General features: G+C 59.4%; 89 protein-coding genes, 1 rRNA gene, 1 other RNA gene and 1 pseudogene (1 of these 92 running past the window's edge). 51 read left to right on the forward strand and 41 right to left on the reverse strand.

Features of this window, described 5'->3' with window-relative positions; genetic code table 11:
* Positions 1 to 67 precede the first annotated feature (67 nt).
* The 7 genes from rrf (at position 68) to DTP52_RS10980 (ending at position 12,058) form a co-directional block, all read left to right on the forward strand.
* Positions 68 to 183 (forward strand): 5S ribosomal RNA (gene rrf, locus DTP52_RS10950).
* A 156-nt stretch (positions 184 to 339) separates the two neighbouring features.
* Positions 340 to 3,792 (forward strand): exodeoxyribonuclease V subunit gamma, encoded by a 3,453-nt coding sequence (gene recC, locus DTP52_RS10955; protein WP_109753397.1) that lies wholly within the window; start codon positions 340 to 342, stop codon positions 3,790 to 3,792.
* The gene (gene recB, locus DTP52_RS10960; RefSeq protein WP_109753398.1) at positions 3,789 to 7,478 is read left to right on the forward strand and encodes an exodeoxyribonuclease V subunit beta; all 3,690 of its coding nucleotides are present in this window, start codon (positions 3,789 to 3,791) and stop codon (positions 7,476 to 7,478) included. Before recC ends, recB begins: the two co-directional genes overlap by 4 nt.
* Entirely contained in the window at positions 7,475 to 9,571 is a 2,097-nt protein-coding gene (gene recD, locus DTP52_RS10965; protein WP_109753399.1) for an exodeoxyribonuclease V subunit alpha, read from the forward strand. The genes recB and recD overlap by 4 nt, the downstream gene beginning before the upstream one ends.
* A gap of 139 nt (positions 9,572 to 9,710) precedes the next feature.
* Positions 9,711 to 10,286, forward strand: coding sequence for a YfiR family protein (locus DTP52_RS10970; RefSeq protein ID WP_109753400.1), 576 nt, complete (start codon positions 9,711 to 9,713; stop codon positions 10,284 to 10,286).
* Positions 10,283 to 11,551 (forward strand): diguanylate cyclase domain-containing protein, encoded by a 1,269-nt coding sequence (locus DTP52_RS10975; RefSeq protein WP_109753401.1) that lies wholly within the window; start codon positions 10,283 to 10,285, stop codon positions 11,549 to 11,551. Before DTP52_RS10970 ends, DTP52_RS10975 begins: the two co-directional genes overlap by 4 nt.
* Before the next feature lie 3 nt (positions 11,552 to 11,554).
* Entirely contained in the window at positions 11,555 to 12,058 is a 504-nt protein-coding gene (locus DTP52_RS10980; protein ID WP_109753402.1) for an OmpA family protein, read from the forward strand.
* Here the strand turns inward: DTP52_RS10980 and DTP52_RS10985 are convergent.
* On the reverse strand, positions 12,055 to 13,002 hold the full coding sequence (locus DTP52_RS10985) for a LysR family transcriptional regulator (protein WP_109753403.1): 948 nt from the start codon (positions 13,000 to 13,002) through the stop codon (positions 12,055 to 12,057). The genes DTP52_RS10980 and DTP52_RS10985 overlap by 4 nt on opposite strands.
* A gap of 138 nt (positions 13,003 to 13,140) precedes the next feature.
* Here DTP52_RS10985 and DTP52_RS10990 point away from each other — a divergent pair, with 138 nt between their 5' ends.
* Entirely contained in the window at positions 13,141 to 14,667 is a 1,527-nt protein-coding gene (locus tag DTP52_RS10990; protein WP_109753404.1) for a CoA-acylating methylmalonate-semialdehyde dehydrogenase, read from the forward strand.
* Positions 14,668 to 14,677: 10 nt separating this feature from the next.
* A complete protein-coding gene (mmsB, locus tag DTP52_RS10995; protein WP_109753405.1) occupies positions 14,678 to 15,565 on the forward strand; it encodes a 3-hydroxyisobutyrate dehydrogenase in 888 nt (295 codons plus the stop codon).
* A 207-nt stretch (positions 15,566 to 15,772) separates the two neighbouring features.
* Here the strand turns inward: mmsB and DTP52_RS11000 are convergent, their stop codons facing one another.
* Positions 15,773 to 16,117 (reverse strand): cupin domain-containing protein, encoded by a 345-nt coding sequence (locus tag DTP52_RS11000; protein WP_024781087.1) that lies wholly within the window; start codon positions 16,115 to 16,117, stop codon positions 15,773 to 15,775.
* Between the two features lie 97 nt (positions 16,118 to 16,214).
* Positions 16,215 to 17,096, reverse strand: a complete 882-nt coding sequence (locus DTP52_RS11005; protein WP_109753406.1) for a LysR substrate-binding domain-containing protein — start codon at positions 17,094 to 17,096, stop codon at positions 16,215 to 16,217.
* Between the two features lie 229 nt (positions 17,097 to 17,325).
* Here DTP52_RS11005 and DTP52_RS11010 point away from each other — a divergent pair, with 229 nt between their 5' ends.
* On the forward strand, positions 17,326 to 18,090 hold the full coding sequence (locus DTP52_RS11010) for a sulfite exporter TauE/SafE family protein (RefSeq protein ID WP_109753407.1): 765 nt from the start codon (positions 17,326 to 17,328) through the stop codon (positions 18,088 to 18,090).
* Here DTP52_RS11010 and DTP52_RS11015 read toward each other — a convergent pair.
* Positions 18,080 to 18,394, reverse strand: a complete 315-nt coding sequence (locus DTP52_RS11015; RefSeq protein ID WP_109753408.1) for a putative quinol monooxygenase — start codon at positions 18,392 to 18,394, stop codon at positions 18,080 to 18,082. The two genes, DTP52_RS11010 and DTP52_RS11015, sit on opposite strands and share 11 nt — an antisense overlap.
* Before the next feature lie 201 nt (positions 18,395 to 18,595).
* Here DTP52_RS11015 and DTP52_RS11020 point away from each other — a divergent pair, with 201 nt between their 5' ends.
* From DTP52_RS11020 to DTP52_RS11030, 3 genes are all read left to right on the forward strand, one after another.
* Positions 18,596 to 19,186 carry an NAD(P)H-dependent oxidoreductase gene (locus DTP52_RS11020; RefSeq protein ID WP_109753409.1) on the forward strand — a complete coding sequence of 197 codons (591 nt, stop codon included), beginning with the start codon at positions 18,596 to 18,598 and terminating at the stop codon, positions 19,184 to 19,186.
* A 111-nt stretch (positions 19,187 to 19,297) separates the two neighbouring features.
* Positions 19,298 to 20,209, forward strand: coding sequence for a LysR family transcriptional regulator (locus DTP52_RS11025; RefSeq protein ID WP_109753410.1), 912 nt, complete (start codon positions 19,298 to 19,300; stop codon positions 20,207 to 20,209).
* A gap of 103 nt (positions 20,210 to 20,312) precedes the next feature.
* Entirely contained in the window at positions 20,313 to 21,206 is an 894-nt protein-coding gene (locus DTP52_RS11030; RefSeq protein WP_109753411.1) for an NAD-dependent epimerase/dehydratase family protein, read from the forward strand.
* 193 nt (positions 21,207 to 21,399) lie between these two features.
* Here the strand turns inward: DTP52_RS11030 and DTP52_RS11035 are convergent, their stop codons facing one another.
* Positions 21,400 to 22,845 (reverse strand): SulP family inorganic anion transporter, encoded by a 1,446-nt coding sequence (locus tag DTP52_RS11035; protein WP_109753412.1) that lies wholly within the window; start codon positions 22,843 to 22,845, stop codon positions 21,400 to 21,402.
* Between the two features lie 313 nt (positions 22,846 to 23,158).
* On the opposite strand from DTP52_RS11035, the gene DTP52_RS11040 reads away from it, so the two are divergent.
* The 6 genes from DTP52_RS11040 (at position 23,159) to DTP52_RS11065 (ending at position 28,107) form a co-directional block, all read left to right on the forward strand.
* Positions 23,159 to 24,508: a gluconate:H+ symporter gene (locus DTP52_RS11040; protein WP_109753413.1), complete on the forward strand. Its 1,350-nt coding sequence runs from the start codon at positions 23,159 to 23,161 to the stop codon at positions 24,506 to 24,508.
* A gap of 27 nt (positions 24,509 to 24,535) precedes the next feature.
* The gene (locus DTP52_RS11045; protein ID WP_109753414.1) at positions 24,536 to 25,396 is read left to right on the forward strand and encodes a MurR/RpiR family transcriptional regulator; all 861 of its coding nucleotides are present in this window, start codon (positions 24,536 to 24,538) and stop codon (positions 25,394 to 25,396) included.
* A gap of 1 nt (position 25,397) precedes the next feature.
* Positions 25,398 to 26,870, forward strand: coding sequence for an amidohydrolase family protein (locus DTP52_RS11050; RefSeq protein WP_109753415.1), 1,473 nt, complete (start codon positions 25,398 to 25,400; stop codon positions 26,868 to 26,870).
* Between the two features lie 124 nt (positions 26,871 to 26,994).
* Positions 26,995 to 27,363, forward strand: a complete 369-nt coding sequence (locus DTP52_RS11055; protein WP_109753416.1) for a glyoxalase superfamily protein — start codon at positions 26,995 to 26,997, stop codon at positions 27,361 to 27,363.
* Positions 27,364 to 27,442: 79 nt separating this feature from the next.
* A complete protein-coding gene (locus DTP52_RS11060) occupies positions 27,443 to 27,688 on the forward strand; it encodes a plasmid stabilization protein (RefSeq protein WP_109753715.1) in 246 nt (81 codons plus the stop codon).
* Positions 27,685 to 28,107, forward strand: a complete 423-nt coding sequence (locus DTP52_RS11065; protein WP_109753417.1) for a type II toxin-antitoxin system VapC family toxin — start codon at positions 27,685 to 27,687, stop codon at positions 28,105 to 28,107. Before DTP52_RS11060 ends, DTP52_RS11065 begins: the two co-directional genes overlap by 4 nt.
* Positions 28,108 to 28,226: 119 nt before the next feature.
* Here the strand turns inward: DTP52_RS11065 and DTP52_RS11070 are convergent, their stop codons facing one another.
* From DTP52_RS11070 to DTP52_RS11095, 5 genes are all read right to left on the reverse strand, one after another.
* Positions 28,227 to 31,040: an RHS repeat-associated core domain-containing protein gene (locus DTP52_RS11070; protein ID WP_109753418.1), complete on the reverse strand. Its 2,814-nt coding sequence runs from the start codon at positions 31,038 to 31,040 to the stop codon at positions 28,227 to 28,229.
* On the reverse strand, positions 31,037 to 35,521 hold the full coding sequence (locus DTP52_RS11075) for a SpvB/TcaC N-terminal domain-containing protein (protein WP_109753419.1): 4,485 nt from the start codon (positions 35,519 to 35,521) through the stop codon (positions 31,037 to 31,039). The genes DTP52_RS11070 and DTP52_RS11075 overlap by 4 nt, the downstream gene beginning before the upstream one ends.
* Positions 35,518 to 40,056, reverse strand: coding sequence for a neuraminidase-like domain-containing protein (locus DTP52_RS11080; RefSeq protein ID WP_109753420.1), 4,539 nt, complete (start codon positions 40,054 to 40,056; stop codon positions 35,518 to 35,520). The genes DTP52_RS11075 and DTP52_RS11080 overlap by 4 nt, the downstream gene beginning before the upstream one ends.
* Before the next feature lie 33 nt (positions 40,057 to 40,089).
* Complete coding sequence (locus tag DTP52_RS11085; protein ID WP_109753421.1) at positions 40,090 to 42,630, reverse strand: Tc toxin subunit A; 2,541 nt, start codon at positions 42,628 to 42,630, stop codon at positions 40,090 to 40,092.
* A gap of 254 nt (positions 42,631 to 42,884) precedes the next feature.
* Complete coding sequence (locus DTP52_RS11095; RefSeq protein ID WP_109753423.1) at positions 42,885 to 44,804, reverse strand: methyl-accepting chemotaxis protein; 1,920 nt, start codon at positions 44,802 to 44,804, stop codon at positions 42,885 to 42,887.
* A 307-nt stretch (positions 44,805 to 45,111) separates the two neighbouring features.
* Between DTP52_RS11095 and DTP52_RS11100 the strand changes: the two genes are divergently transcribed.
* Both DTP52_RS11100 and DTP52_RS11105 read left to right on the forward strand, forming a co-directional pair.
* Positions 45,112 to 45,783, forward strand: coding sequence for a histidine phosphatase family protein (locus tag DTP52_RS11100; RefSeq protein WP_371925587.1), 672 nt, complete (start codon positions 45,112 to 45,114; stop codon positions 45,781 to 45,783).
* A 24-nt stretch (positions 45,784 to 45,807) separates the two neighbouring features.
* Complete coding sequence (locus DTP52_RS11105; protein ID WP_109753425.1) at positions 45,808 to 46,656, forward strand: phosphatase PAP2 family protein; 849 nt, start codon at positions 45,808 to 45,810, stop codon at positions 46,654 to 46,656.
* A gap of 150 nt (positions 46,657 to 46,806) precedes the next feature.
* On the opposite strand, the gene katG is transcribed toward DTP52_RS11105, so the two are convergent.
* Entirely contained in the window at positions 46,807 to 49,071 is a 2,265-nt protein-coding gene (katG, locus tag DTP52_RS11110) for a catalase/peroxidase HPI (protein ID WP_109753426.1), read from the reverse strand.
* A 370-nt stretch (positions 49,072 to 49,441) separates the two neighbouring features.
* Here katG and DTP52_RS11115 point away from each other — a divergent pair, with 370 nt between their 5' ends.
* The gene (locus DTP52_RS11115; RefSeq protein ID WP_109753427.1) at positions 49,442 to 50,032 is read left to right on the forward strand and encodes a hypothetical protein; all 591 of its coding nucleotides are present in this window, start codon (positions 49,442 to 49,444) and stop codon (positions 50,030 to 50,032) included.
* A 50-nt stretch (positions 50,033 to 50,082) separates the two neighbouring features.
* Here DTP52_RS11115 and DTP52_RS11120 read toward each other — a convergent pair whose 3' ends face one another.
* The 6 genes from DTP52_RS11120 to DTP52_RS11145 are packed head-to-tail and all read right to left on the reverse strand — an operon-like array spanning position 50,083 to position 56,269.
* Positions 50,083 to 51,597, reverse strand: a complete 1,515-nt coding sequence (locus DTP52_RS11120; protein ID WP_109753428.1) for an ABC transporter substrate-binding protein — start codon at positions 51,595 to 51,597, stop codon at positions 50,083 to 50,085.
* 28 nt (positions 51,598 to 51,625) lie between these two features.
* Positions 51,626 to 52,597, reverse strand: coding sequence for an ABC transporter ATP-binding protein (locus DTP52_RS11125; RefSeq protein ID WP_109753429.1), 972 nt, complete (start codon positions 52,595 to 52,597; stop codon positions 51,626 to 51,628).
* Complete coding sequence (locus DTP52_RS11130; protein ID WP_109753430.1) at positions 52,594 to 53,580, reverse strand: ABC transporter ATP-binding protein; 987 nt, start codon at positions 53,578 to 53,580, stop codon at positions 52,594 to 52,596. The genes DTP52_RS11125 and DTP52_RS11130 overlap by 4 nt, the downstream gene beginning before the upstream one ends.
* A complete protein-coding gene (locus DTP52_RS11135) occupies positions 53,577 to 54,434 on the reverse strand; it encodes an ABC transporter permease (RefSeq protein ID WP_109753431.1) in 858 nt (285 codons plus the stop codon). The genes DTP52_RS11130 and DTP52_RS11135 overlap by 4 nt, the downstream gene beginning before the upstream one ends.
* Complete coding sequence (locus DTP52_RS11140) at positions 54,431 to 55,378, reverse strand: ABC transporter permease (protein ID WP_109753432.1); 948 nt, start codon at positions 55,376 to 55,378, stop codon at positions 54,431 to 54,433. The genes DTP52_RS11135 and DTP52_RS11140 overlap by 4 nt, the downstream gene beginning before the upstream one ends.
* Positions 55,379 to 55,381: 3 nt before the next feature.
* A complete protein-coding gene (locus tag DTP52_RS11145) occupies positions 55,382 to 56,269 on the reverse strand; it encodes a proline iminopeptidase-family hydrolase (RefSeq protein WP_109753433.1) in 888 nt (295 codons plus the stop codon).
* 164 nt (positions 56,270 to 56,433) lie between these two features.
* Here DTP52_RS11145 and DTP52_RS11150 point away from each other — a divergent pair, with 164 nt between their 5' ends.
* The 3 genes from DTP52_RS11150 (at position 56,434) to DTP52_RS11165 (ending at position 60,164) form a co-directional block, all read left to right on the forward strand.
* Positions 56,434 to 57,195: a LuxR family transcriptional regulator gene (locus DTP52_RS11150; protein WP_109753434.1), complete on the forward strand. Its 762-nt coding sequence runs from the start codon at positions 56,434 to 56,436 to the stop codon at positions 57,193 to 57,195.
* Between the two features lie 90 nt (positions 57,196 to 57,285).
* On the forward strand, positions 57,286 to 58,185 hold the full coding sequence (locus tag DTP52_RS11155; protein ID WP_109753435.1) for a proline iminopeptidase-family hydrolase: 900 nt from the start codon (positions 57,286 to 57,288) through the stop codon (positions 58,183 to 58,185).
* 497 nt (positions 58,186 to 58,682) lie between these two features.
* Positions 58,683 to 60,164, forward strand: a complete 1,482-nt coding sequence (locus tag DTP52_RS11165; RefSeq protein ID WP_109753437.1) for a hypothetical protein — start codon at positions 58,683 to 58,685, stop codon at positions 60,162 to 60,164.
* Positions 60,165 to 60,246: 82 nt separating this feature from the next.
* Here DTP52_RS11165 and DTP52_RS11170 read toward each other — a convergent pair whose 3' ends face one another.
* Positions 60,247 to 60,552 carry a HigA family addiction module antitoxin gene (locus DTP52_RS11170; protein WP_109753438.1) on the reverse strand — a complete coding sequence of 102 codons (306 nt, stop codon included), beginning with the start codon at positions 60,550 to 60,552 and terminating at the stop codon, positions 60,247 to 60,249.
* 120 nt (positions 60,553 to 60,672) lie between these two features.
* The gene (locus tag DTP52_RS11175) at positions 60,673 to 61,761 is read right to left on the reverse strand and encodes a GlxA family transcriptional regulator (RefSeq protein ID WP_109753439.1); all 1,089 of its coding nucleotides are present in this window, start codon (positions 61,759 to 61,761) and stop codon (positions 60,673 to 60,675) included.
* 98 nt (positions 61,762 to 61,859) lie between these two features.
* Between DTP52_RS11175 and DTP52_RS11180 the strand changes: the two genes are divergently transcribed.
* The 6 genes from DTP52_RS11180 to DTP52_RS11205 all read left to right on the forward strand — a co-directional run bounded on the left by DTP52_RS11180 (position 61,860) and on the right by DTP52_RS11205 (position 66,788).
* Entirely contained in the window at positions 61,860 to 62,729 is an 870-nt protein-coding gene (locus DTP52_RS11180) for an ABC transporter substrate-binding protein (protein WP_109753440.1), read from the forward strand.
* A gap of 78 nt (positions 62,730 to 62,807) precedes the next feature.
* Positions 62,808 to 63,596, forward strand: a complete 789-nt coding sequence (locus tag DTP52_RS11185; RefSeq protein ID WP_109753441.1) for an amino acid ABC transporter ATP-binding protein — start codon at positions 62,808 to 62,810, stop codon at positions 63,594 to 63,596.
* Positions 63,596 to 64,252: an amino acid ABC transporter permease gene (locus tag DTP52_RS11190; RefSeq protein ID WP_109753442.1), complete on the forward strand. Its 657-nt coding sequence runs from the start codon at positions 63,596 to 63,598 to the stop codon at positions 64,250 to 64,252. The genes DTP52_RS11185 and DTP52_RS11190 overlap by 1 nt, the downstream gene beginning before the upstream one ends.
* Positions 64,249 to 64,932 (forward strand): amino acid ABC transporter permease, encoded by a 684-nt coding sequence (locus DTP52_RS11195; protein WP_109753443.1) that lies wholly within the window; start codon positions 64,249 to 64,251, stop codon positions 64,930 to 64,932. The genes DTP52_RS11190 and DTP52_RS11195 overlap by 4 nt, the downstream gene beginning before the upstream one ends.
* Before the next feature lie 4 nt (positions 64,933 to 64,936).
* A complete protein-coding gene (locus DTP52_RS11200; RefSeq protein WP_109753444.1) occupies positions 64,937 to 66,364 on the forward strand; it encodes an amidase in 1,428 nt (475 codons plus the stop codon).
* A gap of 55 nt (positions 66,365 to 66,419) precedes the next feature.
* A complete protein-coding gene (locus tag DTP52_RS11205; RefSeq protein ID WP_109753445.1) occupies positions 66,420 to 66,788 on the forward strand; it encodes a RidA family protein in 369 nt (122 codons plus the stop codon).
* A 30-nt stretch (positions 66,789 to 66,818) separates the two neighbouring features.
* Here DTP52_RS11205 and DTP52_RS11210 read toward each other — a convergent pair whose 3' ends face one another.
* Complete coding sequence (locus DTP52_RS11210; protein WP_109753446.1) at positions 66,819 to 67,328, reverse strand: Lrp/AsnC family transcriptional regulator; 510 nt, start codon at positions 67,326 to 67,328, stop codon at positions 66,819 to 66,821.
* A gap of 200 nt (positions 67,329 to 67,528) precedes the next feature.
* Here DTP52_RS11210 and DTP52_RS11215 point away from each other — a divergent pair, with 200 nt between their 5' ends.
* From DTP52_RS11215 to mdeB, 4 genes are all read left to right on the forward strand, one after another.
* On the forward strand, positions 67,529 to 68,545 hold the full coding sequence (locus DTP52_RS11215; protein ID WP_109753447.1) for a 1-aminocyclopropane-1-carboxylate deaminase: 1,017 nt from the start codon (positions 67,529 to 67,531) through the stop codon (positions 68,543 to 68,545).
* 129 nt (positions 68,546 to 68,674) lie between these two features.
* Positions 68,675 to 69,139, forward strand: coding sequence for a transketolase (locus DTP52_RS11220; protein WP_109753448.1), 465 nt, complete (start codon positions 68,675 to 68,677; stop codon positions 69,137 to 69,139).
* 60 nt (positions 69,140 to 69,199) lie between these two features.
* On the forward strand, positions 69,200 to 69,622 hold the full coding sequence (locus DTP52_RS11225; RefSeq protein WP_109753449.1) for a hypothetical protein: 423 nt from the start codon (positions 69,200 to 69,202) through the stop codon (positions 69,620 to 69,622).
* Positions 69,619 to 72,318, forward strand: coding sequence for an alpha-ketoglutarate dehydrogenase (gene mdeB, locus DTP52_RS11230; protein WP_109753450.1), 2,700 nt, complete (start codon positions 69,619 to 69,621; stop codon positions 72,316 to 72,318). Before DTP52_RS11225 ends, mdeB begins: the two co-directional genes overlap by 4 nt.
* A gap of 15 nt (positions 72,319 to 72,333) precedes the next feature.
* Here mdeB and DTP52_RS11235 read toward each other — a convergent pair whose 3' ends face one another.
* The 7 genes from DTP52_RS11235 to DTP52_RS11265 form a co-directional block, all read right to left on the reverse strand.
* A complete protein-coding gene (locus DTP52_RS11235) occupies positions 72,334 to 73,488 on the reverse strand; it encodes a M20 family metallopeptidase (protein ID WP_109753451.1) in 1,155 nt (384 codons plus the stop codon).
* Positions 73,485 to 74,909, reverse strand: a complete 1,425-nt coding sequence (locus DTP52_RS11240) for a M20 family metallopeptidase (protein WP_109753452.1) — start codon at positions 74,907 to 74,909, stop codon at positions 73,485 to 73,487. The genes DTP52_RS11235 and DTP52_RS11240 overlap by 4 nt, the downstream gene beginning before the upstream one ends.
* The gene (locus DTP52_RS11245) at positions 74,906 to 75,895 is read right to left on the reverse strand and encodes an ABC transporter ATP-binding protein (RefSeq protein WP_109753716.1); all 990 of its coding nucleotides are present in this window, start codon (positions 75,893 to 75,895) and stop codon (positions 74,906 to 74,908) included. Before DTP52_RS11245 ends, DTP52_RS11240 begins: the two co-directional genes overlap by 4 nt.
* The gene (locus tag DTP52_RS11250; protein WP_109753453.1) at positions 75,892 to 76,908 is read right to left on the reverse strand and encodes an ABC transporter ATP-binding protein; all 1,017 of its coding nucleotides are present in this window, start codon (positions 76,906 to 76,908) and stop codon (positions 75,892 to 75,894) included. Before DTP52_RS11250 ends, DTP52_RS11245 begins: the two co-directional genes overlap by 4 nt.
* A 15-nt stretch (positions 76,909 to 76,923) precedes the next feature.
* Positions 76,924 to 77,826: an ABC transporter permease gene (locus tag DTP52_RS11255; protein WP_109753454.1), complete on the reverse strand. Its 903-nt coding sequence runs from the start codon at positions 77,824 to 77,826 to the stop codon at positions 76,924 to 76,926.
* Positions 77,827 to 77,835: 9 nt separating this feature from the next.
* A complete protein-coding gene (locus DTP52_RS11260; protein WP_109753455.1) occupies positions 77,836 to 78,753 on the reverse strand; it encodes an ABC transporter permease in 918 nt (305 codons plus the stop codon).
* 103 nt (positions 78,754 to 78,856) lie between these two features.
* Positions 78,857 to 80,377, reverse strand: coding sequence for an ABC transporter substrate-binding protein (locus DTP52_RS11265; protein ID WP_109753456.1), 1,521 nt, complete (start codon positions 80,375 to 80,377; stop codon positions 78,857 to 78,859).
* 183 nt (positions 80,378 to 80,560) lie between these two features.
* Between DTP52_RS11265 and DTP52_RS11270 the strand changes: the two genes are divergently transcribed.
* From DTP52_RS11270 to DTP52_RS11310, 9 genes are all read left to right on the forward strand, one after another.
* Positions 80,561 to 81,478 (forward strand): LysR substrate-binding domain-containing protein, encoded by a 918-nt coding sequence (locus DTP52_RS11270; RefSeq protein ID WP_025569579.1) that lies wholly within the window; start codon positions 80,561 to 80,563, stop codon positions 81,476 to 81,478.
* Positions 81,479 to 81,801: 323 nt separating this feature from the next.
* Positions 81,802 to 82,689 (forward strand): hypothetical protein, encoded by an 888-nt coding sequence (locus DTP52_RS11275; protein WP_109753457.1) that lies wholly within the window; start codon positions 81,802 to 81,804, stop codon positions 82,687 to 82,689.
* A gap of 1 nt (position 82,690) precedes the next feature.
* The gene (locus DTP52_RS11280; RefSeq protein WP_109753458.1) at positions 82,691 to 84,106 is read left to right on the forward strand and encodes a saccharopine dehydrogenase C-terminal domain-containing protein; all 1,416 of its coding nucleotides are present in this window, start codon (positions 82,691 to 82,693) and stop codon (positions 84,104 to 84,106) included.
* Between the two features lie 16 nt (positions 84,107 to 84,122).
* Entirely contained in the window at positions 84,123 to 85,292 is a 1,170-nt protein-coding gene (locus DTP52_RS11285; RefSeq protein ID WP_109753459.1) for an MFS transporter, read from the forward strand.
* A gap of 723 nt (positions 85,293 to 86,015) precedes the next feature.
* Complete coding sequence (locus DTP52_RS11290) at positions 86,016 to 86,225, forward strand: hypothetical protein (RefSeq protein ID WP_146206849.1); 210 nt, start codon at positions 86,016 to 86,018, stop codon at positions 86,223 to 86,225.
* A 116-nt stretch (positions 86,226 to 86,341) separates the two neighbouring features.
* Positions 86,342 to 86,854 carry a Fic family protein gene (locus DTP52_RS31595; protein ID WP_223538903.1) on the forward strand — a complete coding sequence of 171 codons (513 nt, stop codon included), beginning with the start codon at positions 86,342 to 86,344 and terminating at the stop codon, positions 86,852 to 86,854.
* Positions 86,855 to 88,107: 1,253 nt separating this feature from the next.
* Positions 88,108 to 89,211, forward strand: coding sequence for a hypothetical protein (locus tag DTP52_RS11300; protein WP_095667584.1), 1,104 nt, complete (start codon positions 88,108 to 88,110; stop codon positions 89,209 to 89,211).
* A gap of 2 nt (positions 89,212 to 89,213) precedes the next feature.
* Positions 89,214 to 91,445 carry a Mov34/MPN/PAD-1 family protein gene (locus DTP52_RS11305; RefSeq protein ID WP_109753461.1) on the forward strand — a complete coding sequence of 744 codons (2,232 nt, stop codon included), beginning with the start codon at positions 89,214 to 89,216 and terminating at the stop codon, positions 91,443 to 91,445.
* A complete protein-coding gene (locus DTP52_RS11310) occupies positions 91,432 to 92,646 on the forward strand; it encodes a patatin-like phospholipase family protein (RefSeq protein ID WP_095667582.1) in 1,215 nt (404 codons plus the stop codon). The genes DTP52_RS11305 and DTP52_RS11310 overlap by 14 nt, the downstream gene beginning before the upstream one ends.
* A gap of 1,869 nt (positions 92,647 to 94,515) precedes the next feature.
* Here DTP52_RS11310 and DTP52_RS11315 read toward each other — a convergent pair.
* Together DTP52_RS11315 and DTP52_RS11325 are read right to left on the reverse strand one after the other, a co-directional pair.
* Positions 94,516 to 95,535 carry a hypothetical protein gene (locus tag DTP52_RS11315; RefSeq protein WP_095667581.1) on the reverse strand — a complete coding sequence of 340 codons (1,020 nt, stop codon included), beginning with the start codon at positions 95,533 to 95,535 and terminating at the stop codon, positions 94,516 to 94,518.
* Between the two features lie 554 nt (positions 95,536 to 96,089).
* Positions 96,090 to 97,121 carry an alcohol dehydrogenase catalytic domain-containing protein gene (locus tag DTP52_RS11325; RefSeq protein ID WP_218278353.1) on the reverse strand — a complete coding sequence of 344 codons (1,032 nt, stop codon included), beginning with the start codon at positions 97,119 to 97,121 and terminating at the stop codon, positions 96,090 to 96,092.
* Positions 97,122 to 97,278: 157 nt separating this feature from the next.
* Between DTP52_RS11325 and DTP52_RS11330 the strand changes: the two genes are divergently transcribed.
* Positions 97,279 to 98,196 carry a LysR family transcriptional regulator gene (locus DTP52_RS11330; RefSeq protein ID WP_218278354.1) on the forward strand — a complete coding sequence of 306 codons (918 nt, stop codon included), beginning with the start codon at positions 97,279 to 97,281 and terminating at the stop codon, positions 98,194 to 98,196.
* Between the two features lie 302 nt (positions 98,197 to 98,498).
* On the opposite strand, the gene DTP52_RS11335 is transcribed toward DTP52_RS11330, so the two are convergent.
* A complete protein-coding gene (locus DTP52_RS11335) occupies positions 98,499 to 99,857 on the reverse strand; it encodes a DUF4041 domain-containing protein (RefSeq protein WP_109753464.1) in 1,359 nt (452 codons plus the stop codon).
* A 403-nt stretch (positions 99,858 to 100,260) separates the two neighbouring features.
* Between DTP52_RS11335 and DTP52_RS31335 the strand changes: the two genes are divergently transcribed.
* Positions 100,261 to 100,626, forward strand: a complete 366-nt coding sequence (locus DTP52_RS31335; protein WP_109753465.1) for a hypothetical protein — start codon at positions 100,261 to 100,263, stop codon at positions 100,624 to 100,626.
* 59 nt (positions 100,627 to 100,685) lie between these two features.
* Here the strand turns inward: DTP52_RS31335 and DTP52_RS11345 are convergent.
* From DTP52_RS11345 to DTP52_RS11380, 8 genes and pseudogenes are all read right to left on the reverse strand, one after another.
* Positions 100,686 to 101,536 (reverse strand): annotated as a pseudogene (locus DTP52_RS11345) (integrase arm-type DNA-binding domain-containing protein); the annotation flags it as partial.
* Between the two features lie 183 nt (positions 101,537 to 101,719).
* Positions 101,720 to 102,117, reverse strand: a transfer-messenger RNA (tmRNA) gene (gene ssrA, locus DTP52_RS11350).
* A gap of 94 nt (positions 102,118 to 102,211) precedes the next feature.
* Positions 102,212 to 102,502, reverse strand: coding sequence for a hypothetical protein (locus DTP52_RS11355; RefSeq protein WP_109753466.1), 291 nt, complete (start codon positions 102,500 to 102,502; stop codon positions 102,212 to 102,214).
* Positions 102,503 to 102,629: 127 nt separating this feature from the next.
* Positions 102,630 to 105,440 carry an FAD-binding and (Fe-S)-binding domain-containing protein gene (locus DTP52_RS11360; protein ID WP_109753467.1) on the reverse strand — a complete coding sequence of 937 codons (2,811 nt, stop codon included), beginning with the start codon at positions 105,438 to 105,440 and terminating at the stop codon, positions 102,630 to 102,632.
* On the reverse strand, positions 105,437 to 106,108 hold the full coding sequence (locus DTP52_RS11365; RefSeq protein ID WP_109753468.1) for a lactate utilization protein: 672 nt from the start codon (positions 106,106 to 106,108) through the stop codon (positions 105,437 to 105,439). The genes DTP52_RS11360 and DTP52_RS11365 overlap by 4 nt, the downstream gene beginning before the upstream one ends.
* Positions 106,108 to 107,562: a LutB/LldF family L-lactate oxidation iron-sulfur protein gene (locus DTP52_RS11370; RefSeq protein ID WP_109753469.1), complete on the reverse strand. Its 1,455-nt coding sequence runs from the start codon at positions 107,560 to 107,562 to the stop codon at positions 106,108 to 106,110. Before DTP52_RS11370 ends, DTP52_RS11365 begins: the two co-directional genes overlap by 1 nt.
* Positions 107,559 to 108,383 (reverse strand): (Fe-S)-binding protein, encoded by an 825-nt coding sequence (locus DTP52_RS11375; protein WP_109753470.1) that lies wholly within the window; start codon positions 108,381 to 108,383, stop codon positions 107,559 to 107,561. The genes DTP52_RS11370 and DTP52_RS11375 overlap by 4 nt, the downstream gene beginning before the upstream one ends.
* Before the next feature lie 150 nt (positions 108,384 to 108,533).
* A complete protein-coding gene (locus DTP52_RS11380; protein WP_109753471.1) occupies positions 108,534 to 110,228 on the reverse strand; it encodes a lactate permease LctP family transporter in 1,695 nt (564 codons plus the stop codon).
* Between the two features lie 262 nt (positions 110,229 to 110,490).
* Here DTP52_RS11380 and DTP52_RS11385 point away from each other — a divergent pair, with 262 nt between their 5' ends.
* Positions 110,491 to 111,258, forward strand: coding sequence for a GntR family transcriptional regulator (locus DTP52_RS11385; protein ID WP_109753472.1), 768 nt, complete (start codon positions 110,491 to 110,493; stop codon positions 111,256 to 111,258).
* 146 nt (positions 111,259 to 111,404) lie between these two features.
* Here the strand turns inward: DTP52_RS11385 and smpB are convergent, their stop codons facing one another.
* Positions 111,405 to 111,887: an SsrA-binding protein SmpB gene (gene smpB, locus DTP52_RS11390; protein WP_030139770.1), complete on the reverse strand. Its 483-nt coding sequence runs from the start codon at positions 111,885 to 111,887 to the stop codon at positions 111,405 to 111,407.
* Between the two features lie 118 nt (positions 111,888 to 112,005).
* Here smpB and DTP52_RS11395 point away from each other — a divergent pair, with 118 nt between their 5' ends.
* From DTP52_RS11395 to DTP52_RS11405, 3 genes are read left to right on the forward strand one after another with little or no spacing between them, the layout of a single operon-like run.
* Complete coding sequence (locus DTP52_RS11395) at positions 112,006 to 113,409, forward strand: sodium-dependent transporter (protein ID WP_109753718.1); 1,404 nt, start codon at positions 112,006 to 112,008, stop codon at positions 113,407 to 113,409.
* Positions 113,410 to 113,416: 7 nt separating this feature from the next.
* Positions 113,417 to 113,860: a type II toxin-antitoxin system RatA family toxin gene (locus tag DTP52_RS11400; protein ID WP_109753473.1), complete on the forward strand. Its 444-nt coding sequence runs from the start codon at positions 113,417 to 113,419 to the stop codon at positions 113,858 to 113,860.
* Entirely contained in the window at positions 113,857 to 114,159 is a 303-nt protein-coding gene (locus DTP52_RS11405; RefSeq protein WP_109753474.1) for an RnfH family protein, read from the forward strand. Before DTP52_RS11400 ends, DTP52_RS11405 begins: the two co-directional genes overlap by 4 nt.
* Before the next feature lie 58 nt (positions 114,160 to 114,217).
* Here DTP52_RS11405 and DTP52_RS11410 read toward each other — a convergent pair whose 3' ends face one another.
* Complete coding sequence (locus DTP52_RS11410) at positions 114,218 to 114,745, reverse strand: outer membrane protein assembly factor BamE (RefSeq protein WP_109753475.1); 528 nt, start codon at positions 114,743 to 114,745, stop codon at positions 114,218 to 114,220.
* Positions 114,746 to 114,842: 97 nt separating this feature from the next.
* Here DTP52_RS11410 and fur point away from each other — a divergent pair, with 97 nt between their 5' ends.
* Entirely contained in the window at positions 114,843 to 115,247 is a 405-nt protein-coding gene (gene fur / locus DTP52_RS11415; RefSeq protein WP_003197684.1) for a ferric iron uptake transcriptional regulator, read from the forward strand.
* Between the two features lie 75 nt (positions 115,248 to 115,322).
* On the opposite strand, the gene recN is transcribed toward fur, so the two are convergent.
* Positions 115,323 to 115,343 carry the 3' portion of a DNA repair protein RecN gene (gene recN, locus DTP52_RS11420; RefSeq protein WP_109753476.1) on the reverse strand. 1,653 nt of this gene lie beyond the right edge of the window, so only the last 21 of its 1,674 coding nucleotides appear in the window; the start codon falls outside the window, past its right edge — the gene reads right to left on this strand; the stop codon is at positions 115,323 to 115,325.

The raw sequence follows: 115,343 nt of genomic DNA on the forward strand, positions 1-115,343 counted from the left end.
CACACAAATCTATCGCATACCCATTCGCTGGCACGTGACCGCAAGGCACGCACCGGCTACCGAATTTCTTGACGACCATAGAGCATTGGAACCACCTGATCCCATCCCGAACTCAGAAGTGAAACGATGCATCGCCGATGGTAGTGTGGGGTTTCCCCATGTGAGAGTAGGTCATCGTCAAGATTAAATTCCGAAACCCCTATCTGCTGACGCAGGTAGGGGTTTTGTTTTGCCCGCAGGAAAGTTCGTACGAGCATCGCGGACAGTTCCCGGCTGTCACAGCCCACCGACAGTGCTAAGGTTCTGCCCTAGCTTTTTGCATTTTCAAGGATGCCTTTCATGCCGGACGCAACATCCCTTAGCCCAGCTTTCATGGTGGTTCACGGGAATCGCCTTGATGAATTGCGCAGCCTGGTGATCAGCTTGATGCGGCGCTATCCGCTGGCCCCCCTTGAAAATGAAATCGCACTGGTACAGAGCAACGGCATTGCTCAATGGCTCAAGCTCGCGCTGGCTGAAGACCCGGAAGACGACGATTCAGGCGGCTGCGGTATTGCGGCTGCCATTGATGTGCAACTGCCGGGCAGTTTCATGTGGCAGCTTTATCGAACAGTCCTGGGACGTGATGAAATTCCGGCCAAGTCCCTGCTGGATAAGGCCCCGCTAACCTGGCGCCTGATGCGGCTGCTGCCGCAGTTGATCGAGCAGCCTCATTTCGAACCTCTGCGACGATTCCTCACCCACGACACTGACTTGCGCAAGCGTTATCAACTGTCCGAGCGTCTTGCCGATCTGTTTGACCAATACCAGGTGTACCGGGCCGACTGGCTTGAGGATTGGGCTGAGGGGCGACACCAGACAAGAAATGTCCGAGGCGAAATCAAACCGCTCGCGCCGGCAAATTGCTGGCAAGCGGAACTGTGGCGAGCCTTGTTGCTTGATGTGGGAGAGCAGGGCATGGCGCAAAGTCGTGCCGGTGTTCATCAGCGCTACATCGAACGTATCAACAGCCTGGAAGTCGCTCCAAAAGGCCTCCCCGCGCGGGTCATCGTGTTTGGTATTTCTTCATTGCCTGCCCAAGTCCTCGAGGCGCTCGCTGGTCTTTCCCGGTTCAGCCAGGTTCTGCTATGTGTGCATAACCCATGTCGTCATCATTGGGCGGACATTGTCGCCGACAAGGACTTGCTGCGTCATCAATACAAGCGCCAGGCACGCAAGGCTGGCATGCCCGTCGTCCTCGATCCGCAAACCCTGCATCAACATGCCCATCCGTTACTGGCTGCCTGGGGCAAACAGGGACGCGACTATATCAACCTGCTCGACAGCTACGATGATCCCAACAGTTATCGCTCTGTATTTCGCGATGGGCGAATCGACCTGTTCACTGATGGGACCCCCACGACCCTTCTCAGCCAGTTGCAGGATGACATCCTGGAGCTACGCCCCCTGAACGAAACCCGGGAACACTGGCCTGTCGTCGATACGGAGCGGGACGGCTCGATCCGTTTTCATGTGGCTCACGGTGCCCAGCGTGAAGTTGAAATTCTCCACGACCAATTGCTGGCCCACTTCAGCGCGGATCCGACCCTGCGCCCACGGGACATCATCGTCATGGTCCCGGACATCGACAGTTATGCGCCGCACATTCGCGCGGTGTTCGGCCAGCTCGACAGGAACGACCCTCGTTTCATTCCATTCACGCTGACCGACCAGGGCCAACGTGGACGTGATCCGCTGTTGATCGCCGTCGAGCATTTGCTCAAGCTGCCGGACAGTCGTTTCCCGGTCAGCGAAATCCTTGATCTGCTGGATGTCCCCGCGTTGCGCGAACGGTTTGGCATTGATGAGGCCGACCTGCCGACTCTGCATCGTTGGATCGAAGGGGCAGGCATTCGCTGGGGGATGAGCGCCGAACACCGTGCCGGGTTGGGCCTGCCCGCAGAACTTGAGCAGAACAGCTGGCATTTCGGCCTGCGTCGTATGTTGCTGGGGTATGCCGTCGGCAGTTCAAACGCTTATGAAGGCATTGAGCCCTATGACGAGATCGGAGGCCTGGATGCGGCGTTGATCGGTCCCCTGGTAGCTTTGCTGGATGCCCTGGAAGTCGCCCATCAGGAACTCACCCGGCCGGCTTCACCGCAGCAATGGGGGGCACGCCTGCAAGACCTGATGCAGTTGTTTTTCCAGGCGAGCAACGAGCATGACGACTATCTGCTGGCCCAACTTGAAGACTTGCGTGAAACCTGGCTGGAAACCTGTGAGTCGGTGGGGCTGCACGATGAATTGCCGCTGACGGTGGTGCGTGAGGCATGGTTGGCCGGGCTGGATCAGGGGCGACTGTCCCAACGTTTCCTGGCCGGGGCAGTCAACTTCTGTACCTTGATGCCGATGCGCGCGATCCCCTTCAAACTGGTGTGCTTGCTGGGGATGAATGATGGGGATTACCCACGCGCCCAGCCACCCCTGGATTTCGATCTGATGGGCGGCGATTATCGCCCGGGCGATCGTTCCCGGCGCGAAGATGATCGTTATCTGTTGCTGGAGGCCCTGCTTTCGGCCCGGGAAAAACTGTATATCAGTTGGGTTGGGCGCAGCATTCGCGACAACAGTGAGCGACCGGCATCGGTGTTGATTGGCCAACTTCGGGACCATCTCGCCAGTGGTTGGCGGCTGGCAGATGACAGTAAGAGTCTTCTCGATGCCCTGACCCAGCAGCACCCGCTGCAACCGTTCAGTGCGCGTTATTTCCATCAAGGCGATGAGCTGTTCAGTTACGCCAGCGAATGGCGGATGCTCCATGACGCTTGCGATCACACCGACAAGAACCAGGTGCTGGAACCCTACGTTCAGGAAGAACCTTTGGGCCTCGGACAGTTGCAGGATTTCCTGCGCAATCCAGTCCGCCATTTCTTCAGTCAGCGACTGAAGGTGTTCTTCGAGGCCATCGAAGCGCCTCTGGCCGATGACGAACCTTTTGTGCTCGATGCGCTGCAACGCTACAGCCTGAGTGACAGCTTGCTTGAAGCGGCCCTGGTACGCCTGGACCAGCCGGATCTTGCCCTCACCGCCCACGCCCAAAGGCTGCAGAACAGTGGCTTGTTGCCTATGGCCGGTTTTGGTGAGTGCCTGCAACGCGAGTTGATCGAGCCCTTGCCGGATCTGCTCCAACGTTACCAGCAGCTTTTGGCGTTATGGCCGACACCCTCGGCCAGCGCTGTGCCAGTCAGCCTGCAATTGCAGGGCGTGAATGTCGAAGGTTGGCTCAGCGGCTTGCACCAACGCTCCGACGGTGCGGTCCTCGCCATCACCGCCATACCCAACAGCATCGGTTCTACCAAGACCCGTAAATGGCATCGCCTGATACGACCCTGGGTCAATCATCTCGTGGCCTGCGCTAACGGCTTGTCGTTGACGACGGCGCTGGTGGCCAGTGATGACAGCTTGCTGCTGGCACCTTTTGAAGAGCCTGTCGCACAAAAGTTGTTGGGCGACATGCTGCAGGCCTGGCAGGCCGGTATGCGCCAGCCGCTACCGATCGCAGTGAAGACGGCTTTCGCCTGGCTCGGCCAGAGTGATCCGGTCAAGGCCGGAGCGGCGGCTCGCAAAGCCTATGAAGGCGATGGCCAGACGTTTGAAGGCGAGCGGCGGGAAAGTCCGGCCCTGGCTCGACAGTTTCCTGATTTCGATGCCTTGATGGCTGACGAAACATTCCCCGATTGGTGCGATGCGCTTTACCGACCCTTGCTCGAAGCTCCATGGCGTTCTTTGGTCGGCGAGGAGGCCCGTTCATGAGCCGGCAGACACCATTGGCACTGGCGTTCCCGCTACGAGGCAGCCAACTGATCGAGGCCAGCGCCGGGACCGGCAAGACCTTTACCATCTCGGCGCTGTACTTGCGACTGGTACTGGGGCATGGCGGTTCGGCGGCCGGTTTTGGCCGCGAGCTGCTTCCACCGCAAATCCTGGTCGTGACCTTTACGGACGCCGCCACCAAAGAGCTGCGTGAACGAATTCGCACCCGTCTGGCCGAAGCTGCACGTTACTTTCGTGAAGAAATTCCAGCCCCGGATTCGCTGATCGCCGAGCTGCGTGACGAATTCGATGCAGGGCAATGGCCCGGTTGTGCGAATCGGTTGGATATCGCCGCGCAATGGATGGACGAGGCCGCTGTCTCGACCATCCACAGTTGGTGCCAGCGCATGTTGCGTGAGCATGCCTTCGACAGCGGTAGCCTGTTCACCCAGACCTTGGAAACCGATCACAGCGAGTTACTGGGCGAGGTGTTGCGCGATTATTGGCGGCTGTTCTGCTATTCGATGCAAGGCGAGGCGCTGAACTGGGTGCGTACCCATTGGGGCGGGCCGGCGGCGCTGTTGCCACGGGTGAGGGGGTTGTTTTCCAGCGAGCGTGGCGACGCTGACGAGCTTGAGCCTGCCGAACTCATCGCTGCCTCCCTGCAGGAACGTAGTGCCGCCTTGCTTGATCTCAAGGCGCCGTGGCGGCAATGGGCGGTGGAACTGCTGGAGATCTGCCAGCAAGGCGTCGCCAGCAAGTCTGTCGATGGGCGCAAGATGCAGGCGCGTTACTTCGAACCGTGGTTTCAGAAGATCACTGCCTGGGTGGATGACGAAAGCCTTGAACTGCTGGATATCGGCACCGGGTTCACACGGCTGACCCCCGAGGGCATGGCCGAAGCCTGGAAAGGTGAAGTGCCCAATCATCCCGGGCTGGACGCCATGGCCGGTCTCAAGGCCAGCCTGGAGGCGTTGCCCACGCCGGATGCCGCGGTGTTGCAGCATGCCGCGCAATGGGTCGGGGCGCGCTTCGAGGCCGAGAAACGGCGCCGCGCCGAGATGGGCTTCGATGACATGCTCCTGCGCCTCGACACGGCTCTGCAGGCCGACGGTGGCGAGCGTCTGGCGAGCCTGATCCGCGAGCAGTTTCCGGTGGCGCTGATCGATGAGTTCCAGGACACCGACCCGGTTCAGTACCGGATCTTCGAAAGCATCTACCGCATCGAAGACAATGACCCGGAGACCGGGCTGTTCCTGATCGGCGATCCGAAGCAGGCGATCTACGCTTTTCGCGGTGCCGACATCTACACCTACCTGCGCGCTCGCGAAGCCACTGCTGGCAGGCTGCATACGCTGGGCAGGAATTTCCGTTCCAGCCACGCCATGGTGGGTGCGGTAAACCATATTTTCCAGAATGCCGAGTCCCGTCCAAAGGGGCGCGGGGCCTTCCTGTTCCGTGAACCTTCGGGCGAGAACCCGGTGCCGTTCCTGTCCGTTGAATCCCAGGGGCGCAAGGAGACCTTGCAGATTGCGGGACAGGCGGTGGCGGCACTGAACATCTGGCACCTGTCGTCGGACCAGCCGCTTTCCGGTGCGGTGTATCGACAGTCGATGGCGGCCGCCTGCGCCAGTGAGATCACGACGTTGCTCAACGGCGGCCAGTCGGGACGCGACGGCTTTACGGTCGATGGAGAAACGCTGCGAGGTTTGCGCCCGGCGGATATCGCCATCCTGGTGCGCGATGGGAAAGAAGCGCAGGCCGTGCGAGACGAGTTGTCCGCGCGGGGCGTACGCAGTGTCTATCTGTCCGACAAGGATTCGGTCTTTGCCTCGCAGGAAGCGCGGGATCTGCTGATCTGGCTCAGGGCCTGCGCTGAACCGGATGCCGAACGACCGCTCCGGGCAGCCCTGGCCAGCATCACGTTGAACCTCTCGCTGACGGAACTGGAGCGTCTCAATCAGGATGAGCTGGCCTGGGAAGCCCGGGTCATGCAGTTCCGCGGTTATCGTACGGTCTGGCGCAGCCAGGGCGTGCTGCCCATGTTGCGGCGCCTGTTGCATGACTTTGAGCTGCCCCAGGCCCTGATGGCGCGCAGTGATGGCGAGCGGGTGCTGACCAACTTGCTGCACCTTTGCGAACTGTTGCAGCAGGCCGCCGGTGAATTGGATGGCGAGCAAGCCTTGATCCGGCATTTGTCCGAGCACCTGGCCTTGTCCGGACAGGCGGGAGAAGAGCAGATCCTGCGCCTGGAAAGCGATGAGCAACTGGTCAAGGTGGTCACGATCCACAAGTCCAAGGGGCTTGAGTATCCGTTGGTCTTTTTGCCTTTCATCTGTTCGACGAAACCGGTGGACGGCAGCCGATTGCCGTTGCATTACCACGATGAGACCGGCAAGGCGCAGATCAGTCTCAAGCCCACCGCCGAATTGATCGCCAAGGCCGATGACGAGCGTCTGGCCGAGGATCTGCGGCTTCTCTATGTGGCCCTGACTCGCGCACAGCATGCCTGCTGGCTAGGTGTCGCGGATCTCAAGCGGGGCAGCAACAACCGCTCGATCCTGCATGTGTCCGCGCTGGGTTATCTGTTGGGAGGTGGTGCGCCGTTGGCCGAGTCGATGGAACTGGGGCGTTGGTTGGCCGACCTGCAACAAGGTTGCGTCGCGGTAAGTTGCCAGCCAATGCCCGCAGCCACCGACGAGCACTATCGGCCGCCGCGCAACGAAGCAGTGTTGCGCGAGCCCTTGGTGCCCTTGCGAAAAGCCAGCGAAAACTGGTGGATCGCCTCCTACAGTGCCTTGCGCATCGGCGAAAGCCTGAGCGAAGGCAGCGATACCGCGCCAGAGAGTCCGCAGGCCCAGAAGCTGTTCGACGATGAACGACTGGACCCGGACGCGCCCAGGGAAGCCCTCGCCGTGGGGGGCGACATCCATCGCTTTCCCCGTGGTCCTAACCCCGGCACTTTCCTGCATGGCTTGCTGGAGTGGGCCGCTGGGGAGGGTTTTGCATCTGAGCCAGCGGATATCGAGGATGCCATCGCCCGACGCTGTAATCGCCGAGGCTGGAAAGGCTGGATCCCGACGTTGAGTGACTGGCTGCAGCACTTGATCAAAATGCCCATGCACGTCGGCAATGACCAGGCGCCAGTGGTGCTCGAACAGCTGACCCGGTTCCAGGTCGAGATGGAGTTCTGGTTCGCCAGCCACAAGGTCGATGTGCAAAAGCTTGATCAGTTGGTTTGCCGGTTCACCCATGGCGGTGTGGCTCGCGTCGCTGCGGAACCGGTGTTGCTCAATGGCATGTTCAAGGGCTTCATCGATTTGACGTTCGAGCACGACGGTCGGTATTACGTGGCCGATTACAAATCCAACTGGCTGGGTGTCGATGACATGGCCTACACCGTACAGGCTATGGAACAGTCGATCCTGGACCATCGCTACGACCTGCAATACGTGCTGTACCTGTTGGCCCTGCATCGCCAGCTCAAGGCCCGGCTTCCCGATTACGACTACGACCGGCATGTCGGCGGCGCGTTGTACCTGTTCCTTCGCGGTACCCGCTCATCCAGCCAGGGTGTGTATTTCACCAAGCCGCCACGGGCATTGATCGAACAACTGGATCGCCTGTTCCAGGGCGCGCCCGAACCCAAGGCCGAGCCGGCGTGGGTACAGGGGGAATTGCTATGAGTCGTTCTTTTGCCGACTTGCTCCCCAAGTCGTCCGACGACGAGAGCCTGGTGGCGCTGGCGCCCTTGAGCCGTGCAGACGACCTGCTGTTGTTACTGACGCGCTGGGTCGAGCGCGGCTGGTTGCGTGCCCTGGACAAGGCGTTCGTGGCGTTCCTCCATGAGCTGGCGCCTGACGATGATCCATTGGTCCTGCTCGCCGCTGCGCTGACCAGTCATCAACTGGGCCACGGGCATGTTTGCCTGGACGTGTTCGAAACCCTCAAGGAGCCGGACTTCGCCCTGTCGCTGCCCCCCGAGGGTGACCTGCAGACTGGCGTGATGCTGTTGCCATCGCAAATATTGCAGACCCTGGACGGCGCCCATTGGTGCAAGGCCTTGGCCTCCAGCCGGCTGGTGGCCCTGGCTGCGGATGGGAGCGAAGAGGCGCAGCAGCGGCCATTGGTGCTGTCCGGAAAACGTCTTTATCTACGTCGTTACTGGGGTTATGAGCGGCGGATCGATGAGGCGTTGCGCCAGCGGCTTAGCGAAAATGAAGCGGCGCCCGGTGACCTGCGCGAGCGTTTGGACGGGCTGTTCGGAGCGGCCAATGCCAATGGTCCGATCGATTGGCAGAAACTGGCCTGCGCGCTGGCAACCCGTGGGGCCTTCAGCATCGTGACTGGTGGCCCGGGCACCGGCAAGACCACTACCGTGGTGCGTCTGCTGGCGCTGCTGCAGGCACCGGCCGTCGAGGCCGGGAAGCCGCTGCGGATTCGCCTGGCCGCGCCGACTGGCAAGGCGGCGGCACGCCTGACCGAGTCCATCAGCCAGCAGGTCCGGACCCTGGATGTGGACGACGTTGTGCGCGAACGGATTCCTTGTGATGTGACGACGGTCCATCGTTTGTTGGGCAGTCGGCCTGGTACCCGACATTTTCGCCACCATGCGGGCAATCGGTTGCCATTGGATGTGCTGGTGGTCGATGAGGCGTCGATGATCGACCTGGAGATGATGGCCAATCTGCTGGATGCATTGCCGGCCCACGCACGGTTGGTGTTGCTGGGGGACAAGGACCAGTTGGCCTCTGTGGAGGCCGGTGCGGTGCTGGGGGATTTGTGTCGAGACGCCGAGGACGGCTGGTACAGCCTCCAGACCCGAGCCTGGCTTGAGTCGGTCAGTGGTGAAAACCTGGCGACCAGTGACCTGCAGCAGGATCTTGATGGCACTCATCCCCTGGCACAGCAAGTGGTCATGCTCAGGCATTCCCGGCGCTTCGGCGAAGGCAGCGGGATCGGCCAACTGGCTCGCTGGGTCAATCAGCAGCAGCCTGAAAAGGCCCGTCAGTTGCTCAAGCAGGGGCAGCATGCCGATCTGTTTTCCCTGGCGTTAACGGGCGAACACGACGCGAAGCTGGAAAATCTGTTGCTCGGAGGCCGGCCAGAAGGGCCGCAAGGCTATCGGCATTACCTGAGCCTGCTACGGCAGCGACGCCCGGCGAATTCTCGCCCGCTGGAAGACAGTTGCTGGGCCGATTGGGCCCGGGAAGTCCTGGCGGCTTTCGACGAATTCCAATTGCTCTGCGCGGTGCGTAAAGGCCCGTGGGGCGTCGAAGGACTGAACCAGCGCATTACCGCCGCATTGCTCAAGGCCCGTCTTATCGATAGCGATCACCAGTGGTACGAAGGACGCCCGGTGCTGATGACCCGTAACGACTATGGGCTGGGATTGATGAACGGCGATATCGGTATTGCCCTCAAGTTGCCCGAGCGTGACGGCCCCGATGCCGGCAAACAGGTCTTGCGGGTCGCGTTCCCGCGCAACGACGGCCAGGGCGGTGTGCGTTTCGTCCTGCCCAGCCGCCTGAATGATGTGGAAACCGTGTATGCCATGACGGTGCACAAATCCCAGGGCTCGGAATTCACCCATACTGCGCTGATTCTCCCGGACGCGCTGAACCCGGTATTGACCAAGGAACTGGTGTACACCGCCATTACTCGGGGCAAGCAATGGTTCAGTCTGATAGAGCCGCGAGCGGGTGTATTCGAGGAGGCGGTCCGGCGCAAGGTCAAGCGTTTGAGCGGGTTGATGCTGGAGCTGGAGCAGGCTGACTGAACCATCAGCTTTTATTGATTCATGCCCCCGTCGCAATTTCGCCTGTACCGTTCCGAAGTCTACGTAACACGCTGTCTCGCTGGCTTTTTGGCACTGTGCTATCGTTCCGGCACTTATCGCTTGGATCAAGAGACTTTCCATGAAGGTGCCTGTACGGGAGGCAGTGCGCAGCAAGGGCTGGGGGCATTTTCTGCTTGCCGGCCTTTTGTGTCTGCTGTCGCCTGTCGCACTTACCCAGGAACAGGCAACCACGACCCAGGCCGAGCAGCGGGCCGAAGCGGTGACCCAGGTTGTGTTGGGAATCCTCAGCTACGCCCGTTGGCCTGTGGAGCCAACCCAGCTGCAACTGTGCATTGTCGGACCCACCCAATACACCGACGATCTGGTCAAGGGCACTACCCAGGCCACGGGGCGGCCGGTGACTGTGCAGCGGCTGCTGGCCGATCATCCCGATATCGCCACTGAGTGCAACGCGGTCTACATCGGCCGGCTGACCAACGATGAACACACCCGTCTGTTTGCGTCCTTGATCGGCAAGCCGGTGCTGAGCATCAGCGAAGGCGGCGACCAGTGCACAGTGGGGAGCCTGTTCTGTCTACGGGTCGGCGATGAACAAGTGTCTTTCGAGGTCAACCTCGACTCGGTGGCACGCAGTGGCGTGCGCATCCATCCGAGTGTGCTGCAGCTTTCCCGCCGCAGGCCCGCAGCGCCATGAAACAGCGCAAACCAAAGGTCCGTCCCACCCTGGGTTCGGTCATCGGTCGCGGTCATCTGATCGTCGCCTTGGTGGCCATTACCATGGCCAGTGTTTCCCTGACTTTGCTCGGCCTGCTGGCGTTGCGGGTCTATGCCGATCACAACCTGCACCTGATCGCCCGTTCGATCAACTACACCGTGGAAGCCGCCGTGGTCTTCGATGACCCGGCCGCGGCCACCGAAGCTCTGGCCTTGATCGCTACCACCGAAGAAGTCGCCGATGCCCAGGTGTTCAATGAACATGGCCGTCTGTTGGCGCGCTGGCAACGACCGGAAACCGGCTTGTTGTCGGAACTGGAAGTGCACATTGCCAAGGCATTCCTGGAAAAGCCCATCAGCCTGCCGATCGTCCACCAAGGGCAGAGCATAGGTCGCATCGTGTTGGCCGGCCATGGCGGCAGCCTGTTGCGTTTTTTGCTCAGTGGCCTGGCGGGGATCATCCTGTGCACGGCGGTGAGTGCCTGGGTGGCGCTTTATCTGGCGCGGCGCCAGTTGCGTGCGATCACCGGGCCGCTGCGCAGCCTGGCCGAGGTGGCCCACGCGGCACGCAGCGAGCGAGCCCTGGAACGGCGCGTGCCGCCGGCCGCGATCGCCGAACTGGATAACCTGGCCAATGACTTCAACGCCCTGCTCGATGAACTGGAGTCCTGGCAGACCCACCTGCAAAGTGAAAATGAAAGCCTGGCCCACCAGGCCAGTCACGACAGCTTGACCGGCTTGCCGAACCGGGCGTTTTTCGAGGGCCGGCTGATTCGCGCCTTGCGCAATGCCAGCAAGCTCAACGAGCAAGTGGCCGTGCTTTACCTGGACAGCGACCGGTTCAAGGGGATCAATGACAACTTCGGTCACGCCGCCGGTGACGCGGTGTTGACGGCCGTGGCGACCCGAGTCCGGGCACAGTTGCGTGAAGACGACTTGGTCGCGCGCCTGGGGGGCGACGAATTCGCCGTGTTGCTGGCGCCCTTGCACAAGGCCGAGGACGCCGAGCTGATCGCTGAAAAGATCATCGCCAGCATGGAAATGCCGATTCAATTGCCCGGTAATGCTTCAGTGCTGACCTCCCTCAGTATCGGCATTGCCGTTTATCCCGATCATGGTGCCACCCCGGGTACCTTGCTCCACGCCGCCGATGCGGCGATGTACCAAGCCAAACGCCTCGCCCGAGGCGGACAACATACGGCGGGCTCGGATCATCCCGTCGCTGATCTTCACACCAGGAGCTGACTCGTGCGTTCATACCCTCAATTTTTCCTGCGCTGGTTCGCGGCGCTTTTCTTGCTCGCCCTCCTGGCACTGGGCGGTTGCCAGACGGCACCGCAGAAAGGCCTGACGCCGGCGCAGATTACTGTGCTCAAACAGCAAGGCTTCGAATTGACTGACGATGGCTGGGCCTTTGGTCTGTCGGGCAAGGTGTTGTTTGGCAGCGATGTGGAAAATCTCAACCCGGCCAGCACCGAAATCGTCGAGCGCATTGGCAAGGCGCTGCTGGGTGCGGGAATCCAACGGGTACGCGTCGATGGCCATACCGATGCGTCGGGCTCCCAGGCCTACAACGAACAACTGTCGATGCGCCGGGCCGCCAGCGTCGGCAAGGTGCTGACCGGCGTTGGCATGCGCGAAGAAAACGTCCAACTGCGCGGCCTGGGCAGCAGCAAACCCGTCGCCTCCAACGACACTGCCAGCGGCCGCACCGAAAACCGCCGCGTCGCCATCGTGGTCATCGCCGATTAATCGGCGAACACCATCTCCCGGCTTTCGCCCATCAGCAGTGGCTGATTCTGTTCAGTCACCTCGCGAATGTAATCCCACAACAACGTAATCCGCTTGAGCTTCCTCAAGTCCTCCCGGCAATACATCCAGAACTGCCGGGTGACGGTGATTTCCTCCGGCAACACTGGCAGCAGCCGTGGATCCTGGGCGGCGAGGAAGCACGGCAGGATCGCCAGCGAGCGGCCTTGCTGGGCTGCGACGAATTGCGCGATCACGCTGGTGCTGCGCAGGTGGGCGTGGGCGCCGGGCAGGACGTTGGCCAGGTAGAGCAGCTCGGAACTGAACGCCAGGTCGTCTACGTAGCTGATGAATGAGTGCTGGCCCAGGTCGGCCGGGCGCTGGATGGGCGGGTGGTTGTCCAGGTATGGCTGGGTGGCATAGAGCTGCAGCCGGTAGTCACATAGTTTGCAGCACACGTATGGGCCATGTTCGGGGCGTTCGAGGGCGATGACGATGTCGGCCTCGCGCTTGGACAGGCTGATGAAGTGCGGCAGCGGCAGGATGTCTACTGAAATGGCCGGGTAGGCGTCGACGAAGTGGCTCAGTTGCGGGGTGATGAAGAAGCTGCCGAAGCCTTCGGTGCAACCCATGCGCACGTGGCCGGACAGCGCGACCCCCGATCCTGAAACCTGTTCGCAGGCCATGTGCAGGGTGCTCTCGATCGATTCGGCGTAACCCAGCAGGCGCTGGCCTTCGGCGGTCAGGACAAAGCCGTTGGTCCGGGACTTTTCGAACAGCAACGTGCCCAACGAAGCCTCCAGCGAACTGATGCGGCGCGACACCGTGGTGTAGTCGACGGCCAGGCGCTTGGCCGCCGTGCTGGCCTTGCGGGTGCGGGCCACTTCGAGGAAGAACTTGAGGTCGTCCCAATTCAGCGACCCCAGGGAGGTGATGTTTTTTTGCATGATGGACCGGCTTTTATGTGCATTCTTATTAGAAGTTTGCACATCTATACTCCAAAAACCGTCTCATCACCAACGTGCTCCTGCATCTTGGTCTTTGCTGAACCAGCGCTCTCTATAAGAACAATCCCGGAGGCCAGCATGAACATTTCCCTTACGCCCAGCGACACCACCCTGCAAACCGTCAGACTGCTGATCGATGGCGAGTGGGTCGAGTCCCAATCCAGCGAATGGCACGACATCGTCAACCCGGCTACCCAGCAAGTGCTGGCAAAGGTTCCGTTCGCCACAGCCTCGGAAGTCGATGCCGCCATTGCCGCTGCCCAGCGTGCTTTCCAGACCTGGAAACTGACCCCCATCGGCGCGCGGATGCGCATCATGCTCAAGCTCCAGGCGTTGATCCGCGAGCATTCCAAGCGCATCGCCGCCGTACTGAGCGCCGAGCAGGGCAAGACCATCGCGGACGCGGAGGGTGATATTTTCCGTGGCCTGGAAGTGGTCGAGCACGCCTGCTCCATCGGCACCCTGCAGATGGGTGAGTTCGCCGAGAACGTTGCCGGTGGCGTCGACACCTACACGCTGCGCCAGCCGATCGGTGTGTGTGCGGGCATTACCCCGTTCAATTTCCCGGCGATGATTCCGCTGTGGATGTTCCCGATGGCCATCGCCTGCGGCAACACCTTCGTGCTCAAGCCCTCGGAACAGGACCCATTGTCGACCATTCTGCTGGTGGAACTGGCCATCGAGGCCGGCGTACCAGCCGGTGTGCTCAACGTGGTGCACGGTGGCAAGGACGTGGTGGATGCGCTTTGCACCCACAAGGACATCAAGGCGGTTTCCTTCGTCGGCTCGACGGCGGTCGGCACCCACGTGTATGACCTGGCGGGTCGCCATGGCAAGCGCGTGCAATCGATGATGGGCGCCAAGAACCACGCGGTGGTGCTGCCCGACGCCAATCGTGAACAGACCCTCAACGCTCTGGTCGGGGCCGGTTTCGGCGCGGCGGGCCAGCGTTGCATGGCCACTTCCGTGGTGGTGATGGTGGGCGCGGCCAGGCAGTGGCTGCCGGAGCTCAAGGCCCTGGCACAGAAGCTCGAGGTCAATGCCGGCAGCGAGCCGGGCACGGACGTCGGCCCGGTGATTTCCAAGCGGGCCAAGGCGCGGATTCTCGAGTTGATCGAGAGTGGCGTGCAGCAAGGTGCGAAGCTGGAGCTCGATGGCCGTGGCGTCAGCGTGCCGGGCTTCGAGCAAGGCAACTTCGTCGGCCCGACCCTGTTTTCCGGCGTGACTACCGACATGCGCATCTACACCGAAGAAATCTTCGGCCCGGTGCTGGTGGTGCTGGAAGTCGACACCCTGGACCAGGCGATTGCCCTGGTCAATGCCAACCCGTTTGGCAACGGCACTGGCCTGTTCACCCAGAGTGGCGCGGCGGCGCGCAAGTTCCAGAGCGAAATCGACGTCGGCCAGGTGGGCATCAACATCCCGATCCCGGTACCCGTGCCGTTTTTCAGCTTCACCGGTTCCCGCGGTTCGAAACTCGGCGACCTCGGTCCGTACGGCAAACAGGTGGTGCAGTTCTACACTCAAACCAAGACCGTGACCGCGCGCTGGTTCGATGATGACAGCGTCAATGACGGTGTGAACACCACCATCAACCTGCGTTAAGGAGCCGGACATGAAGATCGCATTTATCGGCCTGGGCAACATGGGCGCGCCCATGGCGCGCAACCTGCTCAAGGCTGGCCATTCGTTGAATCTGTTCGACCTGAACCAGACGGTATTGGCCGAGCTGGCGGCGCTGGGCGGCACGATCAGCGCATCGCCGCGGGATGCGGCCCAGGGCGCCGGGTTGGTGATCACCATGTTGCCGGCCGCTGCCCATGTGCGCAGTGTCTGGCTGGGTGAGGACGGCGTGCTGGCCGGCATTGCCGCCGGTACGCCGGCTGTGGATTGCAGCACCATCGATCCGCAAACCGCCCGCGACGTGGCGGCTGCCGCTGCGAAGCAAGGGGTGGCGATGGCCGATGCGCCAGTCTCCGGCGGCACCGGCGGTGCGGCGGCGGGCACGTTGACGTTCATGGTTGGCGCCACGGCTGAGCTGTTCGCCACCTTGCAACCGGTGCTGGCGCAAATGGGCCGTAACATCGTGCACTGCGGTGAAGTGGGCACCGGGCAGATCGCCAAGATCTGCAACAACCTGCTGCTGGGGATTTCCATGGTCGGCGTCAGCGAAGCCATGGCCCTGGGCGATGCCTTGGGGATCGACACCCAGGTGCTGGCCGGCATCATCAACAGTTCAACGGGCCGTTGCTGGAGTTCGGACACCTACAACCCATGGCCCGGCGTAATCGAAACAGCACCGGCGTCCCGTGGCTACACGGGTGGCTTTGGCGCCGACCTGATGCTCAAGGACCTGGGCCTGGCGACCGAAGCCGCGCGGCAGGCCCATCAGCCGGTGGTGCTGGGGGCGGTGGCGCAGCAGTTGTATCAGGCGATGAGCCAGCGGGGCGAGGGCGGCAAGGACTTTTCGGCGATTGTTAACAGCTATCGCAAGCCGCAATAAGCGCGACGATATCGACGAGCTTTTATGGCGAGGGGAATTGTGGGAGCAAGGCTTGCCCGCGATTACAGGCGATGCTGTCTCTGAGGTAACGAGGTGCCTGCATCGCGGGCAAGCCTTGCTCCCACAGATGACTTCCTCGCTACAGAGGTTGTGCAATCTAGGTTGTTTTCCGAGAGACCATGTCGGGTGGTCTCTCGGTTTTTTGCTTCAGGCAAACACGAAATATTTGCGCACGGTCTCGACCACTTCCCACGTGCCTTTCATGCCTGGCTCGATGACGAAGATATCACCGGCCCGCAGATGGATCGGCTCCATGCCTTCCGGGGTGATGATGCAGTAGCCTTCCTGGAAATGGCAGTACTCCCATTTCACATACTCCACATACCATTTGCCGGGTGTGCAGATCCAGGTGCCCATGATCTTGCTGCCGTCTTCGCTGGTGTAGGCGTTGAGGTTGACGGTATGCGGGTCGCCTTCGAGTTTTTCCCATTTGCAGGCATCGAGGACGGGCAGTGGATGGGTGTCGCGCAGGACGGTGATGGGTGCGGTCATGTGAGCTCCGAAAGGGGGCAGAAGAGAACAGCACCCTACCGCGCGACATGAGCGAGGAGATGCCTGTGGTCGACACCGGCCTATCCAGAAGCGCGCATCAGTCGGCAAGATGCCGGGCCAGGGCCCTGGCGTAGGCCGGCAAACCTTCGAAGTTGCGGGCGCATAACAGCAACGCCCGATGGGTCCAGGACTCTTGCAGCGACACACATTGATACGAAGGTTCGGGCGGGCGCCGTTCGACGGCCGCCTTCGGCACGATGGCTACGCCTGCACCATGGGCCACCATGCGAATCATCCCGTCGAAACCATCGGCGCGAATACGGATTTGCATGCGCGAGCCGATGTGCAGCGCCTGCTCTTCCAGGTAAATCGCCAAGGCACTGGATGCGTTCAGGCCGACATAGTCGTGGCTGAGGGTCTCGCTGAACCGTACGGCTCGCCCGTCAGCCAGCGGGTGCCCGGTCGGTAGGATCAATACCAGCGGATCGTCGCGAAACGGCCAGGCCTGAAGGCCATCGGTGTCCACGGCGTCGGAAACGATGCCCAGGTCCGCCGCGCCCTGGCGCAGGGCATGAGTGATTCGTGAGCTGGGCAGTTCCTGCAGGTCGATGTCGAGGTTGGGATGGGTGCAGAGGAAACCGGCCAGCAGTTCGGGCAGGTACTCGGTCATGGCGCTGGTGTTGCACAGCAGCCGCACCCGGCCTTTGACGCCCTTGGCATATTCGGCCATGTCCTGTTGCAGGCGTTCGGCCTGTTGCAGCAGGACCCGGGCGTGCTCGGCCAGGGCCTTGCCGGCCGGAGTGGGGGTTACACCTCGCCGTCCGCGTTCAAGCAGGTCGATGCCCACGGAGGCTTCCATGGCACGGACTCGCGCACTGGCCGCGGCCAGGGACAAATGGCTGCGGACCGCACCGGCGGTGATGTTGCCGGTGTCGAGGATGTTCAGGTAGAGGCGCAGATCGGTGAGGTCGAAGTGCATGGGCGATGTGATCCTGTCCGGGTCTGGGGTGGCTGGTGCATTGCTATCGCGAGCAGGCTCGCTCCCACAGTGGGCCGAGTTTCTCCAGAAAGAGTGCACCCTCCTGTGGGAGCGAGCCTGCTCGCGATAGGGCCAGAAGCATCGACGCATTCCTGCCTCTTGCCAGGCAATAGGCATCCTCAGTATATGGCAGATTTTCAAGTCAGGTCCCGGGGCGCACGATACCCCTATGGACACACTCAGCGCTTTCTATCAAAACCTCGGCCTGGCCCTTTCCCTGCTGGTTATCGGCACCTTTCTGCTGGCCGGCACCATCAAGGGCGTGATCGGCCTCGGCCTGCCGACCATTTCCATGGGCTTGCTCGGGCTGGCTATGGCTCCGGCGCAGGCTGCGGCGTTGCTCATCGTTCCGGCAACCTTGACCAATCTCTGGCAATTGGCTTTTGGCGGCCATCTGCAAGCCCTGATCCGGCGCCTGTGGCCGTTGCTGCTGGCGATATTCCTCGGCACCGGTCTCGGTACGTTGTGGATCGGCATGACGGGAGGCGCTTGGGTGGTACGAGCCTTGGGCGGGGCGCTGCTGCTGTATGCGTTGAGCGGGCTGTTGCTGCCGACGCTGCGGGTCGGCGCCGACGTCGAGTCATGGGGTGCTCCGCTCTGCGGGTTGCTGACCGGGCTCATCACGTCTGCCACCGGAGTGTTCGTCATTCCGGCGGTGCCCTATCTGCAAGCACTGGGCTTGAGCAAGGATGAACTGGTGCAGGCCCTGGGCCTGTCATTCACCGTTTCGACCCTGGCCCTGGCCGCCGGCCTGTTGTGGCGCGGCGAGCTGGGCGGGGGCGAATTGAGCGCTTCGTTGCTGGCGCTGGCACCGGCGCTGCTGGGCATGTGGCTGGGACAATGGCTGCGGCAGCGGATCAGCGCCGTGCTGTTCAAGCGGGTGTTTTTCATTGGCCTCGGCGTGCTCGGCGGCCATTTGCTGATCAGCGGCTAGCCGAGGACGGGCTGAGCATGTCGACGCGGCGGATCTCGAAGTCGCGCTCCAGGTAATCCATGCGTCGCTCGAAGAACTGCTTCATGTGCGGCAGGTTCGAATGCACATCCAAGTGCGCCTGGGAGGCCCAAATCTCGTAAAAGATAAACAGTGTCGGATCTTGCTGGTCCCGCAGCATGTGGTACTCGATGCAGCCGGGCTCGGAGCGGCTCGGTTCGACGTAGGCGCGAAACAGCGCTTCGAAGGCTTCGGCTTTTTCCGGACGGGTCTTGGCGTGCAGGATGAAACCGTGCAATTCACTCATGGGCTGGCTCCTGAAATAAAAAGTGCCTAAGAGCCTACGGCAATAATCGGTCGATCATTCGTGCGTATAGGTCAAATGAGTTTTGCCGCTGCGGTGCTTATTCCGCGCGACGCTCATCGTTACGCTGCCGCCATCGTTTTCAACCTTTCCATTCGGCCGCCATTCAAATGGCCCGCGCCGTGGAACCCGATGAGGCTCCCCATGAAAAAAGTCCTGTTGCTCAATGGCGGCAAACAATTCGCCCACTCCGACGGTCGCTACAACGCCACCCTCCACGACACGGCGGCCAGCGTGCTGGACCGTGGCGGTTTCGATGTCAAAACCACCTTCATCGACGGCGGCTACGACATCAAGGAGGAGGTCGCCAAGTTCCTCTGGGCCGATGTGGTCATTTACCAGATGCCAGGTTGGTGGATGGGCGCGCCCTGGACCGTGAAGAAATACATCGACGAAGTCTTCACCGAAGGCCACGGCAGCCTCTATGCCAGCGACGGTCGGACCCGTTCCGATGCATCGCAGAAATACGGCAGCGGCGGCCTGATTCACGGCAAGCAGTACATGTTGTCGCTGACCTGGAACGCCCCACAGCAAGCCTTCGACGACCCGACTGACTTCTTCGAAGCCAAGGGCGTGGATGCGGTGTATTTCCCGTTCCACAAGGCCAATCAGTTCCTGGGCATGACCGGCCTGCCGACCTTCCTGTGCGTGGACGTGATGAAGCGCCCGAACATCGAAGCCGATGTGGCGCGCTATGAGCAGCATTTGATTGAGGTGTTCGGCCTGAAGGCGTGACCTGTCTTTTGCTACGTATCCCGATACTATCCTGTGGCGAGTGGGGAAACCTGCTTCCACACAGCGGGGATAAATCCCCTCGCCACAAAAGCTCAGTCGACAGGGGGATGCGTGAAAGCCAGATCCGACGAATTGCAGATTTTCGTCTGCGTGATCGAATGCGGATCAATCTCCGCTGCCGCCGAGCAGGTCGGGCAGACACCGTCGGCCGTCAGCCGCACGTTGTCGCGGCTGGAGGCCAAGCTCGAGACCACGCTGATCAACCGCACCACGCGGCGCATGGACCTGACCGAAGAGGGCAAGTATTTCTTCGAGCAGGCCAAGGGTATCCTCGATCAGATGGACGAGCTGGAAGAGCGCCTGTCGTCCCGCCAGAAGAACCCCGCAGGACGGTTGCGGATCAACGCGGCCTCGCCGTTCATGCTGCACGCCATCGTCCCGCACATCGAAGAGTTTCGTAAGCTCTACCCGGACATCCAGCTCGAACTCAACAGCAACGACCTGATCATCGACCTGCTGGAGCAAAGCACCGACATCGCCATTCGCATCGGCACCCTCACCGACTCGACCCTCCATGCCCGCGCCCTGGGCTGCAGTCCGTTGCACATCCTCGCCAGTCCGGCCTATTTGAAGCAGCACGGCACACCCACAAGCGTCGCCGAACTGGCGGACCATGCGTTGCTGGGCTTTGCTCAGAACGAAGGGCTCAACCAGTGGCCGCTGCGTCATGTGCACGGCGATCGCTGGGCGATCCAGCCAGCCATCAGCGCTTCCAGCGGCGAAACCGTGCGCCACTTGGCGCTGCAAGGGCAGGGCATTGCCTGCCTGTCGGATTTCATGACTCGCGAAGACATCCAGGCCGGTCGGCTGAAGGTGCTGCTGGCCGACGCCAACAGCGGATATCGCCAACCGATCAATGCGGTGTACTACCGCAATTCCCAACTGGCCCTGCGGATCCAGTGCTTCCTGGACTTCATCCAGGGCAAGCTCGCTGAATACGCCTCACGGGAATTCAAAAGCTGATTCGTGACTTCAAGGCAAGAGTGATTTGGGCAATGTGGGCTGTTTCGTCAAGGAGCGGTCCTCGATACTCGGTTCAATCACTGATGCAGCCAAGAGGTTTTCCATGAACGTATTCGTCACCGGCGCTGCCGGTTTTATCGGCGGATCCATCGCCACCGGCCTGGTACGCGCCGGGCATCACGTCACCGGTCTGGTGCGCAACCCCGAACAGGCGAGCGAACTGACCGCGCTGGGTATCCAGCCGGTCATCGGCACCCTGGAAGACAGCGCGCTGCTCACCGCCCAGGCGCGTGCCGCCGACGCCGTGATCAATGCCGCCAGCAGCGACCATCGCGGTGCGGTCGAAGCCTTGATCGAAGGGCTCAAAGGCTCGAACAAAGTGTTGTTGCACACCAGCGGTTCGAGCATCGTCGGCGACGCTTCGGGCGGTCGTTCCAGCGATGACATCTACTACGAAAACAAGCTGCCGCAACCGACCGCCGACAAGGCTGCCCGCGTCGCGATCGACAACCTGGTCCTGGCGGCGGCGAAGCAAGGCGTGAACTCGGCGGTGATCTGCAACACTCTGATCTACGGCCACAGCCTGGGCGTCAAGCGTGACAGTGTGCAGTTGCCGCGGCTGCTGAAGCAGGCGCGTAAAAGTGGGGTGGTGCGGCATGTGGGGGCGGGGCAGAACATCTGGTCCAACGTGCACATCGAAGACGTGGTCGAGCTGTACAAATTGGCCCTGACCCGCAACGTACCCGGCACGTTCTATTTCGTTGAAAGCGGCGAGGCTTCGTTCATCGACATGACCACGGCCATGGCCCGCGCCTTGAAGCTTGGCGAACCGCAGGATTGGCCGTTGGCCGATGCCGAAGCCGAGTGGGGCTATGAAATGGCCAACTATGGCCTGGGCTCCAACAGCCGGGTACGAGGCAAGAATGCCCGTGAGTTGCTCGGTTGGGCGCCCAAGCGCACTTCGGTGGTGGAGTGGATTCTGAATGAGATGGTGTGAGTTGCATCAGGACTGATGAGAGCGGTCAGTAAAACATAGGACCTGTGGGAGCGGGCTTGCTCGCGAATGCGGTGTGTCAGGCAACATATTCGTCGTCTGACGCACCGCATTCGCGAGCAAGCCCGCTCCCACATGATCCCCAGCGGCCACAGCATCTTATTCACCACATGCCTCTTGTGGCGATCATGAAACTTCAGTCGTGCTGCACGCCCGCCCGCTTGAGCATTTGTTTGCAACGCTCGGACAGGTGAAACACCCGCAGGTGTTTGCCCGCTTTGCCGTAGCGTTCGCGCAGAGTCTTGAGCGCGGCAATGGCCGAGTAGTCGACGAAGCGCAAGTGACGGCAATCGAGGGTCACCAGGGCCGGGTCGTTGGCTGGGTCGAACAGGTTGAGGAACGGCGTCGTCGAGGCGAAGAACAGCGTGCCGTGCAAGCGATAGAGTTTGCTGCCATCGGCTTCCAGGTGCATGTCGGCGTACAGCTCCCGTGCCTGTTGCCAGGCGAAGTTGAGCGCCGCGATCACGATGCCGCAGAGCACGGCCACGGCCAGGTCGGTGAATACCGTGATGACAGTCACCGCGATGATGACTAGCACGTCGTTCGCCGGCACTTTGTTGAGCACCCGCAACGAAGCCCAGGCAAAGGTCTGCTGTGACACCACGAACATCACACCCACCAGCGCCGCCAGCGGGATACGCTCGATCAGCGGCGACAGGAACAACACGAACAGCAACACCATCACCCCGGCCACCACACCCGACAGCCGCCCGCGCCCGCCCGAACTGAGGTTGATCATCGTCTGGCCGATCATGGCGCAACCGCCCATGCCACCGAACAGGCCAGAGGCGATGTTGGCCGCGCCCAACGCCACGCATTCACGGTCCGGGTAACCACGGCTTTCGGTGATTTCATCGGTCAGGTTCAGGGTCAGCAGGGTTTCCAGCAAACCGACCATCGCCATGATCACCGCGTAGGGCGCGACGATCTGCAAAGTCTGAAGGTTCCAGGGAATGTCCGGCAGGGCAAAGGCTGGCAAGCCGCCGGCGATGTGGGCCATGTCGCCCAGCGTCCGGGTCGGCAGGCCGAGCAGGTCGACCGCCAGGCCAACACCGAGGATGGCCACCAGGGCTGGTGGCACGCTGCGGGTCAGGCGTGGCAGCAGGTAGACGATGGCCATGGTCAGCGCCACCAGGCCGGCCATCACGTACAGCGGCGGGCCGCTCAGCCAGGCCTCGCCATTCTTGAAGTGTTCCAACTGGGCCAGGGCAATGACGATCGCCAGGCCGTTGACGAAGCCGAGCATCACCGGGTGCGGCACCATGCGCACCAGCTTGCCCAGTCGCAACAGCCCGAACGCCATCATGATCAGCCCACCCAGCAACACGGTCGCCAACAGGTACTGCACGCCGTGCTGCACCACCAGCGCGACGATCACCACGGCCATCGACCCCGCCGCGCCCGACACCATCCCGGGCCGACCGCCAAACAATGCGGTCAGCGTGCAGAGGATGAACGCGCCGTACAGCCCCATCAATGGGTTGAGATGGGCCACCAGGGCGAAGGCGATGCACTCGGGGAGCAAGGCGAAAGAAGTGGTGAGGCCGGCGAGGGCGTCGGCGCGAAGGCGTGCTGGTTTCATGGTTTTCCTGACTGGGCGCCGGTGGAGCGTCGGCTGCCGGGGAGTGGTGCAAAAAAAACAGGGGGCGATGGTACGGAATTGAGTGCGGAGCGGCCAGCGGTCTGTGGCGAGGGGATAAATCCCCTCGCCACAGGAGGTCAATTGCGGGATGAAAGTCCGGGGGTGAATTTTCATAGCCGCTGCTTCGCGATGTCCGTCAGCGACAAATTTTATCTGTGCGCGAAAATTACTTTCAGTGAGTTTGAAGATTCGTCGTCGAAATGATTTATGAGTTTCACAACACATCGACGTGACCCCATTCGAGGAGTAACGCATGGCACCTGCTTTCGGTTACTGGCTACTGGTCTACGCGGCCATCGCCATCATTGCGCTGATCGTGCTGATCGCCCGTTATCGGCTCAATCCGTTCATCGTGATTACCCTGGTCTCCATTGGCCTGGCGCTGTTGGCCGGGATGCCGCCGTCGGGTGTGGTAGGGGCCTACGAGGCGGGTGTCGGCAAGACCCTGGGGCACATCGCGCTGGTGGTGGCCTTGGGCACGATGCTCGGCAAGATGATGGCCGAGTCCGGCGGGGCGGAGCGAATGGCGCAGACGCTGATCGAGCGTTTTGGCGAGCGCAACGCCCATTGGGCAATGGTGTGCATCGCGTTCCTGGTCGGGCTGCCGTTGTTCTTCGAAGTCGGTTTTGTGCTGCTGGTGCCCATCGCGTTCACCATCGCCCGGCGTGTGGGCGTGTCGATCCTGATGGTGGGGCTGCCGATGGTCGCCGGGCTTTCGGTGGTCCATGCGCTGGTACCGCCGCATCCGGCTGCGATGCTGGCGGTGCAGGCGTTCCAGGCCTCGGTGGGGCAGACCTTGCTGTACGCGATCCTGATTGGCATTCCCACCGCGATCATCGCCGGGCCCCTGTACGCCAAATTCATCGTGCCGCGCATCCAGTTACCGGCCGACAATCCGCTGGAACGACAATTTCTCGAGCGCGAGCCGCGTGCCGACTTGCCAGGTTTCGGCGTGACCCTGGGGACGATCCTGCTGCCGGTGATCCTGATGCTGATCGGTGGCTGGGCCAACCTGATCTCCACGCCGGGCAGCGGTTTCAACCAGTTCCTGTTGTTCATCGGCAACTCGGTGATCGCCTTGCTGCTGGCGACCATCCTGAGCTTCTGGACCCTCGGCCTGGCCCAAGGCTTCAGCCGTGAATCGATCCTCAAGTTCACCAACGAATGCCTGGCCCCGACCGCCAGCATCACTTTGCTGGTGGGCGCCGGTGGCGGTTTGAATCGGATCCTGGTGGACGCCGGTGTCACGCAACAGATCGTCGGCCTGGCCCAGGAATTCCAGCTGTCGCCACTGGTCATGGGCTGGCTGTTCGCCGCCCTGATGCGCGTCGCCACAGGCTCGGCCACGGTGGCGATGACCACGGCCTCGGGCATCGTCGCGCCGGTGGCGATCGGCCTGGGTTATCCCCATCCCGAACTGCTGGTACTGGCCACCGGGGCCGGCTCGGTGATCTTTTCCCACGTCAACGACGGCGGCTTCTGGCTGATCAAGGAATACTTCAATATGACCGTTGCCCAAACCTTCAAGACCTGGACGGTATTGGAAACGCTGATCTCCGTGGTCGCGTTCGCCTTGACCCTCGGGCTTTCGCGCTTGCTCTGAGCGCACCGTAACGCCACAGGAGCCGCCATGGACATCCTCTACCAGATCCGCTCCCGCCAGGATTCTTTCAGCGCTGGCGAAGGAAGAATCGCCCGGCTGATGCTCGACGACGTAGGCTTTGCCGCCTCCGCCAGCCTCGATGAACTGGCCCAACGGGCCGAAGTCAGCAGTGCCACGCTGTCGCGTTTTGCCCGCACCGTCGGTTGCCGCGACCTTCGCGACTTGCGCCTGCAACTGGCCCAGGCCAGTGGCGTCGGCAGTCGTTTTCTCGACCCGGCCGGGGCGCCAGAACAGTCGGCGTTCTATGGGCAGATCGTCGGCGATATCGAGTCGACCTTGCGCCAGCATCTGTCGGGGTTCGTAGAGTCACGGTTTGGCGATGCCGTACGGATGATCGGCAAGGCACGGATGGTTCATGCATTCGGCCTCGGTGGTTGGTCGGCCTTGTGCAGTGAGGAGTTGCAGGTGCGGCTGGTGCGTTTCGGCTACCCGATCTCCGCGTGCCGCGACCCGGTGATGATGCGCATCACGGCCACATCCCTGAGTGAACATCACCTGGTCATTGCCTGCTCGCTCACCGGCATCACTCCGGAATTGCTCGGCGCGGTGGAATTGGCTCGCAGCTACGGCGCGGCGATCCTGGCCATCACCCGTGCCGACTCGCCGCTGGCCCGGCTGGCGGATGTGGTGTTGCCCCTGCAAGGCGCTGAAACCTCGTTCATCTATAAACCTACAGCGGCGCGCTACGGCATGCTGCTGGCCATCGATGTGCTCGCCACCGAACTGGCATTGACTCACCCTGAAGACAATCAAGAGCGCCTGCGGCGGGTCAAGCTCGCCCTGGACGATTACCGCGGCGGCGACGATGACTTGCCGCTGGGAGACTGACATGCCCTACGACACCCTTATCCGCAACGCATTGGTCATCGATGGCAGCGACCGCCCCGGCTACAACGCCGACGTGGCGATTCGCGCCGGGCGCATCGAGCGCATTGGTGACCTGGGCGATGCCCCGGCGCTTGAAGAAGTCGACGCCGCTGGCCGCGTACTGGCGCCAGGTTTTATCGATGTGCACACCCACGACGACACGGTGGTCATTCGCCAGCCGCAAATGCTGCCCAAGCTCAGCCAGGGCGTGACCACGGTCATCGTCGGCAACTGCGGCATCAGTGCCGCGCCGGTCAGCTTGCGGGGCGACCCGCCGGACCCGATGAACCTGCTCGGCACGGCCCAGGCGTTCGCCTACCCGCGCTTCGCGGATTATCGCGGGGCGGTGGAAGCGGCCATGCCGGCGATCAACGTAGCGGCGCTGGTGGGCCACACGGCGTTGCGCAGTAACCACATGGACGATTTGTTGCGCACTGCCAGCGTCGGAGAAATCGCCGCCATGCGCCAGCAACTGCGCGAAAGCCTGGAAGCCGGCGCACTTGGCCTGTCCACCGGCCTGGCCTATGCCAACGCGTTTTCGGCATCCACCGACGAAGTCATGCAACTGAGCGAAGAGTTGAAGGCCTTCGGTGCGATCTACACCACCCACCTGCGCAGCGAATTCGAGCCGGTGCTCGAAGCCATGGACGAGGCGTTCCGCATTGGCCGTCACGCCCAAAGCCCAGTGATCATTTCCCACCTCAAGTGCGCGGGTGCCGGTAACTGGGGGCGTAGTCCACAGGTGTTGGCAGCGCTGGAAAACGCTGCAAAAAACCATCCGGTCGGTTGCGACTGTTATCCCTACGCGGCCAGCTCCTCGACCCTGGATCTCAAGCAGGTGACCGACGCCCATCGCATCACCATCACCTGGTCGAGCCCGCATCCGCACGTGGGTGGTCGCGATCTCGCCGACATCGCCAGCGATTGGGGCGTGTCGTTGCTGGACGCAGCGCGTCGTTTGCAACCGGCCGGCGCGGTGTACTACGGCATGGACGAAGGCGACGTACGACGCATCCTTGCCCACCCGCTGTCCATGGTCGGCTCCGACGGCTTGCCCGAGGACCCGTTTCCCCATCCGCGCTTGTGGGGCGCATTTCCACGGGTGCTGGGACATTTCAGTCGCGACATCGGGCTCTTTCCTTTGCACACCGCTGTGCACAAAATGACCGGCCTTTCAGCGGCGCGCTTCGGCCTGAGGGATCGTGGCGAAATTCGTGAAGGGCATTGGGCGGACCTGGTGTTGTTCAATCCACACACCGTTCGCGACGTGGCCGATTTCAACGAACCTCAACGGGCTGCCGAAGGGATTGATGGCGTGTGGGTCAATGGTGTCTTGAGCTATCGCGAAGGGCAGGCAAACGGGCGTCGGGAAGGGCGGTTCCTGGCGCGCGAGGGCGATCTGCGCCAGGGGTTCAGGCCATCCCATGGCATGTAAGCGGCTGAAAATGTGTAAATTGACGTCACAATAATGGCACTGCGACACTAAAGAAGCCGGGTTTAAAGCCGAAGCATTGGAGTCAACCCATCTACACTGGGTCTTTTCAGCCAGGGAGCAACCCATGAGCTTCGGTAAAACCACTCCGATCCTGCGGATCTTCGATGAAGCCAAGGCGTTGGCGTTCTACGTCGACTTCCTGGGCTTTACCGTCGACTGGCAACACCGCTTCGGTAACGACTTCCCGCTGTACCTGCAAGTCTCCCGCGGCGACTGCGTGCTGCACCTGTCCGAGCACCATGGCGATTGCACACCGGGCTCGGCGTTGCGGATCGAGACCGATGAGCTGGAAGCTTTCCAGCAGCAATTGCAGGCCAAGCAATACCGCTATGCCCACCCACAGATCCAGGCCATGCCCTGGGGTAGCCAGGACATGGCGATCAGTGATCCGTTCGGGAATCGGTTGGTGTTTACCAATGCGATTAATGTCTGAACCGTTTGGCACCCCGTCCTCCTGATAACGCAGGATGTGTTAGCCTCAATCAATGATTTCATTGATTGCAGGAGGCATCGTGGCCAGCATCACCATTCGAAACCTTGACGACCAGATCAAAGAACAACTGCGAATAGCCGCTGCCCATAATGGGCATTCGATGGAAGAAGAGGCTCGGTTGATCTTGGGAAAGGCATTGGCCTCTGTTAATCAAGCAGGAGGTCTTGGCAGCCGGATCCGCAACAGGTTCAGCGCAAGCGGCGGGGTTGAGCTCGATTTGCCTTCGCGGCAGGAGAAGGCGAAGGCGGCGGATCTTTCCGAATGATCGTGCTTGATACCAATGTCCTGTCAGAGTTCATGCGGTTTGAGCCCGATCCTAGAGTGTTGGCTTGGGTCGACGAGCTGCCGGCGATGGATCTTGCGATCACTGCGGTGACCGTGGCGGAAATTCTCCATGGCATTGCCCGACTCCCATCCGGTAAGCGTAAACAGAAATTTGAAGCCCATGCGATGGCGATGTTCGAAGAGGACTTTGTCGGGCGAATATTTCCGTTTGACGCCCATGCCGCCGTTGAGTACGCGACGCTGGTGGAGAACTGCGAAGCAAGGGGGCGGGCGATGTCGATGGCCGACGCGCAGATTGCTGCTATTTGCCGAGCCCACGGCACTTCGATTGCGACTCGAAATGTTCGGAATTTTGAGTTTTCCGGGGTCGAGATGATTAATCCTTGGCAGTCCGAGTAGCGAGTTTTATCTGATCATTCACGCGTTTCAGGTCATACCCTGAAATCCAGGGGATGATCGTCAATGCTCGGTTCATATACCTGATATGAACCGATCAAGTTCTGCATCAAGACTCCCACTCAAGACGCACTGCCAGAACGCCGGGGTCGATTTATTTCCGATACGTGAAAGTTGTACAACCCATAGTTTCTAGGGTTGCGACCAGTCGGGATGTTGACCTCTTCGGGGATAATGCCGCTGCAGTTGAAGCAGGCGATGAAAGGCTCCGGTTGCGTCACGCTGGTCAACTTTTCGGTGAACAGATGCGTATCCGAAAGTACCCTTTCAACTTGACCCGGGTAGAGCGCAACGACTGAGTTGAGCGCACGCACTTCTCCATGAGCCCCAGGCCCTCCGGTGCGCACCGGAATGATCCCGTTGGATTTCTCGATGTGCGTTGCAATGAGTTTCTGGGTGGGTTGCTGGAGTTCGTGGAGGGTCTCGAGCGTCCTGCTCAGCGTCGGTTCGAGTTTCAGCACCTCAGGATCTACCTCAAATTGGTGGACCGGATCGTTTTTCGTCGCGCTGTACCGTTCGGCCAGGTCCGTCAGGTATTCATCGGTATTGCCGATCTTGTAGCTTCCGAAATCCAGGTAGAACCTGTCGCTTTTGGCGGTACCGTCATAATCCTTGTCCACGCCGCGGTATCCCGCCGGGCCGGATTTGGGCCCGGTAAGGTTGTAGTACTCGTTGAGACCCACATCGTTGTTGCCCTTGCGATCCAGGACGACGCCGTAGGAGTGAACGACCAGGTCCTTGCGTTTCGTTTTGCTGAAGCTTGGGCTGGGGGCGGGTCCGGAACTGACGGCTGCTCGATGATCCCCGGCAGATTGGCGGGCCTTTTTTGCCGGTGGGGGCTGCATCATCGTCTGGGAGCGGGCGTGACCATCAGCTTTCATCCATTGGATGACGTCCTCTTTTCCCAGTCCTTGGTGGTCGACGAACCGCAGCGGATTGTTCCCCACCATGCAATACAGGTTCAACCCATCGATCGCTCCCGCCGGATCGGGGCTGATCCAGCGTTGCAGCCACGGCGCGTAATAGCGCTGCCCGTAGTAATACAGGCCACTGGCATCGCGCTCCTTGCCGGAGTAGCGCAGGGTCCGGTAATCGGCCTCCACGGCCGAACGGGACACCGCCCAAGCGGTGGCCCCGTAAGGCAGGTAGCTTTCCTGGCTGATCAGGTTGCCCTGATCGTCCAGTTCCAATGAGCTTGAGCCCAGGTGGTCGCCGAAGCTGTAGCGCAGTGGGTTGGCGGCAATGGTGGCCGGTCGGCCTTGAGTCCAATGCAGATAACGCACATTGCAGCGCCCCGCCTGCAGGGTAATGACTTCCAGGCGTTCGTTATCCCGCGTGTGAATTTCAAGGCCAGGCAAATAACGCACGTCCCGGGTGTGGACCCTCGCCGCGCCCTGGGTTGTCTGGATCTTGCGTACGCGTTGGCCGCCGCTGTCGTAGTAATAGCGCTCGATGTCATCGGGCGCGTTTTCGCGCCGTACCAACACCACGTTGTCGAGCAGATTGCGCAGGTTCCAGGTCAGCGCCTGGCCCGGGGAGAGCGCCTGCTGGTTGCCGTTGGCATCGAAGTCCACGGCCACGTCGGACGTAGACTGGCCTTTGTTCCAGGCACGCAGGCGATTGCTCGCGGCGGCCACCTCCAGTGTGCGGGTGTAGTGATTGCCGTCGCGACGATGGCGCAATTCGATCAGGTTGCCGCCGGCGTCGTACTCGTAGTGTTCGGTGAAATTGAACAACTGCCCGGGGTCGATGGGTAGTTTGCCGAGGGCTGGAAGGTCCGCGGGGCTGGTCAATCCAGCGGCCTCGCGCCCCGTCGCGCTGATCAATTGATGCAAACTGTCGTAAGTGAACGTGCTGCTGGCTTCGACCCGTTGGTTACTGCCGAACTGCACCGGTTGGGCCTTGTCCTCGAGGTGCATCACGTTACCCACCGGGTCGCAGGTGTAGCGCAGATTCTGCAAGGTTTTGGCAGCCAGCGATGTGCGCAGGGCGGTCAGTCTACCGTTGGCCGGATCGTACACGGCGTGGCTGACGACACCGTTGCCGGCCGTCTGGGACTCGATCTGGCCGGACGGGTTGTAGACGAGATCGCTCACGATGGATTTTTCGGTCGAGGTGTTTCTTATCAGCAGGCCCACGGACTTGAGCTGACCCGCGACATCGAACGAGTAGCGCTGCTGGTGCTGGGCGGCATCGGTCTGCTGGATACACTCGGCGAGTGCGTCGTAGCGCCAGCTTGTCGTGTAGCCGTCGCCCTTTTCCAGCAAGCGATCGCGGTCTTTCTCCTCCGCTGGCCAGTCCAGTCGGTCGGTGACGGTCAGCAGATGCCTGGTCTGGCTGAGGGGTTTGGCGCAAAGCGCATAGTCATGGATCAGCAGGGTACCGGCGCTGTCATCGTGACGGATCAACGCACCGCACCGATTGCGCACCGCGGACTTCGGCGAATTGTCGCCGTATTGCAGGCATTCGACCCTGCGCGGCACGTCGCCTGCCGCTTGTTCATGGACGGCCGTCATGCGCAGTTGCGTGTCGTAGGTGGTCTGCCAATAGCTGCCTCGCTGATCCCAGCAGTGCAATATCTGCCCGGCATCCCCTGGCAGGTACAGGCGCCACCCGGCATCGATACTGTCGAGCAACAGCGTCTTGCCGGACAGGCTGTAGACAGTTTGCAGATTGGCGCCCCCCGTAGCACTGGCAAACAGTCGGGGATCGCGTTGCGCCACCTGTCGTCCCGCCGCGTCATAGTCTTGCTGGGTCACGCGCGCCAGGGACTGTTCCTGGGCGTCGCGCCGGTAGTAAGCGACTTGCCGCACGGCCAGGCCCCGGCTGTCGAAGGCGTTGATCGAGGGCGTCTTGTGATGAAGGCGTGCGCTCATGCTTCACCTCCAACAGTGGCGGCGTGTTCGGACATGACTTCCTGCAGCGTGTCATTCTCGTCTTCGTCCACGGTGTACCAAGGATGGCGGGTGTGTCGCCGCATGTAGGAGACGCCGGCTTGCCTGACCAGGCGCGTGAGGGTGGGGCGTCCGAGGGCGTCGTAGAACTGCCGGTCGTAATGGCCGAATTGACGCAAGGACTCGTCGTTGATGCAGCGATGTTGATCGGCAAAGTAAGGGCGGTAGATGCGCACCGCCAAGCCTTTGCTGTTGTATTCCACCCGTTCACTGACACGCCAGCGCCTTGCGGCGATCTGCTCCTTGGGCGTTCCATCCGTCAGTGTCAGGTCGCCCCTGGCGTCGACGACGTAAGCCATGCCCGGTTCGACGAGTTGCTTGCTTTGCAGGGTTCGCCCGAAGCCATCGAAACAGGTGACGGCGATGCGGATTTGTTTTCGGTCGTCATCGGGGTAGCGGTCGGCGACCAGTGTGGCGATGTGCACCGGTTCACGCAGCGCGGCCTTGAGTTCGTTTTTCAGCTTGAGGTCATCGGCCGAGAGTGCCTGAAGCTCCGCCAGCCGGTTTCGAGCCGACGCGCAGATATGCCCGCCAGGAAGCAGGTCGCCGTTGTTCACGCAACGCGCCAGCCAGTCGGTGTCCGCCAGGGCCGCCGTGGATACGCACCCCATCCAGCTGAAGGGCGCGTAATAGAGCGCCGTGGCGGCGTCCTGCAGGGCGTCCCGGCTTTGGCTGATGGCCGCTATCGGGCTGCTGAACGGTGGTGGTTTGAACTGCGCAAGCGGTTTGAAACCCCGTGGCCCGTGGTGCTCGTTGCCATAAAAGGAGGTGGCCAACACTTGGCCGAAAGCATCGAGCAGGCCTTCCTGCACATTGCCGTTGGGGTCGGTGACGCGCCGGGGCTGGAGCGAACGGTAATCATAGGTCGCCTCGGTGGCACAACCATCAGGCAGTTGGAACCGGGTGAGCACACAGTGACGGTTGTCGTGGCTGATCTCGATCACGCCATGGCTTTCGCTCGGCTGTAGGGTGCGGATTTTGTAGAACCCGTCCCACGGGGCATAGGTCGCGAAGCCGCTTTTGACTGACCAGAGGCGTACGGGGCGGCTGCTCGCCGGAAGAAAATCGGCCATGCGGTGGTAGTGATTGCGTTCGAGCATTCTTCCCTTGGGGCGTGTTTCCTGGGGCAGCAAACGGAAGGCCTTGAGGGCGTTTTCGTCCAGCTCGGCCGTTTCCAGATGGTCGGTCAGGGCCTGGAAGTCCGCGACGCCATCCGCCAGGGTGGCTGGGCTCAAAGCGTCTTTGTAGCGCTGCACGGTCAGGCCGGTCAGCGTGCTCTGGTTCGTCCAGGTTATTTGCTTCACGCGTTCGCTGAAGGTTTCGAAGGTCATGTCCTGCGGCGCCAGCCCACCGGCTTCGGGAGCCTTGGGGCATCGCAACGCTTGGGTACGCTGGCGATAAGGCAGGCCCAACCGCCACGCCTGAGGCGCTTGCAGGTGGATGAATTCGGCCCGGGTTTCGTTCAGGTAGTAAAACTGCTGCGCCGGATCATGCGCATCGCGCCACCATCGTTGTTGGTCGACATCGCTGAACGGTGGGTTATCGTCGGCGGTTTTCCTGCGGGCGTAATGGATGTCCAGGCTGTGGGTGAGCGCGCCGTACTGGTCGTGTTGCAGGTTCAAGGTGTGCTGGCATTGCGGGTCATCGACGGTGCCTTCGTATTGATACGTGATGGATTCCAGCGGCAGCGGTAGCATCCGGGCGTAGGACCGATGGCTGTCGGGCGCTTGCAGCAGGCGTATGCGATAGCGGTGTTCCTGGACCGAGTACAGGGTCCGGGTTTTCCGGCGCCTGTCGACCCCGAATGTTTCGCTTCGCAGCACATGGCCACTCAACGCGCGGGCCATTTCAATGCGGGTGGCTGGGGTTGGCGCGGCCACGGGGATGTCGTGCCCTGCCTCGCCCTGGTATTGGCAAAGCAGCGCTTTGCCCAGCGCCACGGCTTGCGGGTCGTCGTTGTAGCCGATACGGGGCATGTCCACCGTTTTTCCGGTGTGGAACCAGGTCTTCTTCAGGCTGGGCATGGTGAAGCCCTGGGCGTCGGCATCGTCGGGGTTGGTTTCATTGTCGGTTTCCAGCAACAGGCCGAAGCCGCGAAACTCGCGCTCGACGCCGTCGTAGTAGCCTTGGCGATAGGCAAACTTGCGGGTCAGTCGATTGCCGGTGATTTCATCCTCCCGGGTCTGGCTCGAAACCAGATGCAGTGCCATGGGCACATGACAGACCGCAGGCGTGCCGGCCTTGGTATGGGCGGCTTTTTCATCCAGCCATTCCTGCGCCGAGCTGCGGTAGCTGATGGTTTCGCTGGCACCCATGTTGTTGTGTGTGCCGGTGAGCAGATACGGTTTCGACTCGACGAAATCGTAGCGCCAGTGTTGCGGTGTGATGTGCGGCACGCTCAGGATCAGGCTGGAGCAGCCGAGCCCCCGCAGGTCGGCGATGCTCACCTGGCATAAGTTGTCGTAACGCAGTCCGGGAGGCCAGGGCAGTGCGACCGCTGGGCGAAAACCCTGGCCGCAGCGGTTCATGAAGATCAGTGCCTGGTTTGCTTGCAGATAAATCAGGTCGACGGCGCCGGAGCCATCCAGATCCGCCAGGCGAATACGCGAGGCATCGAAGGTTTCGTAGGCAAGTCCGGGAAAGTCCAGCACGATGCCCTTGCCAAAACGCCCGTGGCCCAGGTTTGGCCAGCACGTCACTTCGTTGTGGCGAATGCGCACCAAGTGCTGCTGGCCGCTGCCCAGCACATCGCTGAACGCCACCAGTTCGCCGGGTGAGGCGTTGAATACCGCCAGGGCATCTTCATGCTCGTCGCGGGCGACTTCCAGCGGGGCGGCAAAACCGTGTTCCCGCTGGTTGACGTACAGGCGAACGCTGCGCGGGCCGATCAAGACCAGATCGCCGAGCCCTTCGCCCGTCAGGTCGGCCAACTGCCCTTGTGGGCTGAAAAACTCTGTTGGAAACGCGTTGAACGTGGCGAAATCCGCCCAGCTCCGATCGGCGCCGAGGGAGAAAAAACCGCTCAGCCCCGGTTGGGCAACGAGCCAGTCCAAACGACCATCACCGGTCAGGTCGTTCAATGACTGACGCATCGGTTTCCCATGGTCGGCAACCGGGATATGGGGCAGCTCCCGCCACGGGGCATAAGCCACTTTGTCGCTTTTGGCCTTGGCCCGCACGGGTTCGCGGTAAAGCCAACCTGCGTCGCTTTGATAGAGCACGCCCGGCAGGCCTTCGCCGTACAAATCCACCAGTTGATAACGGTGACCATCGTTGAGCCCCGGCAAGTCGTCAAAGCGTTGCCAGGCGCGGGCTTGCAACCGGGGCTTGAATTCGCTGTAGCTGAACTCGACGGGGGGCCGGCCGTCGACGGTTGTCCCATCGCCGAATGCCTGGTCATGGGCGGCGCTCAGTTGGTGCAAACCCAGGGATGTCTGGCGATAAGCGAGTAACAGGCGTCTCACCAGGATGGGGGCAGCCCCCAGTTCTTCGGGAAAACGGTGAAACATCAGGACCTGGCGGCACAGGCGTTCGGTGCGTAATTCAAAACCGTAGGCGAAGCTTGCAAAACCATCGCTACGGGTTGCCCACTGCTGGCCTTCATACGGCGGTTTCTGTTCGTAGGCTGTGGTCCGTTCACCGTAGTCGAACACCAATTCGAAGTGCCATTGTACGGGCGCGAGCCGGTCTGTTTTCCATGAGTACAGGTGTGGATCGGCTTTGAAATTGCCATAGCTCACCCGGCTCAAATAGCGTTGGGCCGTTGCGTCGGCCTTGTATTGGTAAAGGATGTGCTCGCCGTAAGGGTTCAGGCTCTCCTCCAGCAACCATTCGCCGACACGGCGCGTATCCAGGGAATCGGCTCGACGGGACGCAGGGTTCTTTCCGAACAGATGCAGGCTGCCATCGGCACCGTGCACCAGCCAGAAGCCCGGTTTGTCGTCGGGCGAGGACCAGTGTTCGATGCGGTCGAAGCGGCTTTCGATTCTGGGCAAATACCGGGTGACGGTGTAGGTCGTCCCCAGGTGCAGATCGTTGTAGTGATCGATGCGGGTTGTGGCGATGACGCCTTGCGCGTCGCGCTCGGGCAGCCAGACCACCCCGCTGGGGCCGATGATTTCGTCATCTTCGGTATAGGCCGGCACACCCTTGCCGGTGCGTCGCGCCACGCAGGGCAGCGACAGCTCCCAACCGATGCCGAACACACCGTTGCCGAGCGAGCTGGCATAGCTCAGGGACAAGGGCGGAGCAAAGCCGCGCCCCGGTGAAATCGGCAGGGCAATTTCATAGGAGGCCGTACCGTGGGCGCCGATGGCGGCCCATCCCTTGCCGATACTTTGAATGGCGCCACCGCCCTTGGGCAGTGACGGCGCGGTGACAGGCAGGAGGGGTTGTTCAGTCATTGCGCACCTCCGCCGACCCTGGCCGTGTAGCTCACATGCACGATGACGTCGGTCAGTGAGTCAAGCAGGTCTTTTTGTGCTTCGGGGTTTGGGAAGGTCAGCTGCCACGTGGAGATGGCGCCGGTGTGTTCGAAAGGCAGGTAGCGGTCATCATTGAAATTCAGCGTGAACAGGCCGTTGTCGTCGATGCCCGTAGACAGGGCAATCTGCTGGTTGGCGCGTAGGCTCTGCAGGGTTTTGCCCCGGTCACCCGGGGAGAGGAACACCTTGCTGGCGGTCTGGGTCAGCGTGGCTCGAACGTTTTCGTACGGGCCGACGAGGGCCGGCAAGGACACGCTGATGGTCTTGATCCGTCGCAGGTAATGTTGCTGATCCTTGTAGTCGTCTTCGAACAATTGCTGGGTCAGCTCGAATTCGTAGGTGCCTTTTTTCAAGTCGGCATGGATTTGCGGCCATTCCTTGTTGAGGGTACTGGTCGGGGTGTGGCGTTTGAGCTGGCGCAGCGACACTGTCTTGCGTATCTCCAGTTCCCGCTCGTGACGCCGCAGGTACTCGGCGTGCATCTTCAACAGGTTCATCTTCAGCAGCTCGCCCGCGCCCAGCCCGCGATAGGTCGTATGCCAGGCGCCGGGCTGGATGAAACGCGTGTCGAAGTCGGCAATTTCATACTGCCAACTGGCTTCGGCCGCCAGGCACAGCGCCAGTGTCGCGTCGTAGGCCTGGCGATAGAGCGCGGCAAATTGGCTGTTCAGCCATTGGTACAGTTGTGCCTTGGTAAAGCGCTTGCTGAGAAAATCGTAGTTGGCCTTGGCTTGGCTCAGGGTTGATTCGGCCAGACGCAGTTGCAGGCGAGTCGCGGTTTCCTGCTCGGCGAATTGCGCCAGTTGCGCGTCGATCTGGGCCAGTTCGAGCCGTGACTGATCGTAGGCGTGATGCCATTCATCCCGGCGGCGATCGAATGTGGCCTGACGGTCGAGTTGGGCCGCTACCGTGCGGCTTATGATCGCGGCGCTATGGAAGGCTGCAGAGGATGCGAGCGCTGGTCCCTCCCAACGGCTGCCGCCATTGCTGAAGCCAAAAACGTTCGGAGCCATCATCAGCCCACCTGCCACGATTTGGCAGGTCATTGCCCCGGCTTCCAAGGTGCCGCTGGTCACGTAGAAGTAATTGGCTTTTGTCTCGACGGCACTGAGATCATCGTCCAGCAGTTTTTGGTAATGGGTGATGCGGTTTTGAACAATGGCCTGGCTGGCCAGCAGCGCCTGGCGGTTTTGACGGTCGACGTTCAGGGCCTGGCGTTGCAGGTCAACGGAGACTTTCGCCAGGTCCCAGGCCTGTTGTTGCTGCAGCTCCTGCAACTGGGCCTGTTCCTTGCGCTCGATCAACGACAGCAGCGTGGCGCCGAACTGGCTGATGCTTTCAACGGCGTTCTGAGCCTGACTGTGCATGACCGTGAAGCGATAGTTGGGAATGTGCACCGCCGGCAAGGGGGCCGTAGCACCGTCGCGGGTGTTCGGGGCGCTGATGCCGAGCACGGCGCGTGGGTCCAGCGCAGCCGCGAATACCGGCAAATGCAACGGCTTGCCAGCCATGTCGAGGTTGTGCCGCAAGTTGTACAGGCGACTTTCGGCAACGTCCCAGCACTTGAGCAACTGCGGATTGAACGGCACGCGTAGATATGGGCTATCGATGGCCGCCAGGGTCCCTTGCGAAATGCCGTCTTGCATAAGTGATGGGGGGCTGGTGGCAGGCAGGGGCAGCAAGTTTTCAAAGGTGCGCAGGTCATCATTGTTCGTGTGGCTGAGGGCTCGAAGGCTGATAGCCGTCCAATGATCGACCGGTTGAACGGCCGGGCGTGGCCCCAACAAGTCCAGGGTCCGGACGTACCAAAGCTTTGCTTCGCTGAGGCTGTCCGGTGTCAGCTCGCGGTACGCGGCATCGCCTCGGTTGGTCAGGATGTCGAGGTAGAGGAAATACAGCGCCTTGCGAAAGTGCACCGGATGACTGAGGGCAATTTGATGCGGATCATGGGGCGCCTGGGCGGAATACGAAGGTGTGTCACCGTCGAGCAGAGGGACGCTTCTCCAGCATTCGGCTTTCCTGCGGCTCGGGTCGAAGACATAGCGCAACCAGCGTTCAGCGTCCTCATACCGATGCTCGGCGTTCAAGCGGTGGGCAACCAGCCATGGCAAGTAAAGAAACAGTTCGGTGAAGTAGCGGCCGTAAGGTCCGTGGAAGTCCATCCTGTTGTTTGGGGCGTCGGGCAGGGCGGGTTCCGGCAGTTGTTGAGTGGTCCGGTCGAACAGTTCGTCGAGGCTGTTTTCGGTTCGCCGGATCAGTTCTGCGGCAAATACGGTGTTCAATCGGATCGGTTGGCGCTTTTGGCTTTTGCCGTCGCTGTGCTTGATGGAGGAATTGGTGAAGTCGATGAATTGGGTGGTGCCCAGGTTGGATGTCGGTACGGCGCTAATACTCGGCTGTTCGAGGAACCTGGGCGCCAGGCTCAGTTTGAACGCTTTGAGCGCGAAGGAAATTATTTCATCCGGTTTGTCTGGGCGGGCCAGCGCAACACCATAAAATAACGTATCTCCGTCCCCATTAAGGTCTTCCGCCCGCAAGGGGTGCTCATGGCGACTGGGTAGCTGTTTCACCAGGGGGGATGCGGCGACAGGCTCCAGTTTGTCATACGTTAACGAGTCGGTTTCTATGCCGGCGGGTTGGCGCAAAATTACATATTTTCGGTAGAGCAGCTCTTCTTCATACGAGAAGGGAGTCCGGATATGACTGCGGCCGTGAGGCTCTTGTAACGCCACGGTAACCTTCCCTCGAGGGGCTCCGGTGAAGCGGTCGTTGTAGGTTTTGATCAAGTGGCGTACTGCCGCTACTGAGATCAGCTTTCCAGCCAGACTTTTTGTTGCTGAAGTCGTGAATCCAGGTGAATCCTCACTGTCCAGGACCACGTTGTTCAGGTCATCGAACGACAACTGGTAAGTCATATTGGTGGGGTCGACCAAAGTTATGGCGCTGATTTTGGAATTGTCACGAAGTTTTATGTAAGAAGAGGAGGACAGGTGTTCGTCGACTGGAGGCAGCATGAGCTGAAGCCGTGGAAATACGATGCGAATTTCACTCACGGCAGGGGGGAGGTACGTATCGTCGGCATGGAAGGATAGTATGTGTGTCGAATCGACGGGTTTGTAAATTGCTCCGTTGAAATAGTCATCGAAATTCAAAAGGCTGTTAGTAATATTCTTGGGGCGCGGGATTGAAGCACCCTCGATTTCCAGAAAAGCCAATCTTGTTTGAAAGCGCTGGTCGTGAGGTTCGATGAGCGTCGTATCAAGGAGGGTGTGTTCCTTTTTTTTTGGTTTTTGTTCTTCCGCCTGTTCAATCGTCGTTGCACTGTCAGGCTTATGGGCAAGATTTTTGTCGATGTAGATTGTTCTGATGAAACTAAAGGTATTGATCGACACAGACCCCGAGCCGGCGTTGGGCTTTCGCGCACATAAGGCAAGATACAGTGAGTCTCGCGAGCCCTTGCGATGTTGCGCCGCAACGGTACCTATCAACGGCATGATCGTCTCCAGACCCTGACTGGCAAGCGCCTGATCCTCGCAATACCCTTGCAGGCCCAATCGCGGCGTACTCCAGATGCCATCCTGTTTTTTGAAGCAATAGCTCAAACGCAGCAGCGGATGACTCGCCCTTGGCGGCGAGGCGTCGTCGCTCGAGTGCGCGCTGGCGGCCGACTTATCCTGATGGATGCATTCGGCCCAGACCACGAACAGGCGGTTGTTGAACCAGACCGGACGGATCGAGTGTTCGACCGCGCTTTCGGGGATCGGTACGTCGGCTTTTTCCCAGTCCGACCAGGCATACGGATCCGGCTGATCCAGTTTGGTGGGGGACGATGAGGGACCGTCCAGTGGACGTTGCGCCATGTCCAGCGAGCGCCAGAAGTAAGTGTTTTCGGTACGGGATTTGGCGATGAGGTAGTAGGTGCTGTTGGCAAAGTCCTCGCCATCGATATAGCCGTTGAGAATCGTCAGGTTGGCCACTTCTTCGAATCGGGCCAGGTAGGCCAGGACCGCCGATTGAACCGCATGAGGTTCAATCCGATTCTGGCTGAGGGCGTTTTCCAGTTGCTGGAAGTTGTCGCTCTTGTTCGCCCTCAGGGTCGGGTCCAGATAGGTCGAGGGGAAATACAGCAGCTTTTGATGGGCGGCCCAGGTGGCGTACTGGTGCAGTTCATTGCGCCATGTCTGCCGGTGCTTGGCGCTAACGTCTTGCGGGTCGTAACCGGGCTCCATGTTCATCAGGATACGGTTGATGTATTGCTGCAGGCTGGCAATGGCACAGGCCACCTGCGTGGTAGGCACATCCTGGCTGACCAGTACGTCGAGCAACCAGTATTCATAGAGATCCTGGGCACTCTTGAGCGGCGTGGCATTGTCGGGTGCGACAGTGTTCAGGTAGAACGCCAGCAGCGCATCGCGCAGGCGTTCATCGAGCTGCTTTTTCAGGGCAACGGTCATATTCTGTCCTTGAATGTTGAAGTGGGTGTCCGCTCAATGGCAGGCGGCGATCAGCGCATCACCCACGGTTTGCCAATCCGATGTGGGGCTTCGGGTATTCAGTGCGGTCGCCTTGATCAGCAGGTTCGCCGACAGTCCCGTGCTCTGGCAGCAGGCCTGGCAACGGATGACCCAATCCACGGTTCCCATTGAGTCTTGCCCTGTTAGCAGTTGCGCCCGCAGGAAACTCACCTCTTCGACGCTCCAATCCAACAGCTTGGCCAGCAGGCGATTGGCTTCTTCTTTCGATTGAGGCGTGCCCTGATTGGCCACTTGCAGGTAGTGCAACAGGTTCTCTTCCGACTGGGCTTGATGGCGGGCGCAATGACTGAAGCATTCGAGCAGATACAGCATCTGGGGCGTCAATGTTCGGGGTGGTTGCGAGGCCAGCCATGTCGGGTTTTCCAGCAGAACCTTCAGCGTGCTGCTGCTCAGGTGCAGATGTTGGCAAGCCTCGGCAGTGCGCAATACCGTCGCCAGCAACCGGGGCATTTCCCCCGGGGCCGCCTCGATGGCCGCGACGACCGCCGTTGCATCGGTGCCGGCCATCTGCAAGACGCAAGGGACGTATTCGGCAGGCAGGTCCGCAATGTCATGCAGCAGCACCTCCACCCGATGCTGAGGGTCGTGGGTGGTGTGGATGTCTGTCTGGAATTTCTCCAATCGCTTTGCCAGGTTGTGATTCAGCGGCCCGTCATTGCTGCTTGCTTCGAACAGGCGACACCATTGCAGCACGTCCCGATCGTTTTGCCTGAGCCAGTCGACAGCCCAGTCCATTGCCATCAGCACATCGAGAATGTCGAGCTCTGCGGAGCCGGCGGTTCTCAGCTCCCCTGTCACCAACGCCTTGCAAAAATCCTCTCCGCCGAGCGACCGGGCCAGCTCGATGCATTCAAGAGGGGAGAGTTTGAACATCCGGGCGATACGGGCCTGGCGATAGAGAGCCGAAACCGTGGGCAGGTCGTACCCCTGCGACAAATGCTGGCTGGCTTGCCTGGCCAGCAGCAACAGTGAATCTGGCGCAACGGGAAGCCCAAGGCCGGCACTGAGGTAACTGAAAGTCCGCTCGTCCGTAGCGGTCAGGTTCCCCTTTTGAGTGCTCCAGTCGGGACCTTTGAGCAGTCGGGTGCGATTGAACACTTGATCGAACAGTGGCACTCGATCACCGCACGCATGGATGGGCATGTCGTGCAGCAATGAAGCGAATTCTTCAGGGGCGATGCCATGGCGCTGGTTCAGGTACCGATAGACGCCCAGGGCGCGCAAGGTGTTGGCACTGAACGTCTCGACCCTCTCCGAGCGCTGGGCATTGGTGATCAACGTGTCCAGTTCGGCAACGGGAATACCGGTCCAGCGATGCAGGCGGATCATTCGTTGCAAACGGTCGATTCGCTCAGGGGCGTCGTTGGCAAAGACCTTCCGGTTCCCTTGGGTCTCGATCGCCAGGGCCGGGGTCGCCCCGCCGCCGTTGATGTAGCCCGCGCCGTAACGGTTCAGGGAAGAAGCGGGGCTGTTGATTGACGTTCGTGGGCTGTATTTGCCTTGTGCCAGCAACTGCTCGACCTGTTCCGTGGTGAGCCCGGTGCGCGCCATGAAGAACTCGAGCTCACTCAGGCTCAAGAGGTCCTCGGTGCCGTAGCTCTTTTTCAGCGTGGCGAGGTTGCCTTGTGAGGCGGTCGGCGCGATGAGCAGCGCCTGTTGCGCCGGACTCAGCCCGGACAGAAGCTTTTGCGCCTCTTCAGGATTGACGGATATCTGTCCGTAATGTTTCCGGCCCTCTGAAAACGGCAGGTTCAGGCTGACCCGATAATTCAGTTCGCCCAGCGCCGGCTTGCCCGTGCCCAACCCGAGCACGCATTGATGATGGTGCAGATCGTAGGGCAGCGAGAAAGGGAAATGTGCGCTGGCGAGTACCTGGCGCACGGTCTTTTTTTCACCGGTTTTGACCAGGTGCGCCTTGATGTTCCTGCGCAGGGTGTCGTTGATGATGTCGAGCATCGGACGGGTAACGAAGGCACTCTGCCGATCGAGCGCGAGTGTCTCGAGGTCCGGGCGCCGTTGCGCCAAGGTGACTCTGCTGGCGTGCGGTGACAGGTTTTCCAGCTCCCCGGCAAACAGATACAGCGCCCGCAGATACGCTACGGGCGAGTCGATTGCGGCGATATCACCCTCATTGCAGAACAGCTCCCAATTCTCTTCGAACAGCGCTTGATAGCCGGTGGGCACTGACGTTGAGCCTGCCTTCAGGCTGTGCTTGATACGTGACTTGTTGGCGCCGGACGATATTTGATGTTCCTGGTACAAGCGACTGATTTGCCGGGCATGGCTCGAAGCATTGTCGTAGGCCTGTTCACCGTCCGCGTCGCTATGCCTGGCGAGTTTCTCGGTGAACTGCGTCTTGCTCATGCGCACAATGTCGAATACCGACGTCACCCCCATTCGTAGCATGGCGGTTTTCAGTTCGGCTGTTGTGGCGTCCTCACCGTCTGGGGAGGTAACGAGCCTTTTCAACAGCGAGTCGTTGCTTACGTCCATGTGTTGTCATCTCCTGTTCGAGCGCAATGTGCTTGTTCAAGCGAAAACCGTACAGGAGCGTGCAGAGAAAGGCGGTAGGACTGGGGGCGGGGGATTTGTACGAAAGAGCGATTCGTGGGCTGCGCTGATGCAAATCCTGTGGGAGAGGGCTTGCTCGCGAAGGTGGTGGGTCAGTCAACTTCAATGCTGGCTGATCCGGTGCCTTCGCGAGCAAGCTCGCTCCCACAGTAGGTCATGCAAAATTGCGTCGGACGTTAGACGCGGAAGTGGCTCACCATCATCTGCAACTGATTACCCAGCCGCGCCAGTTCGACGCTGGACGCAGCGGTTTCTTCGCTGGCGGCGGCGGTCTGTTCGGACACGTCGCGCACGTTGATGATGCTGCGGCTGATCTCCTCGGCCACGGCGCTTTGCTGCTCGGCGGCGGCCGCGATCTGCTGGTTCATCGACTGGATGTTCGACACCGTGCGGGTGATGTTTTCCAGTGACGCGCCGGCCTTGCGGGTCAGGGCCACGCTGCTGTCGGTGAGGCTGCGGCTGTTGTTCATCACGGCGGCCACTTGTTGGGTGCCGTTCTGCAACCCGGCCACCAGTCCTTCGATTTCTTCGGTGGATTTCTGCGTGCGTTGGGCCAGGCCACGGACCTCGTCGGCCACCACGGCGAAACCACGCCCGGCTTCACCCGCACGGGCCGCTTCGATGGCGGCGTTGAGGGCCAGCAGGTTGGTCTGTTCGGCCACGGCCTTGATCACGTCCATGACGCTGCCGATCTTGTCGCTTTCCTGTTGCAGCACGGTCATGGCATCGGTGGAACGAATCACCTCGCTGGCCAGGCGTTCGATCTGGGCGATGGCTTCGCTGACCACCTGGTCGCCGGCACGGGCTTCGCCATCAGCGGCGGCGGCTGCCTGGGAGGCCTCTTCGGCGTTGCGCGCGACTTCCTGGACCGTGGCGGTCATCTCGTGCATGGCGGTCGCAACCTGGTCGGTCTCGACTTTCTGGTTGTTGACCCCGGCGCTGGTCTGCTCGGTCACGGCGGACAGTTCTTCGGCGGCGCTGGCGATCTGGGTCACGCCATCGCGGATGCCGCTGATCAGGTCGCGCAGCGTCACGCCCATGCGCGCGATGCCTTGTTGCAGCACGCCCAGTTCATCGCGGCGGGTGACGATGACCGTGTGCGACAGGTCGCCGCTGGCGATGCGTTCGACCACGGCCAGGGTTTCGCGCAGCGGACGGGTAATCTGGCGCGTGATGATCACGGCCGCAATGATCCCCACCAGCAACGCAAGCAGGGTGCTGACCAGTTGCAGGGTGCGCGCCTGGGCGCTTTCGGCGTCACGGCGGTCGAGTTGGATCTGGTACAGCTGCTCGCTCAAGGTCACGATGGTCGCGCCCTGGTCGGTCATTTCCTTACGCGCCTGCACCACATCGGCAGTGGCCAGCTTGAAGGCCTGCACGGCGCTGCGGTATTGGGTCAGGGCGTTTTCCAGTTGGCGCAGTTCATCCTGGCGGGTGCTGGAGAAGTGTTCGTTCAGCGGCTTGAGCGAAGCGATGGCGGCGTCCAGTTGGGCGACGGCCTTGCGTTCGGTATCGGCGTTGCTGTTGGCGGTGTAGCCGCGCACTTCATAGCGGGCCAGCATGAAGGCTTGCTTGGCCTGGGTGATGGCCTGGAACTGCGCGAAACGCTCATCGCTGAGGGCCATCTGCCGTACGTCGGCGTCGATGGTCTCGATCAGCTTGTAGGCGATGTCGGCGTTCGTGCCCATGGTGTCGCGGGCGGTGTTGCCAGTGCGGTAGGCGCTGCGCATTTTGTTCAGGGACACCTGATAGGCGCCGATGACCGCGCTCTGCTCCTTGAGCAGCTTGACGTTTTCCGGGCTCTTGAAGCTGCTGAGCAGGGCGTTCTGTTGCGCCACGAAACCATCGAGGGTGGTCTGCACATTTTGTGCGGCGGTCTCGTCACCGTTGGTCAGCATGTATTGCAGACGCGTGACACGCAGTTTGGTCAGGCCGGCGTTGAGCTGGGTGATGTCGCTCATCCAGTTGCTGCGATTGATCAGCCCGTCCAGGCTCGTCCAGCCGGTCAGGGCCAGCAGGCAGGTCAATACCAGCACCAGGCCGAAGCCCAGACCCAATTTCATGTTGACGCTAATGTTGCCAAACCAGCTGTTCATCAATTCCTCCAGGAACGTTGTGCTGCTTATCGTCGGTACGCTGGAAGATTGTTGTTGTTAAGAGCCAGCAAGAGCATGTAACAGGGCTATATCGGCGGCGGGTTCAAGATCTGTAAGTTTTTTTCCGGGTATCTGTGGGAGCAAGGCTTGCCCGCGATAAAGGCGATGCGGTCTTTCAGGGCATCGAGGTGCCTGCTTCGCGTTCACCCCAAGCTTTTTTTCACATCGGTTTCACTGCCTGCCCACGTCGGCCTCTCTACTGTCGCGCCATCGAATGACTGGGTGGATGCCGTCGGGGCGGCTTGATGTGGAACTGAGACTGAGCCTTTTCGGCCTGACGCGCTCGATCGATACGCGCCGGTTTGCCCGTTACCGAAACGCCGTGGTCGTGCTGGCGTCGGCGCTGCTGGTCATCCCGTTGACCCTCTGGCTGCTCAGCCCAGCGGCGGTGCCGGACCTGGCCCATGGCAACATCGCTGGCGCCCGGGCCCTGGCCGATGGCTGGGCCAAGGGCGAGATGATCGTGCTGGTGCGCCATGTCGAGCGCTGCGATCACTCCAAGGCCGCGTGCCTGAACGATCGCGAAGGCATCACCGATCGGGCCCGTGCCGTTGCGGTGGGCCTCGGTGCCCGGTTCGAACAATTGGGCCTGGACAACGCCGACCTCTACAACAGCCCGTTGGTGCGCGCGACCCAGACGGCGGGGTACATGTTCAACAAGGTGGGCAGCGGTGACGATTGGCTGATCAATTGCCGGCATGACTTTCTGCGTAATGCCCTGGCCCATAAAGTGGCCGGGCGCAACCTGATCCTGGTCACCCACAGCGAATGCATGCAAGCGATGGAAACCGCGCTCCAGCGCCCGACCTCGGCGTTTGGCTATGGGGCTTCGTTGTTCGTTTCCACCGCCCAGCCACAAGCGCCACGGCTGCTTGGCTTTATCGAAGCGTCTGACTGGCGTTCGATGACTTTTCCGTAACTTTTCCCACGATTAGGACCGCCCATGCTGACGTCTGCTCGCGCCCGTTTCTACGGATTCAACCTCGGAATTCCGCTGGTCTGTGCGGCCGTGGTGTTCTTGCTGTTCGACATGACCCGCATCGACATCGCCATCAGCAATCTTTTCTACGATCCGCTGCACCAAGTGTTTCCGTTGGAACACGTGCGGCTGTTCGAGCAAATCACCCACAAATGGGCGAGGGTCATCCCGAACTGGACCGGCGAGGCGGCCATCGTCGGTGTGCTGCTGTCGTTTTTCTGGCCGATCTTCAAACCGCAAACGCGCCCTGGACTGCTTCGCCTATTGGATAAAACCCGACTGAGCAAGCCTCTACGTTTTGCCCACGAGCACCGTCGCGATTTTCTCTACGTGGTCTTCGCTTTTTCCCTCAGCACCGGGGTCATTCATTACCTCAAAGGCCATACCAGCGTGTATTGCCCGGTGGAAACCACCCAGTACGCTGGCAAGATCGAGCACAAGGAGTGGTTCCAGAATTTCGACCTGCTGAACGTCGCCGGTGACGGTCGCTGCTGGCCCGGCGGTCATGCCTCCGGTGGTTTCACGATGCTGGCGCTGTATTTCGTCGCCCGCCGCTACCGCTGGCGTCATTCCAAAGCCTTGATGCATGGGGCGTTGGCCTTGGGGTTTGTCTATGGCACCACGCGAGTCCTGCAGGGCTGGCACTACATGTCCCATACATTCTGGGCGGGGATTTTCGTCTGGTTGAGCTGTTGGCTGATGGCGCTGCTGTTTTATGGGCGAGCGGCCCTGGAACAACCGGTGTCGAAACCAGTGCAAGCGACGCTGGCGCCTGTCTTGCCTGCGTTGGGCAACGCACGTTCATCAACCTGAATGCCGGGCAAAAAAAAGCCCGCTGGGAGAGCGGGCTAAAACCTTAGTTTCTTGAATGAGCGAGGTGACTGTACCCAATCACGCGGGGGCGTGGGGTGAAGAAAAGTTCATGAGGTCGCTTCCTTGCCAGACCTCATGCCTGGATTCTTCTCACCTGAGATCAAACCGATCCAGGTTCATCACCTTGACCCACGCCGCGATGAAGTCGTTGACGAACTGCTCCTTCGCATCCGCGCTGGCATAGACTTCGGCCAAGGCCCGGAGCTGGGCGTTGGAGCCGAAGACCAGGTCGACGCGGGTGCCGGTCCATTTGACCTGGCCGGTCTTGCGGTCACGGGCTTCGAAGGTTTCCTGGGTGTCGGAGAGCGGTTTCCATTCCACGCCCATGTCGAGCAGGTTGACGAAGAAGTCATTGGTCAATGCCCCGGGCCGTTGAGTAAAGACACCGTGCGCCGAGTGGCCGACGTTGGTATCCAGTACCCGCAGACCGCCAATCAACGCCGTCATTTGCGGTGCGCTGAGGGTCAGCAATTGTGCCTTGTCGATTAATAGTGCTTCGGCGGACACGCGGTACCGGCCCTTGAGGTAGTTGCGAAAGCCATCGGCGATGGGCTCGAGAAAACCGAACGACTCGACATCCGTCTGCTCCTGGCTCGCGTCCATGCGCCCCGGCGAGAACGGTACCGTCACGTTGACCCCGGCATTTTTCGCCGCCTGTTCGATGCCGGCACTGCCGCCCAGCACGATCAGGTCCGCCAGGGAGATTTTCTTGCCTCCGGACTGGGCACTGTTGAACTCGTTCCGGACCTTTTCCAGGGTCGCCAGCACTTGAGCCAGTTGGTCCGGCTGGTTGGCCGGCCAGTCCTTCTGCGGGGCCAGGCGCAGGCGGCCGCCGTTGGCACCGCCGCGCTTGTCGGAACCGCGGAAGGTGGATGCCGCAGCCCACGCAGTGGACACCAGCTGTGAAACCGACAGGCCCGAGGCCAACAGCTTGCCCTTGAGGGCGGCGATGTCGCTGTCGTTGACCAGGGCATGGTCGACCGCCGGGATAGGGTCTTGCCACAGCAGCTCTTCGTTGGGCAGTTCCGGGCCCAGATAGCGCGAGAGTGGGCCCATGTCGCGGTGGATCAGCTTGAACCAGGCGCGTGCAAAGGCGTCGGCCAATTGGTCCGGATTCTCCAGGAAGCGCCGCGAGATCTTCTCGTAGATCGGGTCGAAGCGCAGCGCCAGGTCGGTGGTCAGCATTGTTGGATTGCGCCGTTTGGCCGGGTCATGGGCATCGGGGATGATGCCCGCGCCCGCGCCGTTTTTCGGTGTCCACTGATGCGCACCGGCCGGGCTCTTGGTCAGTTCCCACTCAAAGCCAAACAGGTTCTCCAGATAGTTGTTGCTCCAGCGGGTGGGCGTGGTGGTCCAGGTGACTTCCAGGCCACTGGTGATGGTGTCGGGCCCCTTGCCGGTGCCGAAGGTGCTCTTCCAGCCCAAGCCTTGCAGCTCCAGGCCTGCGGCTTCGGGCTCGGCACCGACATTGTCGGCGGGGCCGGCGCCGTGGGTCTTGCCGAAGGCGTGGCCCCCAGCGATCAATGCTACGGTTTCTTCGTCGTTCATCGCCATGCGGCCGAAGGTTTCGCGGATATCCAGCCCGGCGGCAACCGGGTCCGGCTGGCCCTCGGGGCCTTCCGGGTTGACGTAGATTAGCCCCATCTGCACGGCGGCCAGCGGGTTCTCCAGGTTGCGCCCCAGGTCGGTACGGCTTTCTTCATTGCCAGGTTCGGCCACCAATTGGCCTTCGCCGGGCTCCTGCATGGCGGCTTTGTCGGGCTTGCCGTAGCGGACATCGCCCCCCAGCCATTTGTTTTCGGACCCCCAATAGACATCTTCATCCGGTTCCCAGACGTCCGGACGACCACCGGAAAAACCGAAGGTCTTGAAGCCCATGGACTCCAGCGCGACGTTACCGGTAAGGACGATCAGGTCGGCCCAGGAAATGTTGCGGCCATACTTCTGCTTGATCGGCCACAGCAGCCGACGGGCCTTGTCGAGGCTGACGTTGTCGGGCCAGCTGTTGAGCGGGGCAAACCGCTGCTGGCCGGAGCCTGCGCCACCGCGCCCGTCACCGGTGCGATAGGTGCCGGCACTGTGCCAGGCCATGCGGACAAAGAGCGGTCCATAGTGGCCGAAATCCGCCGGCCACCAGTCCTGGGAGTCGGTCATCAGCGCCCGCAGATCTTCCTTCAGGGCTTGAAAATCCAGGCTTTTGAAGGCTTGGGTGTAGTTGAAGTCCTCGCCCATGGGGTCGGACAGCGAGGAGTGCTGGTGCAGGATCTTCAGATTCAGTTGGTTCGGCCACCAGTCACGGTTCGTTGTGCCACCGCCAGCGGCGTGATTGAACGGACATTTCGATTCATTTGCCATGAGAAGCTACCTTTGGTCGTATTCATCCAGCTATCCAGCCCGGCCGGGACCCGAATAGCGACAGGCGAAATAAATGACACAGGGCGCAGGGCTCACAGTTCGCTCAACTGATCGTCATGACCACGCGGCAACGCGAGAGAGCGGTCTAGCTGCCAGTACGGTGGCCCACGGCAAGCCCGGTACGTTCTGAACGCTTCGTATCTCTTTGTCAGGTTTCACGGGCCGGATTACACCAGCCTGAATTCAGGCTAGTCCCGCTTTGGCAGATAGCTAATAGGCGCAGTATTAACGGTCGATAGGGATAATCTTTTATCGAGGCCCAACGGCGAGGCAGATGATATGAATGGCGCCTGCCGTGACGGACCCAATAATGAACAAATGCCCGCGCAGCACGGCCTTCCACGAAGCGGGGCATGCCCTGGCCTTTTGGTGGAACGGTCAACCGATAAAACGTATCACTGTGCGTACCAAGGTCGAGGCCTGCACGGGGCCCCTGTTCGACTTGCGCGGCAACCCGCAATACGCAGAAGGATTGGTTGAAGCGGACTACCTTGTCCCACGCCCGGCCTTCGACGCTCCGGGGATCGCTGAATACCTGCCCTCGATGGTCGATGCCATTGAACGTGACCTGCTCCATTGCTTCGCGGGGCCCGTGGCCGAAGCGGTCTACCGGCACCGCAGGTCCGATCGGCTGATCAGGGGCAGCGGTCGAGGGGACCTTGACCGGGGGCACGAATTGATCAGCCTGCTGCCACCGCGCAAGCTGCTCGACGCCCAAGCCCTGGCCATCGCCCGTTGCCGCCGCTTGATGCATCGATACTGGCCCGCTGTGTGTGCGGTGGCGGATCTTCTGCAGGCGCGCGGCATGGTCGAAGGCAACGTCGTGACGGCGTTGTTGTGCGAGATGACCGGGGAGCGGCCGATGTTGCTTGGCCATCAGGTGGCAAGCCTCGACTCGTGATCAAGGCGTTGCCACTGGCCCTATCCGACTCGGATGAAAGCCACTGCTCGCTAGCGCTTCACCGTTTCCTCGAGAGAGAAGCGCCCCAGTGGGTTTTGTTGGAAGTGCTCGATGTTCTTGCGCGAAATATTGATGTACGGGCTGTAGTAGAGATCGATCCAGTTGACGTCCTGCTTGGCGATCGCCTGAAGGTCGGTATACATCTGCTTGCGCTTGGTCGGGTCTACTTCTACCCGCGCGGCCGCGACCAGATCCTTGACCTTGTCGTTCTTGTAGCGGGTCATGTAATTCATGTTGGTGTCATGTCCCAGCACGAAGGTGGTCTTCTGGTCCGGGTCGAGGATGTCGTTGGTCCAGTACATCACGGACAGATCGTAATCGCCGTCGATCAGCATTTGCCAACTCTGGGTTGGGTCGACCTTCTGCAACGTGGCTGTCACGCCGACTGCTGCGAGCTGTTGCTGGACCAGCACGGCGATCTGCTCGTCGGCTTCATTGCCCGCATTGACCACATAGTTGAGCTTCAGGCCTGAGGCGCCTGCATCCGCCAGCATTTTCTTGGCTTTTTCCGGGTCGTACGGGCGCTGCAGATTATCGGCATTGTGATAAAGCGCTCCTTTAGGAATGTAGGAATAAGCCACCTGGCCATGGCCGAACGTCACGGTATCGACCAGGGATTTCTTGTTGATCGCAAGGTCCAGGGCCTGACGTACTTCAGGCTTGCCCAGCAGTCCGTGCTCATGGTTGATCAGCAGATGATCCTCACGGGTGGAGGGATCCATGTGTACGACCAGGTTGGGATCTTTCTTCAGGGTTTCGACGCGCGAGAAGGGCACGAAGATCGCCGAATCCAGTTCACCGGCCTGTACCTTCAACATCCGCGTATTGTCATCCGGGATGGAGATCCATTCCACGCCATCCAGGCTCACCTTGTCGGCCTGCCAGAAGTTGGGGTTCTTCTCCAGCACCACGCGATCACCGCGTAGCCACTCCTTGACGATAAAGGCGCCAGAGGCAACGGGGTCCTGGGCGTAGGCTTCCTCACCCATTTTTTCCATGGCCTTTTGCGACAGGATGGAGACGTTGGGCAACGCCAACTGCGCGAGGAAGGGCACTGAAGGGCTCGTGAGTGTCACCACCAGTGTCTGCGGGTCGGGTGCTTGGGCCTTGTCGATAATCTTGTAGGAGTCGCTCCACAGCGACCCTTTGTTGTCGCGAATGCGCAACAGACTGAACGCTGCATCGCTGGCGGTAATCGGTGAGCCGTCGGAGAACTTGGCCGAGCGAAGTTTGAAGGTATAGGTCAGGCCATCGTCGGAAACGTGCCAGCTTTCGGCCAGCCCCGGTACCAGCTTGGTGCCGGTGTTGTCGACGCGCACCAGTACGTCGTAAACATTGGAGAACACCCAGTTGTCACGGTTCTGCGCGCTTTTGATCGGGTCGAACGTCGTACTTTCTTCACGGCAACCGATGGTCAGCACGCCTGCTGCCTGGGCGACACCGGCGGCCAATGTACAAACGGTCAACGTCGCGGCGGTCAGCAACTTCAAATGTTTCGATCGCATGGTCAACTCCCTATTGATGAATGTTTTTTTAGAGCAATGGCTCTCCGAGCACACAGCTATAGCGATGCCCACTGATGTCATGGATGGGGGGCGGCGCTTTTGCGCAGATGGGTTGTGCATACCGGCAGCGCGGGTGAAAAGCGCAGCCGGATGGAAGGTTCAGGGGGCTGGGTGGCTCGCCAGGCAGGGGTTCGCTCAGCAACGATCGAGTCGGGTCGATGTGTGGAATGGACTGGATCAGCGCGACGGTATAGGGATGCCGCGGGCTACTGAAGACGGCCTCCGTGGGGCCTTGCTCGACGATCTCGCCGAGGTACATCACGGCGACCCGATCACATAGTCGCCGAACGATCGCCAGGTCATGGGCAATGAACACAATCGCCAGGTTCATGCGCTGCCGCAGCTCCAGCAGCAGGTTGATGATCTGTCCCTGGATGGAAACGTCCAGCGCGGCCACGCATTCATCGGCGATGATCAACCGTGGCTCGATGGCCAGTGCCCGAGCGATCCCCACACGTTGACATTGACCGCCACTCAACGAACCCGGTTTGCGGTTGGCCAGCTCCGGCCGCAGGCCGACCAGGGTCAGCAATTCATCGACCCGATGGCGAATCAGCGAGGCAGGGATCGCACATCGCACTCGCAACACTTCAGCCAGGGTGTCGCCAATGCTCAATCGCGGATTGAGGGCGGTATAAGGATCTTGGAAAATCATCGCGGTTTCGTGGCGCAGTCGCTCGATGTCGATTCGCTTGCCTTGAACCATATCCACGCCATCGAACAGGATTTGCCCGGCGCTGACCTCAGTGAGGCGCAAGATGGCTCGACCCAGGGTGCTCTTGCCGCTGCCCGACTCACCCACCAGACCAAGCACTTCCCCGGTGGCCAGACTCAGCGATACGCCGTTGACGGCGTTCACCCATTGCCTGTTGATCCCGAACGGACCACTGCCAGGGGCGGCGAAGCGCACCCGTAGATCCTTGACTTGCAACAGGGTCATGACGAGGCTCCCACGGGTAGCGGGTAATGGCAGGCGACTCGGTGTGCCTCGGCTGTGACTTGCATCTGTGGCAACAGCCGCGTGCACTGGCTGCCCTGCTGAAGGCAGCGTGGATTGAAGCGGCAACCGGTGGGCAGCGCATCCAGCAGAGGCGGCTGGCCGGCGATGGTTTTGAGCATGGCATGGCCGCTGCTGGTAGCCGGTTGGCAGTCGATCAGGGCCGCCGTATAGGGATGTCGTGGGTGAGCCAGCAGATCAAGCTTGTTGCCGTGCTCGCAGAGCCGCCCGGCGTACATTACCGCGATGGAGTCACAGGTCTGGGCGACGACCCCCAGGTCGTGGGTGATCATGATGATTGACAGGCCACGTTGGTCGCGCAAATCCAGGAGCAGGCGCAGGATCTGTGCCTGTACCGTGACATCCAGGGCGGTGGTCGGTTCGTCGGCGATCAGCACCTGGGGGTTGCAACCTAATGCCACGGCGATCATGGCGCGTTGACGCATGCCACCGGAAAACTCATGGGGATAACTGTCGACCCGCCGTAGCGGATCGGGAATGCCCACCTGGCGTAACACATCAATGGCCTTCGCCCGTGCTTCGCGTTTGGATGCCCCCTGATGCAGGCGTATGCCCTCGCCGATCTGTTCGCCGATGCGCATCAACGGGTCAAGATGACTGCCGGGATTCTGAAAGATCATCCCCAGCCGTCGACCTCGTATGCCTCGCATGCCGGCTTCATCCAGCGACAGCAGGTCCTCACCGGCAAGGCGCACGGCCTTGCCCTGGACCCGGAGGTTTGAAGAGGGTAGCAAGCGCATCAAGGCCCGGCAGGCCATCGTCTTGCCTGAACCGCTTTCACCCACCAGACCGAGGATTTCGCCTTCGGCCAGGTCAAATGACACACGATCCACCAGCGTGACTTCGCCCTCACCGTGGCCGGCGATCACGCTGAGGTCCTCGACGTGCAACACCGGTGTGCTCATGGGCGCTCTCCGAGGTGCTCGGCGACACCGTCGGCCAGCAGACTGAAGCCCATGGCCAGGGTGACGATCGCCAGTCCCGGGAAGGTGCTGATCCACCAGGCATTGGTGATGAAACTCTGGCCCTCGGCGACCATCGTGCCCCACTCGGCGGTGGGTGGCTGAACCCCCAGGCCGAGGTAGCTGACCGCCGCCCCATTGAGCAGTACCAGCACCGCGTCGGACATGGAGAACACGATCGAACCGAACATGGCATTGGGCAACAGGTGCCGAAACAGAATGCGTCCATGACCGAAGCCCAGGCTTTTCGCCGCCAAGGCGAAATCGCTTTCCTTGAGCACCAGAATCTGCGAACGGATCAGCCGTGCATAGGACACCCATCCCACCAAAGCCATCGCAATATAAAAGCTGCTCAGGCCGGGGCCGAGGATGGCCATGATTGCCAACATCAGCACCAGGAAGGGGAAGGCCAGGATAATATCGATCAGGCGCATGCAGATCGTGTCGAACCGGCCACCGATATAGCCGGCCAAGGCGCCGATGCAAGTACCGATCAAGAATGGGAAAATCACCCCGATCACGGAAATCTGCAAGTCGATGCGCGCGCCCCAGATCACTCGGGAAAGAACGTCACGGCCGAAATTATCCGTGCCGAACGGATGGGCCAGGCTCGGCCCCAGCAGGCGGATATCGGTGTTCTGGGCAATCGGATCGAAGGGCGCGACCCAGGGTGCGAAGAGTGCGAGCAACAGCCAGGCAAACAGAATCGCCAGGCCCAGCGCGGTGGCTGGGCGACCGTTGCGCAAGCCGAAACGCAGCGCAAGACGCCAGGTGGGACTGATGATCTGGCCACTCATCGCATGTTCACCCGCGGATCAATCATCACGGTCAGCACATCGGCGAGGAAATTGACCGTGACGGTGGCGAGGGCCAGCACCATGGCCACGCCCTGGACCACCATGTAGTCACGGGTAAAGATGCCGCGCACCAGCAATTGGCCGATGCCGGGAATGGCAAACAGACTTTCGATGACCACCGTGCCGCTGATCAACCAGCCGATGTTCACCGCCAGCAGGTTGACCGCCGGCACCAGGGAGTTGGGCAGTACATGCCGATGAAATATCGCCCGCTCGGACAAGCCCCGGGCCCGTGCGGCGGTGGCATGATCGGCTTGTAGCTCCATGAGCATGCTGGCGCGCAGATTGCGCACCAGAACGGCGGAGAGTGCCAAGGCAATGGTCAGGCACGGCAAAACCATGTGATGCAGTTTGTCCCACCCTGTACGTCCATAGCCTGAGACCGGGAACAGCCCCAACTGCACGCTGAGCAGCAGGATCAACATGATGCCTAGCCAAAAAGCCGGCATGCCGAGCCCTGCCGTGGTGAACAGGCGAATCAGGTGGTCCGGCCAGCCGCCCTTGTTGCGCGCCGCCACCGTTGCCAGCGGCACGGCAATCAGCAGCGCGAGCAGTACGCTGCCGAGCACCAGGAACAGGGTTGGCTCAATGCGGGTACTGATCAACGTCAAGGCATCGACTTTGTAGAGCAGCGATTGGCCGAGATCGCCTTTGAGCAGGTTCTTGAGAAAGTAGAAGTACTGCATCCACAGCGGCTGGTCGAGACCGTACTGGGCTCGAATCCTGATCAGCGCCTCCGGCGTGCTGCGCGAGCCCAGCAGTGCCCGGGCGGGATCCCCGGGGATTGAGCGTACGAGCATAAAGGTGATCATGCTGATGCCAAACAGCACCGGCAATAGCTGTAGCGGGCGCGACAGTATGAAACGGTAGCGCGCCAGGTTCATGGGCTAGTTCCGATGACGGTGCAGAAAATCCAGCAGGACTGGGAAATAAGCTTGGGGCTCTTCGTAGAACGGCATGTGGCTGCTGTTGGGGAACACATTCAGTTGTACATCCTTGAGCGCCATTTTCATTCGCATTGCGCAGGCTGGCGTCAGTTCATCATGTTGACCGGTGGTGATCAGCACAGGCATTTCGAAGCCGGCCATCTGTTCGATGCGATTCCAGTCCTTGAGATTGCCGGTATAGAGAAATTCGTTGGGGCCCTGCATGGTCATGTAGGGCCCCATGTTCCAGTCGCCCAGGGAGCGTGTCACCGGTGCTGGCCACTCGTCCAGACGGCAGACATGACGATAGTTGAGCAGGGTGATGGCCGCCTGGTATTGCGGATGATCCAGGGTGCCCAAGGCTTCATGGCGCTGCATCATCGCGACGGTCTCACTGCCCAGGGCCGCCCGCAGACGCTCGAGCTCCAGGGACAGATGAGGGATATCGCCGGCGGTATTTTCCAGGATCAGGGTTTTCAGCGATTGGGGGTGATGAATGGCGTACTCGATCGCCAGCCAGCCACCCCAGGAGTGCCCTAGCAGGTGCACTTTGCCCAGGTCGAGGGCCTGGCGGACGGTCTCTACCTCCGCCACATAACGAGTGATGTCCCACAGGGATTCGTCAGTCGGCCTGGCCGAGGCACCGGTACCCAACTGATCGAAAGCGATGACCCGCAAGCCCTTTTCCTTGAGCCAGCCGTGGCTGTCACGCAGATAATCGCAAGGCAATCCCGGGCCGCCATTGAGGCACAACAGCACCTCGTCGCCGTCGCCAAAGCCATAGGCCACCAGATGATGACCGTCGACTTCCAGGTCGTATCGCTGGTCCGGCTCGATCTCACGCCACATCATTGCTCTCCTGCTCAGGTGCCGCCCGTTGGCTAAACCTTACCGAGGAAGCTATGCGCCCATAAGCTAGCAATTCTTATAGGTTTGATCTGGCATTCCCTCGCTCAGGCGTGGCATTCTACTTGCACGATTTCAGGATTGAAATTAATAAGGGAGCTGAATGGATGCAGGCCAAGCTGTCTGACTTCAATACCCGTCTTTTGTCTGGCAGGAGCCTGGACGAGCAGATGGATAACGCCCTGGGAATGGTCCAGGCGTTAGGCTTTGACGCATTGGTGTACGACTACAGTCCGGTGCCGCTGGATCATGATGGGGCACTGATTACCCCGACTGTGCTGAAGTTGCGCAATACTCCCCGTGATTGGCACTCGCTCTGGTGTGAAGAAGGTTATTACCAGATCGACCCCGTCCAGCATCTGGCAATCAATGCCATTTCTCCTTTTGTCTGGTCCTATCGACCGGAGGCCGACACGGTGCTGCAGCCGTTCATCGGCCAGAGCCATGCACCGGTCGTGAGCTATCTGCAGGATTCGCGCATGACCTGTGGCGTGACAGTGCCGATGCATTTGCCCAAAGGCGGCTTTGCGACATTGACCGGGCTGCGCGCCGATACGAAGGGGAGCACCCTGCAGGATGTCCGGAAAACGCTGGGTGACTTCAGCCTGATTTCCCATGCCCTGCAAGAGGCGGCTTTTCCGCTGCTCGGCAAGGAAGCCCGCACATGCCCGGTTCGCCTGACCAAACGCGAGCGTGAGTGCTTGCGATTAGCCGCTGAAGGGTTGACGGCGGCGGACATCGCCAGGCAACTGAATCGCTCCTTGGCCACCATCACCCTCCACCTGACTTCTGCAATGCACAAGCTCGGCGCCAGGAATCGGGTCCAGGCCGTGGTCAGGGCAGTGCATTATCGGTTGCTCGATAGCTGAAGTCGGGCAAAAACCTATCTGTTTCTCTAGTTATTCCGCCGGCCAGTCCCCGGTATCGTGTGCCGCAGGATTTCTAGGGGGCGGCACGAAATGGATCTTCCCGTAACACACGAAGGCTTTGCGCCTTTCGGTCCGTATCAGACCTGGTATCGCATCACTGGCGATTTCAGCAGTGGCCGTACGCCGCTGCTGATCCTGCATGGCGGCCCGGGCTGTACACACGATTATGTCGATGCTTTCAAGGATATTGCCAACAGTGGCTATCCGGTGATTCATTACGACCAACTGGGTAATGGGCGTTCCACCCATCTTCCGGAAAAAGACCCCTCGTTCTGGAACGTGGCGCTCTTTCTCGATGAGTTGGGGAACCTGCTGGATCATCTGGGCATTCGCGACAATTACGCACTTTTGGGGCAATCCTGGGGCGGCATGTTGGCCAGCGAACATGCGGTGCTCCAGCCTGCGGGCTTGCGCGCGTTAATCATCGCCAACTCCCCGGCGGACATGTCCACCTGGCTCCTTGAAGTCAATCGCTTGCGCCAGCTTCTACCCATTGAGGTGCAGCAAACACTGCTCGAGCACGAGCGGGCTGGAACCTTGACGTCTACCGAGTACTTTGAGGCTGCTCGGGTTTTCTACGACCGTCATGTCTGCCGTGTCACGCCCTGGCCCGACGAAGTCGCCCGTACCTTTGCCCAGATCGATGCCGATCCTACCGTTTATCACGCCATGAATGGCCCCACCGAGTTCCATGTGATCGGCAGCATGAAGGACTGGTCCATCACCGATCGCTTGCCTCGCGTCAGGGTGCCGACCCTGTTGATTTCAGGCCGATACGATGAAGCGACGCCGTTGGTGGTCAAACCCTATGTGGATCATGTGCCCGACATTCGCTGGGCGTTGTTCGAACACTCCAGCCATATGCCCCATATCGAGGAGCGGATGGCTTGCATGGGAACTGTGGTGAGTTTCCTGGATGAGTGTTTGTAGGCGTCTGCGCAATCCGAGCCGTCGTTTTTGTTGTGTTTTTTGACGCGTCCTGTGAGACGCGTCTCTTTTTTCAGTGGAAAATTCCGCTCTCTTGAACCGAAAGCGATATGCAGGGTTTGGTGCGCGCGCATTGCTGTGCATGCCTGCTGTCATTTCTGTATCGAGGGATCGAACATGTCCGTATTTGCCTTAGGGACGAGGCTAGTTGTTGCGTCGCTGTGTTTTCTGGCGATGAACGTTGCCGTCGCTGCGTCAACTCCCGGTGACACTCATGTAGGACCGTTGGCTTTTCTGCGGCTGCGTTCCCTACATTTGATGAGCCGATATCAACGGGTTCGAACCAGCCGCCCATTCGGCACATCGTCATGACTAGAGAAGCGCCCTCGCTACGGAAGATGAAGACGGCTTGGCGCGACCCAACCCTGGCAGGCTCTTCAGCAGGACCCTTTTTTATGTTTCCCTAACAGTCATATTCTCTTTTTGCAGATTCCTAGACCGTGCAGACCCCCAACCGCAACGCTCTAATCACCCAACTCACCACCAACCCCGATGACATCGCCGCACGCGCTTCGCTCTATCGCGACCTGCTCGATACCGGGGAAGCGTCACTGGATGGTTTACGCATCGCGGCGGGCCTGGGCGATCCGGCCGCTAACGTGGCGGTGGCTCAACTGAACACCACGCCCCATACAAATCGCCCCGGGCCAATGCTCTCGCAACTGCGTGGCCTGCCGGTAGACCATCTGGAGTTGAACAACGCCGAGCCGGATTGGTGTGACGCCCTGGCCGGGCTGCCCTTGCGCACGTTGGTGCTCAACAGCCCGAGGTTTATCTGCGGACCGCAGATGTGGCAATGTTTGTCCGCCAATGCCCTCGAAACCTTGGAGGTCAGCAACTTTTCCCGCGACGACTACGCCCACTGCCTCCCGTCGCCCACACGCTTGCGCCGGTTGAAGTTGCAAACCTACGGTGAAGACTTCGACGACAGTTTTCTCCGTCAACTGAGCGACAGCCCGTTGCAGGAATTGTCGTTGAACCGTTGCGATGAGATGACCGACGACGGCCTTCGCGCACTGTCACGCCTCAAGCTGCGATCACTGACGTTGCAACGGGTGAGTGAATTGACGTCCCGTGGCATGGCGCACCTGGCAAGTCATCCCCTCGAACAGTTGTCCCTCAGTGGCAGCGGCGCGATCCTCGACGATCCGTCCTGGCTTCGCGACCTGACGGGGTTGCGCTCGTTGAGTCTGGATGACTGTTACGCAAGCGAGAGCGTATTGCAGGCGATCCGGGAACTGCCTCTTGAAAGGCTTTCGCTCCAATCTGCGTTCATCTGCGAAGACGATCTGGAAATACTGGAAGGCATGCCGCTTGCGGACTTGGACCTCAAGTGCCTACGACAGGTGATCGAGCGGCTCGACGTGCTGCACGGGTTTCCACTTAAGCGGCTGGGACTTTCCGATGTGCAAGGTGTCTGCGCAGATACGTTGAGCGACCTTCGTGGTTTGGACTTGGAGTTCCTGGACCTGTCCTTGAACGACATCACCTGGAAGGAACTGAAGCAACTGGCCGGGCTACCGCTGAAGCGGCTCAATCTGAGTTTTTGCCGAGGCGTCGACGGCAAGGTTTTGCGCAAGCTCGCCGAGTTGGGATTGCCGTTGGAGCAACTTGAAATAAGTGGTCTGGACCTGCGCGATGCCGACCTCGCTTGCTTGCGGGATCTGCCGTTGCAGCGCCTGGGCCTGTATGACAGCCCATGGCTCACAGACGCCGGCGTGGCCCACCTCGTGCGTATGCCGTTGCGAGACCTGACGCTCGGCGCTGACCCAGGGGCGTCGCGAATCACCTCGGCCGTGGTGCCGGTGCTGGAGCAATTGCCGTTGCGCACGTTGTGGTTGCCTAACTGCGCCGGAATCGATGCAGACGGTTGGGATCGTTTGGCCAGGTTGCCAGCTCAAGTGACGGGGCCTGGTATTTGATACTCGGGTGTTCGTCGGCACTGCGTCCAAGACACAATAAAAAGCCCAGTTATGTGGCTGGGCTGAGACTTCTTTTCTGCAGCTACGCGCAGTGAGGAATCTTCTCGACTTCCCTGTAAATCTGCTCCCCTTTTGCAATCTCAGCGGTACGTAAATCATACGCAGTCTGCAAATTCAGCCAAAACTGCGCCGACGTTTCCAATGCGGCTGCCAGGCGCAAAGCCACATCTGCACTAACGCTACGGCGCATCAATACGATGTCGTTTACTGTCGGGGCAGACACGTGCAAAGCCCTTGCAAGCGCAGCGGCCGTAAGGCCAAGCGGTTCCAGATACTCTTCCTTGAGAATTTCTCCAGGGTGGACGGGCCTCATGCTGTTCTTAAACATGACTCACCTCAGTGATATCTACGATTTCTACAGCGCCGTGTACCAGGGACACTCTATAAGATGGCCCTACGGTTTCTCCAGTAATGGCGTTATACATAGAGTCTATGGTCACTTGCAGCATTATTTCCCCTCTTGTTGCATCAAGGCTTTGCGTAGCTTCCCCGGCGACAGGCCAAACATGCTCTGGAAGTGCCGAATGAAATGCGGCGCATCCGCGAAGCCACATTCAAAGGCGATCTCGCCGATCTGGCGATCGGAACTCACGAGCAGCCACCTGCCGAACCTGAGTCGGACCTGGCGGTAGAACTGGGCCGGGCTGTTGTTGGTTTCAGCGACGAACAGGCGTTCCAATTGCCGCTTGCTGGTGCCGACCAGATGCGCAATGGCCTCGATATCCAGGGGTTGGGCCATGTGTTTTTCCATCAGCATCACGGCTTCGTGCAGCCGACGGTTGGAGGAGCTGGCGTAGCCGAGCGCCTTGCGTCGGTCGACGAAACTGTTGGACGTGTTCTTCGCCACCGTCATCTGATGCACGACTTTGCCCGCACGATCCGGTCCGCAATGCATGCCGATCAGATGAAGGGCCAATTCGATCACTGACACGCCGCCCGCGCAGGTGATCCGGTCCTGGTCGATCAGAAAGTCTCTGTTGATGACAAAGCGCAACGACGGAAACAGCCGCTTCCAGTCGTCGCCATGGTAGGCGTGGACACACGCCGTTCGCCCCGCCATCAGGCCATGTCGCGCGAGCACGAAGCTGCCGGTGCACAGGCCGATCAACGGCACCTGTGCCGCCGCGGCCTGGTGGAGGAACGCGGGATAGGTTTTCGGCACCGCCTCGATGGAATCGAGCAATCCACCAATCACCACGATGTAGTCGAAACGATCCGGGTCAGCGAGTTCACTGTCGATCGGCACGTCCAGTCCGCTACTGGAAATGACCCTTTGCCCGGGCGTGCCGAGTACTTTCCATTGGCAGCGAATGGGGCGGCTTTGATCGCCCGTATCGGCGGCGTGCCGCAACGCATCGGTCAGGCCTGAGAGTGAGAGCAAGGGGAAGCGGGGCCATAACATGATGCCAATAGACAGCTCGGCGGTGCCGCGGCGGATGGGTGGGTGACGCGCCTGCCCATGATCGAGCCCGTCCACGAGGCTTTCCTGGGGCGTCCCGTTCTCTACATCGCCAGAATGTCGCAAATATTCAATCATTCGTGCAAAGCATCCAACAAGTTATAGCGCCGGTCCCACTACGATGGGGCCATGCGAAACGTTCTGCTGCCACAATAAAAACTATCGAGGAGCATCCGATGAAGACGTCCAAGGTTCAGCGTTTTTCCGGTATTTGTGCCGGTTTTCTGGTGTGCGTTCTGGCTGCGGCACCGGTGTTCGCATTGGAGACAGTAGAGCCGGGAAGCCTGACCATCGCCTTCAGTGGTGATATGCCGGGGACAGGGTATCAAGATAGCCGGATGGTCGGCTATGACGGTGAAATCCTTCAACAAATTTCCGAAAAGCTGGGGCTCAAGGTCAAGCCGGCATTGATGGAGTGGTCAGGGACGATTGCGTCGGTGCAGTCCAAGCGGGTGGATGTCATGGCAGGCACCATGGGCTGGACCGAGCAACGCTCGAAAATCATGGCCTTGAGCGATCCTATCCACTACTTCAAGAACGGCATCACCCAGACAGACAAGACCAATTGGAACAGCCTCAAGGATTTGCAAGGCAAGAAAGTCGGCACCATCACCGGCTTTTCGTTCATCCCTGAGATGCGCAAGATCGAGGGCCTGCAAGTCGCCCTGTACGACACGTCCGATGCGGCCGTTCGCGATCTGCTCGCCGGACGTATCGATGCGGTGATCGGCGATCCACCGGTCATGCAATACGCCATTTCCCGCAATGAGCAATGGCACCTGCATTTCAACGCCTTCATCGACAACGATCCTAATTTCCCACTGCTGACGGGCTTGGGTCAGGTGGTGTTCGGCTTCAACAAGGCCAGCCCGGAACTGGTGACGGCGGTCAACGCACAGATCCAGACGCTCTGGAAAAACTGTGAGATGCGCAAGATCGGCGCTCGCTACGGCCTGACCCAGGATGTCTGGTTCATGCCCGAAGGCAAGGACCTGCGGCTCGGCGTCGATCGCCCTGCAGGCTGGACGTTACCTGGCTGCAAATAAGTGTGTGAGGCGATGGGGAGGAGTCCGGCGGATGCACCGATTCATCGCCACGCCTACAACAAAAAGAGGTTAGCCGAAATGTCGAACCCGTCTGACACCGCGTTGCTACGCGTGCACGAATTACACAAGAACTACGGCGATCTGGAAGTGCTCAAGGGCATCAGCCTGGAGTTGAAGCCCGGTGAAACCTTGTCGCTGATCGGCCCGAGCGGATCTGGAAAGTCCACCTGCCTGCGCTGCATCAATTACCTGGAAAAACCTACCAGTGGCGAGATCTGGCTGGGGGACGAGTTGATCGGGCAGGTCAAGGACGGCAGGCGTTTGCGTCTGATGAGTGACCGGGAGATGGCTCCGCAGCGTCGCGAGATCGCCATGGTGTTCCAGTTGTTCTACCTCTGGCCGCATTTGAGCGTGCGCGATAACGTCGCGCTCGGTCCCATCAAGGCCCAAGGCATGCCGCGCAAGCAGGCGTATGAGTTGGCCGACGCGATGTTGGAAAAAGTCCATCTGCGGCACAAGGCCGAGTCTTATCCCGAACAATTGTCCGGTGGTCAGCAACAGCGGGTCGCCATCGCCCGGGCCTTGGCTCAGCAACCGAAAGTGATTCTGTTCGACGAACCGACCTCGGCGCTGGATCCCGAGTTGGTGGGCGAAGTGTTGGCGGTGATTCGCGAGCTGGCGGAAGAGGGCCGCAGCATGATCATGGTCACCCACGAAGTGCGGTTTGCCCGCGATGTGGCGGATCGGGTGATCTTCATGGACGGCGGGCGCATTGTCGAACAGGGGCCGTCGGCGCAAGTCATCGACAGCCCTCGTCACGAACGTACCCGCAGCTTTCTTGGGCGTATGGCTGTGGAGAGCGCTTGATGGCGAATCTGGAGGCTTTTCTCGGGCTGTTGCCCTTGCTGTTGAAAGGCGCAGTGAGCGCGCTGGAAATTGCCCTCTGCACCTTGGCGCTGGCCAGCGTCGGAGGCCTGGTGCTGGCGGTTTTACTGACGTTCAGCCGATCGCGACTGGTACATGGCGCCATTGCCTGTTTCATCGAGTGGATGCGCAATGTGCCCGCGCTGGCACACCTGTTTCTGATCTACTTTGGGCTGTCCTACCTGGGCATCAATTTGCCCGCGTGGCTGGCGGCCATCGTCGGCTTGAGTCTGGTGGGCAGCGCAGTGCTGGCCGACACTTTCCGCGCCGGCTTGCAATCGCTGCATGTCGGCCAGCATGAGGCCGGGCAGGCCATCGGCCTGAACCGTATGCAGATTCTGCGCTACATCCTCTTGCCCCAGGCCCTGCGCGTTGCGTTGCCGGCTTATGCCAACTATGTCACGCAACTGATCAAGGATACGTCCATCGCCTCGGCCATTGCCGTGCCGGAAATCATGTTCCTGGCCCGCAATCTGGTGACCTCCACGTTCCAGACCTCGCTGATTTATCTGGCGGTGATGTGCATCTATGCAGCGATGATCCTGCCAATCGGCGCGGGATTCATCCGACTTGAACGTCATCTGGGGGCGGCGCGATGATCGGTTTTTTCCAGCAATACCCGGAGTACTGGAGCGACTGGGTCGCTCGCCTGCTGCTCGGCGCACGGGTCAGCGCCGAGTTGTCCCTGACAGGCTTCGCCCTGGCGGCGCTGTTGGGCGCGTTACTGGCCTGGGCGATGAAGAGTCCCAGCGCATTGCTCAAGCGCCTGGCCGTGTTTTTCATCCAGGGGATGCGTGCGGTGCCGCTTCTGGCGTTGCTGCTGGCGCTGTACTTCACCTTGCCCAGCTTCGGGCTGACGTTGTCCGGTTACTGGGCCGGAGCCATCGGTTTGGGGTTGCAGGGCAGCGCCTACGTCGCGGAGATCCTGCGCGGAGGGTTGGACTCCTTGCATCGAGGCCAGCGTGAGGCGGCCATAGCCACCGGCCTGACGCCATTGCAAGCCTTCACCGCCGTAATCTTTCCGCAAGCCATTCGCGGCATGTTGCCGCCGTTGCTCAATGCCTACGTGTCGATTCTGAAGGACAGCTCCCTGTGCGCCCTGATCGCCACCGATGAGTTGATGCTGGCGGCCAGGGCCATCGCCTCCGAGTCCTTTTTGCCCATGCATATTTTCCTGCTGGTGGGGCTGTTCTATTTCGTCATCGCTTTCCCTCTTTCTCTGTTGTCGCGAGCGCTGGAAGTACGATTTTCTCGCGGACGCAAAACCATTCGAGGTTGAACACATGAGCATCATGGATCGAACCGCTTCCCACAACATTGGCCAATTGCGGCAAGCACTGGAGTCTGGAACACTCACGAGCGAGTCCCTGGTCTGCGCGCAACTGGAGCGGATCGAGCGCTTCAACGGGCAACTCAATGCTTATGTCGAGGCCTACCCTCAACGCGCGCTCGGTGCCGCCATCGCTGCCGATCGGCAGCGAGCCGCAGGTGTCAACCTGGGTCCGTTGCATGGCATTCCGATCGCGATCAAGGATCTGTTCGAAATTGACGGCAAGGCCATAACCGGTGGTTCGCTGGCGCAGACGCCGCGTATCTCGCGGCTTACCGCCACGGCGGTCCAGCGCCTGGAGCGCGCCGGTGCGATCATTATGGGCAAGACCCATACCGTCGAATTCGCTTTCGGCGGGTGGGGCACGAATGCAGTGATGGGCACGCCGTGGAACCCATGGGACCGCGAAGTGCATCGTGCTCCAGGTGGTTCCAGCAGTGGTTCAGCGGTGGCCGTGGCTGGAGGGTTGGCAAGCGCGGCATTGGGCACCGACACCGGTGGCTCGGTGCGGATTCCTGCGGGCATGTGTGGTCTGGTTGGGTTGAAAACCACGCGTGGGTTGGTCAGCCGCCACGGTTTGATCGAATTGTGCCCATCGCTGGATTCGGTGGGGCCGATTACGCACACCGTCGAAGACGCTGCGTGGATGCTTGATGCGCTGCTGGGGCCGGACCCGCTGGACCCGGTCTCGGCCAGATCGCCAGTCTTCAGCGCCGCGGCAGGCTTGAGTCTTCCGGTGGCCGGTCTGCGCATCTGGGTGCTGCCACAGGCCGAACGCGTACACATCGCGCCTGGCGTATTGGCCGCCTATGACCGGGGGCTGGAGCAATTGGCCGCACTGGGCATGCACCTGGTCGAACAGCCGCTACCGACTTCGCTGGAGCAATGCATGCGCGTCGCCGGTGGCCTTATGAGCGCCGAAGGCTACGCCAGCCTTGGCAGTTTGTTCGAGCGCGATGATCTGCGCTTCGATCCTCATGTGCAGCGCCGGGTGCTGAGCGGACGCGCCGTCGACGCGGCGGCCTATATCAATTTGCACAACCAGCGACGTGTTGCTCGCCGAGCCATGGAAGAGGCCATGTCCAACGTCGATGCCTGTGCGTTTCCGACCAACGCCATTGGCAGTGTGCCGTTGAGTCAGGTCGATGAGTACGGGACACCGTTGGCCCTGCTCGGCCGTTTCGCCAACCTGCTCAATCTCTGTTCAGTGGCGCTGCCGGTGGGCTTCGACGAGCAACACATGCCGGTCTCGATGCAGATCGTCGGTCGCGCTTTCGCCGAACCATTGGTCCTGCGGATCGCCCACGCCTATCAGCAAGTCAGTGATTGGCACCAACAGCGGCCTGTGGGTTGGGACCTGCCGGACAGGGTGGTGGCGTAATCCGGTTGAGCGGCAGCACAGTCCCTTAACTTTCTCATTTCATGGATTAAACCCGATGGCAACGATTCAACGTTTTCAGAGCAGCGCGCGGATGTCCGGCGTGGTCAGTCACGGCGATCTGCTTTACCTCTCCGGCCAGGTGCCCACTGACCTACAGTCTGGCATCGAAGCGCAGACGCAGCAGGTGCTGGCCAAGATCGAAGCCTTGTTGGCGTTGGCGGGCAGTGACAAGGGGCAGCTTTTGAGCGCACAGATCTGGCTCAAAGACATTGACCGTGATTTCGCTCCGATGAATTCGGTGTGGGACGCCTGGCTGCCAACCGACAGCGCTCCGGCACGGGCCACTGTTCAGGCACGTCTGGCGCGGCCTGAGGTGCTGGTCGAGATCATGGTTATAGCAGTGAAACCTGCTTCTGGTGTTTGAGAGGACAGGGCCGACTCTTTCTGTCAGGCCTCAAAGGGGGATTTGGGTGGTCGACAAGACCTGGCGCAACCCCATGAACGAGCGAATCTGGCGAACCCCGGGCAGGTAAAGCAATTGCTCCGCGTGGAGCCGGTTGAAGCTGTTGCTGTCCTTGGTTCGTATCAACATGAAGTAGTCGAATTCCCCTGTCACCACATGGCATTCCATGCAGCCGGACACCTTTTGCGCCGCGGCTTCGAAGGCTGCGAAGGATTCCGGCGTCGAGCGGTCCAGCACCACGCCGATCAACACCACCATTCCTGCATCGAGTGCCTGATTGTCCAGCAACGCGACAATGTCCTTGATCAGGCCTGCCTGCTTGAGGCGTTCGACGCGTCGCAGGCAGGCCGGCGCGCTCAGTTTCACCTTCTCGGCGAGCGCCACATTGGAGATAGAGGCGTCTCGCTGCAGGGCCTTGAGAATGGCGCGGTCGGTCCGGTCCAGCGGGTGCGGCTCTGCGCCTGGGGTGCCGGGTTTCCTGTGGCTGTTTATTGCGTTCATGTTGGATTCTGCACAATAAAAATATGTTAAAAGTAGTAATCGATGATTTATGTTTCTTTAATTGACTGAAACTTGCAACACATATTTTTGACTTTGTTCTTAATATTGAACTCATCGAAGCCCCTCTGAAAGAACCTGGAACGCAGCTTTTTTTGCCTTTCGGTCTGGCGCTTGGATATCCATAAACAAGGAGCAGAGTCATGAACCTGAATCGTTTCAAACGTTATCCGCTGACCTTCGGTCCTTCTCCTATCACGCCCTTGAAACGTCTCAGCGAGCACCTGGGTGGCAAGGTCGAGTTGTATGCCAAACGTGAAGACTGCAACAGTGGCCTGGCCTTCGGCGGCAACAAGACGCGCAAGCTCGAATACCTGGTTCCCGAGGCTCTTGAACAGGGCTGCGACACCCTGGTGTCCATCGGTGGGATCCAGTCGAACCAGACCCGCCAGGTCGCCGCCGTCGCCGCACACCTGGGCATGAAGTGTGTGCTGGTCCAGGAAAACTGGGTGAACTACTCCGATGCGGTGTATGACCGCGTAGGCAATATCGAGATGTCTCGCATCATGGGCGCGGACGTACGACTGGACGCCGCCGGGTTCGACATCGGCATCCGACCCAGTTGGGAGAAGGCCATGAACGATGTGCTGGAGCGCGGTGGCAAGCCGTTCCCAATACCGGCGGGTTGTTCCGAACATCCCTACGGCGGCCTCGGGTTCGTCGGCTTTGCCGAGGAAGTACGGGAGCAGGAAAAACAACTGGGGTTCAAGTTCGACTACATCGTGGTCTGCTCCGTGACCGGCAGTACCCAGGCCGGCATGGTCGTCGGTTTCGCCGCGGACGGCCGTTCGAAGAACGTTATCGGCATCGATGCCTCGGCCAAGCCAGAGCAAACCAAGGCGCAGATCCTGCGCATCGCCCGGCACACCGCCGAGCTGGTGGAACTGGGTCGTGAGATCACCGAAGACGACGTGGTGCTCGATACACGCTTCGCTTACCCGGAATATGGTTTGCCCAACGAAGGTACGCTGGAAGCCATTCGTCTGTGCGGCAGCCTTGAAGGTGTGTTGACCGACCCCGTGTATGAAGGCAAATCCATGCACGGGATGATCGAAATGGTCCGCCGTGGCGAGTTCCCCGAAGGCTCGAAAGTGCTTTATGCACACCTGGGCGGGGCACCTGCGCTGAACGCCTACAGTTTCCTGTTCCGCAATGGCTGATCAGCGCCAATAACCTGTAGCAGCGAGCTTGCTCATGAAGCGGTGGGGTAGTCGGCCATCGATGTTGAATGTCACGGCCCCATCGCCGCCCGGAGCAAGCGGCTCCTACCAAGCCGCCGGAGTACCGCCATGCATGCGATATCGCAATCCGCAGTCTGGATCAAGGAACCTTCGGCCGAAGCCGGAGTGGTCATCGTTACCAGCGCTGCGTTGCCCAAATACATGATCGACAAGCTGCACGTAGCGATAGATGACTGGGACCAGGTGGCTTATCTGGCCGTCCAGCAATCCGAGGCGTTGATGGTCGACTGGTTGCGCGGCGGGTCTGGCCCTGAGCAATCGGCTGGGGCGGACGCGTGTTATGCCAGCCAACTGTTGCGTGCTGTCTCCCACGGCAGTTTCTTACTGGATGTCGAAGTCGGCACGGTTCCCGGCTTGACCTGGCTGGGGTCCGTGCACGGTCACCCGTTGCGCGTCGTCGAGCTGGGAGCGATAGCCACTTCCACTGCTGCGATGGATCAACAGGTAGAGCAAGTGCTTTCGGCGACCCGCAGTCTGGCGAAAAGCGTGCTGCAGGCGCACGGCGTCATTTAGCCGGTGTCCGCGCCGATTCGCCTGTTGAATCAACCGCTCCAGACAACAAAGGCGACGCCTATGCGCCAAGCTGCCGACTGTCGTACCAACGCCCCGAAGTGGATGCGCGAGCCTTCAAACTGCACACGTATCGTGGTCATCGCGTGCGGGCTTGATAGCGACCATATTGATTTGATCCATCAGGGGTTCAGCTGTTTTGACAATGTGGCACTGATTCATGTCGATGCTGTGGCCCCGGTACTTGGCCCGCTCGCTGAAGTGCGAGTGGCCAAGGGGGACTATTGTTTTGTCGTGCTCGGTGAACTGGATGAGCGTTTATTGCACGACCTTTCCATCAGTCCGCCCTGCATCTACCCGATTGCTTCGGACGGGGCGGCCGAACGTTCGGTCATTGCTGCGGTAGAACAGGTGAAAAGCCTCGCCCGAGTGAACCGTTCGCACCACCTTGAAGTGTTACCCGACACCTGCAGGAGTTGCTCATGAGTCGGTCCGATATCCAGACCCAATTGCCGGGCCAGATAGCTGAAGATGCACAGGAAATGGCCGAGTGGCAGGAGGCGTTGCTGTCCGTCATCGCCCACGACGGCACGGCCCGGGCAAAACAGATCCTCGACATGCTGGTGACCGTGGCCAGCACCTCCAGGATCGGTTGGCGGCCCAGCCATGGCACGCCTTATATCAATACGATCAGCGTCGAGCAGCAGCCGCTGTTTCCGGGCGACCTGGCGCTGGAAGAGCGACTGGCTTCGATCATGCGCTGGAACGCGCTGGTCATGGTCGCCAGGGCCAACCAGGCCTATGGGGAACTGGGTGGCCACATCGCCAGTTATGCCAGCGCTGCGGATTTGTTCGAGGTGGGCTTCAACCACTTCTTCAAGGCGCGCACCGACACCCGTGGCGCCGACCTGGTGTTCTATCAACCGCACTCGGCGCCGGGCGTCTATGCACGAGCCTTTCTGGAAGGGCGCCTCGAGGAACAGGACCTGCAACATTATCGGCAAGAGATCAGCGCACGTGCCAATGGCGCCCGGGGTCTGTCGAGCTACCCGCACCCGTGGTTGATGCCGGACTTCTGGCAGTTCCCGACCGGCTCGATGGGCATTGGTCCGATCAGCTCGATCTACCAGGCGCGGTTCATGCGTTACCTGCACCACCGTGGTTTGCAGGACACCACCGGGCGCACGGTGTGGGGGGTATTCGGCGACGGTGAAATGGATGAGCCGGAAAGCATGTCGGCACTGACCCTGGCGGCGCGTGAAGGACTGGATAATCTGGTCTGGGTGGTCAACTGCAACCTCCAGCGCCTGGACGGTCCGGTGCGTGGCAACGGTCGCATCATCGATGAGCTGGAGGCGCTGTTCGGCGGGGCCGGCTGGAACGTCATCAAACTGGTCTGGGGCTCCGACTGGGACGGATTGTTCGCCCGGGATAAAGACGGCGCGCTGGTCCGTGCATTGTCGGCCACGGTCGACGGCCAGTTCCAGACGTTCGCGGCCAAGGATGGGCGCTTCAACCGCGAGCATTTCTTCGGCCAGGACGAAGCCCTGGCGCATTTGGCCCAAGGCTTGACCGATGAACAGATCGATCGCCTCAAACGGGGTGGTCATGACCTGGTGAAAATCTTTGCCGCGTATCAAAGCGCAGTGCTCGAGGGCAAGAAACCTACGGTGATCCTGGCCCAGACCAAGAAGGGCTTCGGCATGGGCGATGCCGGGCAGGGCAAGATGACCGTGCACCAGCAGAAGAAACTCGACAAGGACGCCTTGATCGCTTTCCGTAACCGCTTCAATTTGCCGTTGACCGATGAGCAGGCCGCCTCGCTGAGCTTCTTCAAACCCAGCGACGACAGTGCCGAAATGCGTTACCTGCATGCACGTCGCCGGGCATTGGGCGGGTACATGCCGTCGCGGCCCACCACTTCGGCGTCGTTGGCTGTGCCTGACCTCAACAGCTACGCCGGGTTTGCCCTCACCGCCGAAGGCAAGGAAATGTCCACCACCATGGCCTTCGTGCGCATGCTCAGCGGTTTGCTGCGGGACAAGCAACTGGGGCCGCGAATCGTACCGATCGTGGCGGATGAAGCGCGCACCTTCGGCATGGCCAGCCTGTTCAAGCAGATCGGCATCTACTCCAGCGTGGGGCAGCGTTATGAGCCGGAGGACATTGGTTCGATCCTGAGTTATCGAGAAGCCCTGGACGGGCAGATTCTCGAAGAGGGCATCAGCGAGGCCGGCGCCATCAGTTCCTGGGTGGCTGCCGCGACCAGCTACTCGGTGCATGGCCTGCCGATGTTGCCGTTCTACATCTACTACTCGATGTTCGGCTTCCAGCGCATCGGCGACCTGATCTGGGCCGCGGCCGATCAGCGCGCTCGCGGGTTCCTGCTCGGCGCCACGGCGGGGCGTACCACGCTGGGCGGTGAAGGTTTGCAACACCAGGACGGCAACAGCCATTTGATGGCGTCGATGGTGCCTAATTGCCGTGCTTACGACCCGGCGTTCGCCAGTGAGTTTGCGGTGATTCTGGATCACGGCATGCGCCAGATGCTGGAGCGCCAGGTCGACGAGTTTTACTACGTCACGCTGATGAACGAGAACTACCCGCAGCCGAGTCTTGCCGAAGGTGTCGAGCAGGCGATCATCAAGGGCATGTACCGGTTCGCCCGGCATGAAGGCAAGGAGGCGCGCGGCCGCGTCCGCCTGTTGGGCTCCGGCGCGATCCTGCTCGAGGTGATCGCGGCGGCCGAGTTGTTGGCCCGCGATTGGAACATCGGCAGCGAAGTCTGGAGCGTCACCAGCTTCACCGAACTGGCTCGTGATGCACGGGAAGTGGAGCGCTGGAATCGCCTGCACCCCGGACAACCTGCGAAATGCAGTCATGTGCAAGAATGCCTCGACGACTCGGCGCCGATCATTGCCTGTACCGATTACGTGCGTGCCTTGCCCCAGTTGATCGCCAGTTACCTCGACGCCCGTTACACCGTGCTCGGCACCGACGGGTTTGGCCGCAGCGATACCCGCAACCAGCTGCGCAGGTTCTTCGAAGTGGACCGCCACCAGATTGTCTTGAGTGCGTTGACCTCACTGGTGCATGAGGGGCGTCTGGACGCCAGTGTCTGTGCCGAGGCCATTGAACGGTACGCTATTGACGTTGACGCCGTAGTCCCTTGGGAGGCTTGAAACCGGGCAATGACTTCAACGGCTCTCGCCGACAGCCAGAATGGTCGCCACCAGGGCCTGGGCACGGGGCACCAGCGTGTCCAGTTCCAGATATTCACGATCGGTATGGACCTTGCCACCCACCGGCCCGAGGCCACACAGAGTGGGAATGCCCAGGCTGGCGGTGAATCCGGAGTCGGCGCAACCGCCGGTGAACTCGCCTTCGACGCTGAAACCCAGCGCCAGCGCTTGTTGTTGGTAGATGCGCAGCAGCCGTTCGCTGTGATGGGCTTCCATCGGTAGAAAGGTCGTCGCTTCCTTGAGGATGGCGCTGGTGCCGATCAGTTCTTCTTCTGCGACGATGGCCAGGATTGCGCTAAGGATCTGGTCCCAGTGCTTGAGTTCGATGAAGCGCACGTCCAGCCGCGCGCAGGCGCTGGGCGCGACGGTGTTGCTGGACGTGCCACCGGATATCAGGCCAACGTTAGTGGTGATGCCTGCCGGATAGTCGGTCAAGGCATGGAGCTTGACGATCTTGCGTGCCAGGGCCTCGATGGCGCTGGCGCCGTCGGCATGGTTGACCCCGGCATGCGCCGCGCGGCCGCTGACTTCGATGATCAGCGTGGCACCGCCTTTGCGTGCGCTGACCACGTTGCCGCTGGCCCGGCCGGGTTCGGTATTGAGCACGGCACGCGCGCCACGGGCGGCTTTTTCGATATGGGTTCTGGCGCTGCCGGAACCGATTTCTTCGTCACCGGTGTACAGAACCTGTACCGGATAGGGCAACTGACCGGCGCGTTTGAGAGCCTTGAGGGCGAAGCAATTGAGCACCAGGCCGCCTTTCATGTCGGCGACGCCAGGGCCATAGGCGAGGTCGGCGTCGCGGCTGTAGCCGCGAGTCGTGGTGGTGCCTTTGGGAAACACCGTGTCGCGATGGCCGAGCAACAGCACCGGCTTTCCTGCGGCGCCCGGCACTTCGGCGAGCATCACGTCGCCAAAACCATCGACCGGCATGCGCTGGAGCAGGATGCCGTCGGCTTCCAGTTCAGCCGCGAGCAGCGCGCCCACAGCGTCGACGCCGGCCTTGTCATAGCTGTTGGAGTCGGTGTCGACGATGCGCTGCAGCAGCGCTTCCATGGCTGGGCGCTGGTCGGCGAGCCAGTCCAGCGCCTGTTGTGGATTGGCACTCATTGCGCCTGCTCCCGTAACTGATGTTCCTGGGTCAGGCGTGCCGCGTCGTTGCCCAGGTCCCAGAATAGCCCTGCCATGATTTGCAGGCTTTCCTTGACCACCGATGCCAGCAAGTGCTCGTTCGGCGCATGTTGTGAGCAGGCCGGGTACGAGTGCGGCACCCACAGGGTTGGCAGGCCGAGCACGTCCGCGAACACATCGTTGGGCAGCGAGCCACCGAGGTTTGGCAGCAGCGCAGGTTTTTTGCCGGTGGTCTGGGCCAAGGAGCCGAGTGCCCAACTGACCCACGGGCTTTGCGGATCCAGCCGAGTGGCATGCATCACATCGATGCGGCTTTGCCTGACCTCGACATTGCTGAAGCCGTGAGCATCCAGGTGGGCACGAACAGCCGGGATAAAGGTCGTGTAGTCGCTGTTCACCACGAAGCGGATATGGCAGTGGGCATTGGCTTTACCCGGGATCGCATGCACGGGGGCGTCCGGGTTGCCGGTCTTGAAGGCGATGACGTCGAGGGTGTTCCAGCCGAACACCTTTTCGCTCAGCGAGAGCTGCGGGTTACCCCAGTTGGCGTCGATTTCCGGATCGCCCGGCCCGCCACCCACGTCAATATCCGCCAGTGCCTGGCGAACCGGCTCCGGCAGTGTCTCGGGCTGCAGGCCTGCCACTTTCACCCGACCGTGTTCATCGACCATGCTCGCGATGGCATTGGCCAGGATGATGCCAGGGTTAGCCAGCAACCCGCCCCAGTTGCCAGAGTGATGGGCGCCCTCGCGCAAATTGACCACCAACTCGAAGTTGAACACCCCACGTGAGCCCAGAAAAATCGTCGGTCGTGATGCCGCCAGGCGCGGGCCGTCCGAGGCGATGAAAATATCCGCCGCGAGCTCTTTGCTGTGCGCGGCACAGAACGCATTCAAGCCCGGCGAGCCTTCTTCTTCGCCCATTTCCAGCAGCAACTTGACGTTGAACCCCAGCTTGCCGTCGCGAGCCTTGAGCGTTTGTTCGAGCGCGGTCAGGTTGATCAGGTGCTGGCCCTTGTTATCCGCCGTGCCGCGGCCGTACCAGCGATCGCCTTCGACCGTGACTTGCCACGGCGACAGGCCTTCACGCCATTGCGCCTCATAGCCGCGCACCACATCACCGTGGCCGTAGCTGAGCACGGTCGGCAGCTCTGGGTGCTCAATGCGTGTGGCGATCATGAAAGGGCCGCGCTCTGCCACCGGGTTGTCATAGATTTTGACGCTGAAGCCCATCGCCTCGACGTGCGGGGTGATGAAGTCATTGAGGTAGCGATACAACTCGGGCTGGCTGTCCGCTGCCTGGCTTTCGGTGGGCAAGGCGACGCTACGTTCGAGCAGATTGAAAAATGCGCCGTTGTTAAATTGCTCTGTGGTGTTGCTGATGGCCAGTGAACGACTCATGAGTGGACAAGCTCCAGTGTTTGGGCAGGATTGTCGTGAAGGTGGCAACGCACGTTGCCCCCGATAATCGAATCATTGGCCGGGTAGGCCGTTTTGCACGGTGCGAAGCAGCTCGGGCACCGCGGATGGAAGGCGCAACCGGACGGCGGCGACATCGGATTGGGGAAGGTGCCGTGCAGGCCGATTTCGGGAATGCCCAGGCGCGGATCGGGCGTGAGCACCGAATCCAGCAAGGCGCGGGTATAAGGGTGGCCGGGTTTGGCGAACAACGATTCGCGAGTGCGCTCTTCGACGATGCGCCCCAGGTACATCACCGCGACCCGGTCGGCGAGGTGTTCGATGACCGCGAGGTTGTGGCTGATCAGCAGGTAGGTCAGGCCGAATTCGCGCTTGAGGTCTTGCAGCAGGTTGAGAATCTGCGCCTGCACCGACACATCCAGTGCTGATGTGGGCTCGTCGCAAATCAATACATCGGGGCGCATGATCAGCGCCCGTGCGATCGCGACCCGCTGGCGTTGTCCGCCGGACAGCTGACTCGGGTAGCTGTCGATCACCCGCTTGGGCAGGCCGACCACATCGAGCATCTCTTCGGTCTTCTTGCGTCGCTCGGCAGGGTTGCCGATGTCATGCACGATCAGCGGTAGGGTAATGATTTCGCGCAGGGTCTTGCGCGGGTTCAGCGAGGAGTACGGGTCCTGGAATATCGGCTGAATGTGCCGGGACATTTCCTTGCGATCAGTCGCCGCCAGATGTTTGCCATTGACCAGCACATCGCCGCTGGTAGGCGGCAACAGGCCGAGCAGGAGTTTTGCCAGGGTACTTTTTCCGCAACCGGACTCACCTACCAGGCCGAGGGTCTCGCCCCGCATCAGGCGCAGGGAAACGCCATCCACGGCCTTCAGGGTGGCGGCGGGTTTGAAAAAGCCCTTGTTGATCCGAAACTCGCGACGGATGTCACACAGCTCCAAAGCGATGTCTTTTTTCATGACCATGCACTCTTCTGATGGCGAATCGGTGCTGGGTCCGGAGCGGCGAACAGGCAGCGCGCCATGTGTCCGTTCTGCTCGACTTCGGGGATGTCTTGCGCGCAGGCCGGTATCGCCTGAGCGCAACGATTGCGGAACGCGCAACCTTGCTGTTCGCCAACCAGGCTTGGCACCAGGCCTGGAATCGAACCCAGCGCCTCCCCCGGTTTGGTCCGGCCAGGGATAGGAATACTGGCCAGCAGACCGCGGGTGTACGGATGCTGCGGGTTCTCGAACAGTTGCAGGGCAGGGGCCGTCTCGACGATTTCCCCGGCATACATCACGGCGACCCGATCGGCGATCCGTGCCACCAGCCCGAGGTCGTGGGTGATGAAGATCACCGCCAGGCCGAGTTCTTTCTGGATGTCGCGGATCAAGCGCAGGATCTGCGCCTGGATGGTCACGTCCAATGCAGTGGTGGGCTCATCGGCGATGATCAGGTCCGGTTCGCACATCAACGCCATGGCAATGATCACCCGCTGGCGCAAACCGCCCGAAAGCTGATGCGGATACTGACGCAAGCGCTCGGTGGCATTGCTGATACCGACTTTCTCCAGCATCTGCGCGGCGCGAGCCAGGGCATCCTTGCGGGACACCTTGCGATGCTGAATCAGCACTTCGCTGAGCTGATCGCCAATGCTGTAGGCCGGGTTCAGCGAGGTCATCGGTTCCTGGAAGATCATCGCCAGGCGGTTGCCGCGCAGGTCGCACATGCGCCGCTCGCTCTGGCCCAGCATGTCGATTCCGTCCAGGGTCAGCCGGGACGCAGTGCGTTTGGCCTTGCGTGGCAACAGGTCCATCAGCGCCAGCGAGGTCAAGGATTTGCCGCAGCCGGACTCACCGACGATGCACAACATTTCACCGCGCTCGACTTCAAAGTTCAGACCGCGCACTGCATGCAGCATGTCATCCGGTGTCGGGCTGTTGCCCATGGGGATATCCACGCGCAGGTTTTCTACATGGAGTAGTGCCATGTTCGGTACCCTCTTTCAGTTACGGCCGTCGGGCAGAATCAGATCGCGCAGGCCATCGCCGACCAGGTTGATGCCCAGCACCAGAATCATCAGGGCGACACCGGGAATGGCGATGACCCACGGGGAAAAGAACATGTAGGGTTTGCCTTCGGCGATCATCAAACCCCAGGACGGTGTCGGCGGCTGCACACCCACGCCGAGGAATGACAACGCCGACTCCAGGAGGATCGCGTGGGCCATTTCCAGCGTCGCGACGACGATCAGCGCGCCGACCAGGTTGGGCAGGATTTCGCTGACCAGAATGCGCAGGGTCGAGCAGCCAAGCGCCTGGGCCGAGGCCACATATTCAGCATCGCGAATCTGTTGCACCGAAGCCCTGACCACCACCGCGAAGCGATCCCATAACAGGCAGCCGAGCAGCACGATCACCACTTTCAACGAGCCGCCCATCAGCGAGGCCGAGGCCAGCGCGACCATCACGACCGGCATCGCCAGCCGAGTGGTGATCAGGTAGCTGATGAACGCATCGACCTTGCCGCCGTAGTAACCGGCCAACAGCCCCATGACGGTGCCGATAAAGCCGGAAATCAGCGCCGCCGCAATGCCGATGAACAGCGAGATACGTGCGCCGTAGAGCAGTCGCGACAGGTAGTCACGGCCCAGCTTGTCGGTTCCCAGGGGGTACTCCCAGGTGCCGTTGGCCATCCATGCCGGCGGTTTCATGCGCAGCATCACGTCTTGCGCATAAGGGTCGTAAGGTGCCAGCCACGGCGCGAACAATGCACCCGCGAAGATGATCAGCAACAGCACCGCGCCGATGGCGAAACCCCGGTGACGAAAGCTCTTGCCAAGTACTCGGCTCAGGCTGCTCGGGGGTGGCAGGTAGTCATTGATCGCGAGGGTCGTGGGAGTGCTCATGTAAACCTCCTAGCGCACGCGAATGCGCGGGTCGAGCAGTGCGTTGAGCACGTCGGCCAGCAAGGTGAGGATGATGTAGATCACCGCAATCAGCAGGACCACGGCCTGTACCACCGGAAAGTCATCACGGGCGATGGCGTCCCAGGCAAGCTGTCCGATGCCTTGCAGGGAGAACACGGTTTCGATCACGACCGAACCGCCGAGCATGAAGCCAAACTCCACCGCCGCCAGTGCGACGACCGGAATCAAGGCATTGCGCAGTGCATGCTTGAACAACACGCGGGCAGGGCGCAGGCCCTTGGCACGGGCGGTGCGGATGTAATCGGAGCTGAGCACATCAAGCATGCCTGCGCGCGTCAGGCGCATGATTGCCGGCGTCGCGTAGTAGCCCAAGGCAATGGCCGGCATGACGAAGTGCAGCATGGTCGAGTTACCGGATACCGGCAGCCACTTGAGCGTCACCGCAAACACCACGATCAACATCAGCGCAAACCAGAAACTGGGCATTGCCTGACCCAGCACCGCAATGCTCAAGGCCAGTCGGTCAACCCAGGTGTCGCGTTTGACCGCGGCCAGCACGCCCAGTGGAATTGCCACCAGCAAGGCGATACCCAGCGCCATGGCGCCTAGCCCGAGGGTAATCGGCAAGCGGCTGGCGACGAGGTTGTAGACCGATTCCTGAAAGAAAAAGGAGTTGCCCAGGTCCAGCTGCAACAAATCTCCCAGCCAGTTGAAGTACTGGGTCGGTAGCGGTTTGTTCAAACCGTACTGCACGCGGATCTGTTCGATCTGTTCGCTGGTGGCTTCCGGCCCACCAATAGCCGTGGCCAGGTCGCCGGACAGGTGCAAAAGCGAAAAGCTGATCACCGACACGGTAATGGCAACGCAAACAGCTATGCCCAGACGGCGCAGAAGGAATCCAAGCATGGCAAGTTTCCTCGTATCCAATGGATGACAGGTGTGAGGACGTGTCCGTGGTGCGACTTAATCCACACCACGGCACCTCTCGATCAATCCGCTCGGTTGCGGATTACTTCCAGCTGGACTGAACGAAACGCGGCAGCTCATCCGGGTACGACGTGAACGCGAGTTCGGAGGTGTAGGCGTAGTTCATCGAGTAGTTGAACAGCGGCGCCCAGTACGCCTGTTCGCTGATGCGCTGCAGCGCCTTGCGGTAGTTGTCCTTGCGCAATTGCGGGTCGAGGGCGTTGTCAGCGGTCTGCAACCAGCTCTGGACTTGTGGGTCCTTGATGTTGTCGTCCGGATTACCCTTGAACCAGGTGCCGGCCGACGCCGAAGTGTCGAGGATCGAGAACGAGCCCCAGGCCTGAAACGACATGGGCACCTTGCCGCCACGTTGCTGATCGCGCAGTGCGGCGTACTTCAAGTAGCGCAGCTTGGCGTTGATGCCCACGGCACGTAGGTTGCCGATGATGGCTTCGACGTAATCACGGTCGCGATAAGCGAAGATTTCTGTCTCGAAGCCATTTGGGTAACCGGCTTCGGCGAGCAGCGCCTTGGCTTTGGCCGGGTCGTAGTCGTAGACCGTGGCCGCGGTGGTATCGCAGCCGAATTGGCCTGGATAACAGGCAACCTGCAAGGGTTTGGCTTCGCCACCCACCATTTGCGTGGCCAGTGCATTGCGGTTGATCGCATGGTTGATGGCCTGACGCACCTTGAGGTTCTTCATCGGCGAGTTTTCAGTGGAGGTGCCCCGGGCATCGAGAATCAGGAAGCCGATGCGCATGGTTTCGCCGCTGGTCACGGTCAGGTTCGGCATACCTCTAAGGTCGACGGCCTGATCCGAGGTCACACGCCAAGTCCAGTCGACACCGTCGGTCATCAACTCGGCCAGGCGGGTTTCTGCATCCGGAATCACCCGGAACTTGAGGTGGCCGATATGGGGCTTGCCTTGAGGGCTGTCCGGAAAGTAGTCCTTGTTGATCTCCATGGTCACGCCTTCGCCAGCTACCACCGACGTCGCTTTATACGGCCCGGTACCCACTGGCTTGCGGCTGAATTCGGCCAGGCCGACCTTCTCGAAGTACTGCTTGGGGAACATCGGGACGGCGTTGGACAGGTATTCCAGTGCCGGAGGGAAAGGCTTCTTCAAATACAGGCGGACACTGTAGTCACCGGTTTTTTCGGCGCTCTTGATCCAGTCTACGTTTTGCACGGTAACGACTTTCGCTTCGGGCGACACCACGTAGTTGAGGGTGAACACCACATCGTCGGCGGTGAAGGCGTCGCCGTTGTGAAATTTGACGCCTTTGCGCAGCTCAAAATCGATGGTGGTGTCGTCGACCTGTTTCCAACTGCTGGCCAGCATGGGTTTGTATTCGCCATTGCTGGGGTCGCGGTAGATCAGGTTGTCCCAGATCAGCCGGCCGAGAATCACACCTTCGCGTAAATCGTTGTGATAGGGGCTGATGTTTTCAGGTTCGCTGTCGGAAGCGTAAACCAGGGTGTCGTTGGCTTTACCGGCATGTGCCGGAAAACTGCTGATGAGGCCCAACAGCGCAATGCTGCAGGCGAAACCTTTGATGCCCATGCCGTCGTCTCCGTTGGCGAGAGTGGTTGAATCAAAGGGCAGCGAATCGCAAATGCGTAAAGGAGGGGGAGAAGCTCAGGTCATGTTTTTGGTCTAGACACGAATGTAGGGAAAGGCTATCAATGCCACAAGAATAATATTTCGATACTTGCGTTGCCGAAAAGGCAATCCTTGGGGGCGCCGATGCAGTTGTATGGTGTGCAGTCCACGGCACTGCGTTATTTCCTGGAGGTAGCGCGATGCGGATCGATCAGCGAAGCCTCCGTGCGCTTGAATGTCGCCGCGTCAGCGGTGAGCCGACAAATCGCCAAGCTTGAGTTGGCCCTGGATGCCAGTTTGTTTGAGCGTCGGGCCCGAGGCATGGTACTCAGCGAGGCAGGGGCGCGATTGGCGGCCTATGCGCGCAAGTCGCAGCTTGAGGCCGAGCAGGTGGTGCTGGAAATTACCGAACTGCATGGCTTGCAGCGGGGTCATGTGCACGTTGCCTGTTCGGAAGGATTTGCTCTGGAATACATGCCCAGGAGCATCAGCGCGTTCAGGCGCGAGTACCAGGGCATTCATTTCACGTTGGAGGTTTGTGCACCCGCCGAAGCGACCGAGAAGGTGCGCTCCGGCGAAGCCGATCTGGCGATGACCTTCAGCCTGACGCCGCAAAAGGAAATCAAGGTCGAACATGTCCTGAGCGGGGCGATTTTTGCCGTGGTCGCCAATTCCCATCCCTTGGCCGGGCGTGAAGCGGTCAGCCTCGCTGAGTTACAACCCTGGCCCATTGCGTTACCCAAGGCCGACACGACGATACGGCAACTGTTCGATATCTGTTGCGGCGTACAGGGGTTGTTGTTCGACCCTGTGTTGACCACCAACTACGTTGCCGCGCTCTATAGCTTCGTCCGCGAAGAAGGCGTTATCAGCCTGGCCAGCGAGATGACCTTGCAAAAGCAGGTGGCGGACAAGGCCCTGCAATGCGTGCCGATCCTCGACGAAGGCATGCAGGCACGACGCATCGAACTGCAAAGCATGGCTGGCCGAAATTTACCGGCCGCGGTTTCTGCGTTCAGGGATTTTCTGATTGCTGATCTGGGGAAAGCGAAGCGTCGTTGAAAAGGCCTGGTTACTTGATGCTTCGGCCTGCTGGGCATATCCACGCAAGTACCGTTGAAGCCTCGAGCTCACTGAATTTCAGGCACAAAAAAAGACGTCCTGGATGTCTTTAGATGATGTAGTTGCCGATCCCTAACGCCGAGCTCCATGTAACTACCGACGATTCGGTGAATATTTTTTTTATAACCTTATGTCTTAAGAGTATTGGTGCTTAGATTCTTCACGATGTACTAATCGCTTCGAAGCCAGGTTGGATCCAAAAACTCAGGCCATTCCCTTGCCAGTCTGTCACAAAACTTGGAAAGCGCTCAGGACGGTGATCCATGGACGATCAGAAAATTTTGGATGAAGTGAAAGATTGGTTCATCAGTTGTTTGGGATGCGCGGCGGGTAGGCGAGAGTTTAGTAAGAATCGCTATATGCTGGCTATTGCTCGAACCGCGCAAGAGGCCAGGGATAGCTTTGAGGCTTATGTACGAGCGCTCGAGGCCAGGGAGGCAGTAGCTTGTCTAATCATCTGCCCGACCACCAGCGCAGAGCAAAGCACGTACAGCGTGGCTCAAGAAGTTCGACGTCTGTCTGCCCTGTTCAGTCCGCTCAGTGAGTTCTCTGCCGAAGAGTTGGCGACGGGCCGCGCTCTAAACAAAAAGCTCTATCTGACGTGTCCGGTCACCAACGTTAAAGTGTTGTTCGAAGACTTTGATGCGGTTGCATTTTGTCCACAGTCAGATGATCTGGATGACGAACTTTATGACCCTTTGATGTCAGCACCGATTCCAGCGGTCAACTTCAACTCCGATGTGTATGCCTTTTCAATATTCTGCCGTGACATGAGCCTGCAGAAGTTCAAACGCGAGGTGTATGAGTTGACCTCGGCAGAGCGCGGTCAGCTCTACGAGGTGGTGTTACATGGTTGGCAGCGTATTGCTGAGAAGACTCTGGGCAATTACATCAATATGACTGACGTTGAAAAGTGTCCGGTCTACTTGCATGACAACAATCAATACTGGTTCGCCAATCATCAGGACCCGGCGTTTGCAGAGTCGGTAAAGGCATTGTATCGACACGATATGCCGTTGATTTACGTGCCCAAGATATTTTGCGAATGGGAGCAGTATTTCGCCACCGGGCGTCTACCGGATTTCAGCGAGACCGCCACCCCTGGCAGCCAACACCTGGACGCAACTGAGTCCACTCTAGAGGCCATTTGAAATGAGCAAGGAAGCGAGTTTTTCGGGCAAAAAACTGGTGTTTATCGGCTTCGGCTCGATCACCAAAGCGACCATCGGGCTGCTTGTCCGCGCGCGCGCATTCAATCTCTCATCGGTTGTGGTCATCGCTCCGCAGATAGAGCAACACCAGCCGTTCGTCGACCTGGGGGTAAGTTTTATCGACGTGGCGTTGACGCCCGAGAATCTTGGCCACGTGTTGCGCGATGTGGTCCAGCCAGGTGATTTCATCGTTAACCTGTCGGTCAATGTGAGCAGCGCTGATCTGATCAGGTTTGCCCATGCGCAAGGCGCGTTGTATCTCGATACCTGCATCGAACCCTGGGAGGGCACCTACAACGAACCCACTCTGACCACCTCGCAGCGTTCCAATTACGCGTTGCGCGACCAGTTGCTGGCCCTTGGAGACGAACTCGGGCCAGGCCCTACGGCAGTCGTGACTCACGGCGCGAACCCGGGCCTGGTCTCGCATTTCGTCAAATCGGCCTTACTGCAACTCGCTGCGAAACTCGGCGTGGCCGTGCCTGAGGCCCAGGGTCGCTTGGCCTGGGGCGAACTGGCGATGGCGCTGAACGTAAAGGTGATACACATCGCTGAACGCGACACTCAGCGCTCGTCACGCATCAAGTCTGATGACGAGTTCGTCAACACCTGGTCCGTCGACGGGTTCGTCAGCGAAGCCGGACAGCCCGCGGAACTGGGCTGGGGTTCCCACGAGAAAACCTGGCCGCCCTTCGCTCGCCATCACCCGTTCGGCTCAAATAACGCAATCTACCTCGAGCGCCCCGGTGCCTCGGTGCCAGTGAAAACCTGGACCCCCAACGGCGGCCCCTGCACTGGCCTGCTGATCACCCACAACGAAGCCATTTCGCTTCCCGACTTTTTGACGGTCAAGGATGGCAGCGTGCTGCTGTACCGGCCAACTGTGCATTACGCCTACCACCCTTGCGACGATGCCCTACTGTCGGTGCACGAGTATGTAGGAAGGGGCTGGAAGCTCCAGGACAGTAAGCGGATCATGAACGATGAGATTGCCCCAGGTGGTGTCGACGCGCTCGGCGTGTTGCTTATGGGGCACGCCCTCAACGCCTATTGGTACGGTTCGATCCTGAGCATCGACGAGGCGCGGCAGATTGCCCCCTTCAACACGGCCACCAGCCTGCAAGTGGCTGCCGGTGTGTACTCGGGCATTATCTGGGCCATCGAAAACCCCGACCGCGGGATCGTCGAGCCCGAACAGATGGATCATCGTCGGGTGCTGGAAATTGCTCTACCCTTCCTCGGAAGTCTCGAAGGTATCCAGACCGACTGGACGCCTCTGGACACCATTAATGCTCTATTCCACAAGCCCGAAGGTGAGCTCTGCCCGTGGCAGTTCGAACACTTTACCGCTGTCTAGCCAAGGTCGGTCACGAATGGAAAATGCCAGTATTGAGTACACCGACAAACGACGCTGGTTTGCGCTCACCAAGATAAACACTCTCTCGGCCCTGTCGCAGATCGTGCAGATTGGTACCGTCACTCCGCTGCTCTCGCTTTCGCTGGAGCAACAAGGCGTCGAGCCGGCAAAGATCGGGGTGATTGTCAGTGCCTCATGGTTGGCGATCCTGTTGCTCTACAAATGGGTTCCGCGTTTGCTGGCCCGTCTGGGGCTCGTCAAGACGAATATCCTCAGCGCAGCGCTGACGATTGCTGCGCTGATCGGTATGACTTTGACTTCCCATTTGGTGCTGATTTTTTTGCTGAACTTCGTGCTCGGTATTGGCTTGATCCTGCGCTGGATTGCCTGCGATACGTGGATCGTCGCGGTCGCCTCGAAAGACGAGCGCGGGCGCGCGATCGGAGTTCATGAGACCTTGATGGGCCTGGGTATTGCTGTTGGCCCGCTGCTGTTGGTTGTGTTCGGCGTCGGGAGTGCCGCGCCTTACTACGCCTGTGCCGTGATCGTGTTGTTATCCGGCGCGCTGGCCTTGACCCTCAAGGACTACGATACGCGACCGCAAACCCCGGCGGAAAAACGCCATGGCAAGTTGTTCAGCGTCATCCCCACGGCGCTGTGTGGCGCGTTTATCGCAGGCTTTTCGGAAACCTCCTCCGTATCGTTCCTTGCAGGCTACAGCCTCTCGGCCGGTTATCTGTTGACCGCCGCCACCCTGCTGATATCGGTGTTCGGCATTGGCGGCACCGTCCTGCAACTGCCGATCGGCTGGATGGCCGATCGCAGTTCGTACAAAGTCGGCCAATTAGTCTGCGGCTTGATACTGTTGTTGGGCACCCTGGCCATTCCGTTCAGCCAGCCGCTTCCTTGGTTGGCGACGATTATCGTGTTCCTGTGGGGCGGCGCCATTGGCGGCATGAACACCCTGGCAGTGATCGAGGCAGGAGACCGGGTTGGAGAACATCAAGTGTCCACCGCCATGACGGCCATTGCGATGTTCTACACCTTGGGTAGCGTATTGGGCCCCATTGCCACGGGGGCCACAGTGTCCTACATCAGCGAGCATGGATTGATGATCTCGGTAGGGATCGTCGGTGCGGTTTTCATTGCAATGTTGATTTTGCATAGAGCCCCCACGCGAGAGTGAATTGCGCCAGTGCACTTGTTTGGCACCGTATCCCTCTTGTGCCCCTCGCTGGAAAGCCTCCAGTAGCGCTGAAAGCCCCGTATTTACTGGATTTCAGGCACAAAAAAAGACGTCCGTGGACGTCTTTAGATGATGAAATGGTGGGCCGGGGTAATCTGAAACGGTAGTTTATCTTCTTGATTATTAAATTAAATATTATTTGTGTATTTTGATTGGAATACCAAATGGAATACCTCATGAGATAGCACTCCGATGACCCCCGCCTATATTCGATCTGAAAACCTTGCTTCGCATCTATGATAAGCAGTGATCTTCTCGCAGCAGTCGGGACAACGGGTAGCAATCGATCCGAGTCGGAAGGCGGCAACAGGCAGAAACCGGCCAAAAGCAGACCGTCGACAGACGAGGGACGAATGGGTAGCGTCGACCCGGCTAAAGCCTGCCCCCATATTGTCTGCAAAGGGCTGCGCGTGGTCGGAGCGATGCAGGCCCTTGGCGGTTCTCATCGGCGTTACAGATCGACAGTAGGTACTAAAACACACAGAGGCAAAGCGTGAGAACAGGCTACAATCTGCTGCATAGCCTATCGGCCCCCGCGTCGGTGTCTGGCGCCGGGAACGTAAATTTTCTTGCGCTATTTGTCAGCGGGATCGATAAATAAAGAGGACATCAGGCGTGCACCGGTGTCGAATGAATAGGTCAACCAGCGCAAAGGAGGTCAACGTGGCAAAGAATTTCTTGGACTTGAATACGAGCCCAGATCTGTTGCTTGCGCTCAAAGGGGCTGCGCAACATAAGCAGACGGCCGAAGAAGTATTGGAACAGCGTATATCGTTCGTTTACGGGTCTGTTGGCTCGAAGAACGGCATAACCCGCGAACAGGTTCGCAAGCTGATCTTTGAGCAGGAAGGAGTCGAAGGGGCGAAACGTTGATCCTCTTCGAGCTATGCGGAAACACCGAGCAAAATCCAGTCTACCAAGAACTGGAAGTCTCCAATGGCAATCGGCAGTACGACTTTTTGCGGTCTATAGTGGGTGCAGCATTGGCTGTGGACCGAGCGTTTCTGTCGAACCACATCATCAAGGCATTGAATTTCCATGCCATTACTTGCCTGCATACAAATGCAGGCGAGTACCGTCCTTGCCAAGTCGTCGTAGGCAATCATATGCCCCCCGAGCACTACCGTGTCGAGGCGCTCATGGACGATTTTGTGAATATAGTGAATAGGAGCTGGGAGCAATCCGACCCAGTGACGCTAACGGCATACGTGCTTTGGCGACTAAACCACATTCACCCGTTTATCAATGGCAACGGTCGAACAGCTAGGGCTGCCTGCTATTTCGTGTTGTGTGTGAAGTCCGGAAGCTGGCTACCAGGGACTACGATCCTTCCTGAGCTGATTTGTCGCAACCGAGATGAATACGTCGATGCACTACAGCGTGTTGATGCGTCCCTGCCTACAGGAAAGCTGGATCTAAGCCCGCTGCATGATCTGTTAGTCCGGCTAATCACCGAGCAACTCAGTACGCAACAGCCCCCCGCAGATAAGCCTCAGGATTAATCTCTATAACGCCTTCGTCGTTTCGCACGAGAATTATTCCGGGGATATAGCCATTGTCAGCGTCGGGGCGTTTTCAACGTTCAGTAACAGACAGAAAACGGCCAGAAGTGGTCGGTCGACTGATTAGACTGCGGCGGTCATGCGGGGCGAATTAATAGAGTTCACCCGCCTTCACCACCAACGCGTAACTGCTCCAGCAAAAAACGACGTGCTGCACGAGACGGTGCGCTGATGCTGCTAGGGTGCTGGATTCGAAAGCATTGAATGCGCTGGTATAAATTGAATCGCCACAGTTGGTTAAGCGGAATCCCCTGCTCGCAGAAGTCACCCAACTCGCTACATACACTCGATTCGCCCTTATGGGGAAAATACCCTGGCGAAACCTCGCACTGCTGGCGCCGTTTGCGAAGATAATGACATCGGGCTGCAAAATATTTATTTGAGCTTTTAGCAATTGCTCCGATATCTCCAGCAGTTTTTCAAAGTGCTTCTAGTGCATCGGAGACTTTTTGTTCCAAGCGAAGCAGAACAAATTTGCCCAAGCGATGCTTTGCGTACCATGATCCTCGGCCAAGTTGCGCAGCAAGTTGAAGAAGCTTTCGCCTCGGTCTTTGGGTTTAATATGAACCTGGCGAGGTAATCTTGCTGTACTGCCATCGCTTTGCAGATGTAGGTTTCCAAGTTCTCGAATTTGTCATCCCCTTCCAACACGTCCCAACGGCGGGTTTCGCGCCCGACCACCAGAATTTTCTGCGGTGCAAATGGTATGCAGGCGAGGTGCCCGGGAGAAAAAGGCCAGAAAGCTTGGCGTATTCCGCTTCGTGGGATCAGCTACGGTCGAGCCAGTGCCGCGACAGGCCTGTGAGTATTTCGCGGTAGGCGTTGGCCAAGGTTTGTTGCGTGCTATCCATTGCGTAGCTTCCTGAGTAAGGTCGACTTGATAGCAAAAAGGGAGTGGGCATTCAACTTGAGTTGATACACATGGCTGTAGCCCCCGGTTGTACCCAGCAAACCACTGTCAGAGATGCGCACCTGTGCCACAAGACTTGGATCTCACCCTTCTGCAAGGCCGTTGGTGGTGGGATTTAGGTTAAGTCAGGGGGTAAGTATCTCCCCTGAAAGGCAAGAATTCCTGACTAAATCGCTTATTTTGTGCCTCTATTGATTTTCTGGCACAACATGTAGTAATTTCCAATTGTGACCAATAATGGCCTAAAGCCAGTCGAACGACGCTCCGTTCTAAGGGACCTAGTATGCATATTGTTCGGTTTTTCCCCATCGGCAACGCCGATACCTGTCTCATCGAGCTGGCCAATGGACGTCGAATTCTCTTCGACTTTGCTGACATGCATAAAGCTGATGATCCTGAGGACAAGCGTTGCGACTTGGAAAAGGAGCTGCGGGACATCCTGGGTGACGACAAGACGATTGACGTGGTCGCGTTCACCCACCTCGATAAAGACCATTGTAACCGCGCGAAAGAGATTTTCTGGCTGGATCATGCCGCCAAGTACCAAGGCGACGATCGCATTAAGATCAAAACTCTTTGGGTCCCAGCGCATGCCGTCCTGGAGGTGGGGGTTGAAGGTCAAGCTCGTACCCTTCGTTCTGAGGCGCGCCACCGATTCCTTCAGGGGGAAGGAGTGCGGGTGTTCTCTCGTCCTTCGGAGTTGGATGATTTCCTCACCGAGCGGGACATCGACCCGGCCAAGCGCCGCAACTTAATTAGCGATGCAGGCACAACTTGCCCAGAATTCAACCTTGCTCATGATGGTGTTGAATTCTTCGTCCATTCGCCGTTCGGTAAGCGCGAAGGTGACGACGTCGTTCGCGTTCGCAACGCCGATGCGCTGTTTATGCAGGCTACGTTTGAGGTCGAAGGTCAGCAGACCAAGATGATCCTATCGGCAGATGTACCCCACGACGTCATCGATGACATTGTGTTTGTCACCCGATACCACGACCGTGAGCACCGCCTTGAGTGGGACATCAACAACATCCCGCACCACTGTAGCTATACGGCTCTGAGCGACGAAAAAGGCGAAGAGAAGACTGTCCCCTCTGATTCGTCGAAATGGCTCTACGAAGAAGCCGGCCAGCCGGGTGGGCTCTTGGTATCTACCAGTAAGGTCATCCCGACTGACGACCAAGATAAGCAGCCTCCGCACCGCCAGGCAGCCGCATATTACAAAGATGTAGCCAAAAAGCTGGGTGGGGAGTGGGTCGTCTCCATGGAGCATCCGACCAAGACGAAGCCAGAACCGCTGGTCATTGAAATCAAGAGCACCGGCTACAAAGTCCGTAAGCAGACGCCGAAGGTGATCATCACCACCCCCGCACCACGCGCGGGAATTTGACCATGAGCCAGGAGTACGAAGCGCCGCGGTCCTCTCTGGCTCGCTCAGTAGTGCGGTACCTGAGTGAATCGCCGAACCACCCTTATGCAACTTTGACGAAGGTGAGCCGTAACGGTACTCACGACATTCTCGACATTGAGCTTGAGATCGAGCTGGAGCAGCGGCGCCAGGTATTGATACAACCACGGGAGCCAATCCAGCTTGTCTTCATGTACAACGACGACTCTTGGCAGCCACGGGTGCTGTCGAGTCGTGAGGATTTTCCTGTAGGTATGGTTCACACCAACCTGGATCGTGACGTAAACGGTGGCCTGGGTTTGTGCATCTGGGAGGAGGGTTGGACCGACTTGGCGACGAACCTCACTGGCCAAGCCTTGATAGAAAGGATTCGATCCTGGTTCTCCTTGATGGCCGCAGGCACGGTGCATGATGACGGTCAGTTTCTGGAACCGCTGATTCACTCGGGTTCAAACACGCTGATCATTCCCTCAGGGGAGATGCTCGGCCCGTGGTATATCCAGATTGCATTCAAGCACGAAGGCCATACCACTATTGGAATGTCTAGGGAGAAGCCCGAGAAAAATGTAGAGGGTAATAATTTCGCCATCTATACACCGCAGCTTCCTGGACTGCTCCACCGTGGTCTAGCCAGAACGCCTTATGATTTAGGGGCGTTACAGCGCCTCTGCCTGGACCTAGGGTTTGATTTGGTTCAAGACTTGGCTCGATGGTTGTTGGAGCCTGAGCAGTTGAATGGTGCAGAAAGCCGGCAACCGATGTTAATTCTCACGGTGCCCAAGCGGCGGAGGGCCGATGGGCCAGATGAGCAGCCGGAGGTTTGGTGTTACACCCTTGGTGAGAACCTTGCCCAGCTAGGGGAGCGGCTGGATGTAACCATCACTGAAGCGAGAACTGGGCTTACTACATCCAAGCTCTTCGGAAGTACTGCTAATGCAGATCTTTCCTCCATCTCCATGGACCCTTGGCGTATCGTTCAGAGACTCGATCGTGTCACCGCCCGCCACTTTGCCGGTACTGAACATAAGAGTGATACTCCGTTGCTGGCGATCGGTGCCGGCGCGATCGGCTCGAACGTGGCAATGATCGCAACCCGCTCGGGCATAGGGCCCTGGGTGCTGGTCGACGGAGATATTACGTTGCCGCATAACACGGTCCGTCAGGTGCAGAGGAATGCTTCGGTAGGCTTTCCGAAAGCGAGAGTGTTGCAGATTGACCTTGAGCAAGTGCTAGAGGAAGGTGGGAATACAGCAATTCCCGTCAACGTCTTTACACCTGGTGAGCACGCGGGCGCGCTCAATGCTGCGCTCCAAAACTCCGAGATTTCTGTGGATTTTAGCGCCTCACCTGCGGTGTTGGGCTGGTTATCGGACCAGCCCGTTAATCGTGGTGTCAGTGCGTTTTTCGGCCCTGATGGCTCTGATCTAGTGGTGCTTGCCGAGGATAAGGCTCGAGATACCAAGCTCGATGAGCTTGAGGCTCAATACTTCTGGGCTGTGGCTACCGAAGCTCAGCTGTGTGGGCACCTGACTGCTGCGCGGGTTGACCGTATTCGCTATGCAAATGCATGCCAAGACCTCTCGCGGCCGCTACCACCGTGGCAGCTTCAGACGCTTTGTGGTCTTGCTGCCGGGCAGTTGGCGCAGCTCATTGAAAACGATGATGCAAGCTTCAAAATCTGGAGGCTCACTGTGGAAACAGGCGCTGTACAGGCATTGGATTTGCCGGTGCAACCAGTCAGTCGGTTTGAAACTGCTCAGATCCGAGTGACAATTACAGCCGAAGCCGTTCGAACAATGCGTGAGCTGCGTCGACAATCTGGAAGGAACGAGACAGGAGGTGTTCTGATCGGTACCTTCGACCTGGTGCGCAATGTGCTACACGTTGTTGCAGCACTTCCTGCTCCTCCAGATAGTAAGCAAGCGCCAACCTATTTCATTCGAGGTATCAAAGATCTTAAGCCGCGTATTGAAGCGTTGGCTGACGGTTCTGCTGGACGTTTGCATTACATCGGTGAGTGGCATAGCCATCCTGGAGGTGTGGCGGCTCGGCCTAGCGCTGACGATGAGAAGGTCTTTGCCCACCTGGATACCCATTTGGGGCCACTAGGGTCGCCATATGTGATGTTTATTTGTGGTGAGCGGGACAGTTGGCTTCGTGCAGGATGGAACGAGCGTGGCGTGGCGGAGGGAGTGGTGACATATGAGTGTGAGTGATTCCCTGCTGGTTTCTCAGGATGAAGGTACCGACAAGATAGCTCTAGCTCTGTCGGGCGGTGGTTCTCGAGCTATGGCATTCCATTTGGGCTGCCTCCGTGCATTGCATGACTTAGGCGTGCTTCAGCGGGTGTCTACCATCACCGCGGTTTCGGGTGGGAGCGTATTGGCGGGCCTATATTGCAGCCACCCTGGAGACTTCGAGGCCTTCGAGGCCAGAACACGTGAGATCCTTCGTGAAGGCTTCGCCAAACCTGCGCTCTGGAGGGCATTAAGTTCTGCTGACGGGGTTAAAGCCGTAGCTTATGCAAGTGCGCTGGTGGTCGAGCGAGCGGTGGCGTTTTTCTGGCGAATTGGTCAGCGGGTACTCCGTAAGTGGAGGGCGGGAGAGCATTGGCCTAATTCAGCGCCGTTCCTGCGCAAGGCCAGCCGTACCACCATCATGCGAAATGTCTTCAGCAAAACGCTCAACGGCTGTTTGCTGAAAGACCTGCGAAAGGATCGACCACAGCTCATTGTCATAGCTTGTGAGCTGCGAGCAAAGGCAGCGTTTTACTACACCAGAGATCGCCTTCATTGCTGGCGGTATGGATCCGCTAGCTCTGAAGGGGTCGAGCTGGCTGATGCTGTCGTGGCTTCAGCAGCATACCCGGCATTTCTTCCAGCTCTCGATCAGCGTCTGCTTTTCAGTAAGGCCTCGGAAGAGCAGGCGCACAGGATTACCCTCACTGACGGGGGCGTTTACGACAACCTGGGCTTGGCTCCGCTCTGGCCGGACCGAGACTTTTCGGAAAGTCTCCCGGTGCCACGCCATGATTGGATTATTGCCTGCCGAGCAGGTTATGGCCTCGAGGTCACTGAGCCCGCTTCAATGTGGGGCGCGCGCATGGGGGCGTCGTTTGAGAGCGTGTTCGCAAGAGCCCAGAATCTAGCGATGAAACGCCTTTTTGACCTCAAAAACCTAGGCAAGCTCAAGGGCTTCATGTTGCCCTATCTCGGTCAGAAGGACAGTACCCTCAAATTTACTAACCTGGATATGGTTACCGCTGAGGCCACAGCGGGCTATGCGACCAATTTCAATGCAATGGACAAAGAGTGGATTGAGCGGCTAGTAAGGCGAGGAGAGCAGATTGTCCATGCGCAGTTTAAAGAGCATTGGCAGTCATACATGCCCCCTACGTCGGTCAAGACCAAGGTCTAATCTCTTAACGCAGTGATGCGCGTAGGTGAATGACTGCGCGCTGGATATCCAAATAATTTAAGAAAAATGAAGGATATATCGATTGGGCGATTAGTGACTCGCGGAGAGCAAATTGTGCTGGCCCAGTTTGAGCAGCACTGGTCGTCGGGGTACAGCAGGCACAGCCGCAACCTAACCAAGAAACTGGTAGGCTCTAAACTCCGAGCTTGGCATTGCAGAGAAAGGGATACACTCGCTTATGTTCAAAAACCAATTTTTTGCTTCTGCTGGCCAGGAAGATGGCGAGCCGCGTCGTAAAGGGCGCGTTTACGCTGCCATAGAAGTTCCTGAGCTAGATGACGGTTTGCAGCCGTATGAGGCTGAACCAGTCTACCTTGAGTGTGTCGATACCTCTTGGTTAAACTCTTTTAAGGCGAGCGAGAATGGCCCGAGTTGGAGCAAGTTATTTCAGGCGGCACCGCTATCAGTACTTGAGCTGACTAGCTACAAACTTCCTCTATTTCCTGAGGGTTCTAACCCCGGTGATATTGCGTGGTTCGAATTTGGGTACGAGCCCGCTTCTAGCTCGGAGAGTGATGCGCGGATTTACACCACTCTCCTTTCTGAAGGAGCGACGGTCAAAATATCTTTCCATGAGCCTCGTCCGCTTGGCTGGGCAGAAAGGGGGGGAATAGGGGAAGTCGCACAAGCTCTGGCTAAATATAACTCTTCTAGTAAATCTCAGTATTCTCTGAAAAAGCGTTTAGCGAGGGTATCTACTGCTGGCGGAGTTGCGTTTTATGATGTTGGGCAGGGTGCGTGTCAGGCTGCCATTGATAATGATCTGCACATTCCTCAACTTTACGTAGATTTCGGAGGGGGGGTGCTCACGAACAAAAAGACATTCCCCGATGGTTTTGCTGGTTTCTGCTTCACCTGCGACCCCATGGTCATTCTGTCTCATTGGGATTGGGATCACTGGTCTTCAGCTCAAAGGTGGCCTGAGGCTCTAAATACGCCTTGGCTGACACCGCCAGTGCCCTTGAAGCCAATCCAGCTGGCATTCGCTGCTGAGTTGCATGAACGAGGTTCCTTGCACATTTGGGACGCTGCATGGCCTGGGACTATCACTGCTGGAGCGGTCACTATCGAGCGTTGCACTGGACGGACGTCTAACGATTCTGGGCTGGCAGTCACGCTGCGTCGGCGGCGTAGTAGCCCCAAGAACTGTCTCCTCCCTGGCGATGCCGATTACGCCTGCATTCCTTCTGTTGTGGCTGGGGAGTCGTTCAACGCTCTGTGCATGACTCACCATGGCGGCAGGCTGCACTCCCCTACTTATCCAAAAGCAAAGCGCGGCGCTGCATCCGTACTTTCTGCGGGGCCCCGGAACTCCTATCGTCATCCGCTATTTGACACAGTCGCGACTCACCTAGAACACGGATGGAGCTTGCCAACAGGTACGGCTTTGTCAGGACAGCGCCCATGCCATGTATTAGTTCCGTGGGGGGGAAGGCCACACATTTTGCAAGGTGGCTGTCACGCTGGGAGGTGCGCCACCGCTGTTTCGGCCATTGCTCCGGCAAACGGAAAAATCACCAAATTTGCCCGCCGCAGTGAGAACGCTATGTGAGCCGGAGCAGCTAAGCTCAGCCTCACCTCAACGATCGCTTCTGGCCGCTTTCTGCCTGCCGCTAGGGGCAGTAAGGGGGGATTGCGGTCGGCCGTGACAGTCAGCAATCGGCCATAAAGCAGACGTTACATTAAGAGCTGCTTTTGGCCGATATTGATAGGGTGGTGGATTTCAGCTGCAATCCCTCAACAGCCGCATGCCTCCCCGCCTCGCATTATCTATTTCTCAACGCACGCGATTCAGCCCCTGCGCCCTCGCTAAGCGACTTCTAATAGACCATTGGTCGCTTTCACATGATTCACCACTGCTTCAGTGATTTGAGGAATACTCCACCCTTCGGCATTAATAATGGTGCTATCTGGATAATCGGCTTGTATGTGCAACACATGGTCATGCAGACATACAAACAACACGTCATTATTTTTTAGGCGTGCCTTGAGCTCTATCAAATATTCAGGTGCAGCCTCCGATCCCACCACCATGACACGCGGAGAAGCAAAATTCGCAATTGCGGAACGGTCAATTACGGCAACTGAACGGTTTGACGTGCGAATTGCTTCCAACCAAAAACCGTCTATTAACGATTCAACCAAAGTGAATTGGTTCGTGTCGAAGATAATGTCCACAAGCTTTGGGAACCAGGCAACATAGCCGATGGCGGATGGTTTTAGCTCTTCAGTTGTAAAACATGCCCGAACCAATTCCTCAGCTAGTTTAGTCAGTTTTTTATCAACATACATCAACCTTGAAACTAGCTCATCGTATTCATGCTTTTGTACCGGGTGACTCAGGTGCAGTATCTCAACAGGATCAACATGACCGTTACCTTGGCTCGGTTTTAGGTCAAAGCGGGTCGCGACATAGGATCTGCGGAGCATCTGCAGTTGCTCATCTGAAACCTGACTGAGCGTAATGATCAGGAAACGTCTGCTCTTCCCTTGCACCTCGCCACGACCAATGGCCGCAGCCAGGCGACCATAGTACTTGGCCTTCTCGTTTTCCATATCTGCCATGCAACCTGACAGCAAAGCGGTGTAATCATCCGCTGTCAGGTGCTCCGTGACCTCCGGAGTAACCTCCCCAGCAAAGACGCTTTGGATGAATTCCTGGTAACGTTTTTCAGACCGGCGCTCCATCTGCGCAGCCGCTTGTTTACTAAGCAGCTGCAACCCTTCATAGCTCGCTGTCAGCAAACCTCCTCCGGGGAGCATTCCAATTCCAGCCTTGGCTGCGATGGAGATCAGTTCAGTGAGGGGGTGTTCGGCGTCCTTCGTCATTCCACTTCTCCAGTTGTATGGCTCGGCATTAACCATCGCTGAGCGTAGGCCAGCTGTGCGCGGTAAGCCATTCGACGTAGAGCTTTTCTTGGCTGCGGTGCTGACGGGTTCACAGGCAACACGGTTCCGACATTTAAAGCGAGCAAAAGTCATCCAAGCTGAAAGAGCTGAGCGCTGGGAGCCCGCCCCCGACATATATCAGGCACACCTCAAGGTGAATGCTCAGCACAACCTCGAATCCGCTAACACTCTGCGCGACCCTGAATCGTGATCGAGGCAGGTATCAATCAGGGATTTGTCAGTGCCAGCTTCTGGCCGATTTCTGTCGGTGGCGACAGGCAGAAAACGGCCATTAGCAGACCGCCCCACACGGATCAGTGGGCTCGCTTTGAGGTACCGAGGTTTCTAGAAAAGCTATACCTATTCACGCACCCGCCCAAGATGCGATGCATCGCTCTGGAAGCGGAAGCCGATATTTGTCAGTCGCCAACAGGCATCTGCATGTGTTGGAGTCGAAGCCGGCGACCTCGCGGTCGCCGGAACCGCTCTGGGAATCAATTTCCGCCGTGAGGCAGGAACACACCACGGAATCGCATCTTCCCGGAGGACAGGCGTTCATAAGCCTCCGTTGCTTGGTCAAGAGAGAAGGTTTCGACTATAGGCTTGACCTTACCCTTCGCGGCCAATTCGAGAATTTCGGCGAGGTAGTGCTGTCCGCCATGCGTGGAGCCAACCACCCGTTGGCGCATCATATGGAATGGCTTGCCGTCGGACGGAATCGAGAACGGCTTGCTGAAGTCGAGCCCGCAAAGGACGATGCGACCGTCAGGATTGACTCCTGCGAGCGCCTTTTCGGCGGTTTCGAAGTCGTTTGTGGTGATCAGGAGCACGTCGGCACCTCCGACTGCCAATAGCTCCTCGGCATTGGTGACGACGTGGTCTGCGCCCAAGTCGGTCGCAAGCTTGCGCTTGTCTGGGGAATGCGTGATCGCGATGGTCTCGAATCCGCATGCCTTTGAGAACTGCAAGGCGACGTGGCCCAACCCGCCGATGCCTAACACCGCGACCCTGTCACCAGGTTTCGGCTCCGCGTCTCGCAGGCCGCTCCAGGTGGTATAGCCCGCGCACATCATGGGCGCGGCGTCCGTGTAGGACAGCCCATCGGGCAACAATACCGTGCCTTCCGCAGAAATTGCGATGTACTCTGCGTGCCCGCCCTGCGACGCGAAGCCGGTCGTCCTGGGCGAAACGCAATTCATGGCCGTTTGGCCGGTCAACGGGCGGTTCTGGCGGCAGTACGGACATCGACCGCACGAGGACTGTACCCAGGTGGTGCCGACTCGGTCTCCAACTTTGCGCGTGTGGACGCCCGCACCGACTTCGACGATTTCGCCGACCACTTCGTGACCCGGGGTCTGAGGATAAATGTCACCGCCAGCCCCCTGAGTTGCCCACACGTCCGTATAGCACATACCGGAGGCGTGAACCTTCACCAGGACCAGCCCTGGCTCTGCCTCGGGCATGGGAACCTCATGAACCTCCCAGGGCTTGTTCGCCCCGGTCATCACAACTGCCTTCATCTTCATCGCATTTTCCTTTCGATCAAGTGGTCATTACTGTTAGGGCTGCGGACGAGATGCTCTGAGAGCGACACCGGCCATTTTGGAACCGCGATGCTGCAGCTTCATTCGAGTCTATGACTCATTGACTGTCGCGACAATCTGGTCAATATTTGATTTCATGATGAAACTAATTCACCAATCAAAGGGCAATGATCTGTCGGCGTTTGCCGCATTTTTAGCGGTCGCAGCGCACCGAAGTTTTCGCAGCGCCGCAGTCGATCTCGACATGACGCCCTCGGCGATCAGTCATTCGATCAAGGCTCTCGAACAACGGTTGAACGTCCGCCTTTTCAACCGGACGACTCGAAGCGTCTCCTTGACCGAGGCGGGAGAACGCCTGGCCGTAAAACTAAGACCGGCAATGGCCTCAGTTGAAGAAGCCGTTCGGGAGCTAGAGGGTAATGACCACACTCCTTGCGGCACGGTGCGAATCAATGCCAGTGAGGGCGCCATCCGGTTGGTGCTGTGGCCAGTGCTTGCGCGCTTTTTGCGCGAGTATCCTCGCGTCCATCTCGACATATTCAGTGATGGCAAGCTGAGCGATATCGTTGCCGATGGTTTTGATGCGGGTATCCGATTAGCGGAAGCCGTACCCAAAGATATGGTGGCCATCCCAGTTATGGGAGAGGTCCGCTTTGCGGCAGTGGCGTCGCCCAAGTACTTCGAGCAACGCGGATATCCAGTAGTGCCGCAAGATCTGTATGACCATCATTGCATCCGCTTCCGGTTTGAAAGTGGTGCAATCTACCGATGGGAGTTTGAGCGCCATGGCGCTGTCGAAAGGATCAACGCTCCCGGCCCTCTCACATTGACTGATCAATCGTTGATGGTGGAGGCAGCAATCGAGGGAATAGGGATCGCCTTCGTGCCCGACCATCTTGCAGCACATGCGCTCAAGGAGGGCCGACTCAAACGAGTTCTGGAAGAGTGGTGTCCCGCGTATCTAGGGCTGTGCCTCTATTACTCGGCGAATCGTCATGTACCATCCGGCCTCAGGGCGTTGATCAATATGCTGACTGATAAGCGGTCCGACAATTAGACGACCTTGCGTCTAGGAGGCGGCGGGCCCGTGGTAACTCCGCCTGGCACAATTTGACGACCAGCATCGTCAGCGCCTTGCCATTGCAGCTGTCTGCGGCTCGATCGTTGGCCAAGCGTCTCGGACGCGTCCGTGGTCTTAGGGAAAAGGGGACTGATTTATTTCTCAGAAATTATATCAGTCCCCTTTTCTCTGCTTGCAATCCGTCCGCTTCTGGCCGAAAGGGGACGTTTCCGTCCTTGTGCTTGTTGGATGGATCCGTCGCAACCCGGGCCCAACAAACGTGCTTCCAATCGGTAGTTTCAGCTTTGTGCCGTAAGTCGTTCCGATTGCTGGATTACGGGTTTTGGCAATGCCATGCGCAGGCTTTCGCGATACTGTTCCGCCGGTGCTTCATGGATAACCTCGACAACAGCATCGTAGTTTTCTCGAATGACCGACTCAATCTCAGCAATATCCGCGCGGAAGAACTCCTTGCGCCCGTTAACCTTGTTGAGGCGACCTACGGCAAAGCGTTCGTGCAGTTTTGCTTCCAATGCGGGAGCGTTATTCGAGAAGATCATCGCATGCACGTCAAACCAAAACGGTACCGACGCATCACCCAGCTCATCAACCCGATCCATGGGCTCCAAGCGGCGCGTCATACCGATCTTGTAAATTCCTTCTCCGAACGCCCCTAGGTTCGAGATCACGTACACATAGCCTGCCTTGGCATTCTGTTCGCGATAGTCAATGAGCTTTTCTTCGCTCTCTAGCTCGGCTCGGCCCGCTTCGACCTCGGCTAGCTTCGCCAGCAAGGCGGCACGCTCTTCTTCAGATTCTACTTTGTCCAGGCGAGCCTGGAGGTCGCGCATGGCGGTCGTAAAGTGTTTGCGCTCCTTGGCTATCTTCTCGCGGGCTGCGCGAATCTCCTGCTCCAGCTTCTGTTGTTCCCGCAACTCTTCTCGTGCGCGCTTCGCTTCTTCCTTTTCCTCTTGCTTCTTGATCTGAAACTCTTGGGCAAGGTGCAGTTCATCGAGCTTGAGGCTCAGATAAGCGCGCGATATCTCTACGCTCATAATCTTGCCAAGGCGGTTGCAGGTTTCGAACGATTTGAGAATTCGTTTCTCGCCCAGTTCGACATTGTCAAATTTAACGTTGTCCACACAGACATCGGCTTCGTTGTTGAACGAACGAATCACCAGCTTGATCATGTCGTTAACGAGCTTTCGACCTTGAGCCTTGCTGTCGTTGACCGTCCAGTCCATGTTCCCGGTCGCTGCCTCTCCGCCCTTAATCATCGCTTTCTGACGTTCGCGGACACTTTCCAGTCGGGACTTGTATTCTTGGCTGGTGGTTAGCTTGAACTTGGGTTCATAGAGCGCAAAGCTTTCCAGCAGTAACGTCTCCTCCCATACGAGTATCTGCCCCTGCAAATCAGAGGAGCGTTGCGCTAGCGCAGCCACCTCCCGCTCAGCGCGCTGAGTTTCTTGGCGGACGGCAGTAAGCCTCTCTTTCTCTTGCTCGATTAGCTTCTGAACCTCCAAGACGTCCATGGCGCCGATCTTCGTAGTTAGCGCTTGGAGCTGCGCATATTGCGTTTGAAGATCCGTAAGCTGGGCTTCCAAATCATCTGCGCGTTGCCGGTGGGCGGGGCCTTTCCAATAGTCGCTAAGGGACACGGGTTCCTTCCTCGTTTCTGAATCAAATGGTCGTTCAGCTTCAAACCAACACAGACGCCTTTACAGCGCAAAGCGTGAAGGCCGGCTGCGCAGTGATTCAATCGCTTTCAGCGTTGATATGCATCGGGTCGGGGTGGGGCTCGTTAGGAAGGAAGGCGAAAATGCAGAGACTTCTTTCCTTGTGTGGTGAGCCATTATTAGGCCATCCCTGGCTAGAATGAGCTGAAACAACCATTCGTGCAAATCGTTGATGGTAAGCGGGCGGTGAACACATCTTGCGTTTTATCGTCGTGAGTTGCAGCTCCAGGGATAGGCAAGCAGACCTATCATCAGGCACGACAAAATGGCTTAAGATCATCGAAGGCTGTAATGGAACATTTCGACTAAAAGGACGCGACATCTTATGGAAATCCCCCTTGCTCAAATCAGGGAGCGTTTGAACAATCGCCGATTTACGGTAGCGGGTAACGCCCAGGGGCTATCCGGTGCTGGCACAGTATTTCACTACCATGTCGAAGAAGATTCCATTTGGGGTACTTATCAAGGTGGCCGGATCCGTATGGGTCATCAAGTCGGACGCGTGACTGGCCCCGATACCATTGAGCTTCTTTATCATTGCTTAACTACGGATGGTGAGATTCTTGCTGGCTGGTCTCGTGGCACGGTAAGCGTTGATCACGCAGGACGTACCACTCTGATGTTCGTATGGGGTTGGTTGTCGGGCGCGACTGGAGGTGGGGAGTCTAGCTACGTTGAGCTTGCTGCGTAGTGGTTAAGCTTTTTGATTACGCTCGCGTCCATCTGTGCGGTAGCAACTCGGAAATCTCAAGCGTGCTCCGTGAGCGGGATGATGTGTGTGCGACGTTTCTTCATTCGCTCCGGTGGAATCGTCCAGATCTTCTTCTCGAAGTCGATGTCAGCCCATCGGGTGGTCGCAGCTTCGGATGGCCGAGTCATCGTGTGCAGTTGCCACTCGATGAGGCACCGGGTGGTTCTTTTGATGCTGGCGTTGGCAATCGCCACCATGAGTTCATTGAGCTCATCGGGGGGCAATGCCGCCATGTTTTTCTGAAGACCGATCGAATTCCGCTCAGGGGGTTGGCATGAATGAGTCCGTAGTTCACCCCGTAAGTCATGATTTCGTTGAGACGTTGGGTCAGGCGCTTGACCGTTTCCAAGCTGCCTTTGGTCTCAAGTGGTTTAAGCAATTTGATGACCTGAGGAGCGCTGATTTCAGAAATTGGGGTCGCGTGCAAATCGGGTAAGACGTGAAGTGTGAGCGATCGCCAAATGTCTTCAGCGTAGGCAGTTGTCACTGAATCTTTCTTCAGTTCAAACCATGCCGTCGCCACGTTTTGAAAGGTGTGCTCTGTCGCAGCTTTTTTCGCTTGGCGATCTGCATCGCGTTGCTCTTTCGGGTCCAGTCCTTGGGCAACCAGCTCCCTGGCTTCAACCGTGCGCTTTCGCGCATGAGCCAGGCTGAGTTCCGGGAACGTCCCCAGTCCCATGTTGATCCGTTTCTTGGTCACGGGATGGATGTAGTTGAAATTCCAAAGCCTCGAACCGTTGGTTCGGACTCGTAACTGAAGGCCGTCGCCGTCGGTCAATGTGTAGTCCTTGTCCTTGGGCTTGGCGGCTTTGATTTTCAGGTCTGAAAGGCGTGTGGCTCGGGCTCCCATGGGTACTCCAACGCTGTTTGTGTATTCCAAAATTTACCAGTCACGGGCTTGGAATACGCCTTGGAATACATTTCAAAATGGATCTGCCTGAAGCGCTGTGGAGCTCAATGGCCCTGAAACCCCCGTATTTGCTGGATTTCAGGCACAAAAAAAGACGTCCGTGGACGTCTTTAGATGATGAAGTGGTGGAGCCGGGGGGATTTGAACCCCCGTCCGCCAGTACTCCGCTGTCGGTACTACATGCGTAGCCGTGTCTATTAAGTTAACCCTCAGCGACCCGACGGGCAGGGTGCTTTGGGCGAGTTGTGTAAGTTTTAGCCGCTTCGTCCACAACGTACTGCACGGCGATTCTGTTCTATATGACAATCACTTTGGGTTTACAGACATCCCCTGGTGATTGCTGGACCCGAAGGTACCAGAAGCTCAGGATCTAAGGCTGCTTACGCAGCGATAGCGTATTCCTGGCCGTAGGTTTCGTCATTGGCAACTATAGGAAGTTGCAACAGTGGATTTACGAGTTCTGTTACCAACTCGGCATGCACCTAAAGTTTCGCAACCGGCGTCGAATCCTAAACGGCCCCGAGCCTGGCGCTTCTTGAAGCTATTGAAGCGGCAAGCATCTGCAGTGTACGCCAATCCGCGTCCGAGGCCAACCCGAAGGTTGGCCCGAGGCGGTCAGGAGTTTTTACCGTCTTTACTGACCTTCTGGATATCCTGGATGGTCTGGGTGGTTTCGGAGATGCATTTTTCGGTGCCTTCCTTGGTGTTCTGGGCTTGATGCGCCTTGGCTTGCTGGACGCTGGCCTCAACGCGTGCACTGACGTCCGGCGCCTTGATTTGGTTTTTGGCGTTGGCAATGGTTTGCAGGTTGGCCTCACAGAGATCTTCGGTGCCGCCAGCGGCAAACGAGGACGACGCCAGCATGGAGGCAGTGATGAACAGACCTAGCAGTACAGAGCGTTTCATGTGTCTCTCCTTGAACCGAGGGCGCAGGCATCGCCGGCCATCAGTACGGCTACCAATTTAGGGACGGTCCCGCATTTGCGGGACTTGATCAGTGGACTGCGACCCTGCGCCAGGGTTCTATTTTTCTTCAGGTCGTCCTGGCCTGGGTCACCCGATCCACCAAGTAGACCAGCCCGTGGTAGTCAATGGCGCCGTGCTGCGTAAGACCGATCTCACATGTACGGCTCGTAGATATCCCTTCGCTGCAATGCTGCACCGCGTCCTTGAGCGTACGCAGCGAATGGGCATTCAGCTCCGGCGTGGTGAAGCCCTTGTCGCCAGCGAAACCGCAGCAATGAATGCCTTCCGGGATGACCACGTTCTTGCTGCACTTGCGCGCCAGGTCGATCAGCGCCTGGCTTTCGCCAAGGTGCTGCGTGCTGCACGTGACGTGCACCGCGATGGGCGCTTCTTGGGGGGTGAAGTCGAGACGATCCATCAGATGGGTGCGAATGAAGCGCACCGGGTCGTACAGATCCAGCCGCACATCGCCAAGGTCCTGGACCAGCCGCAACGTGCAGGGGCTGGTGTCGCAGTAGATCGGATCGAGCCCGCCGCGGCTGGCATGCAGCAATGCGCCGATCAGTTCCTGGCGTTTGTGCTCGGCCTGTTCGACGTAGCCTTTGGAGGCAAACGGTTGGCCGCAGCAGAGGCTGTCCACGTTGTCGGGAAAGACGACCTGGTAGCCGGCCTTTTCCAGCAGCCGTTGGGTTTTTTCGTACAACGACACCTGCTCTTTATCCCCCGCAGCCGGGCCCATCACCCGCGACACGCACGCCGCCAGGTACACCACCCTCGGGCGTTCGTCCGACACGGCAATGCTTACGCGGATGGCCTTTTCCGGCTGGGGCATGGCGTTGGTCCACTGCGGAACCTGGCCCTTGGATAGACGCGACAATGAGGCCGACAGTTTCGCCAGGCGGGGCGCTCCCAGCAGCATGCGCGCACCGTTGGCGACGTGCAGGGCAAAGCGTGCGCCTTGCAGTGTGGTGGCGAAATTTCCTTCAATCCAATCGGCAGTTTTCGTCCTTGTCGCGTCACGGCTGCGCAGCTTTTTCACCAGCTCGCCGGTATTGATGCCTACCGGGCAACGTTGTGCACACAAGCCTGTAGCGGCGCAGGTATCGATGCCCTGGTATTGGTAGGCTCGTTCCAGTTCGTTGGTGTCGGTGCCGGCGCGTTTCTTCGCCTGAATATCGCGCCAGATCACGATGCGCTGGCGCGGGCTCAAGGTCAGATCCTTGGATGGACACACCGGTTCACAGAAGCCGCACTCGATGCACTTGTCCACAATCTCATCGGCGGCCGGCAGCGGTTTGAGGTGCTTGAGGTGGATCTGCGGATCTTCGCTGAGCACCACGTCCGGGTTGAGGATGCCGTTGGGATCGAGCAGGCGTTTGAGTTGCCACATCAATTGATAGGCATCGCTGCCCCATTCCAGCTCGACGAACGGCGCCATGTTGCGCCCGGTGCCGTGTTCGGCCTTCAGCGAACCGCCGAATTCCACCGCCACCAATTGCGCCACGTCATCCATGAACGCCTGGTAGCGTGCGACTTCTTCAGGGTTGTTGAAGCCTTGGGTGAAGACGAAGTGCAGATTGCCTTCCAGCGCATGTCCGAAAAGGATCGCTTCGTCGTAGTGATGTTTGTCGAACAACTCGATCAGGCGGTTCACGCCGATGGCCAGTTGTTCCACCGGAAAGGTCACGTCTTCGATGATGACCGTGGTCCCGGTTTTGCGTACGGCGCCCACGGCTGGAAAGGTGTCTTTACGGATCGCCCAGAGCCGGGCGTTTTCCCGTGGGTCTTCGGTAAAGTCGACCTGTTTTTCCACTGGGAAGCCGGCCAGCGAGGCCATGATTCGGGTCAGTTGCTCTTGTAGCAACGACGAGGAGGCGGCGCGGGATTCGATCAGCAGGGCGCAGGCATTGATCGACAGATGCTGTACGAAATCCGGCATGCCCGGCTTGTCCTGCACCGAGCGCAGGCTGCGGCGGTCCAGCAGTTCCACGGCCGAGACGGGCTGGCTCTTCAGCACGGTGACGGCGTTGCAGCAGGTTTCCACATCCGGGAACACAATCAGCGCCGAGGCTTTGTTCGGATGGTCGATGACGGTGTTGTAGGTCACCGCGCTGATGAAACCCAGGGTGCCTTCGGAGCCCACCAGCAGGTGGCTCAAGATATCCACAGGCTCGTCGAAATCCACCAGGGCATTGAGTGACAGGCCGGTGGTATTTTTCAGACGGTATTTGTGGCGAATTCGCGCAGCCAGTTCGGTGTTGGCGCGGGTTTCGCGGCCCAGAGTCGCCAGGCGCTCCAGCAGTTCACCGTGGCTTGTACGAAAAGCCGCCACGCTGGCTTCGTCTTCGGTATCCAGACGCGTGCCATCGGCCAGTACCAGACGGATGCCGGCCAGGGTGTGGTAGGTGTTCTGCGCGGTGCCGCAGCACATGCCACTGGCGTTGTTGGCGACAATACCGCCGATCTTGCAGGCGTTGATCGAGGCTGGATCAGGGCCGATCTTGCGCCCGAACGGTGCCAGCCAGGCGTTGGCCTGGGCGCCGATTACGCCGGGTTGCAAGCGAATCTGTGTACCTTGTTTGCGAATCTCGCGGCCGTTCCAGTTATCCCCAAGCACAATCAGCACCGAGTCGCTGATGGCTTGTCCGGACAGGCTGGTGCCGGCGGCGCGGAAGGTGACCGGGACCTGGTCCCGTTGGGCCAGTTTCAGCAGGGCGATCACTTCATCTTCGGATTCGACCCGTACCACCAGTTTCGGAATCAGCCGATAGAAACTGGCGTCGGTGCCGAAGGCCAAGGTCGACAGCGGATCGTCGAAACGTCGTTTTTGCGGAATCAGTTGCTGTACGTCACGCAGGAAAGAGGCCGGAAGGGTCATTGGTCCTCCAGAATCAAAACCACCAGATCCTTCGGACCATGGGCGCCATAGGCCAGGACTTGTTCGATGTCGGCGGTCTTGGACGGGCCGGACACCAGCAGGGCGTTGGTGGGCATGCCTTGGGCCCATTCGAATTCCTGCTGCACCTCATAGAAGTTGTCGCGGATTTCGCTGGCCTTGAGCAGAGCGAAATGCACCGGTGGCACCAGGCTCATCAGGCGCGGCTCTTCCCGGGTAGGCCAGAGGATCAGGCTGCCGGTAGCGGCGATGGCGCCGAGGGTTCCGGTCAGACTGGCCGGGGTGTCATTGAATAACTCGGCCTTCCATTCCTCTATTGGCCGGTCGTAGGCCTTGAGAGTTGGCAGGTCTGGATTGTTCGCCCAGAACTGTGTGATTTTTTGCCCGTGCGGCGTGGTCGGGGCGATGAGCAGGCTCGGCAGCTGGCGGTCACGCAGCAACTGCGCCAGCAGCGCGGGCCAGTCGTCACCGGACGTCAGATGGATTTCGGTGTGCACCGCCTCCATCAGCTTGCGCAATTGTGGGATACGTTCCTCGGGCGCATAGCGGTAGGTTTGTGTCACCAGGTCGACATCGAAGTTGTCGGCAACCGGTGTGGCACCTGTCAGGCTTTTACGCAGCTTGGCGAGGATATTGTCCTTGGCGCTCATCAACGGTCTCCCTGCTGGTTCAGGTGTTCGCGGGCCAGGTCATGCAATGAGCGGGCGGCGGGTTTGGGGGCACTGTGGTTCTGGGTCCACGGGCCGACGTTTTTAGGCGTCAGGGCGCGCAGGCGCGTGGCGAGGAAACCGAACAGCCGATACAGCCGCGGCGAACTGTTGAGCCGGGCCCAGGCATTCCAGATGAAGCGTTCCTTGGGCGAGTATTTGCTGCCCTGACCGCGCATCACTGGGTTGGGGCTGTCCGGCGCCTTGACGTTTTCTTCCCGCAGCCGCCGCAGCAAAGCCGGGATTGGAATTTTTACCGGACACACTTCACCGCAAGCGCCGCACAGTGAAGACGCGCTCGGGTGGTCCGGCACCTTGGCCAGGCCGACCATGTGCGGCGTGATGATTTTTCCGATAGGCCCCGGGTACACCTCGCCGTAGGCATGACCGCCGATTCGGGTATAGACCGGGCAATGATTCATACAGGCACCGCAGCGGATGCAGTTCAGGGTCTGGCGCAATTCGCTGTCGGCAAACGCCTGGCTGCGACCGTTGTCCAGTAGCACCAGGTGAACCTCTTGGGGGCCATCCAGTTCGTCAGGCTTGCGTGGGCCGGAGATCATGTTGACGTAGGTGGTGATCGGCTGGCCGAGAGCCGAGCGGGTCAGCAGTGAAAGCAGTGGCACGACATCGCGCAGGTTTTCCACGACTTTTTCGATGCCGGTCACGGCGATGTGCACCGGCGGTACGGTGGTGGACATCCGCCCGTTGCCTTCGTTTTCCACCAGCAGCAGCGTGCCGGTTTCGGCGACGGCGAAGTTGACGCCGGAGACGCCGATGTCGGCTTCAAAGAATTTCTGCCGCAATACCTTGCGACCGATCTGAATGAGTTGGTCAACGTCCTTGGTGTACTCCACGCCGAGTTTGTCGTGGAACAAGGACGCGACCTGACCGGCGTTCTTGTGGATCGCCGGCATAATGATGTGTGAAGGCTTCTCGTGATCGAGCTGGACGATGTACTCCCCCATGTCGGACTCGAGACATTCAATGTCCCGAGCCTCGAGGAAATGGTTCATCTCCATCTCTTCGCTGACCATCGATTTGCCCTTGATCACTTGCCGCGCCTCGTGAGCCCGGATGATCGAGAGGACGATGCCATTGGCCTCGTCCACCGTCTCCGCCCAGTGCACGTTCACACCGTTGCGGGTCAGGTTGGTTTCAAGTTGCTCGAGCAGGTCGGGCAGCTTGGATAACGCGCGGGCGCGGACCGCATTGCCCAGCACCCGCAGGTGTTCTCTTTCGTGGGCATCGCTGAAGGACGTTGCCCGCTTGGTCATCAGTGAGTCCATCGCGCTGCGAAAGTTGTTTCGCAGTTGCGTGTCGTCCAAAGCCTTGTGTGCCCGGGCGCGAAAATCTTCCTGCACCTCAATGGTCGGGATCAGCGTCGGCGTGCTCATGCGGCACCTCCGGTACGCTGCCAGAGGAAACTCGCCAGATGCTGGCCGCGTAACGCCTCCTGCTGTTTTTCCAGCGCGCCGTTGATGTTCATCAAGCAACCGCAGTCGGCGCTGACGACCTGATGTGCGCCGGATTCCTTCAGCGCTCGGGTCTTGTCGGCCACCATCGCACCGGAAATATCCGGCATGCGCACGCTGAACGTCCCACCAAAACCACAGCATTCACTTTCGTGGCTGTGCTCGACGCGTTCCACATTGCACAACTGCGCGAGCAATGCGCGACTGTGCAGGTGGGTGTTCATTTCACGCCGTGCCGAGCAGGACGTGTGCAGCGCGATTTTTACCGGCTTGCCGCTGTCCTGCAGCTGCACCTTGCAGACAAACAGCAGGAATTCGGCCAGTTCATAGGTCCGGGCCGCCAGGGCCTGGACCTGCTTGAGCGTCTCCGGCTCGTCCTTGAACAAGTCGGCGTAATGCTCGCGTAGCATGCCGGCGCAGGAACCTGAGGGCACCACCACCGGATAATCTTCGGCAAACAAGGCCAGTTGCGCCCGCGCCACCGTCCGCGCCTGCTCGGTGTAGCCCGAGGTGTAGGCCGGCTGACCGCAGCAACTTTGCCCTTGCGGGTAGTCCACCCGGATCCCTTCGCGCTCCAGCAGATGAATCGCATCCATCCCCGCTTCGGGATAGAACAGGTCCACCACACACGTTCCGAACAGGTAGACCCGACGAGGTTTCTCGCTGGGGTACTGCCGAGGTTCGGGCAATGGCGGGGCGACGCGGGTCGCGTTGGGTACGGCGTTGTAAAAAAGCTCGCTCATCAGGCGTGTCTCCGGGTGGTCCCGGTTATCCGTCCGCTGAGGCTGCTGAATATAGCCAGGAAATCTTTCAGCAGCCTTGCAGACCCGGTTGTGAATAGCAGACGCCGAATCACGGTTCGGCGTCGGTTTTTCCAGTATTGCGTGTAGGACTTAATGAACCAGCATGCCGGTGAACCAGTAGGCCTGGGCCAACGTGATCAGGCCGACAATCGTTGCAAAGAATAGGCTGTGTTTGAGGGTGAAACGGAACAGATCCGATTCCTTGCCCACCAGCCCGGTAGCCGCGCAGGCCACGGCGATCGATTGTGGCGAAATCATCTTGCCGGTCACGCCGCCACTGGTGTTCGCCGCGACGAGCAAGGTGTCGTTGACGCCGAGCTGGTGCGCGGTGGTGGCTTGCAGCGAGCTGAACAGGGCGTTGGACGAAGTATCGGAACCGGTCAGGAACACACCCAGCCAACCCAGGAACGGCGAGAAGAACGGGAACGCCGCGCCTGTTCCAGCCAGCACCAGGGCCATGGTCGACGACATGCCCGAGAAGTTGGTAACGAAGGCGAACGCCAGCACCATACCGATGGACAGGATCGGCCAGCGCAGTTCGAAAAAGGTCTCTTTAAAAGTGGTAAGACCAGTTTTGATGTTGATCTTCAGCACCAGCATCGAGATCAGCGCGGAGAAGAAAATCGCCGTGCCGGTCGCGGAAATCGGGTCAAGCTTGAACACGGCCGGAATGGCGGTGGGGTTGATCACGATGGGTGCGACCTTGATCACCATCTGGTCCAGGTGCGGGATGGCGAAGTTGAACACCCAGCCGTACATGGACCCGCCAGCGGCGAACATCGCCTTGAACGGTTTCAGGGTCCAGATCGTCACCAGCACGGTCAGGATCAGGAACGGCGACCAGGCCTTGATAATTTCCCCCAGGCTGTAGGGCGAAGCCACGGTGCTGCGCGGTTGGCCGAAACCGCCGGCGCTGGCGGTAACCGCTGCGCTGGCAGTGGCGCCGGCAATCTGGGCGCCCGCGGTGCGCTTGGGCTGCCAGACTTTCAGGAACAGGGTCAGGGAAATCAGGCTGGCCAGGGCCGAGGTGATGTCTGGCAGTTCCGGGCCGATGAAGTTGGACGTGAAGTATTGGGTAATGGCGAAGCTCAAGCCTGCCACCAGCGCGGCTGGCCAGGTTTCCCGCACGCCGCGCAGGCCGTCCATCATGAACACCAGCCAGAACGGCACGAACAGCGATAGCAAGGGCAGTTGGCGACCGGTCATGGCGCCGATCTTGAAGGCGTCGATCCCGGTGACCTGGCCGGCCACGATAATTGGAATACCCAGCGCGCCAAATGCTACCGGGGCAGTGTTGGCGATCAGGCACAGACCCGCGGCGTACAGGGGGTTGAAGCCCAGGCCGACCAGTAGGGCGGCAGTGATTGCCACCGGAGCACCAAAACCGGCGGCGCCTTCCAGGAACGCGCCGAAGCAAAAGCCGATCAACAGCACTTGCAGGCGTTGGTCATCGGTAATCGACAGCACCGAGCTGCGAATCACCTCGAACTGACCACTCTTGACCGTCAGTTTGTAGAGGAACACGGCGGCGACAATGATCCAGGCGATGGGCCACAGGCCATAGGCAAAACCATAGCCGGCGGCGGCAAACGCCATGTCCGCAGGCATGTTGAACGCGAAAATCGCCACGGCAATGGCCAGGGCCAGGGTGATGCTGCCGGCCACGTGCCCCTTGAGGCGAAACACCGCCAGGGCCAGGAAGAAAAATACGATGGGAATGACGGCCGCGAGTGCGGACAAGCCAAGGCTGCCGAGCGGGCTGTAGAGCTGTTGCCAGGTTTGCATAGTGGGTGGGCCCCTAATTGTTGTTGGTCAGGCACTGTCAGCGTTTTTGGTTAATTGGTAATACCAATTTACAATCGCTGTTGGCTAGGGTAAAAGCCTTGGTTGTCGTGTGTCAATTTGCCGCCCTGAAACTTTCGTCGAATAAGCGGTGCAGACGGCATCTGATCCGTTGATGCAAACGGTTTTTGATGGGTGTGGATAAGTCCCGGATGGGCCAGAATAGAGAGCCCGGCGAGCCGTCGGGATCGTGGAGAATCGAGTTATGGGGTTTGATCAGATTCGTCAGCGCCGTTTGTCTGACGATATTGTCGAGCGGCTTGAAGGAATGATCCTCGAGGGCACGTTGAAGTCCGGTGAGCGGTTGCCGGCTGAGCGGGCTCTGGCTGAACAGTTCGGCGTGTCACGCCCTTCGTTGCGCGAGGCGATCCAGAAACTGGCGGCCAAGGGCCTGCTGGTCAGTCGCCAGGGCGGCGGCAATTATGTGGTGGAGTCGCTGGGCTCGACGTTCAGTGATCCGCTGTTGCAATTGCTGGAGAGCAACCCCGAGGCGCAGCGTGACTTGCTGGAGTTTCGCCATACGCTGGAAGCCTCCTGCGCGTACTACGCAGCACTGCGGGCCACGGATGTGGACCGCGAGCGGCTGACGGCGGCGTTCGAAGCGCTACAGGATTGTTATTCGCGCCACGAAGAGGTGAGTCGGGCAGAGGAGGGCGCGGCGGATGCCCGGTTTCACTTGGCGATTGCTGAAGCCAGTCACAATGCGGTGTTGTTGCACACCATTCGTGGGTTGTTCGACCTGCTCAAGCGCAACGTGGTGACCAACATCGGCGGCATGTACAAGCAGCGCAGTGAAACCCGCGACATGCTGATCAGCCAGCATCGGGAATTGTATCAAGCCATTATGGATGGGCACGCCGAGCTGGCTCGGGAAGTGTCGAGCCGGCATATCTTGTATGTGCAGGAAGTCTTGGAAGAGGTGCGCCAGGAAGTGCAGCGGGTGGCGCGGGCGGAGCGGCGCAAGGGGATGTAGCCAGTTGGTTCTATAGTGATTGGGCGGCCGCATTCGCGAGCAAGCCCGCTCCCACACTGGATCACTGTCGTACACATATTCTGTGTTCGCTAAAGATCCAATGTGGGAGCGGGCTTGCTCGCGAATGCGGCTTCAAGGCGAAAGAATCAGTCTTCCTTGCCCTTGTTGCGCACCGCGCGCTGCAACTCGCGACCGGCGTCGCGTTCGCGTTCGGTATCGCGCTTGTCGTATTCCTTCTTGCCCTTGCCCAGGGCAATTTCGCACTTGATCAAGTGCTTGCTCCAGTACAGTGACGTACAGACGCAGGCGTAGCCTTTCTGCTGCACGGACGCGAAGAGTTTTTCCAGCTCGCGCTTGTTGAGCAGCAGCTTGCGCGAGCGCACCGGATCGGCGATCACGTGGGTGCTGGCGGTTGTCAGCGGCGTGATATGACTGCCCAGCAGCCAGGCTTCGCCGTCCTTGAGCAGCACATAACTGTCAACCAACTGCGCCTTGCCGGCACGCAAGCTCTTTACTTCCCAACCGGCCAGGACCATGCCAGCCTCGAAACGTTGTTCGATGAAGTAATCGTGTCGCGCCTTTTTATTTTGCGCGATGGTCCCTGTGGGGTGTTTCTTCTGTTTAGCCATAGGGGCGGCATTATAGGCAGTTGCGTGCGTGTCGGCTACGGTGAAGCTGCGTGCTTGAGCACGTTGAGTGAATCCCGGACAATGCGGCCTCTTTTTTGAACGCTTGGGCGTGATCACGATGTCGACAGACAAGGTTTCTGTCCACGGCAGTTGGGCTAGCCGTTGGGTCTTCATACTCGCGGCGACCGGTTCTGCCGTGGGGCTGGGTAGTATCTGGAAGTTTCCGTACATGGTCGGCGTCTACGGTGGCGGCGCCTTCGTACTGATGTTCCTGGCGTGCATTGCGCTCATCGGCGCTCCGGTGATGCTGGCTGAAACCCTGATTGGTCGTCGGGCCCGGCAAAGCCCGGCCAATGCCCTGAAGGTGCTGGCGGTGGAAGCGGGGCATTCGACCAAATGGTCGTGGGGCGCCTTCGCCGGGATGATCACGGCGCTGTTGATCCTGTCTTTCTATAGCGTGGTCGGTGGCTGGTCGCTGGACTACATCATCGACATGGGGCGCGGGGACTTCCAGGGGGCCACGCCGGATCAGGTGGGCGCCTATTTCGGCAACGTGATCTCCGATCCCTGGAGGCTGACCCTCTGGCACACGATCTTCATGGTGCTTTCGGCGGTGGTGATTGCCCGGGGCGTGGTCGCCGGGCTTGAGCGCAGCCTGCGGATCATGATGCCGTTGCTGTTCGTGATGATCCTGGTGCTGCTGGGCTACAGCATGACCACTGGGCATTTCATGGAAGGCGTGCACTTCATGTTCGACTTCCAGCCAGAGAAAGTCCTGGATGGCCTTTTACCGGCGATGGGGCACGCGTTTTTCTCCCTGAGCGTCGGGGTTGGCTCGATCATGATCTACGGCGCCTACATGCCCAAGAACGCATCCTTGACCCGGACCGTCTTTGGCGTGGCACTGCTGGATACCTTCGTGTCGCTGTTGGCGGGCGTGGCATTGTTTCCGATTGTGTTCGCCGCTGGCCTGAACCCGAGCGAGGGGCCGGGGTTGATGTTTGTCAGCCTGCCCTTTGCCTTCGGCAGCATGGCCTTCGGCCAATTGATGGGCGTGGTGTTTTTTGTCCTGGTGGCCATCGCGGCCTGGAGCTCGGCCATTTCCCTGCTGGAACCCATGGTGGCCTACTTGGTTGAACGGACCCGCATCAGCCGCGCCTGGGTGACCTTCTGGCTGGCTTTCACCTGCTGGTTTGTCGGCCTGGGCACGGTGTTTTCCTTCAATATATGGAAGCAAGCGAAGTTTTTCGTGAACGAAGGCGGGTTGTTTCATCTCTACCAGTGGGGCGCAACCGGAGGACTGGATTTCTTCGGCGTGATTGATTTCTTCACATCACGGATCATGCTGCCATTGGGTGGTTTGTGTTTCGTGGTGTTTGCAGGATGGGTCATGGGGCGTGAAGCGGTGCGTGATGAATTGTCGCTGCGCAGCCCGGTTTTGTTTGCCTTGAGCCTGTTCTTGATGCGCTATGTGGCGCCCATCGGCATTCTCGTAGTGTTTGCCGCCCAGCTGTGGAAGTGACGCTTACATGACGACACATATTCAACGCTCGGCCTTGCTGCCCTACCCGGCGCAGGCGCTGTATGACCTGGTCAACGATGTGGCGAGCTACCCGGAGTTCCTGCCGTGGTGCGCATCCGCCGAGGTGCTGGAGAGCTCTGAAACTCATATGCGCGCCAGTCTCAACATTGCCAAGAGCGGTTTGAGCCAGCGTTTCGTCACGCGCAATACGCTGGTGCCAGGGCAATCCATCGAGATGAACCTGGAAGAGGGGCCCTTCAATCAGCTCCACGGCGTCTGGGTGTTCAAGTCTCTGGGCGATAAGGCCTGCAAGATCAGCCTGGACCTGTCGTTCGACTACGCCGGCCCATTGGTGCGAGCGACGTTGGGGCCGCTGTTCAATCAGGCCGCCAATACCCTGGTCGACGCGTTCTGCCAGCGGGCCAAGCAGAATGCCGAGCTCAAGCGTTGATTGAGATAGAAGTGGTGTATGCCAGCGTCGACCGCCAGGTCTTGCGCACATTTGCCGTGCCGCAAGGCACGAGTGTTCGCGCGGCGCTGAAGGCATCGGGCATTACCGATGCGTTCCCGAAACTGGATCTGGCGACCTGCCCGGTGGGGATTTTTGGCAAAGTGGTCGCCGATCCTGATCGGCAGGTGGTCCAGGCGGGTGATCGGCTGGAGATTTATCGACCTTTGCTGGCCGATCCTAAAGAAATTCGTCGATTGCGGGCGGCCAAGGCCGCTCAAGCGCGCCAATCCGATCAGTAACCCGCTTGAATCGCAGGCAATAAAAAACCCGGCATGCCGGGTTTTTTCATGTTGCGACTTATTGCGGCGAAGTATCCAGGGGCTCTGGCGTCGGGACTGGTACGGTCTCGACTTTGTCCACGTCCTTCTGGATCTGGTCCAGCAACGAACCTGGCTTGGCCGGTTTTTCCGGTTTCGGCTGTTCGGCGTTCTGGGTCGGATCGGTAACGGTAGTGCCGCTATCCTTGCCCATGATGGCCTCGTCGCGGCTCACGCCGGGCATGAAATCGCCCGACAGGCTGACGAGTTGGTCGTTAGAGTTGAAGATAACGCTGATGCGTTCCTGTTGGCGCTCGCCGCCGCCTGGCTGCAAGCTGTACAGATAATCCCAGCGATCGGCGTGGAACGTGTCGGTCAACAGAGGGTTACCCATGATAAACCGTACTTGCCGGCGGGTCATTCCCGGGCGTAACTGGTCTATCATGTCCTGCGTGACGACATTGCCCTGCTGGATGTCGATTTTGTAAACCCCGGGGAATGAACAACCGGCGAGTGCGAGCAGTCCCACAAAGGTGAAACTGGTTAGCAAGAGCTTGGTGTTTTGCATCGGTGGGCGACTTCCACTATCTTGGCTGGGACAACGTAAACGCCGATCATACCCGCATTAAGAGAAGCTGCGAAGCAGCATCGCGAGAAAGCTGACCATGGTTGAAAATAGCGAACTACGCAAAGCCGGCCTCAAAGTGACCCTGCCAAGGGTCAAGATTCTGCAAATGCTCGATTCCGCCGAGCAACGCCACATGAGTGCCGAGGATGTCTACAAGGCGCTTATGGAGGCTGGTGAGGACGTCGGTCTGGCCACGGTTTACCGTGTTCTGACCCAGTTCGAGGCAGCTGGCCTTGTGGTGCGGCACAACTTCGACGGAGGCCACGCGGTCTTCGAGCTGGACGACGGCAAGCATCACGACCATATGGTCAACGTCGAGACCAGTGAAGTGATCGAATTCTTCGACGAAGAAATCGAGCGGCTGCAGAAAGCAATCGTCGACAAGTATGGCTTCGAGATGGTTGATCACAATCTCGTGCTGTACGTACGCAAGAAAAAGTAAGCATGTCGCGCGGACTTAAGGTTCGCGAAACGAACGAAGGCGACCCCAGGGTCGCCTTCGTGCTTTCTACCGTTCTCAGATTTTCGCGGTAACGAC

The organism is Pseudomonas sp. 43mfcvi1.1 (genome assembly GCF_900115935.1).
In the GTDB taxonomy this organism is placed as follows: Bacteria; Pseudomonadota; Gammaproteobacteria; order Pseudomonadales; family Pseudomonadaceae; genus Aquipseudomonas; species Aquipseudomonas bijieensis.

Excerpts from the sequence above, each read along its gene's own strand:
- recC (WP_109753397.1), top strand. The coding sequence starts at position 340 with ATGCCGGACGCAACATCCCTTAGCCCAGCTTTCATGGTGGTTCACGGG.
- recB (WP_109753398.1), top strand. The coding sequence starts at position 3,789 with ATGAGCCGGCAGACACCATTGGCACTGGCGTTCCCGCTACGAGGCAGC.
- recD (WP_109753399.1), top strand. The coding sequence starts at position 7,475 with ATGAGTCGTTCTTTTGCCGACTTGCTCCCCAAGTCGTCCGACGACGAG.
- DTP52_RS10970 (WP_109753400.1), top strand. The coding sequence starts at position 9,711 with ATGAAGGTGCCTGTACGGGAGGCAGTGCGCAGCAAGGGCTGGGGGCAT.
- DTP52_RS10975 (WP_109753401.1), top strand. The coding sequence starts at position 10,283 with ATGAAACAGCGCAAACCAAAGGTCCGTCCCACCCTGGGTTCGGTCATC.
- DTP52_RS10985 (WP_109753403.1), bottom strand. The coding sequence starts at position 13,002 with ATGCAAAAAAACATCACCTCCCTGGGGTCGCTGAATTGGGACGACCTC.
- DTP52_RS10990 (WP_109753404.1), top strand. The coding sequence starts at position 13,141 with ATGAACATTTCCCTTACGCCCAGCGACACCACCCTGCAAACCGTCAGA.
- mmsB (WP_109753405.1), top strand. The coding sequence starts at position 14,678 with ATGAAGATCGCATTTATCGGCCTGGGCAACATGGGCGCGCCCATGGCG.
- DTP52_RS11000 (WP_024781087.1), bottom strand. The coding sequence starts at position 16,117 with ATGACCGCACCCATCACCGTCCTGCGCGACACCCATCCACTGCCCGTC.
- DTP52_RS11005 (WP_109753406.1), bottom strand. The coding sequence starts at position 17,096 with ATGCACTTCGACCTCACCGATCTGCGCCTCTACCTGAACATCCTCGAC.
- DTP52_RS11010 (WP_109753407.1), top strand. The coding sequence starts at position 17,326 with ATGGACACACTCAGCGCTTTCTATCAAAACCTCGGCCTGGCCCTTTCC.
- DTP52_RS11015 (WP_109753408.1), bottom strand. The coding sequence starts at position 18,394 with ATGAGTGAATTGCACGGTTTCATCCTGCACGCCAAGACCCGTCCGGAA.
- DTP52_RS11020 (WP_109753409.1), top strand. The coding sequence starts at position 18,596 with ATGAAAAAAGTCCTGTTGCTCAATGGCGGCAAACAATTCGCCCACTCC.
- DTP52_RS11030 (WP_109753411.1), top strand. The coding sequence starts at position 20,313 with ATGAACGTATTCGTCACCGGCGCTGCCGGTTTTATCGGCGGATCCATC.
- DTP52_RS11035 (WP_109753412.1), bottom strand. The coding sequence starts at position 22,845 with ATGAAACCAGCACGCCTTCGCGCCGACGCCCTCGCCGGCCTCACCACT.
- DTP52_RS11040 (WP_109753413.1), top strand. The coding sequence starts at position 23,159 with ATGGCACCTGCTTTCGGTTACTGGCTACTGGTCTACGCGGCCATCGCC.
- DTP52_RS11045 (WP_109753414.1), top strand. The coding sequence starts at position 24,536 with ATGGACATCCTCTACCAGATCCGCTCCCGCCAGGATTCTTTCAGCGCT.
- DTP52_RS11050 (WP_109753415.1), top strand. The coding sequence starts at position 25,398 with ATGCCCTACGACACCCTTATCCGCAACGCATTGGTCATCGATGGCAGC.
- DTP52_RS11055 (WP_109753416.1), top strand. The coding sequence starts at position 26,995 with ATGAGCTTCGGTAAAACCACTCCGATCCTGCGGATCTTCGATGAAGCC.
- DTP52_RS11065 (WP_109753417.1), top strand. The coding sequence starts at position 27,685 with ATGATCGTGCTTGATACCAATGTCCTGTCAGAGTTCATGCGGTTTGAG.
- DTP52_RS11070 (WP_109753418.1), bottom strand. The coding sequence starts at position 31,040 with ATGAGCGCACGCCTTCATCACAAGACGCCCTCGATCAACGCCTTCGAC.
- DTP52_RS11075 (WP_109753419.1), bottom strand. The coding sequence starts at position 35,521 with ATGACTGAACAACCCCTCCTGCCTGTCACCGCGCCGTCACTGCCCAAG.
- DTP52_RS11080 (WP_109753420.1), bottom strand. The coding sequence starts at position 40,056 with ATGACCGTTGCCCTGAAAAAGCAGCTCGATGAACGCCTGCGCGATGCG.
- DTP52_RS11085 (WP_109753421.1), bottom strand. The coding sequence starts at position 42,630 with ATGGACGTAAGCAACGACTCGCTGTTGAAAAGGCTCGTTACCTCCCCA.
- DTP52_RS11095 (WP_109753423.1), bottom strand. The coding sequence starts at position 44,804 with ATGAACAGCTGGTTTGGCAACATTAGCGTCAACATGAAATTGGGTCTG.
- DTP52_RS11105 (WP_109753425.1), top strand. The coding sequence starts at position 45,808 with ATGCTGACGTCTGCTCGCGCCCGTTTCTACGGATTCAACCTCGGAATT.
- katG (WP_109753426.1), bottom strand. The coding sequence starts at position 49,071 with ATGGCAAATGAATCGAAATGTCCGTTCAATCACGCCGCTGGCGGTGGC.
- DTP52_RS11115 (WP_109753427.1), top strand. The coding sequence starts at position 49,442 with ATGAACAAATGCCCGCGCAGCACGGCCTTCCACGAAGCGGGGCATGCC.
- DTP52_RS11120 (WP_109753428.1), bottom strand. The coding sequence starts at position 51,597 with ATGCGATCGAAACATTTGAAGTTGCTGACCGCCGCGACGTTGACCGTT.
- DTP52_RS11125 (WP_109753429.1), bottom strand. The coding sequence starts at position 52,597 with ATGACCCTGTTGCAAGTCAAGGATCTACGGGTGCGCTTCGCCGCCCCT.
- DTP52_RS11130 (WP_109753430.1), bottom strand. The coding sequence starts at position 53,580 with ATGAGCACACCGGTGTTGCACGTCGAGGACCTCAGCGTGATCGCCGGC.
- DTP52_RS11135 (WP_109753431.1), bottom strand. The coding sequence starts at position 54,434 with ATGAGTGGCCAGATCATCAGTCCCACCTGGCGTCTTGCGCTGCGTTTC.
- DTP52_RS11140 (WP_109753432.1), bottom strand. The coding sequence starts at position 55,378 with ATGAACCTGGCGCGCTACCGTTTCATACTGTCGCGCCCGCTACAGCTA.
- DTP52_RS11145 (WP_109753433.1), bottom strand. The coding sequence starts at position 56,269 with ATGTGGCGTGAGATCGAGCCGGACCAGCGATACGACCTGGAAGTCGAC.
- DTP52_RS11150 (WP_109753434.1), top strand. The coding sequence starts at position 56,434 with ATGCAGGCCAAGCTGTCTGACTTCAATACCCGTCTTTTGTCTGGCAGG.
- DTP52_RS11155 (WP_109753435.1), top strand. The coding sequence starts at position 57,286 with ATGGATCTTCCCGTAACACACGAAGGCTTTGCGCCTTTCGGTCCGTAT.
- DTP52_RS11170 (WP_109753438.1), bottom strand. The coding sequence starts at position 60,552 with ATGTTTAAGAACAGCATGAGGCCCGTCCACCCTGGAGAAATTCTCAAG.
- DTP52_RS11175 (WP_109753439.1), bottom strand. The coding sequence starts at position 61,761 with ATGATTGAATATTTGCGACATTCTGGCGATGTAGAGAACGGGACGCCC.
- DTP52_RS11180 (WP_109753440.1), top strand. The coding sequence starts at position 61,860 with ATGAAGACGTCCAAGGTTCAGCGTTTTTCCGGTATTTGTGCCGGTTTT.
- DTP52_RS11185 (WP_109753441.1), top strand. The coding sequence starts at position 62,808 with ATGTCGAACCCGTCTGACACCGCGTTGCTACGCGTGCACGAATTACAC.
- DTP52_RS11190 (WP_109753442.1), top strand. The coding sequence starts at position 63,596 with ATGGCGAATCTGGAGGCTTTTCTCGGGCTGTTGCCCTTGCTGTTGAAA.
- DTP52_RS11195 (WP_109753443.1), top strand. The coding sequence starts at position 64,249 with ATGATCGGTTTTTTCCAGCAATACCCGGAGTACTGGAGCGACTGGGTC.
- DTP52_RS11200 (WP_109753444.1), top strand. The coding sequence starts at position 64,937 with ATGAGCATCATGGATCGAACCGCTTCCCACAACATTGGCCAATTGCGG.
- DTP52_RS11205 (WP_109753445.1), top strand. The coding sequence starts at position 66,420 with ATGGCAACGATTCAACGTTTTCAGAGCAGCGCGCGGATGTCCGGCGTG.
- DTP52_RS11210 (WP_109753446.1), bottom strand. The coding sequence starts at position 67,328 with ATGAACGCAATAAACAGCCACAGGAAACCCGGCACCCCAGGCGCAGAG.
- DTP52_RS11215 (WP_109753447.1), top strand. The coding sequence starts at position 67,529 with ATGAACCTGAATCGTTTCAAACGTTATCCGCTGACCTTCGGTCCTTCT.
- DTP52_RS11220 (WP_109753448.1), top strand. The coding sequence starts at position 68,675 with ATGCATGCGATATCGCAATCCGCAGTCTGGATCAAGGAACCTTCGGCC.
- DTP52_RS11225 (WP_109753449.1), top strand. The coding sequence starts at position 69,200 with ATGCGCCAAGCTGCCGACTGTCGTACCAACGCCCCGAAGTGGATGCGC.
- mdeB (WP_109753450.1), top strand. The coding sequence starts at position 69,619 with ATGAGTCGGTCCGATATCCAGACCCAATTGCCGGGCCAGATAGCTGAA.
- DTP52_RS11235 (WP_109753451.1), bottom strand. The coding sequence starts at position 73,488 with ATGAGTGCCAATCCACAACAGGCGCTGGACTGGCTCGCCGACCAGCGC.
- DTP52_RS11240 (WP_109753452.1), bottom strand. The coding sequence starts at position 74,909 with ATGAGTCGTTCACTGGCCATCAGCAACACCACAGAGCAATTTAACAAC.
- DTP52_RS11245 (WP_109753716.1), bottom strand. The coding sequence starts at position 75,895 with ATGAAAAAAGACATCGCTTTGGAGCTGTGTGACATCCGTCGCGAGTTT.
- DTP52_RS11250 (WP_109753453.1), bottom strand. The coding sequence starts at position 76,908 with ATGGCACTACTCCATGTAGAAAACCTGCGCGTGGATATCCCCATGGGC.
- DTP52_RS11255 (WP_109753454.1), bottom strand. The coding sequence starts at position 77,826 with ATGAGCACTCCCACGACCCTCGCGATCAATGACTACCTGCCACCCCCG.
- DTP52_RS11260 (WP_109753455.1), bottom strand. The coding sequence starts at position 78,753 with ATGCTTGGATTCCTTCTGCGCCGTCTGGGCATAGCTGTTTGCGTTGCC.
- DTP52_RS11265 (WP_109753456.1), bottom strand. The coding sequence starts at position 80,377 with ATGGGCATCAAAGGTTTCGCCTGCAGCATTGCGCTGTTGGGCCTCATC.
- DTP52_RS11270 (WP_025569579.1), top strand. The coding sequence starts at position 80,561 with ATGCAGTTGTATGGTGTGCAGTCCACGGCACTGCGTTATTTCCTGGAG.
- DTP52_RS11275 (WP_109753457.1), top strand. The coding sequence starts at position 81,802 with ATGGACGATCAGAAAATTTTGGATGAAGTGAAAGATTGGTTCATCAGT.
- DTP52_RS11280 (WP_109753458.1), top strand. The coding sequence starts at position 82,691 with ATGAGCAAGGAAGCGAGTTTTTCGGGCAAAAAACTGGTGTTTATCGGC.
- DTP52_RS11285 (WP_109753459.1), top strand. The coding sequence starts at position 84,123 with ATGGAAAATGCCAGTATTGAGTACACCGACAAACGACGCTGGTTTGCG.
- DTP52_RS11300 (WP_095667584.1), top strand. The coding sequence starts at position 88,108 with ATGCATATTGTTCGGTTTTTCCCCATCGGCAACGCCGATACCTGTCTC.
- DTP52_RS11305 (WP_109753461.1), top strand. The coding sequence starts at position 89,214 with ATGAGCCAGGAGTACGAAGCGCCGCGGTCCTCTCTGGCTCGCTCAGTA.
- DTP52_RS11310 (WP_095667582.1), top strand. The coding sequence starts at position 91,432 with ATGAGTGTGAGTGATTCCCTGCTGGTTTCTCAGGATGAAGGTACCGAC.
- DTP52_RS11315 (WP_095667581.1), bottom strand. The coding sequence starts at position 95,535 with ATGACGAAGGACGCCGAACACCCCCTCACTGAACTGATCTCCATCGCA.
- DTP52_RS11325 (WP_218278353.1), bottom strand. The coding sequence starts at position 97,121 with ATGAAGATGAAGGCAGTTGTGATGACCGGGGCGAACAAGCCCTGGGAG.
- DTP52_RS11330 (WP_218278354.1), top strand. The coding sequence starts at position 97,279 with ATGAAACTAATTCACCAATCAAAGGGCAATGATCTGTCGGCGTTTGCC.
- DTP52_RS31335 (WP_109753465.1), top strand. The coding sequence starts at position 100,261 with ATGGAAATCCCCCTTGCTCAAATCAGGGAGCGTTTGAACAATCGCCGA.
- DTP52_RS11355 (WP_109753466.1), bottom strand. The coding sequence starts at position 102,502 with ATGAAACGCTCTGTACTGCTAGGTCTGTTCATCACTGCCTCCATGCTG.
- DTP52_RS11360 (WP_109753467.1), bottom strand. The coding sequence starts at position 105,440 with ATGACCCTTCCGGCCTCTTTCCTGCGTGACGTACAGCAACTGATTCCG.
- DTP52_RS11365 (WP_109753468.1), bottom strand. The coding sequence starts at position 106,108 with ATGAGCGCCAAGGACAATATCCTCGCCAAGCTGCGTAAAAGCCTGACA.
- DTP52_RS11370 (WP_109753469.1), bottom strand. The coding sequence starts at position 107,562 with ATGAGCACGCCGACGCTGATCCCGACCATTGAGGTGCAGGAAGATTTT.
- DTP52_RS11375 (WP_109753470.1), bottom strand. The coding sequence starts at position 108,383 with ATGAGCGAGCTTTTTTACAACGCCGTACCCAACGCGACCCGCGTCGCC.
- DTP52_RS11380 (WP_109753471.1), bottom strand. The coding sequence starts at position 110,228 with ATGCAAACCTGGCAACAGCTCTACAGCCCGCTCGGCAGCCTTGGCTTG.
- DTP52_RS11385 (WP_109753472.1), top strand. The coding sequence starts at position 110,491 with ATGGGGTTTGATCAGATTCGTCAGCGCCGTTTGTCTGACGATATTGTC.
- smpB (WP_030139770.1), bottom strand. The coding sequence starts at position 111,887 with ATGGCTAAACAGAAGAAACACCCCACAGGGACCATCGCGCAAAATAAA.
- DTP52_RS11395 (WP_109753718.1), top strand. The coding sequence starts at position 112,006 with ATGTCGACAGACAAGGTTTCTGTCCACGGCAGTTGGGCTAGCCGTTGG.
- DTP52_RS11400 (WP_109753473.1), top strand. The coding sequence starts at position 113,417 with ATGACGACACATATTCAACGCTCGGCCTTGCTGCCCTACCCGGCGCAG.
- DTP52_RS11410 (WP_109753475.1), bottom strand. The coding sequence starts at position 114,745 with ATGCAAAACACCAAGCTCTTGCTAACCAGTTTCACCTTTGTGGGACTG.
- fur (WP_003197684.1), top strand. The coding sequence starts at position 114,843 with ATGGTTGAAAATAGCGAACTACGCAAAGCCGGCCTCAAAGTGACCCTG.